This window comes from Variovorax ginsengisoli (genome assembly GCF_030811835.1).
Taxonomy (GTDB): Bacteria; Pseudomonadota; Gammaproteobacteria; order Burkholderiales; family Burkholderiaceae_C; genus Variovorax; species Variovorax ginsengisoli_C.
In genome coordinates this window covers 1-114,013 of record NZ_JAUSRO010000017.1, presented here as the reverse complement: position 1 = coordinate 114,013, position 114,013 = coordinate 1, and the positions used below count along the sequence as shown (strand labels likewise).

Annotated in this window: 107 protein-coding genes and 1 pseudogene (1 of these 108 cut by a window edge); 34 read left to right on the top strand and 74 right to left on the bottom strand. The window is 64.8% G+C overall.

Annotated elements, in window-relative coordinates; genetic code table 11:
* The 4 genes from J2W36_RS22875 to J2W36_RS22860 form a co-directional block, all read right to left on the bottom strand.
* Nucleotides 1-28, bottom strand: partial view of an EAL domain-containing protein gene (locus J2W36_RS22875; protein WP_307692075.1) — the beginning only. The gene continues 1,688 nt to the left of window position 1, outside the view; the window shows 28 of its 1,716 coding nt (coding positions 1-28); it begins with the start codon at nt 26-28; its stop codon lies beyond the left edge, outside the window.
* 270 nt (nt 29-298) lie between these two features.
* Nucleotides 299-499 (bottom strand): hypothetical protein, encoded by a 201-nt coding sequence (locus tag J2W36_RS22870; RefSeq protein WP_307692074.1) that lies wholly within the window; start codon nt 497-499, stop codon nt 299-301.
* Between the two features lie 68 nt (nt 500-567).
* The gene (locus J2W36_RS22865) at nt 568-2,082 is read right to left on the bottom strand and encodes a DUF1501 domain-containing protein (RefSeq protein ID WP_307692073.1); all 1,515 of its coding nucleotides are present in this window, start codon (nt 2,080-2,082) and stop codon (nt 568-570) included.
* An 11-nt stretch (nt 2,083-2,093) separates the two neighbouring features.
* Nucleotides 2,094-3,917, bottom strand: a complete 1,824-nt coding sequence (locus tag J2W36_RS22860; protein ID WP_307692072.1) for a DUF1800 domain-containing protein — start codon at nt 3,915-3,917, stop codon at nt 2,094-2,096.
* Between the two features lie 238 nt (nt 3,918-4,155).
* Between J2W36_RS22860 and J2W36_RS22855 the strand changes: the two genes are divergently transcribed.
* Nucleotides 4,156-4,872, top strand: coding sequence for a hypothetical protein (locus tag J2W36_RS22855; protein ID WP_307692071.1), 717 nt, complete (start codon nt 4,156-4,158; stop codon nt 4,870-4,872).
* Nucleotides 4,873-4,914: 42 nt separating this feature from the next.
* Here the strand turns inward: J2W36_RS22855 and J2W36_RS22850 are convergent, their stop codons facing one another.
* From J2W36_RS22850 to fliE, 23 genes are all read right to left on the bottom strand, one after another.
* On the bottom strand, nt 4,915-5,643 hold the full coding sequence (locus J2W36_RS22850) for an RNA polymerase sigma factor FliA (RefSeq protein WP_307692070.1): 729 nt from the start codon (nt 5,641-5,643) through the stop codon (nt 4,915-4,917).
* A 31-nt stretch (nt 5,644-5,674) separates the two neighbouring features.
* Nucleotides 5,675-6,499: a MinD/ParA family ATP-binding protein gene (locus J2W36_RS22845; RefSeq protein ID WP_307692069.1), complete on the bottom strand. Its 825-nt coding sequence runs from the start codon at nt 6,497-6,499 to the stop codon at nt 5,675-5,677.
* A 10-nt stretch (nt 6,500-6,509) separates the two neighbouring features.
* Nucleotides 6,510-8,948: a flagellar biosynthesis GTPase FlhF gene (gene flhF, locus J2W36_RS22840; protein ID WP_307692068.1), complete on the bottom strand. Its 2,439-nt coding sequence runs from the start codon at nt 8,946-8,948 to the stop codon at nt 6,510-6,512.
* On the bottom strand, nt 8,945-11,047 hold the full coding sequence (gene flhA, locus J2W36_RS22835) for a flagellar biosynthesis protein FlhA (protein ID WP_307692067.1): 2,103 nt from the start codon (nt 11,045-11,047) through the stop codon (nt 8,945-8,947). Before flhA ends, flhF begins: the two co-directional genes overlap by 4 nt.
* Nucleotides 11,044-12,186 carry a flagellar biosynthesis protein FlhB gene (gene flhB / locus J2W36_RS22830; RefSeq protein ID WP_307692066.1) on the bottom strand — a complete coding sequence of 381 codons (1,143 nt, stop codon included), beginning with the start codon at nt 12,184-12,186 and terminating at the stop codon, nt 11,044-11,046. The genes flhA and flhB overlap by 4 nt, the downstream gene beginning before the upstream one ends.
* 119 nt (nt 12,187-12,305) lie before the next feature.
* Nucleotides 12,306-12,947, bottom strand: a complete 642-nt coding sequence (cheZ, locus tag J2W36_RS22825; RefSeq protein WP_307692065.1) for a protein phosphatase CheZ — start codon at nt 12,945-12,947, stop codon at nt 12,306-12,308.
* Between the two features lies 1 nt (nt 12,948).
* On the bottom strand, nt 12,949-13,344 hold the full coding sequence (gene cheY / locus J2W36_RS22820; protein WP_307692107.1) for a chemotaxis response regulator CheY: 396 nt from the start codon (nt 13,342-13,344) through the stop codon (nt 12,949-12,951).
* A 23-nt stretch (nt 13,345-13,367) separates the two neighbouring features.
* Nucleotides 13,368-14,444, bottom strand: a complete 1,077-nt coding sequence (locus J2W36_RS22815; RefSeq protein WP_307692064.1) for a protein-glutamate methylesterase/protein-glutamine glutaminase — start codon at nt 14,442-14,444, stop codon at nt 13,368-13,370.
* Nucleotides 14,441-15,103 (bottom strand): chemoreceptor glutamine deamidase CheD, encoded by a 663-nt coding sequence (gene cheD / locus J2W36_RS22810; RefSeq protein WP_307692063.1) that lies wholly within the window; start codon nt 15,101-15,103, stop codon nt 14,441-14,443. The genes J2W36_RS22815 and cheD overlap by 4 nt, the downstream gene beginning before the upstream one ends.
* Nucleotides 15,100-15,927: a CheR family methyltransferase gene (locus J2W36_RS22805; RefSeq protein WP_307692062.1), complete on the bottom strand. Its 828-nt coding sequence runs from the start codon at nt 15,925-15,927 to the stop codon at nt 15,100-15,102. Before J2W36_RS22805 ends, cheD begins: the two co-directional genes overlap by 4 nt.
* 101 nt (nt 15,928-16,028) lie before the next feature.
* The gene (cheA, locus tag J2W36_RS22800; protein WP_307692061.1) at nt 16,029-18,107 is read right to left on the bottom strand and encodes a chemotaxis protein CheA; all 2,079 of its coding nucleotides are present in this window, start codon (nt 18,105-18,107) and stop codon (nt 16,029-16,031) included.
* Between the two features lies 1 nt (nt 18,108).
* On the bottom strand, nt 18,109-19,071 hold the full coding sequence (motB, locus tag J2W36_RS22795; RefSeq protein WP_307692060.1) for a flagellar motor protein MotB: 963 nt from the start codon (nt 19,069-19,071) through the stop codon (nt 18,109-18,111).
* A gap of 17 nt (nt 19,072-19,088) precedes the next feature.
* A complete protein-coding gene (gene motA / locus J2W36_RS22790) occupies nt 19,089-19,949 on the bottom strand; it encodes a flagellar motor stator protein MotA (protein WP_307692059.1) in 861 nt (286 codons plus the stop codon).
* 55 nt (nt 19,950-20,004) lie between these two features.
* A complete protein-coding gene (gene flhC / locus J2W36_RS22785; RefSeq protein WP_307692058.1) occupies nt 20,005-20,613 on the bottom strand; it encodes a flagellar transcriptional regulator FlhC in 609 nt (202 codons plus the stop codon).
* Nucleotides 20,614-20,660: 47 nt separating this feature from the next.
* Nucleotides 20,661-21,008: a flagellar transcriptional regulator FlhD gene (flhD, locus tag J2W36_RS22780; protein ID WP_307692057.1), complete on the bottom strand. Its 348-nt coding sequence runs from the start codon at nt 21,006-21,008 to the stop codon at nt 20,661-20,663.
* 169 nt (nt 21,009-21,177) lie between these two features.
* Nucleotides 21,178-21,483, bottom strand: a complete 306-nt coding sequence (locus J2W36_RS22775; protein ID WP_307692056.1) for an EscU/YscU/HrcU family type III secretion system export apparatus switch protein — start codon at nt 21,481-21,483, stop codon at nt 21,178-21,180.
* Nucleotides 21,480-22,715, bottom strand: coding sequence for a flagellar hook-length control protein FliK (fliK, locus tag J2W36_RS22770; protein WP_307692055.1), 1,236 nt, complete (start codon nt 22,713-22,715; stop codon nt 21,480-21,482). The genes J2W36_RS22775 and fliK overlap by 4 nt, the downstream gene beginning before the upstream one ends.
* A gap of 16 nt (nt 22,716-22,731) precedes the next feature.
* Nucleotides 22,732-23,064: a flagellar protein FliT gene (locus tag J2W36_RS22765; protein WP_307692054.1), complete on the bottom strand. Its 333-nt coding sequence runs from the start codon at nt 23,062-23,064 to the stop codon at nt 22,732-22,734.
* Nucleotides 23,065-23,093: 29 nt separating this feature from the next.
* Nucleotides 23,094-23,513 (bottom strand): flagellar export chaperone FliS, encoded by a 420-nt coding sequence (fliS, locus tag J2W36_RS22760; RefSeq protein WP_307692053.1) that lies wholly within the window; start codon nt 23,511-23,513, stop codon nt 23,094-23,096.
* Between the two features lie 17 nt (nt 23,514-23,530).
* Nucleotides 23,531-25,009, bottom strand: coding sequence for a flagellar filament capping protein FliD (fliD, locus tag J2W36_RS22755; RefSeq protein WP_307692052.1), 1,479 nt, complete (start codon nt 25,007-25,009; stop codon nt 23,531-23,533).
* A 67-nt stretch (nt 25,010-25,076) separates the two neighbouring features.
* The gene (locus J2W36_RS22750; RefSeq protein ID WP_307692051.1) at nt 25,077-25,460 is read right to left on the bottom strand and encodes a flagellar protein FlaG; all 384 of its coding nucleotides are present in this window, start codon (nt 25,458-25,460) and stop codon (nt 25,077-25,079) included.
* 156 nt (nt 25,461-25,616) lie between these two features.
* Nucleotides 25,617-27,275, bottom strand: a complete 1,659-nt coding sequence (locus tag J2W36_RS22745; protein ID WP_307692050.1) for a flagellin N-terminal helical domain-containing protein — start codon at nt 27,273-27,275, stop codon at nt 25,617-25,619.
* A 171-nt stretch (nt 27,276-27,446) separates the two neighbouring features.
* Complete coding sequence (gene fliE / locus J2W36_RS22740; RefSeq protein WP_307692049.1) at nt 27,447-27,767, bottom strand: flagellar hook-basal body complex protein FliE; 321 nt, start codon at nt 27,765-27,767, stop codon at nt 27,447-27,449.
* A gap of 266 nt (nt 27,768-28,033) precedes the next feature.
* On the opposite strand from fliE, the gene fliF reads away from it, so the two are divergent.
* The 13 genes from fliF (at nt 28,034) to fliR (ending at nt 39,207) form a co-directional block, all read left to right on the top strand.
* Entirely contained in the window at nt 28,034-29,737 is a 1,704-nt protein-coding gene (gene fliF, locus J2W36_RS22735) for a flagellar basal-body MS-ring/collar protein FliF (protein ID WP_307692048.1), read from the top strand.
* Nucleotides 29,730-30,722 (top strand): flagellar motor switch protein FliG, encoded by a 993-nt coding sequence (fliG, locus tag J2W36_RS22730; protein WP_307692047.1) that lies wholly within the window; start codon nt 29,730-29,732, stop codon nt 30,720-30,722. Before fliF ends, fliG begins: the two co-directional genes overlap by 8 nt.
* Nucleotides 30,709-31,506: a flagellar assembly protein FliH gene (gene fliH / locus J2W36_RS22725; RefSeq protein ID WP_307692046.1), complete on the top strand. Its 798-nt coding sequence runs from the start codon at nt 30,709-30,711 to the stop codon at nt 31,504-31,506. Before fliG ends, fliH begins: the two co-directional genes overlap by 14 nt.
* Nucleotides 31,507-31,512: 6 nt before the next feature.
* Nucleotides 31,513-32,922 (top strand): flagellar protein export ATPase FliI, encoded by a 1,410-nt coding sequence (gene fliI, locus J2W36_RS22720; protein WP_307692045.1) that lies wholly within the window; start codon nt 31,513-31,515, stop codon nt 32,920-32,922.
* Between the two features lie 17 nt (nt 32,923-32,939).
* Entirely contained in the window at nt 32,940-33,395 is a 456-nt protein-coding gene (fliJ, locus tag J2W36_RS22715; RefSeq protein WP_307692044.1) for a flagellar export protein FliJ, read from the top strand.
* 13 nt (nt 33,396-33,408) lie between these two features.
* Nucleotides 33,409-34,860 carry a flagellar hook-length control protein FliK gene (locus tag J2W36_RS22710; RefSeq protein ID WP_307692043.1) on the top strand — a complete coding sequence of 484 codons (1,452 nt, stop codon included), beginning with the start codon at nt 33,409-33,411 and terminating at the stop codon, nt 34,858-34,860.
* 109 nt (nt 34,861-34,969) lie between these two features.
* Nucleotides 34,970-35,449 (top strand): flagellar basal body-associated FliL family protein, encoded by a 480-nt coding sequence (locus J2W36_RS22705; RefSeq protein WP_307692042.1) that lies wholly within the window; start codon nt 34,970-34,972, stop codon nt 35,447-35,449.
* A 21-nt stretch (nt 35,450-35,470) separates the two neighbouring features.
* On the top strand, nt 35,471-36,469 hold the full coding sequence (gene fliM, locus J2W36_RS22700) for a flagellar motor switch protein FliM (RefSeq protein ID WP_307692041.1): 999 nt from the start codon (nt 35,471-35,473) through the stop codon (nt 36,467-36,469).
* Nucleotides 36,466-36,909 carry a flagellar motor switch protein FliN gene (fliN, locus tag J2W36_RS22695; protein ID WP_307692040.1) on the top strand — a complete coding sequence of 148 codons (444 nt, stop codon included), beginning with the start codon at nt 36,466-36,468 and terminating at the stop codon, nt 36,907-36,909. The genes fliM and fliN overlap by 4 nt, the downstream gene beginning before the upstream one ends.
* Nucleotides 36,906-37,373, top strand: coding sequence for a flagellar biosynthetic protein FliO (fliO, locus tag J2W36_RS22690; protein ID WP_307692039.1), 468 nt, complete (start codon nt 36,906-36,908; stop codon nt 37,371-37,373). The genes fliN and fliO overlap by 4 nt, the downstream gene beginning before the upstream one ends.
* 59 nt (nt 37,374-37,432) lie before the next feature.
* Complete coding sequence (gene fliP, locus J2W36_RS22685) at nt 37,433-38,131, top strand: flagellar type III secretion system pore protein FliP (protein ID WP_307692106.1); 699 nt, start codon at nt 37,433-37,435, stop codon at nt 38,129-38,131.
* A gap of 15 nt (nt 38,132-38,146) precedes the next feature.
* Complete coding sequence (fliQ, locus tag J2W36_RS22680; protein WP_307692038.1) at nt 38,147-38,416, top strand: flagellar biosynthesis protein FliQ; 270 nt, start codon at nt 38,147-38,149, stop codon at nt 38,414-38,416.
* Entirely contained in the window at nt 38,416-39,207 is a 792-nt protein-coding gene (fliR, locus tag J2W36_RS22675) for a flagellar biosynthetic protein FliR (RefSeq protein ID WP_307692037.1), read from the top strand. Before fliQ ends, fliR begins: the two co-directional genes overlap by 1 nt.
* 22 nt (nt 39,208-39,229) lie before the next feature.
* Here fliR and flgL read toward each other — a convergent pair whose 3' ends face one another.
* From flgL to flgB, 15 genes are all read right to left on the bottom strand, one after another.
* Nucleotides 39,230-40,444 carry a flagellar hook-associated protein FlgL gene (gene flgL, locus J2W36_RS22670; RefSeq protein ID WP_307692036.1) on the bottom strand — a complete coding sequence of 405 codons (1,215 nt, stop codon included), beginning with the start codon at nt 40,442-40,444 and terminating at the stop codon, nt 39,230-39,232.
* 37 nt (nt 40,445-40,481) lie between these two features.
* Complete coding sequence (gene flgK / locus J2W36_RS22665) at nt 40,482-42,452, bottom strand: flagellar hook-associated protein FlgK (protein WP_307692105.1); 1,971 nt, start codon at nt 42,450-42,452, stop codon at nt 40,482-40,484.
* A gap of 133 nt (nt 42,453-42,585) precedes the next feature.
* Entirely contained in the window at nt 42,586-43,296 is a 711-nt protein-coding gene (locus tag J2W36_RS22660) for an MCP four helix bundle domain-containing protein (RefSeq protein WP_307692035.1), read from the bottom strand.
* 16 nt (nt 43,297-43,312) lie between these two features.
* Entirely contained in the window at nt 43,313-44,893 is a 1,581-nt protein-coding gene (locus J2W36_RS22655; RefSeq protein ID WP_307692104.1) for a methyl-accepting chemotaxis protein, read from the bottom strand.
* A gap of 179 nt (nt 44,894-45,072) precedes the next feature.
* Nucleotides 45,073-46,749 (bottom strand): methyl-accepting chemotaxis protein, encoded by a 1,677-nt coding sequence (locus J2W36_RS22650; RefSeq protein WP_307692034.1) that lies wholly within the window; start codon nt 46,747-46,749, stop codon nt 45,073-45,075.
* Between the two features lie 27 nt (nt 46,750-46,776).
* Nucleotides 46,777-47,265 carry a chemotaxis protein CheW gene (locus J2W36_RS22645; protein ID WP_307692033.1) on the bottom strand — a complete coding sequence of 163 codons (489 nt, stop codon included), beginning with the start codon at nt 47,263-47,265 and terminating at the stop codon, nt 46,777-46,779.
* Nucleotides 47,266-47,281: 16 nt separating this feature from the next.
* Entirely contained in the window at nt 47,282-48,292 is a 1,011-nt protein-coding gene (flgJ, locus tag J2W36_RS22640; protein WP_307692032.1) for a flagellar assembly peptidoglycan hydrolase FlgJ, read from the bottom strand.
* A 13-nt stretch (nt 48,293-48,305) separates the two neighbouring features.
* On the bottom strand, nt 48,306-49,376 hold the full coding sequence (locus tag J2W36_RS22635; protein ID WP_307692103.1) for a flagellar basal body P-ring protein FlgI: 1,071 nt from the start codon (nt 49,374-49,376) through the stop codon (nt 48,306-48,308).
* A gap of 71 nt (nt 49,377-49,447) precedes the next feature.
* Nucleotides 49,448-50,146, bottom strand: a complete 699-nt coding sequence (locus tag J2W36_RS22630) for a flagellar basal body L-ring protein FlgH (RefSeq protein WP_307692031.1) — start codon at nt 50,144-50,146, stop codon at nt 49,448-49,450.
* A complete protein-coding gene (gene flgG / locus J2W36_RS22625; protein WP_307692030.1) occupies nt 50,143-50,925 on the bottom strand; it encodes a flagellar basal-body rod protein FlgG in 783 nt (260 codons plus the stop codon). Before flgG ends, J2W36_RS22630 begins: the two co-directional genes overlap by 4 nt.
* A 50-nt stretch (nt 50,926-50,975) precedes the next feature.
* On the bottom strand, nt 50,976-51,719 hold the full coding sequence (locus tag J2W36_RS22620) for a flagellar basal body rod protein FlgF (RefSeq protein ID WP_307692029.1): 744 nt from the start codon (nt 51,717-51,719) through the stop codon (nt 50,976-50,978).
* A gap of 47 nt (nt 51,720-51,766) precedes the next feature.
* A complete protein-coding gene (gene flgE, locus J2W36_RS22615; RefSeq protein WP_307692028.1) occupies nt 51,767-52,981 on the bottom strand; it encodes a flagellar hook protein FlgE in 1,215 nt (404 codons plus the stop codon).
* A gap of 40 nt (nt 52,982-53,021) precedes the next feature.
* Nucleotides 53,022-53,711, bottom strand: coding sequence for a flagellar hook assembly protein FlgD (locus J2W36_RS22610; protein ID WP_307692027.1), 690 nt, complete (start codon nt 53,709-53,711; stop codon nt 53,022-53,024).
* Nucleotides 53,712-53,759: 48 nt separating this feature from the next.
* Nucleotides 53,760-54,155, bottom strand: coding sequence for a flagellar basal body rod protein FlgC (gene flgC / locus J2W36_RS22605; protein WP_307692102.1), 396 nt, complete (start codon nt 54,153-54,155; stop codon nt 53,760-53,762).
* Between the two features lie 35 nt (nt 54,156-54,190).
* Nucleotides 54,191-54,598, bottom strand: a complete 408-nt coding sequence (gene flgB, locus J2W36_RS22600; protein WP_307692026.1) for a flagellar basal body rod protein FlgB — start codon at nt 54,596-54,598, stop codon at nt 54,191-54,193.
* Between the two features lie 185 nt (nt 54,599-54,783).
* Here flgB and flgA point away from each other — a divergent pair, with 185 nt between their 5' ends.
* From flgA to J2W36_RS22580, 4 genes are all read left to right on the top strand, one after another.
* Nucleotides 54,784-55,554, top strand: a complete 771-nt coding sequence (gene flgA, locus J2W36_RS22595; protein ID WP_307692025.1) for a flagellar basal body P-ring formation chaperone FlgA — start codon at nt 54,784-54,786, stop codon at nt 55,552-55,554.
* A 49-nt stretch (nt 55,555-55,603) separates the two neighbouring features.
* Nucleotides 55,604-55,891 (top strand): flagellar biosynthesis anti-sigma factor FlgM, encoded by a 288-nt coding sequence (gene flgM, locus J2W36_RS22590; protein WP_307692024.1) that lies wholly within the window; start codon nt 55,604-55,606, stop codon nt 55,889-55,891.
* A 3-nt stretch (nt 55,892-55,894) separates the two neighbouring features.
* Nucleotides 55,895-56,347 (top strand): flagella synthesis protein FlgN, encoded by a 453-nt coding sequence (locus tag J2W36_RS22585; RefSeq protein WP_307692023.1) that lies wholly within the window; start codon nt 55,895-55,897, stop codon nt 56,345-56,347.
* Between the two features lie 271 nt (nt 56,348-56,618).
* Nucleotides 56,619-57,926: a diguanylate phosphodiesterase gene (locus J2W36_RS22580; protein WP_307692022.1), complete on the top strand. Its 1,308-nt coding sequence runs from the start codon at nt 56,619-56,621 to the stop codon at nt 57,924-57,926.
* A gap of 32 nt (nt 57,927-57,958) precedes the next feature.
* Here the strand turns inward: J2W36_RS22580 and J2W36_RS22575 are convergent, their stop codons facing one another.
* From J2W36_RS22575 to J2W36_RS22545, 7 genes are all read right to left on the bottom strand, one after another.
* Nucleotides 57,959-58,642: a response regulator transcription factor gene (locus J2W36_RS22575; protein ID WP_307692021.1), complete on the bottom strand. Its 684-nt coding sequence runs from the start codon at nt 58,640-58,642 to the stop codon at nt 57,959-57,961.
* A gap of 46 nt (nt 58,643-58,688) precedes the next feature.
* On the bottom strand, nt 58,689-62,084 hold the full coding sequence (locus J2W36_RS22570) for a PAS domain S-box protein (protein WP_307692020.1): 3,396 nt from the start codon (nt 62,082-62,084) through the stop codon (nt 58,689-58,691).
* Entirely contained in the window at nt 62,081-62,803 is a 723-nt protein-coding gene (locus J2W36_RS22565) for a substrate-binding periplasmic protein (RefSeq protein WP_307692019.1), read from the bottom strand. Before J2W36_RS22565 ends, J2W36_RS22570 begins: the two co-directional genes overlap by 4 nt.
* Before the next feature lie 120 nt (nt 62,804-62,923).
* Nucleotides 62,924-63,256, bottom strand: a complete 333-nt coding sequence (locus J2W36_RS22560; protein WP_307692018.1) for an STAS domain-containing protein — start codon at nt 63,254-63,256, stop codon at nt 62,924-62,926.
* Complete coding sequence (locus J2W36_RS22555; protein ID WP_307692017.1) at nt 63,253-63,540, bottom strand: Hpt domain-containing protein; 288 nt, start codon at nt 63,538-63,540, stop codon at nt 63,253-63,255. The genes J2W36_RS22560 and J2W36_RS22555 overlap by 4 nt, the downstream gene beginning before the upstream one ends.
* A 37-nt stretch (nt 63,541-63,577) precedes the next feature.
* Complete coding sequence (locus J2W36_RS22550) at nt 63,578-63,979, bottom strand: response regulator (protein ID WP_307692016.1); 402 nt, start codon at nt 63,977-63,979, stop codon at nt 63,578-63,580.
* Nucleotides 63,976-65,478: a sensor histidine kinase gene (locus tag J2W36_RS22545; protein WP_307692015.1), complete on the bottom strand. Its 1,503-nt coding sequence runs from the start codon at nt 65,476-65,478 to the stop codon at nt 63,976-63,978. Before J2W36_RS22545 ends, J2W36_RS22550 begins: the two co-directional genes overlap by 4 nt.
* A gap of 181 nt (nt 65,479-65,659) precedes the next feature.
* Between J2W36_RS22545 and J2W36_RS22540 the strand changes: the two genes are divergently transcribed.
* The gene (locus J2W36_RS22540) at nt 65,660-66,046 is read left to right on the top strand and encodes a hypothetical protein (RefSeq protein ID WP_307692014.1); all 387 of its coding nucleotides are present in this window, start codon (nt 65,660-65,662) and stop codon (nt 66,044-66,046) included.
* Between the two features lie 178 nt (nt 66,047-66,224).
* On the opposite strand, the gene J2W36_RS22535 is transcribed toward J2W36_RS22540, so the two are convergent.
* Together J2W36_RS22535 and J2W36_RS22530 are read right to left on the bottom strand one after the other, a co-directional pair.
* The gene (locus J2W36_RS22535) at nt 66,225-66,746 is read right to left on the bottom strand and encodes a chemotaxis protein CheW (protein ID WP_307692013.1); all 522 of its coding nucleotides are present in this window, start codon (nt 66,744-66,746) and stop codon (nt 66,225-66,227) included.
* A gap of 222 nt (nt 66,747-66,968) precedes the next feature.
* A complete protein-coding gene (locus J2W36_RS22530) occupies nt 66,969-67,100 on the bottom strand; it encodes a hypothetical protein (protein ID WP_307692012.1) in 132 nt (43 codons plus the stop codon).
* Nucleotides 67,101-67,197: 97 nt separating this feature from the next.
* On the opposite strand from J2W36_RS22530, the gene J2W36_RS22525 reads away from it, so the two are divergent.
* Nucleotides 67,198-68,208: a M14 family zinc carboxypeptidase gene (locus J2W36_RS22525; protein WP_370869369.1), complete on the top strand. Its 1,011-nt coding sequence runs from the start codon at nt 67,198-67,200 to the stop codon at nt 68,206-68,208.
* Nucleotides 68,205-69,116, top strand: a complete 912-nt coding sequence (locus tag J2W36_RS22520; protein ID WP_307692011.1) for an alpha/beta fold hydrolase — start codon at nt 68,205-68,207, stop codon at nt 69,114-69,116. The genes J2W36_RS22525 and J2W36_RS22520 overlap by 4 nt, the downstream gene beginning before the upstream one ends.
* Here J2W36_RS22520 and J2W36_RS22515 read toward each other — a convergent pair.
* From J2W36_RS22515 to J2W36_RS22505, 3 genes are all read right to left on the bottom strand, one after another.
* Complete coding sequence (locus J2W36_RS22515) at nt 69,030-71,018, bottom strand: site-specific integrase (RefSeq protein WP_307692010.1); 1,989 nt, start codon at nt 71,016-71,018, stop codon at nt 69,030-69,032. The two genes, J2W36_RS22520 and J2W36_RS22515, sit on opposite strands and share 87 nt — an antisense overlap.
* Before the next feature lie 553 nt (nt 71,019-71,571).
* Nucleotides 71,572-72,621: a ParB/RepB/Spo0J family partition protein gene (locus J2W36_RS22510; protein WP_307692009.1), complete on the bottom strand. Its 1,050-nt coding sequence runs from the start codon at nt 72,619-72,621 to the stop codon at nt 71,572-71,574.
* A gap of 1 nt (nt 72,622) precedes the next feature.
* The gene (locus J2W36_RS22505) at nt 72,623-73,819 is read right to left on the bottom strand and encodes a ParA family protein (protein WP_307692008.1); all 1,197 of its coding nucleotides are present in this window, start codon (nt 73,817-73,819) and stop codon (nt 72,623-72,625) included.
* A 567-nt stretch (nt 73,820-74,386) separates the two neighbouring features.
* Here J2W36_RS22505 and J2W36_RS22500 point away from each other — a divergent pair.
* On the top strand, nt 74,387-75,742 hold the full coding sequence (locus J2W36_RS22500) for a replication initiation protein (protein WP_307692007.1): 1,356 nt from the start codon (nt 74,387-74,389) through the stop codon (nt 75,740-75,742).
* Between the two features lie 25 nt (nt 75,743-75,767).
* On the opposite strand, the gene J2W36_RS22495 is transcribed toward J2W36_RS22500, so the two are convergent.
* Nucleotides 75,768-76,913 carry an extracellular catalytic domain type 1 short-chain-length polyhydroxyalkanoate depolymerase gene (locus tag J2W36_RS22495; RefSeq protein WP_307692006.1) on the bottom strand — a complete coding sequence of 382 codons (1,146 nt, stop codon included), beginning with the start codon at nt 76,911-76,913 and terminating at the stop codon, nt 75,768-75,770.
* A gap of 20 nt (nt 76,914-76,933) precedes the next feature.
* A complete protein-coding gene (locus tag J2W36_RS22490) occupies nt 76,934-77,359 on the bottom strand; it encodes a ribbon-helix-helix domain-containing protein (RefSeq protein ID WP_307692005.1) in 426 nt (141 codons plus the stop codon).
* A 135-nt stretch (nt 77,360-77,494) separates the two neighbouring features.
* Here J2W36_RS22490 and J2W36_RS22485 point away from each other — a divergent pair, with 135 nt between their 5' ends.
* The 5 genes from J2W36_RS22485 to J2W36_RS22465 all read left to right on the top strand — a co-directional run bounded on the left by J2W36_RS22485 (nt 77,495) and on the right by J2W36_RS22465 (nt 81,797).
* A complete protein-coding gene (locus tag J2W36_RS22485; protein WP_307692004.1) occupies nt 77,495-78,037 on the top strand; it encodes a nucleoside 2-deoxyribosyltransferase in 543 nt (180 codons plus the stop codon).
* A gap of 179 nt (nt 78,038-78,216) precedes the next feature.
* Nucleotides 78,217-78,798, top strand: a complete 582-nt coding sequence (locus J2W36_RS22480) for a L,D-transpeptidase (RefSeq protein ID WP_307692003.1) — start codon at nt 78,217-78,219, stop codon at nt 78,796-78,798.
* 98 nt (nt 78,799-78,896) lie between these two features.
* A complete protein-coding gene (gene hemP, locus J2W36_RS22475; RefSeq protein ID WP_307692002.1) occupies nt 78,897-79,145 on the top strand; it encodes a hemin uptake protein HemP in 249 nt (82 codons plus the stop codon).
* Between the two features lie 109 nt (nt 79,146-79,254).
* Nucleotides 79,255-79,662, top strand: coding sequence for a ferric uptake regulation protein (locus J2W36_RS22470; protein ID WP_307692001.1), 408 nt, complete (start codon nt 79,255-79,257; stop codon nt 79,660-79,662).
* A gap of 71 nt (nt 79,663-79,733) precedes the next feature.
* Nucleotides 79,734-81,797, top strand: coding sequence for a PAS domain-containing protein (locus J2W36_RS22465; RefSeq protein WP_307692000.1), 2,064 nt, complete (start codon nt 79,734-79,736; stop codon nt 81,795-81,797).
* Nucleotides 81,798-81,818: 21 nt separating this feature from the next.
* Here the strand turns inward: J2W36_RS22465 and J2W36_RS22460 are convergent, their stop codons facing one another.
* The 6 genes from J2W36_RS22460 to J2W36_RS22435 form a co-directional block, all read right to left on the bottom strand.
* Nucleotides 81,819-82,619 carry an SDR family NAD(P)-dependent oxidoreductase gene (locus J2W36_RS22460; RefSeq protein ID WP_307691999.1) on the bottom strand — a complete coding sequence of 267 codons (801 nt, stop codon included), beginning with the start codon at nt 82,617-82,619 and terminating at the stop codon, nt 81,819-81,821.
* A 69-nt stretch (nt 82,620-82,688) separates the two neighbouring features.
* Nucleotides 82,689-83,684 carry an amidohydrolase family protein gene (locus tag J2W36_RS22455; RefSeq protein WP_370869374.1) on the bottom strand — a complete coding sequence of 332 codons (996 nt, stop codon included), beginning with the start codon at nt 83,682-83,684 and terminating at the stop codon, nt 82,689-82,691.
* A complete protein-coding gene (locus J2W36_RS22450) occupies nt 83,653-84,741 on the bottom strand; it encodes a MerR family transcriptional regulator (protein ID WP_307691997.1) in 1,089 nt (362 codons plus the stop codon). The genes J2W36_RS22455 and J2W36_RS22450 overlap by 32 nt, the downstream gene beginning before the upstream one ends.
* A 113-nt stretch (nt 84,742-84,854) precedes the next feature.
* Entirely contained in the window at nt 84,855-85,208 is a 354-nt protein-coding gene (locus J2W36_RS22445; protein WP_307691996.1) for a DOPA 4,5-dioxygenase family protein, read from the bottom strand.
* Between the two features lie 60 nt (nt 85,209-85,268).
* A complete protein-coding gene (locus J2W36_RS22440) occupies nt 85,269-85,730 on the bottom strand; it encodes a CYTH domain-containing protein (RefSeq protein ID WP_307691995.1) in 462 nt (153 codons plus the stop codon).
* 58 nt (nt 85,731-85,788) lie between these two features.
* Nucleotides 85,789-86,523: a CHASE3 domain-containing protein gene (locus J2W36_RS22435; protein WP_307691994.1), complete on the bottom strand. Its 735-nt coding sequence runs from the start codon at nt 86,521-86,523 to the stop codon at nt 85,789-85,791.
* A 129-nt stretch (nt 86,524-86,652) separates the two neighbouring features.
* On the opposite strand from J2W36_RS22435, the gene J2W36_RS22430 reads away from it, so the two are divergent.
* Nucleotides 86,653-87,954, top strand: coding sequence for a UDP-N-acetylglucosamine 1-carboxyvinyltransferase (locus tag J2W36_RS22430; RefSeq protein ID WP_307691993.1), 1,302 nt, complete (start codon nt 86,653-86,655; stop codon nt 87,952-87,954).
* Between the two features lie 24 nt (nt 87,955-87,978).
* Here the strand turns inward: J2W36_RS22430 and J2W36_RS22425 are convergent, their stop codons facing one another.
* The 8 genes from J2W36_RS22425 to J2W36_RS22390 all read right to left on the bottom strand — a co-directional run bounded on the left by J2W36_RS22425 (nt 87,979) and on the right by J2W36_RS22390 (nt 106,631).
* Nucleotides 87,979-93,147: a malto-oligosyltrehalose synthase gene (locus J2W36_RS22425; protein WP_307691992.1), complete on the bottom strand. Its 5,169-nt coding sequence runs from the start codon at nt 93,145-93,147 to the stop codon at nt 87,979-87,981.
* Nucleotides 93,140-94,990 (bottom strand): malto-oligosyltrehalose trehalohydrolase, encoded by a 1,851-nt coding sequence (gene treZ, locus J2W36_RS22420; RefSeq protein WP_307691991.1) that lies wholly within the window; start codon nt 94,988-94,990, stop codon nt 93,140-93,142. Before treZ ends, J2W36_RS22425 begins: the two co-directional genes overlap by 8 nt.
* Complete coding sequence (glgX, locus tag J2W36_RS22415; RefSeq protein WP_307691990.1) at nt 94,987-97,128, bottom strand: glycogen debranching protein GlgX; 2,142 nt, start codon at nt 97,126-97,128, stop codon at nt 94,987-94,989. The genes treZ and glgX overlap by 4 nt, the downstream gene beginning before the upstream one ends.
* Nucleotides 97,129-97,131: 3 nt before the next feature.
* On the bottom strand, nt 97,132-97,860 hold the full coding sequence (locus J2W36_RS22410; RefSeq protein WP_307691989.1) for a mechanosensitive ion channel family protein: 729 nt from the start codon (nt 97,858-97,860) through the stop codon (nt 97,132-97,134).
* A 63-nt stretch (nt 97,861-97,923) separates the two neighbouring features.
* The gene (treS, locus tag J2W36_RS22405) at nt 97,924-101,256 is read right to left on the bottom strand and encodes a maltose alpha-D-glucosyltransferase (RefSeq protein WP_307691988.1); all 3,333 of its coding nucleotides are present in this window, start codon (nt 101,254-101,256) and stop codon (nt 97,924-97,926) included.
* A 21-nt stretch (nt 101,257-101,277) separates the two neighbouring features.
* Nucleotides 101,278-103,269, bottom strand: coding sequence for an alpha-1,4-glucan--maltose-1-phosphate maltosyltransferase (locus J2W36_RS22400; protein WP_307692100.1), 1,992 nt, complete (start codon nt 103,267-103,269; stop codon nt 101,278-101,280).
* Between the two features lie 85 nt (nt 103,270-103,354).
* Nucleotides 103,355-105,187 carry a 1,4-alpha-glucan branching protein GlgB gene (gene glgB, locus J2W36_RS22395; RefSeq protein ID WP_370869368.1) on the bottom strand — a complete coding sequence of 611 codons (1,833 nt, stop codon included), beginning with the start codon at nt 105,185-105,187 and terminating at the stop codon, nt 103,355-103,357.
* A gap of 223 nt (nt 105,188-105,410) precedes the next feature.
* Nucleotides 105,411-106,631 (bottom strand): polyhydroxyalkanoate depolymerase, encoded by a 1,221-nt coding sequence (locus tag J2W36_RS22390; RefSeq protein ID WP_307691986.1) that lies wholly within the window; start codon nt 106,629-106,631, stop codon nt 105,411-105,413.
* A 102-nt stretch (nt 106,632-106,733) separates the two neighbouring features.
* Here J2W36_RS22390 and J2W36_RS22385 point away from each other — a divergent pair, with 102 nt between their 5' ends.
* Nucleotides 106,734-107,390, top strand: coding sequence for a glutathione S-transferase (locus J2W36_RS22385; RefSeq protein ID WP_307692099.1), 657 nt, complete (start codon nt 106,734-106,736; stop codon nt 107,388-107,390).
* 81 nt (nt 107,391-107,471) lie between these two features.
* Here the strand turns inward: J2W36_RS22385 and J2W36_RS22380 are convergent, their stop codons facing one another.
* Nucleotides 107,472-107,798 (bottom strand): cell envelope biogenesis protein TolA, encoded by a 327-nt coding sequence (locus J2W36_RS22380; protein WP_307691985.1) that lies wholly within the window; start codon nt 107,796-107,798, stop codon nt 107,472-107,474.
* Between the two features lie 223 nt (nt 107,799-108,021).
* Here J2W36_RS22380 and gnd point away from each other — a divergent pair, with 223 nt between their 5' ends.
* The 5 genes from gnd (at nt 108,022) to J2W36_RS22355 (ending at nt 112,267) form a co-directional block, all read left to right on the top strand.
* Nucleotides 108,022-109,455, top strand: coding sequence for a decarboxylating NADP(+)-dependent phosphogluconate dehydrogenase (gene gnd / locus J2W36_RS22375; protein WP_307691984.1), 1,434 nt, complete (start codon nt 108,022-108,024; stop codon nt 109,453-109,455).
* Between the two features lie 61 nt (nt 109,456-109,516).
* Complete coding sequence (locus tag J2W36_RS22370; RefSeq protein ID WP_307691983.1) at nt 109,517-110,605, top strand: PA0069 family radical SAM protein; 1,089 nt, start codon at nt 109,517-109,519, stop codon at nt 110,603-110,605.
* A gap of 165 nt (nt 110,606-110,770) precedes the next feature.
* Complete coding sequence (locus J2W36_RS22365; protein WP_370869373.1) at nt 110,771-111,109, top strand: hypothetical protein; 339 nt, start codon at nt 110,771-110,773, stop codon at nt 111,107-111,109.
* An 85-nt stretch (nt 111,110-111,194) separates the two neighbouring features.
* Nucleotides 111,195-111,728, top strand: coding sequence for a hypothetical protein (locus J2W36_RS22360; RefSeq protein ID WP_307691981.1), 534 nt, complete (start codon nt 111,195-111,197; stop codon nt 111,726-111,728).
* A gap of 347 nt (nt 111,729-112,075) precedes the next feature.
* A complete protein-coding gene (locus J2W36_RS22355; RefSeq protein WP_307691980.1) occupies nt 112,076-112,267 on the top strand; it encodes a hypothetical protein in 192 nt (63 codons plus the stop codon).
* Between the two features lie 33 nt (nt 112,268-112,300).
* Here the strand turns inward: J2W36_RS22355 and J2W36_RS22350 are convergent, their stop codons facing one another.
* The 3 genes and pseudogenes from J2W36_RS22350 to J2W36_RS22340 form a co-directional block, all read right to left on the bottom strand.
* Complete coding sequence (locus tag J2W36_RS22350) at nt 112,301-112,933, bottom strand: 3'-5' exonuclease (protein ID WP_307691979.1); 633 nt, start codon at nt 112,931-112,933, stop codon at nt 112,301-112,303.
* Nucleotides 112,934-113,003: 70 nt separating this feature from the next.
* Nucleotides 113,004-113,867: an S-formylglutathione hydrolase gene (gene fghA / locus J2W36_RS22345; RefSeq protein WP_307691978.1), complete on the bottom strand. Its 864-nt coding sequence runs from the start codon at nt 113,865-113,867 to the stop codon at nt 113,004-113,006.
* Nucleotides 113,868-113,872: 5 nt separating this feature from the next.
* Nucleotides 113,873-114,013: pseudogene (locus J2W36_RS22340) on the bottom strand (S-(hydroxymethyl)glutathione dehydrogenase); the annotation flags it as partial.

The following is a 114,013-nucleotide window of genomic DNA, read 5'->3' as shown; positions in this document are numbered from 1 at the left end:
TCTCCTTGGGCACTCTGCCTTGCGACATGATCATGTCCCGCCACTCGTCCATGGGCGAGCTTGCACACACGTTCCTGTAGCGAACGCAAGTAGCCGGCTCAAGTGCATGGTCGCCTTTCGTGATGAGGTGAATGAAACGTCGGGCGTCGGATCTTTGTCGGCACTGCGCATTGGAACTTGAAGACCCAGGACGTCAATCAGCACAAATTCACCTCGCTCAGGCCCGCCAGCCGCCATCGCGAGCCGGCCCGCGAGCTCGACAGGCCATCTATTGGACAGGCAGTCCCGCACGCATGTGTCATGAAGTCGTAAACTGACCGCCGCCGGTCAGATCGGGCGGCGTCACACACAACGCGCACAACGTGCGATTGCGCCGGCCCTTGAACACGTTCTTGCAATGGTCGCAGATGTTGCGGCTCATCTCCACGAAGAAGTCCTGCGGAAAATCGCGTGGCAGCGCTGCGGCAATGCGCTCGTCGATGTCGAGATCAGCGTTCATGAGAGTCCTCTCTTCCTTTCACGGTTTCGCGGCTCGTGCGGCGACCAGCGTTGCAGGTGGCGCCGCCGTCAGCCCATGAAGCCCAGGTCGCGCGGGTAGTCCGCCGAATTAAAGTTCTTCAGGTTCGGCAGGATGGCCGACAGGTTGGCATCGCCCACGCCGAACCATTTGGCCAGCGTGCCCGCGTACTGGTCCACCGAGGTGCCTGGAATCAACCGGCCCTGGCCGACATGGCCCTCGTAGCCGGGCAATGACGGGTTGTTGTTGATGCTCATCACCGGAGCCTTGCCGTAGAAGCGGTCGCGCCCGCGCACCGCGCCGCCCACCACGAAGTGGTGGCTGCCCCAGCCGTGGTCCGAACCGTCACCGTTGCTCGCCAGCGTGCGACCGAAGTCCGAGGCGGTGAAGCTGGTCACGCTGTTGCCCAGGCCCTGAGCGACCATCTCGCGATGGAAGGCGGTCATGGCATCGCTCAGACGGGCCAGCAGGACCGGATGATCGGCAATGAGGTTGTCGTGCATGTCGAAGCCGCCCATCGAGACGAAGAACACCTGGCGGCGCGCGCCGAGCGTGTTGCGCCCTCGGATGAGCTGCGCCACCATGGCAAGCTGCGAGGCCAGCGTGTTGGACGTGTAGCTGCCGCCTGGGTAGCTGATCGCGGCGGGCGAGCCGAGCGGGAAGGCGCCGCCCACCCCGGGCTGCCCGTTCGCATAGGCCGCACCCTTGGCGGCGTTGATCTGCGTTTCGGTGGCCACCGAGCGCGCCACCACACGGTTGTATTCGTTTTCCATTGGATGCGAGCGGGTCTGCTGGATGAGCTGGGTCATCGCCGCACGCACCGAGGACGAGCCGAAGACGTCGCTCTTGACGCCATTGATCGGGATCGCCCCCGTGGTGCTGACCTGGTAGGCCAGCGCCGTGTCCCCCGACAGGAACACCGCGTTGCCCGAGGTCGAGATGCAGGTGAAGAGGGAATTGGCGTTCTGCCCCATCATCAGGTCGCCGATGTGGCCACCCCAGCCCACGGTGGCACCTTCGGGCGAAGCCGACTGCCAGAACGAAGCCTGGTCGTTGTGCGAGAACAGTTTGGGCGGCAGCGGGTACTTGGTGCGGTCTGGGTTGTTGTACTGCGCACGCGTCAGCGGCACCACCAGCGGACCGACGTTCAGCTGCACGGCCACGGCACCCTCGGCGTTGTACAGGTTGGCCAATTGCGACATGGCCGGATGCAACGCGTACCGGCGGCCGTCGGCCAGCGGCGTGGTCGGATTGAGCACCGTGCCCGCCAGCGCCGATTGCGCGAGCGCGATGCCGCCAGCGGTGCGACCGGCACCCCCGGCGCGGATGGCGCTGTACGCGTCGTAAGTGGCGTTGTCATAGCCCACCACGGTGTTGGCATAGTCGTTGCCGCCGTTGAGATAGACGCACACCAGCGCCTTGTAGTCGGAGGCCGACTGCGCGGCGGCTTCACCCATTGCGGCCAGATTCATCGCGAAGGGCATGGCGGTGCCGGCGATGGCCAGATGGCCGCTGCGGCGCAGGAAAGCACGGCGCGACGCGCCATGAGGATCGATGACATGCATGAAGATGCTCCTTACTTCTGAACGATGTACTCGGCCGATGCCATCACCAGCAGGATCGCGGCGTACACACGGTTGTTCTTGGCGGCATCAGAGCTCGCCGTGGTGAGCGCGGGAGTGCCCAGCGCCGTGGCGATCAGGTCGCAGGTCGATGCGGAAAGCTGGTTGGCCGTCAGCAGCAGGTTCAACCGTGCCACCAGCGCCACCGGGTCGAGCACCAGGGCGAGTTCCGGCGTGTAGTCGGCCACGACATCCCGGTTGTTGAAACCGGTGCCGATCGCCCGCTGAATGAAGTTCAGATAGCCGCTCACGCTGGACTCGTTGACCAGCTGGAACTCCGGCGCAACCTGACCCGTCCCCGCCATGGCCGTCGATGGCGGCACGTAGCCGGGCCGGAAGAAGTTGAAGACCGAGGGCGAACGCAAGGGGCTCTGGCCGAGACTGGTGTCGTTGGCGGTGCTGCCGATCTTCCACGTGCCCAGCTTGGAATCGACGCGAAAGGTGCGGCCCCATTGCACGAAACGCAGCATGGGTTCGCGCAGCTTTCCGAACTTCGGGTCCGCCAGGCCCTCGGTGCCACGCGCCTCCGGGTCGAGCAGCACGGCCATCACCACGCTGGGCATGTCGCCGCGCACGCCGGCGCTGTTGCTGGCGAAAGCACGGGCGACACGCGCGATGTAGGCCGGGCTGGGGTTGCTGGTGACCAGCCGCTGGATCAGTTGCCTGCCGATGAATGGGCCGACGTTGGGATGGTTGAACAGTGCGTCGAGCGCCATGCCCAGGGCCGCTTTTCCTTCCGTGTTGGCGGGCACCGTCGTACCGAGGAAGGTGGCGGCCAGCATGGAGTGGTTGGAGGCGGTCAATGCCATCGGGCGCCGCGTCCAGGCGTTGCTCTCGATCATGGTCGACGAGCCAGGGATGTTGAATGTGCCGCGCTCCGACGCGAGGATGTCGACGTTGTACCCCGTGAAGACGCGCGCCAGGTTGACCACATCGTCCTGCGTGTAGGTGTAGAGCGGAAGGCCGTCGGCGCCCTTCTTCACGCTGCCGTCCTGCTCGAGCTGATAGAGCCCGATGGTCATCAGCTGCATCACCTCGCGGGCGTAGTTCTCGTCGGGCATGCGGCCCGCTGCATTCTCTTTCTGGCTGCCCGCGGAATTGAGGTAGTAGCCCATGGCCGGACTCAGGGTCACGTTCTCCAGGAGCGTGCGGAAGTTGCCCGATGCGCCGGCATTCAGGATGTCCCAATAGGCGGCATACATCAGATCAGGCCAGTAGGTGATCACCGTGGCGGAGACGACGAAGATCTCGCTCAGCGCCAGGGCCACGCGCTTTCGCACGGCGTCCGAGGACGACATGAGCTGATTCCAGAGCATGTCGTCGATGGTCAGGGCGCCGCGGGGTCGGCCGTTGATCCAGTCCCATCCGGCGGTCGTCGCTGGCGCAGCGAACTGGGCCGCGAGCCACCCCGCCTCGCCTTGGGATCGGACCGCGGCAATGTCACTGTCCGATGCAGAGAACTGGGCTCGCAAAAGGAATCGTGCCGCAGCCGCCGTGGCCGCGGCTTCGGCCACGGCGACCGGATCCGATGGCGTGCTGGCGGCGCCACCCACGGTGGTCGTGCCGGAGCCGGCGCCACTCGCCGTCGTCGTGCCGGAGCCGCCACCGCCCCCACCGCAGGCCGCCAGCACGGCCGAAGCCAGGGACGTCCCGACGAAGGCGGCACGACGGATGAAGGGACGGCGGTCCGCGCGCTCGGGCGCGGCGCGCATCACGCCCGGATGTGCATCGGCTTCGACAGGATTCGAATCGAAGGACGGGGATGGAAGAGGTTTCATCATGAATCCGAAAGATGGGTCTGGTCCCTCTATCGGCACAGCAGCCCTGCCTTTGAGCGTCTGTTCGGCACACAGGGCGAGACTTCACTTTTTGTTCACGAATCCGTGACTTTCATGTCGGTCCTGTGCCCCATTCCATTGCATGGGCTGGGGCGATCCATCGGCGGTCACCTTCAGTTTTCTCCCTGAATGCCGACAAAGGAACGTGCGCGCATGCCCAACGACTCCGAGGACCTTGATGAAATCACTCGCCCCCACGTTCCTGGCTGCCCTGATGGGCGCCGGGTCTTCAGCGCAGGCGGCCGAACGCGAAGACACGGACGTGCAATGGCGACTGGTGGGTTCAGGCCTGTCGCGGCATTCAAGCCGCGCAGATGGGCGCATCGAGGTGCCGGCGTACGGCGTGCAGCAATGCAGCGAGGACGCGGGCGGCACTCAGTGCACGCGGCGGATCGTGCCGGCGCGTCGCGGCTATGAGAGCCGCAACTTCGGCATGGGCATACAGCGCCTGCAGTCCGGTGCTGATGCACCCGCTCGCCGGGACATCCTCTTTGCCACGGCGTTGCGCGACAGCTATGACCAACCGGGCTTGATGGTCGGCTGGGGCCGCACCTGGCCGCTGGCCAGCTGGGGGAGTTTCTCGCTCGACGCGGGCGTGGCCGCGGGCCTGTGGTATCGGACCACGATCAAGGGCGAGGCGCCTGCCGGCCGCGTCACCTACTGTCCTTCCGGCTACCGACCCAATGCGGCAAGCTGCCCGGCGAGCCCGAACGAGCTGTATCTGGAAACCGTGCTTCAACGCAAGATCGTGCCCTTCGTGCTGCCGCTCGCATCGATCACGGAACGGCGCACCCGTCTCGGGCTCGACATCAGTTTCCTGCCACGCTACCGCATGGATGGGCGCACCGCACCTTCCACGCTCATGGTGCAACTGAGCTACCAGTTGTCTTTCTGAGTTGGCGTGAGGGGCGATCTGACACGTTCGCCAGAGACCGCTTCAAGGCCGCAGCCGCGCCCGCAGGCGGCTGATCGCCTGGGCGTGGAGCTGGCACACGCGACTCTGACTCACCTCCAGAATGGCCCCGATCTCGCGCAGGTTCAGCTCCTGCTCGTAGTACAGGCTCATGAGCAACTGGTCGCGCTCGGGCAACGCCTTGATTGCAGCGACCAGCTGCTGGCGCAGATCGCTTTCGAGCAGTTGCTCCTCGGGATCGGAGCCGCCATAGCGGTCCATCCGCGCTTCCTTGGCGAACAGGTCGAGAAAGGCATTCTCGGAATCGTCCTTGGAAAAGTCCTCGACGTAGAGCAACTGGCAACCACGGATCTCCTGCAGCAGACTGCGGTAGGACTCGAGGTCGAGCGCCAGTTCCTGTGCGATCTCCGCCTCGGAGGGTGCACGTCCGTGACGGTGTTCCAGCGCCTGGACCGCCTTTTCCACGCGCCGCGCCGATTGCCGCAGGCCGCGCGAACCCCAGTCGTTGGCGCGCAGTTCGTCGAGCATCGCTCCGCGAATGCGCTGGCCCGCGAAGGTCTCGAACTTCGCGCCACGGTTGTCCTCGTAGCGATTGGAGGCATCGAGCAGGCCGAGCATGCCGGCCTGGATCAGATCGTCGAGCTCCACGCTCGCCGGTAGCCTGGACATCATCTGCAATGCAATGCGCCGCACCATCGGCTGGTGCTGCTTGAGGAGATGGGATTTCTCGATGTTTCCCTGAGCTGTGTACATAAGCACCTTGATTCGATTCGATACGCCTGGCTCAGCGAGCCGCCGCATGCAGCGCCGGACGCAGGCCCGAGGCCAATGACGCACTGCGCGAGCTGCTCTGCCCGCTGCCGGCACGTGGGGAGATGGCGGCGGGCACGTCGGTCCAGCGCCAGATACCGTCGGCCACGCGCCGGAAGTCCTCCGCGGCCTCGCTGCCTGGAAAGGAATCCACCACGTTCTCGCCCAGCAGACGTGCATCGACCACATGCGGGTCGAAGCGGATCCAGCCGGCCGGCCGCAGCGCCACCGTGAGGTAGCGGCTTCCCGCCTGGTCCAGGTTGCGCATGATCTGGCGCGCCTGGTCGACGCCCGTGACGCCGTTGACGAGCACGCGCAACTGCCGCAACGCGTGCGCCTGATGCAGTCGCTTGATGCCCGAGAACGTCGACGTGATGGAAGGCGCAGTCGGCTTGAGCACCAGCATCACCTCGTCGGCCGCGCAGCCCAGCGGCGACAGCCCACCCGCCGCATCCAGGGCGGCGTCGATCAGCACCACGTCGCAGCGCGCCTGGCTGCACAACGCCGCCACGGCGCCCGTGTCGACCGCGCTGGCCGACCGCAGGGTCAGGCTGCCGGGATGGCCCGCGCCGTTGCCCGTGACGACCGCTGCGAGCGCTTCGGGAGGCATCGTGCCTTCGGCATATTCCGTCAGGATCGTCACGTCCTTGCCCTGTCGCACCATCGCTGCGCCCAGGTTGCGCACCGCCGTGCTCGAGCCAGCCTGCCAGCCGGTGTTGGCCACTGCGACCACACGCGTGGGTGTTCTCACCAGCAGCCGGCGCAATCCTTCGGCCTGATCGGCGATCCAAGGGCTCATGCAGCCGGCCTCACTCAACATGGCCCACCGCCGCGACTTGCATGGCCTGTGCGGGCTCGCTGCCCAGCGCATCGAGCAGCAGGAACAGCTTGCCCATGCCCGCGAAGGCGATGCTCCCGGGGAGCGGGCGGTCGCCCCGCGTGATCCGGCCAGTCAACCGCACCAGCAAGGCACGGCTGCGTGCAGCCCATGCCGCTTGCGTCTGGAGCAACCGCCACACCGTGGTGCACACCTGCCCCATGGCCATCAGCCGCTTCATGAGTTCGGGGTCGCCGAGCTCGCCCAGGCCGCCGAGCGCCGCTGCGCCGTGCCGCAGCAGGCGGAAGCACCCTTCGGCCTCCAGGCCCCAGGCGTTCCAGCGCGCCAATTGTTCGGCGCTCACCTCGCTTGCCAGATTCGACAGCATGAAACACTGGCTCAGCAGCTTGTGGGTGCGTGGGTCGAGGAGTTGCACGGCCACGCAGCGCAGCAGGGGCGCGTCGGCCGCTTGCGCCACCGCGATGCCCGGGCGCAGCATCACGTCGACCTGCGCTTCGCGCTGCAACACGACCTTGCCGCGAAAGCTCACGGGCCGCGCGGCGCCAAAGCTGAAGTCCAGGCGCGAGAGCACGCGCGACATGCCGGTGCGATGGTCGGTGACCACGGTCGATGCCGCGGCGCGGGCGAGCCAGCGCACACCGTTCAGATGCCATTGCAGCGCCATGTCCATGCTGGGCGCCTTGGTCAGCAGATGGACCATCGGCAGCGGTGTGGGCTGCTGGCTGGCCCAGAGCACCTGCCGCGCACCTTGATGGCGTTGCGGGTCCTTGGGATCGCGCACCGATGCGGTGGCCAGCCACTGGTTGGGCATGGCGAAAGGCAGTCCGTTGCGGTCCGACAGCAACAGCGAGGCATGGCAGACGAAAGCCTCATCGCCTGCGCGCAGCGATGCCTGGCCCGTGAGCGCCAGCACATGGCGGTCGCATTGCCCGGTGGCCGCGGTCAGGCGGCCCGTGCCGAGCTTTTGCACCACGTCACCATGGGCCACGCCCGCATCGCCGGCAAAACGCCACAGATCGCGCGCCTCCACGAAGCCCAGCGGGGCCTCCTCCAGCGACTGGGCAATGGCGCCAAGCTCCTCGGCGTCGTGCGCCATGGCCTGGATCAGCTTCTGGTAGCGATGGCGCAGGCGCTCCGACTCGGCCTGCTCGTTCGCCATCAACGCCACGGTCTCGGCGGCCGGCTCGGCGCGGTCCTGCAGATCGGCCTCGCCCGGCACGAACAGCGCACTGCGGCTGTGCGCCTGGAACACGCTGTCGATGAGCGACTCGCGGTCGGCCAGCATCAGGTTCTCGGGAACCTTCTGGCCGCTGGAGACGTAATGCACCGGCAGGCGATGGCGGATGACCGTGTCGATGAGCGCGCCCGGGTGCGTGGCTTCGTCGACCTTGGTGAAGATGCAGCCCGACAGCTCGGCGCCGCCCGCCGCATGGCGGTACGCGTGCACGACTTCGTTGAGCGTGTCGCCGTGGCTGGTCGCGTTGAGCAGCAGCAGGCGCTTGACGGGCCGGTGGCCGCTGTTGAGCATGGCGATCTGCTCGGGCACGGCGCGGTCGCGCTGGCTCATGCCCACGGTGTCGATGAGCACCATGTGCTTGTCGCGCAGATCGTGCAGCACCAGCTGCAGGTCGGCCGCGTCCTTGACCGCGTGCACGGGCACGTCGAGGATCTTGCCGTAGATGCGCAGCTGTTCGTAGGCGCCGATGCGGTAGCCGTCGGTGGTCACCAGCGCCAGCTTGTCGGCACCGAAGCGCATCACGCAGCGCGCCGCCAGTTTGGCCGTGGTGGTGGTCTTGCCCACGCCCGTCGGACCCATGAGTGCGTACACGCCGCCCTGCGCGAGCAGCGCGTCTTCGTCCGCCTGCACAGGCACCGCGCGGATGAGCTCCGAGCGGATGAAGGCCATGCCCTGGGCGAGCGTCTGGCCGGTCGGGAACTTCTCCAGCATCGCCTTGGACAACCGGGCGCTGAAGCCCGCGCCCAGCAACGTGCGCAGCAAGCGGCCACGCAGCGGATCGCGGCGCTGCTTGTCGTTCCAGACCACGCTGGCGAGCTGCTCTTCGATCATCCCGCGCATCGAGTGCAGCTCGGTCAGCAGGGCGTCATTGCCGGTCGTGGCCTCGGCGGCGACTGCAGGCGCCGGGACGATTGCAGGTGCCGCAGGAGGCACGGCCGGGCGCGGCGGTACGGCCGCAGCGACGGGTACGAACGCTGGGGCAGGCGGCGTGCGGTCGACCACCTCGGAGAGATCGTCGGGCGCCATCGCCACGATCTCGATGCCGTCGGCGAGCAGCCGGCTGTTGAGCACCATCGCTTCGGGGCCCAAGGCTTCGCGCGCCAGGCGCAGCGCCTCGCGGGCGGTGGGTGCAACGAACTTGCGCGTTGCGTTCTTGTCGAGAGACTGGGTCAAACTCGTCCTCCAATGGTGGCGGTAATCTTGATGATTCGGGAATCAGGAATCTCGGCCTGCGACAGCACCTTGAGCCGAGGCAGGCTGCGTCGCAGAAAGCGCGAGAGCAGCACACGCAGCGAGTGCTGGACCACCAGGACGGGCGGCAGGCCCTTTTCTTCCTGGCGGGCCATGGCGACCGAGGCCTGCTTGATCAGCACCTCGGCCAGGCCGGGCTCGATGCCGCTGCTGTTGTTCATCGCCTGGTTCAGCACGCCGTCGAGCGCGCTGTCCAGGCCGATGACCTGCAGCTCGCCGTCGCCAGGGAACAGCTGCTGGGTGATTGCACGGCCCAGCGCCAGGCGCACCAGCGAAGTCAGCTCGATGGCCTCCTTCACGGTCGGCGCATGCTCGGCCAGGATGTCGAGGATCGTGCGCATGTCGCGGATCGGCACCTCCTCGTCGAGCAGGTTCTGCAGCACCTTGTGCAGCACGCTGAGCGTGAGCACCTTGGGCACCAGGTCTTCGGTCAGCTTGGGTGCCGTCTTGGCGATCTGGTCGAGCAGCTGCTGGACTTCCTGGCGGCCCAGCAACGAAGCCGCATGGGTCTGGATCAGGTGGTTCAGGTGCGTGGCCATCACGGTGCACGCATCGACCACCGTGTAACCGAGCACCTGCGCCTGCTGGCGCAGGTTGGCCTCGATCCACACGGCAGGCAGGCCGAAGGCGGGGTCCTGGGTCGGCGTGCCGGCCAGTGTGCCCTTCACGTTGCCCGGGTCGATGGCCATGAACTGCGTGGGGAACGCCTCGCCGCGGCCGATCTCCACGCCCTTGAGCTTGATCACATAGGCGTTCGGCTTGATTTCCAGGTTGTCGCGGATGTGGACGACCGGCACCAGAAAACCGAGCTCCTGCGCGATCTTCTTGCGGATGCTCTTGATGCGTCCGAGCAGTTCGCCGTTCTGCGCCTGGTCGACCAGCGGGATGAGCCGGTAGCCGACCTCCATGCCCAGCGGCTCGACCAGCGCCACGTCGTCCCAGGTCGCTTCGGCCGACTCGGGCGCGGCCACGGCAGAGGCCGCTGCCTGGCTGGCCTGCTGTTGCTGCTCGGCCGTCGGCTCGGGCTTGCGCAGCATCACCTTGCGCCCCAGCCAGGCGAGACCGCCTGCGATGAGCAGGAAAGAGACGTTCGGCATGCCGGGAATCAACCCCATCAAGCCGATGATGGCCGCCGTCAGGAACAACACCTGCGGGTTGGAGAAGAGCTGCCCGGTGAGCTGGCGGCCCACGTCCTCGTCGGTCGTCACCCGCGAGACGATCACGCCGGCGGCCGTCGAGATCACGAGCGCCGGGATCTGCGCCACCAGGCCGTCGCCAATGGCCAGCAGCGTGTAGGTCTCCACGGCCGTCGAGAAGTTCAGGTCGTGCTGCAGCATGCCCACGATCAGGCCGCCGATGATGTTGATCACCATGATGAGCAGGCCCGCCACCGCGTCGCCGCGCACGAACTTGCTGGCACCGTCCATCGAGCCGTAGAAGTCGGCCTCCTGCGCCACTTCCTTGCGGCGCTTGCGGGCCACGTCCTCGCCGATCAGGCCGGCATTGAGGTCGGCGTCGATCGCCATCTGCTTGCCGGGCATCGCGTCGAGCATGAAGCGTGCGCCGACTTCGGCAATGCGGCCCGCGCCCTTGGTGATCACCATGAAGTTGATCAGCACCAGGATGATGAACACCATCACGCCCACGGCGAAGTTGCCGCCCACCAGGAAGTGGCCGAAAGCCTCGATCACCTTGCCGGCCGCGTCCGGGCCGGTGTGGCCGTGCATCAGCACGACGCGGGTAGACGCCACATTCAGAGACAGGCGCAGCAAGGTGGAGAAAAGGAGCACGGCCGGGAAGGCCGCGAAGTCGAGCGCCTTCATGGTGTACATGCTGACCAGCAGCACCATGATCGACAGCGCGATGTTGAAGGTGAAGAACAGGTCGAGCAGGACGGGCGGCAGCGGCAGCACCATCATGCTCAGGATCATCACGATCAGGAGCGGGCCCGTCAGCCCCTTCATGTAGTTGCCCTGCAGCAGCTTGGACGGCGAGCGCATCATGTCGGCCAGCGCGTTCATGCAGCCACCGCCGGGATCTCGAGTTCAGCGGGCACCGGCAGGTTCGACGGCGTACGGGGTGCCTCGCCACCCTCCTCTTTCCAGCGGCGCAGCTGGTAGACCCACGCCAGCACCTCGGCCACGGCCGTGTACAAGCCGGCCGGAATCTCGCTGCCCAGCAGGGTGTGCTTGTAGAGTGACCGCGTGAGCGAAGGCGCCTCCAGGATCGGCACGCCGTTTTCCGCGGCGATCTCCCGAATGCGCAGCGCCACCAGGTCGGTGCCCTTGGCCACGACACGTGGCGCGCGCATGTCGCTGTCGATGTAGCGCAGGGCAACGGCAAAGTGGGTCGGGTTGGTGACCACGATATCGGCCTTGGGCACCTCGCCCATCATGCGGCGCTTGGCGGCCTGCTGCTGCAGGCGCTTGATCTGCGACTTGATGTGCGGATCGCCTTCGCTTTCCTTGTGCTCCTGGCGCAGCTCTTCGCGCGACATGCGCAGCTTGCGGAAATGCGTCCAGAGCTGCCACGGCACGTCGATCAACGCGACCACCAGCAGCGCACCGGCAGTCAGCGCGCAGCTGCGGGCGACCAGCCAGACGGCATCGCGCAGTGCCACCGAAGCGGGCTGCGTCATCAACGCCAGCACGCTGTCGAAGTTGTCCTTGATCACCCAATAGCCGACGCCACCCACCAGCAAGGTCTTGGCCAGCGCCTTGACGAGCTCGACGAGGGTGTGGGAGGAGACCATCCGGACCAGGCCGGAGAAAGGGTTGAGCTTGCTGAACTTAGGCGCCACGGCCTTGGCCGAAAGCAGCCAGCCGCCCAGCAGCATCGGGCCGACCACCGCCATCAGGACCAGCATGCCGAACAGCGGCAGCATGGCCAGCAGGGCATGGAATACAGAGCCTGCGAATTGCACCGCCATCTGGCTGGGCTCGAAGGCCGCGCGCCGGTCGAACTGCAGCGAATTGCGCAGCCCTAAGTCCAGCGCCTGGACCACCGGCCCCGATGTGAACCACAGACCGGCGAAGGCCGTGCCGAGCATCAGGAAGGTCGACAGCTCGCGCGACCGGACGACAGTGCCTTCTTCGCGCGCCTTGTCCAGGCGCTGCTGTGAGGCTGGCTCCGTCTTTTCGAGATCGCTTTCTTCTGCCATTCATGCTCCATGCAAGCCGTGGCGGTTTCGCCAGCTGATGAGCAATTATTGGTGGCCCCCCTGCAGGCCAATGAAGCGATCAGACGTGCAAACGAAGCATTCCTCGCAGGATCGGACGCTCAGAATCCGAGGCTCGCGAGCAGGTCGTCGACCTGCCCCTGGTCGGCCACGGCATCGGGATTGCCGGCCTTGACCTGCGGGCCGTTCTGCAGACCCAGAGGCTCATTGCGCTTCTCGACCATGGGTGAGTTGTCGATCAGCACCTGCAGGAGCTGGGTCTCGACCTCGTTGACCACCTCCATCATCTTCTTGATCACCTGACCCGTCAGATCCTGGAAGTCCTGCGCCATCATGATCTCCATCAACTGGGCGTTGATGGCGCTGGTCTTGGCGGGCACACCCTGCAGGTAACCACGCGTGTCGAGCACCAGTTCGCGCGCCTGGTCGAGCTCGACCGGGCTTTCGAACCAGCCGTCCCAGCGCTTGGTCAATGCCTTGGCGTCGGCCGCCAGCGACTCCTGCAGCGGCTGGGCGATCTCGATCGCGTTGAGCGACCGGTCCGCTGCGCGTTCGGTCATGCTCGCGACGTACTTCAGGCGGTCACGCGCATCGGGAATGGCATCGGCGACCTTGCTGACCTGCTTGTCCAACCCAAGTTCGCGAAGTCCTTCGCGCAACTGGCGGGTCAGCATGCCAATGCGATTGAGCAGTTGCTCGGCGGTGTTTCCGGGATCTCCCGGCATTTCGGCTGGTAGCGACATGTCAGGCGGCCTCTTTGTTGATCTTCTCGAAGATCTTGGTGATCTTTTCTTCGAGCGTGGCCGCAGTGAAGGGTTTGACCACGTAGCCGTTGGCGCCCGCCTGCGCGGCCGCAATGATGTTTTCCTTCTTGGCCTCCGCAGTGACCATCAGGACGGGCAGCTTGCAGAGTTCCGGATCGGCCCGAATGGCTTGCAGCATGCTCAGACCATCCATGTTGGGCATGTTCCAGTCGGACACGACGAAGCCGAAGTTGCCGCCACGCAGCTTCTCCAGGCCGGCCGCGCCATCCTCCGCCTCGTCCACGTTCAGGAACTCGAGTTCCTTGAGCAAGTTTCGAACGATGCGCCGCATGGTCGGGAAGTCGTCCACGACCAAGATCTTGGTACTTTTTTGAATCACTCTGTTTTCCTCATGTCGTATCAAACCCGGTTGGTGCGCGCGCCGAACGTGCGAAGGCGCGCCAGCACACGCCGGCTCATTTCACCCAACGGCGATATCTCATCCGCCGCACCCAAAGCGATCGCCTCCCTCGGCATGCCGAACACCACGCAGCTGGCCTCGTCCTGCGCCAGCGTGTAGGCGCCGGCCTGTCGCATGCGCAGCAGCCCTTCCGCGCCGTCCTTGCCCATGCCGGTGAGCAGCACGCCAATGGCGTTCTTGCCGGCATGGCGCGCGGCCGAGTCGAACAGCACATCGATCGATGGGCGGTGGCGATTGACCGGCGGCTCCTGGTCCAGGCGGACCACGTAGTTCGCGCCACTGCGGCTGAGCGACATGTGAAAGCCGCCAGGTGCCAGATAGGCATAGCCCGGAAGCACGCGCTCGCCGTCGATGGCCTCCTTGACCGTGATGCTGCACAACCCGTCCAGACGTTGCGCGAACGACTTGGTGAATCCGCCAGGCATGTGCTGCGCGATGAGCACCCCGGGGCTGTCGGCAGGCAGCGGCTGCAGCACTTCCTTGATGGCTTCAGTGCCACCCGTGGAGGCACCGATGATGATGAGCTTTTCAGTGCTCAGCAGCGGGCTGCCGATCGGCGCCTCGGTTGCCACGCTCGCGCCTTTGGCCAGTGCGCCCAGGCGTGGCGCGGGCAGCTTGGCCATGGAAGCCGCGCGGATCTTGGTGGCGATGAGCTCCGTGTAATTGATGAGCCCGTCGCGCACGCCCAGTTTGGGCTTGGTCACGAAGTCGATGGCGCCGAGTTCCAGCGCACGCAGCGCAATTTCCGAGCCGCGTTCGGTCAGCGAAGACACCATGAGCACCGGCGTGGGCCGCAGGCGCATGAGCTTCTCGAGGAACTCCAGGCCATCCATGCGCGGCATTTCCACGTCGAGCGTCACGACGTCCGGGTTCAGCGACTTGATGAGGTCGCGCGCGAGCAACGGGTCGGCAGCCGTTCCCACCACGGTCATGTCCGGCTGGCTGTTGATGATCTCGGTCATCACATTGCGGATCAGCGCCGAGTCGTCGACGCATAGCACCTTGATCTGTTTCACGGCTCGGTGCTCCTGGGGCGTTCTGTAAGAAATGAATAGACAGGCGGCGGCCGCGAACTTGCGGTCGCAGTCGCCGCCAAGGGGATCGCCGCCTTGCGCAGCAATTCGCCCTCCACCGCCTGCACGGCGCTGACGTCGCTCTGCGCGCGGAGTTTCTTGACGACCGCACGCCCCGTCGCGCCGAAGAAGCAGACCCGTCGTGCACTGGGGCCGCGCAGGTCCTGCGCAGAGAGGGTGATGCCCTCGGCGCGCAGGTACCGCAGCGCAAAGTCGGCATTGCGATCGCCGATGTTCAGCGTCGTCATGTTGGCGAGCACCGCGCCACCGCCAAAGATCTTGGCCTGCAGCTTGGCGCGGCGCGCTCCGCGTTGCATCATTTCGCGCACCAGCACGTCCATGGCGTAGCCGCCGTAGCGCATCGCCTCGGCATGGGTGTGGGCACCGGGGTCGGCATCAGGCAGCATGAAGTGGTTCATGCCCGAGACACCGGCTTCGGCGTCGAGCAGGCAGGCGGCCACGCAGGAACCGAGCACGGTGGTCATCACCGTGCCGGTGGTGGAGACGAAATACTCCGACGGCAGCAGCCGCACGGCCATGCTCGCGCAGTCACGGTCGTAGTAATGGTGGCTGGCGATCGCGTCGGGACCCGCAAAGGTCATCGCACACCCGCCTTGCGTGGCAACTGGTAGACCGTCGGCCCGACCGATTTGAAGTTCGGGTCAACCAGCGAGGCGTTCTCCGAATGGCCCGCGAACAGCAGACCGCCAGGCTTGAGCAGCGTCTCGAAGCGTTCAAGGATCTTGCGCTGCGTCGGCTTGTCGAAATAGATCATCACGTTGCGGCAGAAGATCGCGTCGACCGGCTCCTTGACCGACCACGACGGGTCCAGCAGGTTGAGCCGACTGAACTTGACCAGCCCGGCGACCTCGGCGCGCACGCGCACCTTGCCTTCGTTGGCGCCCGTGCCCTTGTGGAAGAACTTGCGCAGCCGCTCGGGCGACATGCCCTTGACCTGTTCGGTCGTGAAGGTCGCCGTCGCCGCCTTGGCCAGCACAGCCGTGTCGATGTCCGTGGAAATGACACGGGCCGAGGCCGCCTTGGCCCCCAGCGCTTCGGTCAGCGTGATGGCCAGCGAATAGGGTTCCTCACCCGTCGACGCCGCAGCGCACCAGACGGTCACCGGCTCGGTGCACTTCTTCACATGGTCGGCCAGCACGGGAAAGTGATGCGCTTCGCGAAAGAAGGACGTGAGGTTGGTCGTCAGCGAATTGATGAACGACTGCCACTCCGCCGAGTTCGGGTCCGCTTCGAGCGAACGCAGGTAAGACGCAAAATCGGTCATCTGCAGCTCGCGCAGTCGGCGCGACAGCCGGCTGTAGACCATCTGCGCCTTCTGCTCGCCCAGCGAAATCCCGGCCTTGCCATGGATCAGGCTGCGCACTTTGGCAAAGTCGCTGTCGGTGAAAGTAAATTCGGAGTTCACGTGGGTCTCGGGGCGCAAGCGTCCAATGTAAGGAATGAACGATCTGCGCGATGGCAGGATCAACGGTAGGAACTGCGCCTACTTCGCGACGGTGACTTGGTTCATGCCACCTGCAGTGCGGGCGGCGGCAGCACCGCCGAGCGCGCGGGCTGCGCGTTCTGGATCTTCAGCATCGCGCCCACGTCGATGATGAAAGCGACGTCGCCGTCGCCCAGGATGGTGGCCGCCGAAATGCCCGGCACCTTGCGGTAGTTGGTCTCCAGGTTCTTGACCACCACCTGGTGCTGGCCCAGCAGTTCATCGACCAGCAGCGCGAAGCGCGCGTCGTCGGACTGCACGATCACCACGATGGCCTGCGTCGGGTTGGTCTGCGCACCCGCCACGTCGAACACACGGTGCAGCTCGACCAGCGGCAGGTACTCGCCACGCACCTTGATGACCAGGCCATCGTTGGTGATGGAGTGCAGGTTTTCCTGAAGCGGCTGCAGTGACTCGATCACGTAGCTCAACGGCAGGATGTAGGCCTCATTGCCCACCTTCACCGACATGCCGTTGAGGATGGCCAGCGTCAGCGGCAGCACGATGCGCGTGGTGGTGCCGCGGCCGGCCCGTGAGCTGATCTCCACATGGCCACCCATCTCCTGGATGTTGCGCTTGACCACGTCCATGCCCACGCCGCGTCCGGAGATCGACGTGATGGTCTCGGCGGTCGAGAAGCCCGGCGCGAAGATCAACTGCCAGACTTCGTCGTCGGGCATCGATTCGCTCACATCCATGCCCTGTTCCATCGCCTTGGCGAGGATGCGCGTGCGGTTGAGCCCGCCACCGTCGTCGCTCACCTCGATGACGATGTTTCCACCGTGGTGCTGCGCCGACAGCAGCAGCTGGCCGGTGGCTTCCTTGCCAGCGGCAAGGCGCTTGTCGGGCGTCTCGATGCCGTGGTCCAGGCTGTTGCGCACCAGGTGGGTCAGTGGGTCGATGATGCGTTCGATCAGGCCCTTGTCCAGCTCCGTTTCCTTGCCATAGGTGTCCAGGCGCACCTGCTTGCCGAGCTTGGCGCTCACGTCGCGGATCACGCGGGGGAAGCGGCTGAAGACATAGTCCATCGGCATCATCCGAATGGACATGACCGATTCCTGCAGGTCGCGCGCATTGCGCTCGAGATGGCCCAGGCCGCTGAGGAAGCGTTCGTAGACCACAGGGTCCAGCATGATGGCCGCCTGTGTGAGCATCGACTGCGTGATGACCAGTTCACCGACCAGGTTGATGAGTTGGTCGACCTTTTCCACGTCGACGCGGATCGAGCTGGATTCCTTGCCGCCAGCCGGAGCGGCGGCCGTGCTCGCCGGTGGCGCTGCGCTCTTGGCAGCCGCGGGCGCCACGGCGCTTTCCGGTGCAGCCGGCGCAGGAGCCTGGGCCACTGGAATGGCGATTTCCTCGTGCAGCACCTCTTCGTCGCCCGCCGCCACCTCGGGGTGCGTCGAGATCTTGATCTGCGACTCGTCGATCAAGAAGCAGCAGACGGCCACAATGTCGTCGGGGCCGCAGGTCGTGTCCAGAACCACCGTGAGCGCGTCGCCGCGGCGCGTTTGCGAGACCACCGTGCCAAGGTTGCCCAACTCGTCGGACAACAGGCGGAATTCGTCCTCCGACAATCGTGCGAGCGTGATGTACAACGCACCGGGCTTGGCCGCCACTGGAGCAGCTACAGGTGCAGGCGCAGGCGCAGGTGCAGGCGCCGGAGCGACCGCAGGTGCCGCGGACACGTTCGATGCAGCGGCAGCAGCAGCGTCGCTGCTCTCAAGGGCCAATTGCTGGAGGATCGCGCAGATGTGGGCGACCATGTCGGGTTCGGGCACTGAGCCGGCCTCGTAAGCGGTGAGTTGTTCTTGCAAAGCGTCCTTCGTTTCCAAAAAGGCGTCGATCATGGGCCGGCTCAACTGCAGTTGACCGTGACGCGCGCGGTCCAGCAGGTTCTCGAGCAAGTGCGTCGTATCAGTCAGCGAAGCAAATCCGAAGGTCGCAGCGCCGCCCTTGATGGAGTGCGCCGCACGAAAGATGGCGTTGAGCTGCTCACTGTCGGGCGTGTCGACGTCGATCTCCAGGAGCAGGCGCTCCATCTGGATCAGCAGTTCATTCGCCTCGAGGAAGAATGCTTGTGTGAATTGACTTAGATCCATCTCATTGCTCAGTGACCGGCTTCGCTCTGCCGGAGGTGGGTGGGGGGACTTCCTGAACCGGGGTCTGCACAGCGACCTTCATGACGCCGCCAGCCGGCGGCACCTTCGAAGGCTGGTCTCTGCGACCCGATGCACCGACACTGTTCTCGCGCTCGATGCGTTCTTGCGTGGCTCGGTTCAACAAGATGATGCTGATTCGCCGGTTGAGAGGGCCACGGGGGTGCTCCTGGTCCAGGTGCATGCTGTCGGCCAATCCCATGACGCGCAGAACCTTGCGCTCGCTCATGCCGCCGCCGACGAGTTCGCGGCGCGATGCGTTGGCGCGGTCAGCCGAAAGCTCCCAGTTTCCGTAGGCGGTATCGCCGTTGGTGTAGACGGTCGAATCGGTGTGGCCTGACAAGGTGATCTTGTTGGGCATCTCGTTGATGGTCGGGCCCAACTCGCGAAGAATCGAGCGCATGTAGGGCAGCACCTTGGAACTCGCCAGGTCGAACATCGGCCGGTTCTCGCTGTCCACGATCTGCAAGCGCAGACCCTCGGTCGTGATGTCGATCAGGAGTTGCGAGCGGTACTGCTTGAGCAGCGCGCTCTTGTCGATGAGTTCCTCGAGCCGCTCCTTCATTTCGTTGATGCGGTCCGCGTCGGACGGCTCTGCCGATGTGTCTTCGGGGGATGGCGGCTCGACCACGGGCGTCGATGGATCTTCGCCGCCGCCCGGGATGATGGTCGCGCTGTTGCTGTTCTTAGGCCCACCGATGGCCATCGACAGGGGCGTGCGAAAGTGTTCGGCGATGCCTGCGCGCTGCTTGGGTGTGGCGATCGACAAAAGCCACATGACCAGAAAAAACGCCATCATGGCCGTCATGAAGTCGGCGTAGGCGATCTTCCATCCACCGCCGTGATGGCCGCCGCCGCCCTCATCATGAGCGCGCTTGATAATGATCTTGACTTTTTCAGCGCTCATAAATCTGCTCGATGCGCTCAGCCAGCCTTGACTTCACGGACGTGGCTGTCGAGTTCGGTGAACGAAGGACGCTCCGTCGAGAACAGCACCTTGCGGCCAAACTCCACGGCCAGCTGCGGTGCGCAGCCGTGCAGGCTGGCCAGCAAGGTGACCTTGGAGCATTCGTACATCTTCATCGACTCGGCCACCTTCTGGCTCACCAGCGACGCCAGCGGTGCCACGAAGCCATAGGCCAGCAGCACACCCAGGAAAGTGCCCACCATGGCCTGGGCGATGAGTTCGCCCATTTCCGAGGGAGGCAGGTTGGCCGAGCCGAGCGCGTGCACCACCCCCAGCACGGCGGCCACGATGCCCAGCGCCGGCAGGCCGTCGCTGATGCCCGCCAGGCTGTGCGCGGGCATCTCTGCCTCGTGCTTGACGGTATGCATCTCGTGGTCCATCAGGGCTTCGATCTCGTGGGGATCGGTGTTGCCGCTGATGGCCAGGCGAAGGTAGTCGCACACGAATTCCAGGATGCCCTGCTCGGCCATGATGCGTGGGTAGCGCGTGAAGATCTCGCTGGCGCCCGGATTGTCGACATCGGTCTCCAGCTTCATGAGACCTTCCTTGCGTGCCTTGGCCAGCAGTTGGTAGAGCAACGCCAGAAGATCCATGTAGAGCTCCTGGTTGTGCTTGGAGCTGCGCAGCAGACGTGGCAGCTCCTTGAGCGTCGCCTTGATGGTCTTGCCGTTGTTGCCTGCAATAAAGGCCCCTGCGGAAGCTCCCGCAATCATGAGGAATTCAAGCGGCTGGAACAACACGCCGAAGTGGCCGCCCGCCATTGCATAGCCGCCGAAGACGCTGCCGAGCACCACTAAGTAACCAACGAGAATGAGCACGAGCGCCCCCTTCGGACAAGAGAAAATGGATCATTGGACTGCGGCGATGCAGGGCCTAATGCAACCCGTGCGAATCGGCAACCGGATCCAGCAGATAGGTGGCCGACGCCGGGTACATGGATTGACTATCGGACGCTTCAGCGCTTTTATTGAGCTTTGCTTTGCCTGCACGTGAAGGTGGTCGGCAAAGCACGCAGACATAGTCCTGCTTGGTGTCGTAGGCATGGGTGACGAAACGGCCCGCGCAGCGTGTGCAAGTGCATTGATGCAGCAGGTCACTGTCGAAGAAACGCACCAGCATCTGAGCGCGCGTGAAGTCGAGCACCGCCTCTCCGCCCTGCGATTCCACCTGCTCCAGGTACAACCGGTAGCTCTTGATGAGCACGTGAATTTGCTCTTCGTCCGAATGCTTGCTCATGAACTGGTACATGCCGTAGAACATCGAGGAATGGATGTTGGCCAGCCAGGTCATGTACCAATCGGTCGAGTACGGCAGCAGCCCCTTGGGCGGCGACACGCCGCGCAGCTCCTTGTAGAGGCGGATGAGTCTTTCGCGGCTGAGGCCGACGTTGGCTTCCATGAACTGGAGGCGAGCGCCCAGTTCGATCAGGTTCACGGCAAGCTGCACTTCACGTGCGTCGCTCAGGACACTCTTGGTACTCATGGGCTTTATCTCTGGGGGCTGGTTAGGGCGGCTCTCGATGGCCCGGCTCAGGCGAGCGCGGCTTCCTGCATCTGGCGGCCACCCATGAGGATCGACATGTGGGCCTGCTGCAGCGACTTGTCCTTCTCAGCGCCGACGACGGCCGACATGGACATGTGATCGCCGAGGCGAAAGCGGCAGATCAGCGTGTTCGAGGCGGCCAGCTTGACCACCTGCGCGAGCGACATGGCGCCCAGCATGTCGGCCAGTTCACGGCTGATGCCCAGGCGGAACATTGCCATGGCGCGGTCTTCCTTGATCATCCGCTGCGCCAGCAACAGGTACGCGAGGTTGATGTCGGTGATCTCTTTCGAGTTGTCGGCTTGGCCGATATTCAGGTCTTTGAAGGTAGTCATGAGGCGCTCCGTCATCAGTTGATCGAGTCGACGCTCCGACTCGAACCGGCAAGCGGTTGGATGGCAGGGCGCCGTTTCAGGCGGTGCCTGGGGAGCACCACCGCGTGTTTCGAGCTGTGATAGTCACACGCAGAGGGCAACCAAATGTTTCAAACGTGGAGACTTGTTGTCACGTGTTTGTGAACTCGTCCTCGAGGGCAAATGCCCACGACAGAACTTCTGCTACAGCCAGGTAGAGCGTCGGCGGAATCTGCTGGTCCAGGTGCACCCGCATCAGAAGATTGACCAGTTCGGGCGAACCGTGCACGTACAGCCCGTGCGCCTTGGCCTCCCTGACGATGGCCTCCGCCGTGGCACCGTAGCCGCGTGCGGTGACCACCGGTGCAGCGTCGCCCTCGCGATACACGAGGGACACGGCAGCGCTGCGCCTGTGCGGCGGCATCGCGTCGTCCGGGGGTCGTACGGGCGCATTCATGGTTCGCCCGCCTCGATCTGCAACGAATGTACGTGGAAGCCCGCGGCCGCCAGGCGGCGTTGCAGCCCGTCGACGCCATCGCGGCAGTGGCCGACCGATGCGGCGTCGTGCACCCGGACGGTCGCGTGCAGGCCCTGCCCCGCGAGCGCCAGCCGCACATCGACCATGCCCATCGCGGGCAGCGTCAGCGACACCTGGGTCGACCAGCGGCGCGCGTCCTGCGGCGTATGTTCCTGCGCCGGCGTGCGAGGGTCGTCCTCCGGTTGGATCGACCAGTCCATCTGCACGCCAGGCCATGCCTGTCCGTTCCACCGGAAGACCTGCGTGGCCAGCAGATCGAGCTGTTGATTGACCAGCGTCACCGCCTGGGGATGGACGATCGGCGCGGCGGCCTCCGCAGGCGGACTCGACGCCACGACGCGTTCGGACGCAGGTGCCGCACGCGCAGCACCCAGTGCGGCCGCGGGGGCATCGACGACCGGCGCCGACGATGGGCCGTACATGGCGCGCAGACGCACGACTTCGGGTGCGGGTGCGGGACCGGGTGACAGCGGGCGCTCGACTGCGGCCTGGGTGGTTGTCTGCGTCGCCGCCGCGGTTTCGGCTGTGGTCGCCGTTGTCGTTGTGTGGACGACTGCTTCGACGGCTGTGTTCGGGGTAGCGCCTGGCAGCGAGGGCACAGGTGTCGTTGCCGCCGTCACCTCCTGCATCGACACCGGCATCGAAGCCTGTGCAGGCAAGGCGGGCGTGCCTGGCGGCCCCGGTGACAGGCGGGCCTGGGGCTCCAGCCTCAATTCGGCCACGCTGCGCACGGCCAGGGCCAGATCGCTCAGGTGCGATTCATAGAAGAGCCCACTGACAGCGACCGTCTGCGCCAGCGTGGCCGCCAGTTGCGGCACCACCGGCGCGCGTGGCCCCGTCCACAGCGGCGTGCTGCCTTGCACCGGCGCCGGGTCGCCGCCGGCCTGTGTCAGCAAGGCCGTGATCACCCGGGCTGTTGCCGACCACTGGGCCTGTGGCGCGCCAGGTGCCGGCGACTCGGGCGTTTGCGCCGGCGGCAATCCGGCGCGGCCCACCGAGCCGGTCAGCAGCGCGTTGTCCGCCACCCGGCGCGTCGCTGGCACGGCCTCCAATGGATTCAGGTCGCCGCCCGATGCCGGCGCAATGAGCTCGGCCAGCATTCCCACCCGTGCGGCGGCCAGTGTCTCCGGCAGGCGGGTGATCCCTGTCATGTCCGAGTGGTCGCGATCAGGCCGACAGGCCGTAGGCCCGGTTCAGATCGGTGCTGCGCTGCATCTGCGCCATGCGCGTCATCAGGAATTCCAGCTGCACTTTCACCAGCCTGCACACTTCGTCCTGGTCTTTGCGGATGCCCTCGACGAGCGCGCGCACCAGCTCCAGCTCGTGGGCCTCAAGTTGATCTGCCGCCGTCATGGCCTTCAATTCATTGACCGTGGCGGCGCAGCTGGCCTCCAGTTCAGGCAGTTGTCCCCATTGACGTGCGCGCGCGAGTTCGGCCATGTGTGCCACGCGTGACGCGAGCTTGCCGTAACTTGCAACGACTTCGTTGTTCTTTGTCATGCTGGTCCTGAAAGGTATACCCGACGCACTCAGGCGTTTGCGGTTTGTCCGATGGAACGCCAGGCAGAAGCCACGTTCTCCAGAAGTTCCTCGGCCTGATCCAGCCACTGCGGGTCATTTCGCAGGTTGGCATACAGCAGTCGCTGAACGACACAGTCGTAGAGTTCGGTGAGATTGGCCACCAGCGCCGCGCCCTCGGGGCCCGCAGCCTCGGCGTCCAGGCTGGCCTTGAGGCCATCCTCGACGATGCCGATGGCCTTGGAGATGGCTTTGGACTTGGCCGGGATATCGCCCACGGCCATATAGTGGCGCGCCAGTCCGATGGCCGTGGCGGCGCCCTCGAACAGCATCGTGATGAGCTGGTGAGGCGACGCACTCATCACGGTGGTCTCGATGCCCAGGCGCGCATAGGCGCCCGCGCCGGTGCGATGGGAAAGGGGTGAATACATGATGCGCCTTGTGGAAATTAGTTCTTGCTGGAACTGCTGGAACTGCTGGAACTGCTGGTGCCGTTCATCGCATCGAACTGGGTCGTCAGGTACGACAAGGTGTTGTTCATGCTGCTGACGGCCGTATCAAGGGCTGAGAACTGCGCCTTGTAGGTTGCCACGCGTGCGTCGACGCGTGCCTGCATGTTGGTGTATTCGTTGTCAATCTTCTTGATCGTGGCATTCATGCCGTCCTGTGCCGCCTTGAGCGTGCCACCCACAGCGGTGAAGCCGTCGATCATCGAGGAGAGTTGCTTGCCGTAGCCATCAGTGCTTGTGCCGGCGCTCGAGAACAGGCTCGCGACACCCGCAGGGTTGGTCGACAGCGCGGTATTGAGCTTGGTCGAATCCACCGACAGGGTTCCATCCTTCTGGAAGGAAATTCCGATCGCGGAAAGCGTCTGCAGCGAACTGGATGCACCGGGCGGCGGCGAGCTCAGCAGCGAGCGGATACGACTTTGCATCGTGCGCAGTGACGAATCACCCAGCAACGCAGCTGCCTTTTGGGTGCTCTTATCGTAGTTCGTCAGGGATGCGGCGGTACTTTGCAGCCCGTTGTAGGCCGACACCAAGGCATTGACCGCAGAGACGACCGGCGAAGAGTCCTGCTGCACGTTCACGCTGGACGAGCCCGTGGCAAGCAATGTGAGGGAGGTCCCCTGAATGGCTTCGCTCACCGTGTTCGACCCGCTGGTCACGGCGATGCCGCCGACCGTGAGCTCGGCATTCTGCGCCACCGCGGTCTGCTTGAGATTCTGCGTGCCCGCCGGATCATTGGCCAGCAGGCTCTGCAGTGCCGTGTCGCCCGTCACGGCCACGCGCATGCTCGATGCCTTGCCGGTCTGCGTGGATGTGAGTACCAACCGGTACGGCGTTCCGCTGCCATCGTTGACGATACTCGCCGTCACCCCGGCACCGGACTTGTTGATGGCGTCGCGCACACCCTGGAGCGTGTTGTTGGTCGAATCGATGGTGACCGATACCGCCTTGCGGCTGCTGTCCGCGGTGAAGGACGCCCCGCTGTAGGTGCCCGATGTCGAATCCAGCGTGCCATTGGTGATGGTGCCGAAATCGAATGTGACGACTCCACTGCCGATGGCCGTGGTCGCAGTGGTCTGGCCTTGCGTGATCAGCGTCTGCGACTGTGCGAGCTGCGTCACATTGACCGCATAGTTGCCGGCAACGGAAGTGGCCGAGGGCGCTGCACTGAGCACGCTGGCGTTGCCGACGCTGGCCTTGGAGGCCTGGAAAAGCGTCGGGTCTGCGAGAACCTTCGCCGCAGTCTGCAAGGTACTGAGCGAGTTCTGTACCACGCCGTATGCCGAGAGCTTGGCCACGAAGCTCGTCTGTCGGCTTTGCAAGGCCACCAACGGCTGGCTCTCGGCAGTCGTGAGGTTGGAGAGCAAGGTGGTCAGGTCGAGGCCGGAGCCGATGCCGAGACTGCTGATGGATGCCATGGTGTTCCTGCGAGGTCCAGTGGTGGAGGTGCGAATGGAAAAGTGCTGCGGGACGGCGCGTATCGCCTCAACCGTGCCGCTGGAAGAGCGCCACGGGCGCCGGGTTCAGGAGCATCGACAGGCGCAGCGCCTCTTCCGACGGAATCTGGCGAATAAGGACCCCGCTGTCGCGGTCAACCACCCTCACCACCAACTGGTTCGTGTCTTGCTGAACCTGAAACTGCACGCCGATGCTGCGGATGTGCATGGCGTTGTTGATCCCATGCACGGCCAGTTCGAGCCGCTTCGCATCCAGCGCGTCGGCTGGTGCCGCTGCGACAGCCGCACCACCCCACTGCGTCACGTCGCGTCGTTCGACTGTCGAAGCATCACCCGACGCGTGGAACGCGCTGTTGGCGGCAACGCCAGGTCGCGCGGTGATCATTGGGACGGAAACGGCATGAGGGGACATGGCTCGGCACCTGTTGAATAAAGCTTGTCTGCCGCCAAAAGAGGCCACAGACTTCGAAATAAAGAATGGGCGGACTGCGGAGTTTCCCGAGCCCGCCCTGGTCGAAACCAACGCCGTCGCTCTGTGCCCGAGGCTCAGGCGACGGCGGCGCTGCGATTACTGCAGCAGCGACAGCACGCCCTGGGTGCTCTGGTTGGCCTGTGCCAGCACCGAGGTACCGGCCTTTTGCAGGATCTGGGCGCGCGACATGTTCGAGACTTCCGTCGCGTAGTCAGCATCTTCGATGCGCGAGCGCGAGGAAGACAGGTTGGTCACCGTGGTACCCAGATTGGCGATCACCGAGTCGAAGCGGTTCTGCACCGCGCCCAGCGCGCCACGCAGGGAGTCGACTTTGGCGATGGCCGCATCGACAGCTGCAAGCGGGTTGACCGTGGCAGTTGCATTGCTGACGCTCTTGTCCGTCACTTGGCCAGCCTTGGCAGAATCGACATACACCAGGGCGCCATTGGCACTGGTGACATTGCCATTGGCCTGCAGGCTGACAGATTCCGCTGCCGTCGTGGTCAGGCCGTTGACGCCCATGTAAGCACCGGTAGCCACGCCGCCAGCGGCGATGGCTTGGGTTGCCGTGGCGCCAGCGCCGTCGATGTCGACCGAGCCGCCAGCCGAGATGACCTTGGCCTGGACCGTTGCGGCCGAGGCGGTTTCACCCGTGACGTCGAACGTGGCCGCAGTGCCTGCACCAGCGGTATTCAGGGTGTACTTTGCACCCGTGGCACCGATCTTGATGAAGTCGCCGGCGGTCTTGATACCGTTGGTGTTATCGACCAGGCTCGACAGCGTGGCGGCCACCGTGGTGCCCGTGCCCGTCTTGGTCAGGTTGTTACCCGAATCCAGGAACAGTGCCGAGCCGTCGGCAGCGTCGGTGAGGTTGCCGCTGCTGTCGATCTTGACGTCCGTCGTCCTGCTGCCGAGCTTGACCGTGGCCGTCACGCTGCCGCCCGACGGCGGCTGGATCGCCGCGATCGTGTTGGTGGCGCTGCGCGCGGTTTCCGCGCCGGTGTAGCTCTGCGTCGAAGCGCTGTAGGTGTACACCGCACCGCCGGTGACGGTGGCGGTGCCGGTGTCCTGCATCTTGGCGAACACGTCAGCGGCGACTGCGCCGTTGCTGGTTGCGTTCAGCGTGCGGCTGTACGTGGTCACACCGGCAGTCGTCGTGCCCTTGGCATAACCAGCGACCAACAGGTCCGTCGCGCCGGCAGCCGTGTTGGCGGTGCCCGTGCCGTCGATGTTGAAGCCCGTCAGGCCCAGGGTCTTGGAGCTGATCTCGGTCAGGCCGATGCTGATGCTTTGGCCGTCGTTCGCACCAACTTGGACGCTCAGCGGCTTGGCCGACGAGGACAGCACCTTCACGCCGTTGAAGTCGGTCTGTGCCGAGGTACGGTCGATTTCGCTCAGGCGCTGGGTAATTTCAGCCTGGATCGAAGCCTTGTCGGCAGCGGAGTTCGTGCCGTTCGAAGCTTGCACCGTCAACTCACGGACGCGTTGCAGGTTGTTGTTGACTTCGGTCAGTGCACCTTCCGTCGTTTGCGCCAGCGAGATGCCGTCGTTGGCATTGCGCTGGGCTTGCGTCAGGCCCTTGATGTTGGCGGAGAAGCGGTTGGCGATCGCCTGGCCGGCGGCATCGTCCTTGGCGCTGTTGATGCGCAGGCCCGACGACAGGCGCTGGATGGCGGTGTTCAGCGCCGACTGCGACTTGGTCAGGTTGTTCTGCGTGAGGAGCGAAAGCGAATTGGTGTTGATGACTGAAGCCATGATGATGTTCCTGTTTACTGCTAGGGTTGTGGACTCCGGCTCTCGCCGTAGCGCTGGATCCTTTCCCCACCCTGGGGAGCCAAGCCATCGCTATGAAGGTTATCGGCGAGGCCCCCGAAACCTTGAGGGCCATGCTGCAAAAAGTTGAGCCGCCCTCTGGAACACACGCCCTCAGGCCTGCAGGTTCATCACTTCCTGATAAGCAGTCACGAGCCGATTGCGCACCTGCAAGCCGGTCTGGAACGCAATGCTGGCCTTTTGCATGTCCACCATCACATCGTTGAGCGCCACGCCGGGTTTTCCAAGTTCGAAGGCCTCGGCCTGGCCGTAGGCATGGTTTTGCACGGCGCTGATGTCGTTGATGGAGCGTTTGAGCTCCGCGGCAAAGCCGCCCTGGGCGCCCTGCGCAGCGCTGGCGCTCGACGGCATGGCGGTCTGCAGGGCGGTGGTACGCATCTGCTGCAGGACGGATTCGATGGCGGAAATCGACATGGGGAAGGCCTCGTGTGAGTACGGTGGTGTGCTTGGGATGGCAGGCAGCGTAGCAGCGCACCCCCCGTTCGGATACCCGCAACTGACGCACAAAGCCCCGGCTGCTCGGGCAATGAAAAGGCGGGGTGCTGCCGACAATGACTGCCAGACCCAAAGCCGGTGGACCCTGCATTGCAGATGCCCGCCGAACCTCAGGCCCCTCCCCTTTTTCAGAACAAGATGACCTTGGACCGCTGCGCCCCCCACCGCTCACAGAGGGCTTACCGATGAGCACGGCTGCCACGGCGGACGCGCTCCACGTCGAAGCTCCTGCCAATGCGATGCTGGCCAAGCTGCGCGCCCAGCCCAAGCTGCCGATGATCATCGGCGCGGCCACGCTGGTGGCGGCCGCGGCGGCCTTCATGCTCTGGAACCGTGGCCCTGAATACAAGGTGCTGTATTCGAACGTGGCCGAACGCGACGGCGGCGCCATCATCGCGTCGCTCCAGCAGATGAACGTGCCCTACAAGTTCTCCGAAGGCGGGGGCGCCATCCTGGTGGCGGGCGACAAAGTGCCGGAGCTGCGCCTCAAGCTGGCAGCCCAGGGCTTGCCCAAGGGCGCGGGTGTGGGCTTCGAACTGATGGACAACCAGAAGTTCGGCACCAGCCAGTTTGCAGAGCAGGTGAATTACCAACGTGCGCTCGAGGGGGAGCTTGCGCGTTCGGTGGAATCCATCGGCACGGTCGAATCGGCCCGTGTGCACCTGGCACTGCCCAAGCCATCGCTCTTCGTGCGCGAGCAGAAGAAGCCCTCGGCCTCCGTGGTCGTGACGCTGTATCGCGGCCGCTCGATCGATGAGGGCCAGGTCAGCGCCATCGTGCACATGCTGTCGAGCAGCGTGCCCGACCTGGACCCCAAGAGCGTCACGGTGATCGACCAGCGCGGCAACCTGCTGTCGGCGGCCAACAGCGCCACGCGCGGCCTGGATCTCGGGCAGGTGAAATACACGCAGGAGGTCGAGCAGACTTACATCCGCCGCATCGAAGCCATCCTGCAGCCGATGCTCGGCACGGCCAATGTGCGGGCGCAGGTGGTGGCCGACATCGACTTCTCAGTGGTCGAGAACACCGAAGAAAAATACCGTCCCAACCAGACGCCCGGCGCAGCGGCGGTGCGCAGTCAGCTCTCCAGCGAGTCGGCCCAGCTGGGCGCCACGCCGCCGGGTGGCGTACCCGGCGCACTGTCGAACCAGCCTCCGGCCAATCCGACCGCACCGATTACCACAGCGGCCAAGCCGGGAGCGCCCAACACCCTGACGACGGCACCACAGGCTGCGGCCGCCCCGTCCGGCCCCAGCAACACACGCAAGGACGTGACGACCAACTACGAGGTCGACCGCACGATCCGCCACAGCCAGCAAGGCGCCGGTGGTGTGCGCCGACTCTCCGTGGCGGTGGTGGTGAACCATGTCGGCACGGCCGACAACACCGGCAAGCCGACCCAACGCGAACTCACGCCGGTGGAGATCGAGCAGATTACCAACCTGACCAAGGAAGCCATGGGCTTCAGCAAGGAGCGCGGCGACTCGCTCAATGTGGTCAACAGCCTGTTCGCCAAGGAGCCCGCCGAAGAAGCCGCCGCACCGGTCGTCTATTGGAAGGATCCGCAGAACATCGCGATGGCCCGTAGCGCGCTGCCCTACCTGCTGCTGACGCTGTTCGCCCTGTTCGCCTGGTTTGCCGTGCTGCGACCGCTGCTGCGCAAACACCTCGCACCGCCACCCGCAACAGCCGCCGGCGAAATCTTGGAGACCTCCACGCCGCCGACGGCCGAGGAACTCGCCGCAGTCACGGCGGCCGAGGCCGCGGCGATGCAGCAACGCGCCGCCGAGCGCCAGCAATCGGACCTGGACTATGCCCATCAGGTGGCAGACAAGGACCCGCGCCTGGTCGCCATGATGATCGACAACTGGATGACCCGCGATGAATGAAATCGGAACCCGCAAGAGCGCCATCCTGTTGATGTCGATGGGTGAAGACCGTGCTGCTGCGGCGCTCGGGCAACTGTCCACCCAGCAGGTCCAGGCCGTCGGCCTGGCCATGGCCAAGCTCAGTCACGTGACCAAGGATGAACTCGCGTCGATCCTCGCGGAGTTTCGCCTGGAGACCGAACAGCTTTCCGCGCTGCATCTGGGTTCCGGTGGCTACGTGCGTGCCGTGCTCAAGAAGGCACTGGGCGACGACCGGGCCAGCAACCTGCTCGAAGACATCCTGCAGCCCGACCGTCCGAACGGCGGCATCGAGCGCCTGAACGACCTGGAAGCCGGTGAAGTGGTCGAACTGATCCGCGACGAACATCCGCAGATCCTGGCCACGCTGCTCATCCACCTGAGCCGCAAGAAGGCCTCGGAGGTGCTGGAGAAGCTGCCCGCACGACTTCGCCACGACATCATCATGCGCGTGGCCACGTTCGGCGGCGTGCAGCCTGCCGCACTGGCCGAACTGACCGAGGTGCTGACCGACATGCTCTCGGGCGAAGGCTTGAAGCGCAGCCGCCTGGGCGGTGTGCGCACAGCGGCGGAGATCGTCAACCTGATGAACACCACGCAGGAAGAAGAGGCGATCGCCCATGTCCGCGAACACGACGAGATCCTGGCCGCACGCATCGTCGACGAGATGTTCGTCTTCGAGAACCTGCTGACCCTGGAAGACCGCAGCATCCAGCGCCTGCTCAAGGATGTCGAGTCGGAGGCGCTCATCATCGCGCTCAAGGGCTCCGCCCAGAACGTTCGCGACAAGTTTCTTCTCAACATGTCCGCCCGCGCCGCCGAGACCTTGCGCGAGGACATCGAGACGCGCGGCCCTGTGCGCGTGTCCCAGGTCGAGATGCACCAGAAGGCCATCCTCCAGATCGTTCGCCGTCTGGCGGATGCGGGCGACATCGTGATTTCGACAGGCACCGATGACTTCGTTTGATACCTCTGCGGGCAGCAGCCCGCGCGGCCGCCTTGCGGCCGCCTACACGTCCAGCTCCGCCGCTTCGGCAACGCCGGGCCGATCCCAGGGCACGCGCCCTTGGCAGCTCTGGGAGATGGCCAACCTCGGCACCAGCCTCGACAATCAGCGCACCCGCACCATCGGCCCGACGACACCGGCGCACGCGATGCAACCGCTGCCGGTGCAGGAATACGTGCCTTCGGCCGCCGACCTGGAACGGCTGCGCGCCCTGCAGGAAAGCACGGCCGCCGCCCAGGTGCAGGGCCGCCTCGACGGCTGGACGCAAGGCCACGCGGAGGGCTACACCGAAGGCATCGCCGCCGGCCTGGCGGGCGCCAGTGCGCATGCCCAGCAGTTGCTGCGACTGGCCGAATCGCTGCCCGCTGCGCTCAAGCTCGCGGAAGCCGATGTGTCCGATGCCATCGTCGCGCTGGCCCTGAACATCGCCCGCCGCGTGGTGCACCGCACCCTCGAGGCCGATCCCGAGTGGGTGCTGCCCTGGGTGCGTGAAGCACTGCGCAGCGAACCGGCACTCACCGGCGAACCCCGCCTGATGCTGCATCCGGAGGACATCGCCCTGGTGACCAACAGCCTGGGCAGCGAACTGCAGGTGGCCGGCTGGCATTTGTGCGCGGACGCGTCCATCGCGCGTGGCGGTTGTCGCGTCGTCACGAGCAGCGGGGAGCGCGATGCCACGCTGGAAACCCGCTGGCACCGCGTGGCGACTGCCGTGCTGGCCACGACCCAGCGCGCGGGCAGCTGACATCCCATGGCCACCGTCGCCAACCCCCACGTGCAATCCTGGCGCACCGCGCTGGCGCAGGCCGGCGAGGCCAGCGCGCATTGCACGCCTTCGACCGAATCCGGCCGCCTCACCCGTGCCGTCGGTCTGGTGCTCGAAGCCGTCGGCCTGCAACTGCCCGTGGGCAGCGACTGCCTGATCGAGCTGCCTGCAGGCCATCCACAGCGCCACGCCGAGGCCGAGGTGGTCGGCTTCGCCGACAACCGCCTGTTCCTGATGCCGCAGACCGAGGTCTCCGGCCTGCTGCCGGGTGCGCGCGTGTTTGCGCGTCCCGACACCGACCCGGGCGACGCCACCGAAGCAGGCTTTCGCGCCAAGCGCCTGCCCGTGGGCGAGGGGATGCTCGGCCGCGTCGTCGATGCCGCCGGCCGGCCGCTCGACGGCCTGGGCCCGCTGAAGATCAGCCGACGTGTGCCGCTGAGTTCGCCGCCCATCAATCCGCTGTCGCGCGCGGCCATCGATTCGGTGCTCGACACCGGCGTGCGCGCCATCAACGCGCTGCTGACCGTCGGCCGTGGCCAGCGCATGGGCCTCTTCGCCGGTTCGGGTGTCGGCAAGAGCGTGCTGCTGGGCATGATGGCGCGCTACACCAGCGCCGACGTCATCGTGGTCGGCCTGATCGGCGAGCGGGGCCGTGAAGTCAAGGACTTCATCGAACACACACTGGGCGCCGAAGGCCTGGCCCGCGCCGTGGTGGTGGCCGCACCGGCAGACAACTCACCGCTCATGCGCCTGCAGGGCGCTGCCTACGCGACCTGCCTGGCGGAGTACTTCCGCGACCAGGGCCAGGACGTGCTGCTGATCATGGACTCGCTCACGCGCTACGCCATGGCCCAGCGCGAGATCGCGCTGGCCGTGGGAGAACCGCCCGCCACCAAGGGCTATCCGCCTTCGGTCTTCGCCAAGCTGCCAGCGCTGGTGGAACGTGCAGGCAACGGTGCGCGCGATGCCGACGGCAACGGCGGCTCGATCACCGCCTTCTACACAGTGCTGTCAGAAGGCGACGACCAGCAGGACCCGATTGCGGATTCGGCGCGCGCCATTCTCGATGGCCACGTCGTGCTGTCGCGCTCGCTGGCCGAGGCCGGGCACTACCCGGCCATCGACATCGAGGCGTCGATCAGCCGTGCCATGACCTCGCTCATCACACCCGAGCAATTCGACAGCGTGCGCACCTTCAAGCAGATGCTGTCGCGCTACCAGCGCAACCGCGACCTGATCAGCGTAGGCGCCTATGCGCCCGGTCACGACCTGCAGCTTGACCGCGCCATTGCGCTGTACCCGCGCATGGAGCACTTCCTGCAACAGGCCATGCACGAACGCTCGGACTACGCAAGCTGCGTTTCCCAGATGCGCAGCCTGTTCACACCCGCCTGAATCCCCTGGAGCCTCTCATGTCACGCAAGCTTCCGCTCGACACCCTGATCAGTCTGGCCACCACGCGCACCGATGATGCGGCGCGAAGGCTGGGCGTGCTGCAGACCGCGCATACCAGCACCCATCAGCGCCTGACGATGCTGCTGGAATACAGGCAGGGCTACTATGACCAGTTGCAGCTGCTCATGGACAGTGGCATGCCCTCCGCGCAGTGGAGCAACTACCAGCGCTTCCTGCAGACGCTCGACCGCGCCATCGAGCAGCAGCGCGCCATCGCCAACCACTCGACCAGCCAGCTCGACGGCGGCCGCGTCGACTGGCAGCAGCAGCGCCGGAAACTGAATTCATTCGACACGCTCGCCGAACGCGCCGCAACACAACTGCGTCTCGCGCAAGGCAAGCAGGAGCAGCGCGAAAGCGACGAACGCTCCGGTCGCGCTTTCGCACAGCGCGGTTCGCGGTCATTCGGCTGAACGGGGACCTACCATGACCACTGCACTCACGCTCTCTTCTCCTGTCGCCCCGCAGCCCCATGCCGCCGCGACCGACGCCAGACCCACCCGCGCCGCATCGACCACGACCGGCGCGGGCGGAAAAAGTCAAGGGTCCCCCCAGGACATCGACAGAACCGGCGCAGCAGAAGGCGCCGATGTGGCGACGTCTGCCTGGCACGGCAACCGGACAGGCACCCAAGGCAGCTTCGGTGCGGCGCTGGAGCAATCGCGTGCCAGAACGGCCACACGCCTGGAAGCAACGGACAGCAGCAAGACGCCGGCCACCGGTACGCCCGCTGCCACATCCAAGGCCCACGCTGACGAAGACATGCCGACCGATGACCTGCTGCTGACCGCATGGATGGGCCCATCGCTCGAGGCGGCCAGGCTGGCAAGCAGCCTGGCACCGCCGGCCTCCGGCACGCAGGCATCAGCGACCATCGCTGCAGCCTCGGCTGCCGATGCAGCGGCGCGCCGCTCGGCGCTCGAACGGGACGGCACGTCGGCCGCAGCGGTGACCTCCGAAACCGCGACCGCGGCGACCGATACGGCCGTGACCCAAACCCTTGCCGCACTTGCCGCACTCGATAGCCAAGCAGACCAGCAGCTTCGCAACGCCGCTGGCGGTGGCCCTGACAAGGGGGTCGCCCCGGCCAGGTTGGAGGGAAAGGACGCGGCCTTGCTGCAGCACACGCCCGCCGCGGGCGATACGCCGCGGCCCGCCCTTGCCGCACGTCAGCTCAAGGGCGAGCCCTCTGCTGCGCAGGCCACCGACGATGCGCAGACCGCTTCAACCCCGGTGGCCACTGCAAGCATCGCCACAACCCCACTGCCAGTGTCTGCCGTTACCGCGCGCGCCTCCAAGGGCGAGAGCGCTGGCGACATGGACGCAGATGCAGCCACGGCGCCGCCAGTGGCCCCCGGCGGCGCCGCATCCACAGCGCAGGCCAGCAACGCGGGCGCCGGCATGGAGACCGTGGTGCGCGCGGCCATTGCGGCGCCCGTGGGCAGCGACGCCTGGGCTCCAGCGCTGGGCCAGCACATGATCCGTATCGCCGCCAAGGGCGACCACGTCGCAGAACTCGATCTCAACCCTATCGGTCTCGGCCCGTTGAAAGTGCGCCTGTCCGTGACCGACAACCAGGCACAGGCGATGTTCATGTCCGGCCACGAAAGTGTGCGCCAAGCGGTGGAGGCGGCCATGCCGCAGCTGCGAACCACACTCGCCTCGCAGGGCATCAGCCTGGGCCAGACCTCGGTGGGCGCCGATCCGGGACAGGCCTTCTTCGCCGGCACGGGCAGTGGCGAGCAGCGCAATCCGACGCCGCCTTCGCGCACGTCGGCGCTGGATTCGACCAACGCCACGACGCAAGCGCCCCTCATCGAAGCGCCTCCCGTCATGCAAGTCCTTCGCAACGGGGCCGGCTTTACCACGTTCGCTTGAATGAAGCTGCGCCGCATGGGCAGATCTGCAGGACTTTCACCCCTCTCATCGGCACTTGTTCGGCGTCAGCCTCCGTAAGAATCAACGTTATTCGATACCGACATACGCCATGGCTACCACCAAACCTCCTGCAGATAATCCAAGCCCTCCACGCAGCAAGAAGCTGCTCGTGATCGTGGTGGCCGTCGTCCTCGCGCTGGGAGGTGCAGCGGGCGCCTACTTCTACTTCGGACGCGCAGCAGGCCCGGCCAAGCATGCCGAGCCCGTGGTGGAAAAGCCGATCTTCGTGCCAATGGAACCGATCACGGTCAACGTGCAATCCGAAGGACGTGCGCGCTTCCTGCATGTCGGGCTGACCCTCAAGGTCTATTCGGAGCCGACCAAGGCCAAGCTGGTCGAGCAGATGCCCGAACTGCGAAGCCGCGTGCTGCTGCTGCTGTCCAACCGCGCCGCCGATACGTTGATCACCGCGGAAGACCGCACCAAGCTCGCCGACGAGATCCTGAAGGAACTCAACAAGGCGTCCGACGCCAACGAAGCCGCGATCAAGGTCGCCGGCGTCTCGTTCAACTCGTTCGTGGTGCAATGAGCGCGCAGAGTCAGGCTACCCATGTCCTATGATCAGGTTCTCTCGCAGGACGAGGTCGATGCGCTGCTGCAAGGCGTCACGGGCGGTGAGGTCGACCAGACTTCCAAGCCCAACACGGCCACCAGTGGACTGCCGGTCTACGACCTCGGCGCACCCGACCGTGTGGTGCGCGGGCGGATGCACACGCTGGAGGTCATCAACGAGCGCTTTGCACGCAACATGCGTGGTTCGCTGCTGAGCTTCATGCGCCGCAGCGCCGACATTTCGGTGGGCCCGATCAACATCCAGCAGTATGGCGAGTTCGTACGGCACCTGCCGGTGCCCACCAACATCAACATGCTGCACATGAAGCCGCTGCGCGGCACGGCCCTGTTCGTGTTCGACCCGAAGCTCGTCTTCCTGGTGGTCGACAACCTGTTTGGAAGCGATGGCCGCTACCACGTGCGCGTGGAAGGCCGCGACTTCACCCGCACCGAGCAACGCATCATCCGCCGCATGCTCGACCTCGCGCTGACGTGCTATGCCGAAGCATGGCGTCCGGTGTTCCCGATCGAATTCGACTACATCCGCGCCGAGATGCACGGCAAGCTGGCCAACATCGTCGCGCCCAACGAGGTGGTGATCAACACCACGCTGCAGATCGAGTTCGGTCCCGTGGGCGGTTTCCTGCACGTGTGCATCCCCTATTCGATGGTGGAGCCGATCCGCGACCTGCTCTCCAAACCGATGCAGGACGAGGTCGAAGTCGACAAGCGCTGGGTGCAACAGATGTCGCGGCAAATGCAAAGTGCCGACGTGCAGCTCACGGCCGACTTCGCCACGCTGCATTCGACGGTCGGCGAGCTGATGAAGCTGCGCGTGGGCGACGTGCTGCCCATCGAGCTTCCCGACACGGTTCTCGCGCGCGTGGACGGCGTGCCGATCATGAAGTGCGGCTACGGCGTGTCCAACGACCACTATGCATTGAGCGTCCAGCAGATGATCAACCATCAAGACGAGATTTCAGAGAAAAGATCATGACCGACTCCAATTCCACCGACGAAGGGCTCGACGATTGGGCCAGCGCACTGGCCGAACAGACGGCCGCCTCAGCGCCACCGCCTGCACCCACACCAGCACCCGCGCCAGCTCCCGCTCCAGTCGAGCAGGCCGTGTTCCAGCAACTGCCCGAAGGCCACGCCAGGAATTCGAATTCGGTGGACATCGAGCGTGTGCTCGACGTGCCGGTTCAGCTGACCACCGAGATCGGCCGTACCCGGCTGACCATCAAGAACTTGCTGCAGCTGTCGCAGGGCTCGGTCGTCGAGCTCGACGGCCTGGCCGGCCAGCCGCTGGACGTGCTCATCAACGGCTACCTGATCGCGCAGGGCGAGGTGGTGGTGGTGAACGACAAATACGGCATCCGGCTGACCGAGATCATCACGCCCTCGGAACGCATCCAGAAGCTCAGCCGCACATGAACACGATCCGACTTCGCACATTGCTTGCCGGCGCGCTGGCGAGCGCCTGCGCCATGGCCGCGCACGCCGCGCTGCCGCTGGTGCCGTCGCCCGCCCTCGAAGCCGGCACGTCCTCTGGCGGATCAAGCATGCTGCAGGCCGTCCTCGGCACACTGGTCGTGGTGGGCGCGATTTTCCTGTGCGCCTGGCTCGGGCGCCGCTTTGGCGTGCACCGCATGGGCGGTAACGGCCTGGTCAAGGTGGTGTCGACGTCGATGGTCGGCCAGCGCGAGCGCGTGGTCGTGGTTGAGGTGGCCGGCACCTGGCTGGTGCTCGGCGTGACCGCCCAGAACGTGCAGACCCTGCACACCCTGCCGGCGCAGGCGAGCCACGACGCCGCGCCCGCGCAGCCGCTGCCTTCGCTTGCGCCCTTCGCGCTGCGTCTGCGCGACAGCCTCTCCGCCCGGCTGCGCCCTACCCCATGACCCGCATTCCCAACCGCGCGCGCCTGTGGGCGCTCGGCGCAGCCGTGCTCGTCGGCCTGATGTCGACCCATGCCGCCGCACAGGGCCTGCCCGGACTCACCAGCACACCCGGCCCCGGCGGCAGCCAGAACTGGTCGCTGAGCGTGCAGACACTGGTGCTGCTGACCTCGCTTTCGCTGCTGCCGGCGCTGCTGCTGAGCATGACCGGCTTCACCCGCATCCTGATCGTGCTCGGCCTTCTTCGCACGGCCATCGGCACCCAGTCGTCTCCACCCAACCAGGTGCTGGTGGGACTCTCGCTGTTTCTCACCTTTTTCGTCATGGCACCCGTCTTCGACAAGATCTACGACGACGCCTACGTGCCGTTCTCGGCCAGCAAGATCAGCGCGGAACAAGCGCTCGAGCGTGGCGTTGCGCCACTGAAGACCTTCATGCTCAAGCAAACCCGCGAGTCGGACCTGGCGCTGTTCGCCCGCCTGGCCAAGGCACCGGACATGCAGGGCCCTGAAGACGTGCCGCTGCGCATCCTGCTGCCGGCCTATGTCATCAGCGAACTGAAGACGGCTTTCCAGATCGGCTTCACCATCTTCATTCCGTTCCTGATCATTGACCTCGTGGTGGCCAGCGTCCTGATGTCCATGGGCATGATGATGGTGCCGCCAGCCACCATCGCCCTGCCCTTCAAGCTCATGCTCTTCGTGCTGGCCGATGGCTGGCAACTGCTCATCGGCGCGCTCGCCAAGAGCTTCTATCTCTGACACGGAGCATTCGCCATGACCCCCGAATCCGTCATGTCCGTCGGCACGCAGGCCATCGAGGTCTCGCTGTTGCTCGGCGCGCCGATGCTGCTCGTCGCGCTGGTTGTCGGCCTGGTCGTCAGCATCTTCCAGGCAGCCACGCAGATCAATGAAGCCACACTGTCCTTCATCCCGAAACTGCTCGCCGTGTTCGCCGTCATGGTGCTTGCCGGCCCCTGGATGCTCGCGCAAATGGTCGACTACATGACCCGGCTGTTCTCCAGCATCCCCCAGCTGCTGGGCTGATGCAGTCGATCCTGTCGGTGTCCTCGGGCCAGCTCGAGCTCTGGACCACCACCTTCCTCTGGCCTTTCGTGCGCATGCTGGCGCTGTTCAGCACCGCACCGGTCTTCGGCGAATCCTGGGTGCCGCGCCAGGTCAAGGTCGGCTGCGCAGCGATGTTCGCGCTGTTGCTCGGCCCCACGTTGCAGATTCCTTCTGTGCCCATCGTGTCCGTCGGAGGTCTGTGGATCATTGCCCAGCAGGTGATCATCGGCGCGGCCATGGGCTGGACGATGCGTATGGTCTTTGCCGCCGTGCAGGCCGCCGGCGAGTACATCGGCCTGCAGATGGGACTGTCCTTCGCTTCCTTCTACGATCCGATGAGCAGAGGCACCACCGTGGTCGTGGCACGTCTGCTCAACATGCTGGCCATGCTCATCTTCCTGGCGCTCGACGGGCACCTTCTGTTGATCCAGGCACTGTCCGACAGCTTTCGCACACTGCCCATCGCGGATGCACCGTTGGCGGCCAACGGTTGGATGGTGCTGGCACTTGCCGGCGCGCGCATCTTCGAACATGGACTGCTGCTCGCATTGCCACTGGTCACCGCGCTCCTGATTCTGAACATGGCCATGGGCATTCTCAATCGGTCGGCGCCGCAGTTCAGCGTTTTCTCGATCGGCTTTCCGCTCACGCTGCTCTTCGGCATCGGCATGCTTGAACTGCTGGTGCCTCGGCTGTCGGCTTTTCTGGAGCCCCGCATCGCGCAAGGCATCGAGTTGCTCATGCAGTTCACGGCAGCGCTGCATTCCTGAGCGCCGCCGATTCTCTTGACCGTTACTTGACGTAGTTGAACAGTGCGATGTCCTGAAGCGCCGCAAAGGTCTTCTGCGTTGCCGTCAGCGCCGTCTTTCGCTCAACGACGTCCGACAGGGCCGACGCCAAATCCAGGTCCTGCAACTGCGACAGATAGGTCTGGTCCAGCAACTTGCGCGACGAACCGGCAGTGTCGAGGGCCTCGATTTCATTGAGTCGCGATCCCACCGACGAGCTCACCGTCGCCACATTGTCGTAGCTGTTCTTCATCTTCACGTTGGCCGTGCTCAACGCATTGAGAAGCTGCGCCTGCGCGCCCGGGCCTCCTCCCGCAATCGGCTTGCGCAGCGCGGCGACCAGATCGGAGATCGCGCCAAACATGTCGGTGCCCGCATTCTTCGCGGTCGAGACATCGATCTTGTCGCCATCGGCCGGCGTGCCCGAAACGGAGACCTGCAACCCACCGAACGCGATCGGATTGCCGTCCTGGTAGGCGCCCGTCGCCACGGTCACAGACGGTGTCGCCTTGGTGGTCACGGTGTAGTTTCCACCCGTGAAGCTGATCGAGAAGTCACTGCCATAGTTGGCCGCCGTGGCATCCACCGTACTGATCGAACTGAAGACGGCCGAACCGGTGTTGGCACTGCCGCTGGAAGCCACGTAGCCCGACCCACCCTGGACCGACTGGAATACGCTTCTGCCATCGTCCGAACTCGCCATCTGGCGCGAAGTGTCGATCTGCATAAGGCGCTGCCCCTGGTCGCCGATGTACTGATAGCTGCCGTCGGCCTGCTTGACGAAAGGCTCCGATCCGCTGCGGTGGCCGCCGAACATGTATTGGCCATTGCCATCGCCCGTATTGGCCAGCCCGACGAGCTGGTCCAGACTGCTCTGGAGCGTGGTGGCAAGGGTGGTGCGATCCGCGTCGGACAGCGTGCCGTTACCTGCCTGGACGATGGTGGACCTGACGTTCTGCAGGATGGATGTGACGCTGTCGAGCGCACTGCTCTCGTTGGACAACGCCAGCGTTGCACGGTCACGGGTGGTCTTGTACTGGTCGGACTTGGCCAGCGTCTCGCTCACGCCGAGCGCACGTGCAGCGCCGACCGGATCGTCCGAGGCGGTGATGATCCGCGTGTTGGCCGAAATCTGCTGCTGCACGCGAAATACGCGCTGCTGCTGATATGCCATTCCGGCGACGCCTTGCTGGTAGAAGGATTGGGTGCTGATACGCATGATGAACTTCCGAAAAGATGGGGACGCACGCTGGCGTTCAGGTCCTGATGCCCAGAATGGCGTTGAACATGTCCGAGGCGGCCTGGATCACCTTCGCATTGGCCTGGTACATCTGCTGGTACATCAACAGGTTGGCGGTCTCCTCGTCCTGGTTGACACCTGAGATCGATTGCTGGCTGGCTTGGATCTGGCTCTTCACGCTGGTCTGCGTGGTCTCAGCGATCTGCACTTCGAGCGAGCGACTGCCCACCTCGCTGACCAGTTGCGAATAGGCGGTGTTGAACGTGCTTGTGCCGTTACCGATGGTGTTGGTGGTCTGGAGCTTGCCCAGCAGCAGCATGTTGGTGCCGTCCGTCACGGCGCCTGCGTTGCTGGCGATGGTAAAGGTGTCGCCCGTTGCGGGCTTGCCCGTCGGCTTGATCGACACTCCGCCAAAGCTGATGGTTGCTCCCGCCGTGTAGGGAATGGCAGCGCCCGCCGCGTAGCTCGCCGAACTGCCATCGGTTGGCGTGACGGTAAAGGCGGGGAGCGCAGGCGATGCGGTGAAACTCTGGCTGGCGGCGTCGAACGTCAACTTGATGGGTGCTGTCAACGGCGAGCCAGGATAGGCCGCATCGACCAGGGCAGCGCCGATCACGCCATTGCCCTGGTTGGTCGGCGTATTGCTCGTCGCGACGGCGGCGGCCGCCGCAACTTTCGCAGGATCGTTCACCAGAACATCCAGATCGCGTGCCCCGGTACGCGTCGGCTGTACCAGGAACGAGTCGCCCGGTTTGGCCGTACCGCTGGCTTGTGCCACGGTCACGCCGTCGAAGGTCACCGGAAAGTCCGTCCCCACAAAGGAGCCCACGGCCTTCTGGTCGGAAAGTCGCGTGACTGAATAGGTCAGCGTCGGCACGCCGCTGACCATCTTCTGGCCCACTGCGACCGAATAATCACTGGTGGTCAGCGCGGAGACGTTCGAGACGCTGGCACTGAGCGTCAGGTCGCCCGAATTTCGCGCGTTGGAAAACACACCCGGTGTGGCGGTCGTCAGAAGGTCCTTGCCCAACGCGCCGCTGAGGTCGATGCCCAGCTTCTGCTGCGCGTTTACCGTGTCAGACAGCGTCATGGCCAGCCGGCCGATCGCGTTCTGCGCGGGCGTCAGGGTCTGCTCGCGAAAGGACATCAGCCCGCCGAGCGAGCCGCCGCTGATCACGCCGTCGCGCACCTCGTTGGTCTTGCCGGCAAAGTCCACCAGTGCAATGGCCTTGCGCGTGGGGTCGGCCGCCGAGTTCACCGACGAGACTTCAGACGAATGAGTGCCCAGCACCAGCGACTGACCCGATCCGATGAACACGTTGTACTGCCCATTGTCCTGCTCCAGCACCTTGACGTTCACGAGCTTGCTCAGCGAATTGACCAGCTGGTCTCGCTGATCGAGCAGGTCGTTGGGCGGCTGCCCCCCTGCTACGGCGCTGAGCTGGCCGATCTGCTTATTCAGAGTCGCGATCTGCTTCGCATAGCCATTGATCTGGGTGGCACTGCTGTCGATCTGCTGATTGATCGCTTCATTGAGGTCGCTCAGGTACTTGTCCGTGGAGCGGAACTTGTTGGACAACGTAGAGGCCGCGCTGATGAGCTGCTGGCGCGCTGCAGTGTCGGCAGGCGCGTTGGCCACGGCCTGCACGCCGGTGAAGAAGCCTTGCAGCAAGGTTGGCAGGCCCGCATTGGTGTCCATCAACATCGTATCGACCTGGCTGATCTGAGAGCCGTAGGTGCTCAACGCCTCGGTGGCCGACTGCGCCGCACTCAGTTGCGTCGTGAGGAATTTGTCGTAGCTGCGGGCCACGGTGGTCACTTGTGCGCCCGTTCCGATAAAGCCGGAAGTGGTACCTAGGGCATCGGACGTCTTGATGATCGCGGTCTGGCGGCTGTAGCCCTCCGTGTTGACGTTCGCTGTGTTGTGGGAGGTGACCAACAGTGCAGTTCTTGCGATGTTGAGGCCACTCAACCCGGTGGAAAACATGCTTCCGGACATTGCTTTTTACCTTGTTGATTTAGGGCAGTCGTTGTGATTGCTGCCTACTGTGATTTATCGGCGGCGACCAGAAGAAATGCAGGCCGCAAAGGGGCGAGAAGGCACCAACTTGCGGCTCTTTTCAAGACCTGGGAGCGCCCGACTCGCAGACTTGGGCTGCTGGGTCGACCTCGGTCGCTTCCATCCAGCGCCACAGCGCAAAGGCGAGGACATAGAACAAGGCCGCCAGGCCGATCACGCCGCCGATGAGCCAACGCGGCACGATGTACAGGCTCTCCTCGCGTGTCAACGAAGCCACATGGGCCTGCTGATGTCTGAACGCCTTCTTCACTTCGGAGAAGTAGTCGAGTTGTGCGGGCCGCAGATCGCCCAGGAAGAGGTCGCGCGCATCGTCGATACGGGCTTCACGCACCAGCCGCTCAAAGCTTCTCTGAAGCGGCTGATAACGCGCACCTGCGTCACGCACATTCGCCATCAAACGCAACCCCTGGCTGTCACGAACCGTGGCACCGAGACGCTTGAGCGCCGCATGGGTGTATTGGCGGGCTTGCCCGATGCGGGCAAGTTCCTGTTCGATGTCTGGCGAACTGCGCAAGCTGAGGACCTCGCGGGAGGCCTGGTCAATGAGCTTGATCTGTCGCACGACGTCCTCCAGCGCGACGTCGGCCGCGTCCGCCGACTGCATGACGCGCTCATCCGGCGCTGCGACCGGTCCGAATGACATGACCACGACCATCACCGTCAGCACAGTCCGCATGAGCGCGCGTGCTGCTGCAATACGCCACCAGCGTGGGTACATGCCTGCTCGCAGGGACTGGGGCGCGGTGATCATCGTGTGCCTTCACGGTTCACGCGGCTGTTGTGAGGCGCAGCGGTGAGGACTCCGAGAGCCGGAACACACGTACGACCTGCGAAAGTCCTCCCGCCTGTTCCTGCAAGGACGAAGCCGCAGCAGCAGCCTCCTCGACCAGGGCCGCATTCTGCTGCGTGACCTGGTCCATCTGCGTGATCGCCTGGTTGATCTGTTCGATTCCAGTGGTCTGTTCCTGGCTCGCGAGCGTGATCTCACCCATGATGTCCGTCACGCGTTGAACACTCTGCACGATCTCCTCCATCGTGCGGCCAGCCTCTGCCACCTGGTGACTTCCGATGGCGACCTTGGACACCGAGTCGTCGATCAGGCTCTTGATCTCCTTGGCCGCCGACGCCGAGCGCTGCGCCAGATTGCGCACCTCCGAGGCGACCACGGCAAAGCCCCTGCCCTGCTCGCCGGCGCGCGCGGCCTCCACGGCAGCGTTCAATGCCAGGATGTTGGTCTGGAATGCAATGCCGTCGATCACGCCGATGATGTCGACGATCTTGCGGGATGAGGTATTGATCGCATCCATGGTGTCCACCACCTGATTGACCACTGTTCCACCACGCACGGCCACAGCCGATGCCGATGCCGCAAGTTGATTGGCTTGATGCGCGTTCTCTGCATTTTGCTTGACGGTAGAGGTCAGTTCTTCCATCGATGCGGCCGTCTCTTCGAGCGAACTGGCCTGCTGCTCCGTGCGCGATGACAGATCCTGGTTGCCCACTGCGATCTGACTCGATGCGGTGGCGATGGTGTCCGTCCCCTCCCGCACTTGTGCGACCACCTTGACCAGCGATTCGTTCATCTCGCGCAGCGAGGCCATCAATTGACCCGTTTCATCTCGTGCCGACTCCTGAAAGTGCGTCGTCAGGTCGCCGGAAGCAACAGATTGGGCGACATCGACCGCCTCCTTGAGCGGCCGCGTGATGCTGCGCGAGATCAGCACCGCGCATGCGCCGCCCACCACGAGCATCAGCAGGGTCATGGACACACCGCGATAGAAGTTCTGTTCACCCGCGGCCTCGATGTCGTCCTTCATGTCGTCGATGGCCTTTCGCTCCAAGGTGAGCAGCGCAAGCACCTGCGCCTCGTACTTCTTCGCGGCAGGCAAGAAGACTTCGGAGAAGGCACGTTCGGCCTCTTGCACGTTCTTGCTTGCATTGGCCTTCATCACTACCTCCTTGCCTGCCTGATAGCGCGCACGCAGTTCAAGGATCGACGCATAGACAGCTTTCTCCTCGTCGGTCACCAGCATGGGCTTGACCTTATTGATGATTTCGGAGCCACGCTTGACGCTGTCGCTGATGACGTCGGCAAATGCAATCGTCAGGTTCTCATCGGTGCTTTTGGCGATCATCGCCGTGCGCGCGATGGCCGAATAGGTGAGCACGTACCAGTCCGAGATAAGGCGCTCCTTGATCAGCGGCTGCTGCATCATCACGCGCGTTGCCTCGGCACTGCTCCTCGCGTTGCCCAGCATGAAAGCCGCGGAGATCACAGCCAAAGAGAGCACGGTCAAGAAGCCGATGGCCAAACGCGGGCCTATGCGCAGTGAAGAGAGGATTTTCATTTTCGAGCCTTTGGAGGTAGGGGAGCAAGGTAGGTCGTGTGATGTCAGTGCATCACTGGCGGCGCAATAGCCGGGTTCGATGCGCAGCATGTCGGTTCACGGCAGCTCTCACACCTGGTTGGGGATGGGAAGATGGATGCGCATCGTTCAGTCGATGACAAGGTGGGTGTTGTGCAGGACTAAAAGGTCTCCCACGCATCGCTGGCTGGCGCCGACGACGCTGCCGTTGCAATGACGTGTGGCGCAGCAGATGCAGATGAAGGTCGCAATGGCGCCGTGGCAACGCTTGAGCGTGCCGGCATGCCCGATTCGTGCGCAGGGTCGAGCTTGAAGATGCCGACGGTCTTCGCCAGTTTGCGGGCCTGCCCCTGCAACGAGGCGGCCGCTGCCGCAGCTTCTTCCACCAGCGCCGCGTTCTGCTGCGTCACCTGGTCCATCTGCGTGATCGCCTGGTTGATCTGCTCGATGCCCGTCGTCTGCTCCTGGCTGGCCGACGAGATCTCCCCCATGATGTCCGTCACACGCTGCACGCTCTGCACGATCTCCTGCATCGTGCGGCCCGCCTCGGCAACCTGGTGGCTACCAATGTCCACCTTGTGCACCGAGTCGTCGATCAACCCCTTGATCTCCTTGGCCGCAGACGCCGAGCGCTGCGCCAGATTGCGCACCTCCGAGGCCACCACCGCGAAGCCGCGCCCCTGCTCGCCCGCACGTGCGGCTTCCACTGCCGCGTTCAGCGCCAGGATGTTCGTCTGGAACGCAATCCCATCGATCACCCCGATGATGTCCACGATCTTGCGCGACGACGTGTTGATCGCCCCCATCGTGTCCACCACCTGGTTGACCACGGCGCCTCCGCGCACGGCCACCGCCGATGCAGACGACGCCAGCTCGTTGGCCTGGCGGGCGTTCTCCGCGTTCTGCTTGACCGTGCTGGTGAGCTCTTCCATCGAGGCGGCCGTCTCCTCCAGCGAGCTCGCCTGCTCCTCCGTGCGCGACGACAGGTCCTGGTTGCCAGCCGCAATCTGGCTGGATGCGACGGTGATCGTCTGGGTGCCGGTACGGACCTCCCCCACCACGCGATGCAGGTTCTGGTTCATGGCATCGAGCGCACCCAGCAGCCTGCCCAGTTCGTCGCCCGAACGAATTTCCATATGTTGGCTGAGGTCGCCGGCTGCCACGGTCTGCGCCAAGCGCAAGGCATCGTTCAGCGGCCGTGTGATGCCGCGCGTCAGCGACCACGAAATCGCAATGCCCAGCGTCAGCGCAAACACGGCCAGGACAATGAGCAGCATGCGTGCCGTGCGGTAATGCGCCTCGATGTTGTTGGCGGTTTCATCGATCGACGTCTGCTGGTGTGTCAGCATGGCCGATATGCTGGCCTCGTAGGCAGTGAGCGCCGGCACGAGCTGCTGGTCGGTCAGCGACTTTGCGTCGGCGAGCCGGTTGTCGGCCTTGAGTTTCAGGACCGCGTTACGCAAATCCATATAGGTGGTTCGCCGCGCCTTGATGTCGTCGCTGATGGCTTGCTCTTTGGGAGAGTCCAGCAAGGCCTCGATCTGCTTCTGGGTCTCGGAGATGGCCTTGCTGGTGACGCTCATCTCTTTCTGCAGCACCGTCTGCAATCGGACGTCGTCGGTGGCCACCAGACTGAATGTGCGCACACTGTTCTTGCCTGTGTCCTTGAGCCACAGCGCTGCCAGGCGTTCCTTGGCGAATGCACGGCCGGTCATCGCCTTGACCGACGTTTCCAACTGCTGAAGAGCTCCCACACCCAGCACCGCCATGCTGGCCGCCAGCAATAACACCACGGCAAAGCCCAGGCCCAGGCGCGTTCCAATCTTCCAGTTTGTCATTTTTGTCTCCGATGGTGCCGTTCGGCTTCAGTTGGCGATCTTCTCGATCAGCCCCAGTTCCTCGGAAGACATCAGTCGATCGACGTCCACCAGGATCAGCATGCGTTCGCCCAGCGTGCCCAGGCCGATCAGGTAGTCGGTGTCGAGGGCAGCGCCCATTTCAGGTGCGGGCTTGATCTGCTCGCTCACCAGCGTGATCACGTCGGACACGCTATCGACCACCATGCCCACGATGCGACCGGCCACGTTGATCACGACCACGACGGTGAACTCGTTGTAGGTCGGTTCGCCCAGGTCGAACTTGATGCGCATGTCGATGATCGGCACGATGATGCCGCGCAGGTTCACCACGCCCTTGATGTGCTCGGGCGCGTTGGCGATGCGCGTCACGGCGTCGTAGCCGCGCAGTTCCTGCACCTTCTGGATGTCGATGCCGTACTCCTCGGCACCCAGCTTGAAGGCGACGATCTCCAGTGAGCCATTGCGTATTGCAAGGGTGGGGGCGATGTCTGTCATAGGGGGTGGTCTGGGCTCAAGTGAATTTCTGCATGATCCGCACGAGCTTGTTGCCGTACTGTGGGTCGGTGGCATAGCCAGCGCGCTGGAGCCCATGCGCGGCGGCGGCGGGGTCTTCGGTGGCGATCACCGTCGCGTAGCGTGGGTTGCGCGTCATGAACTTCGCGTAGTCGGCGAAGGCTTCGTCGTAGGAACCATAGGCACGGAACTTGGCGCTCACCCTCTGCGCCTCGCCGTCGACGTACTCGGTGGTCACGACTTCGACCACCGGGCCCTTCCAATTGCGGTCGGCCTTGATGCCGAACAGGTTGAAGCTCTGCGTGCCGTCGGCGCCGCGGATCTCGCGCTGGCCCCAACCCGATTCGAGCGCGGCCTGCGCCAGGATCAACGGTGCAGGTACGCCGCTCGCGTTGCTGGCCGCCTGCGCCGATGCGCCCATGCGGCCAACAAAGCCGTCGACCTTGCCTTGCAGGCTGGTCTTGGCCGGGCTGCCCTCACCGCCGGCGAAGGCGCTGTAGACGCGCAGGTCCACGGCAGCGCCTGCTGCGCGCGGCGCGGTGGCGTCGGAAGACGCCGACCCAGAAGGTGTCAGCGCCATGGGTGCCGCGCGACGAAGGGGAAATCCCGGTGGCGGGGCCAGCGACATCGGCAGGCCGTCGGTTGGTGCCGCCGTGCTGCCGTTTGCCGTGCGCGCGAGCTGCGCCTGCATGGCCTCGGCAAGCCCCAGACCACGCCCCGACAGGCTCTGCGAGAGCTGCTGGTCGAGCATCGACATGTAGACCTTCTGGCTCTGGCTGTCGAGCAGGCCGCTCGACGGCGTGGCCTCGCGCATGCTCTTGATCACCATGTTCATGAACATGGCCTCGACCTGCCGGGAGACCTGCTTGAGCCCCTCGTCGGGGGTGCTGCGTACCGTGCGGCGCAGGGCGTCCACGCCCTGCACGTCGAGCGAGAAACGCTGGTCGAGTGCCCCGCTGCGCTGGGTGGCGTCGTAGCCGCTGGCTGCGGTGGCCGATGAAATCGTCATGATGCAGCCACCCTCAGATGATTTCGAGCTCGGCGCGCAACGCACCGGCAGCCTTCATGGCCTGGAGGATGGAGACCAGGTCCTGCGGGTTCGCGCCCAGGCTGTTGAGGCCCTTGACCACATCGGAGAGCGACGCCCCGCCATTGACCATCTGCAGTGCACCGCCGCCTTGGCTCAACGAAATCTGCGAGCTTTGCGTCGCAACGGTACTGCCACCGGACAGCGCACCGGGCTGGCTCACCGCAGGCGTGGTGCTGATGACGACAGACAGCGCGCCATGTGCCACCGCGCAGTCCTGCACGCGCACGGCCTGGTTCATGACCACCGAGCCGGTGCGCGCATTGACGACCACGCGCGCTGCGGCCTGCGGCGGCGTGACCTGCACGCCTTCGAGCCGCGCGAGAAAGGCCACGCGAGCCTGCGGCGACTCCGGCGCATTCACCACGACGCGGCGCGCGTCGATGGCATCGGCCGTGCCCGCACCGAACTGCGCATTGATCGCTTCGGCGGTGCGTTGTGCGGTGCTGAAATCGGACTGGTTGAGTTCGATGTTGAGCACACCCGCGTCGCCCACCTGCGCGTCGACGGCCTGCTCGACCAGCGCGCCCGCCGGAATGCGGCCCGAGCTCAGCTGGTTGATCTGCACCTTGCTGCCGTTGGCCGAGGCGCCCGCGCCGCCCACCACCATGTTGCCCTGGGCAATCGCATAAACCTGGCCGTCGGCGCCCTTGAGCGGCGTCATCAACAACGTGCCGCCTCGCAGGCTCTTGGCATTGCCCATCGAAGACACTGTCACGTCGAGGGTCTGGCCGGCGCGCGCGAACGCGGGCAGGTTGGCCGTCACCATGACGGCGGCGACGTTCTTGAGCTGCATCCGAGAGCCGGCCGGCACGGTCACGCCCAGCTGCGCGAGCATGTTGTTCAGGCTCTGCGTGGTGAAGGGCGTCTGCGTGGTCTGGTCGCCTGTGCCGTCAAGGCCCACCATCAGGCCATAGCCGATGAGCGGGTTGTCCCGTACGCCCTGCACGGTGGCGATCTCCTTGATGCGCTCGGCGTGGGCCGGGACGACGGACATCGCGCACATCGAGAGAAAGACCACGCCAGCGAGGCGCAAGAACGGCGGGCAGAGGCTGCCTTTGGAAAAGAGGTTCATGTTCAAAACGGCAACACGTTCAGGAAAGCGCGCTGGAGCCAGCCCATGGTCTGCGCCTCGTTGATGTAGCCCTTGGCGCTGTACTCGATGCGCGCATCGGCCACCAGGGTCGAAGACACCGTGTTGTCGCCCGTGACCGTGCGCGGGTTCACCACGCCAGAGAAGCGGATGAATTCGGTGCCCTGGTTGATCAGCATCTGCTTTTCGCCGCTCACCAGCAGGTTGCCGTTGTTCAGCACGTCGACCACCGTGACGGTGATCACGCCGCTGAAGGTGTTGGCCGCATTGGCTCCGCCCTTGGAGGTCAGGCTGTTCGCGCCCGTGAGCGCGGTGTCCTGTCCGGTGAAGAGACCGCCAAGCACCTTGGGAATGCCGGTGAAGGCGGCGCTGATGCTGTCGCTGCGGCTGGCAGTCGCCGCCGAGTTCTTGCTCGCATTGATCCGCTCGCTCACAAGGATGGTCAGAATGTCCCCGGTACGACGAGGACGGCGGTCCTCGAACAAAGCGTTGCCGCGACCGCCTTCCTGATAGATGGCACCGGACAGGTTGCGCGCGCGCGCCACGGGCTGCGGGTCGCCGCGGGTGGTCATCGGCTGGTGCACCAGCGGCTCCTGCGGAATCTGCGCACACCCGCCGGCGAACAGCGCGGCCGCGACGAGCACGGCGCGGCGCACAGCCTCATGGAGGCCAAAGCCCGTCATAGCTGCGCGAGCCGCTGCAGCATCTGGTCGGACGTCTGCACCGCCTTGCTGTTGATCTCGTAGGCACGCTGTGTGGCGATCATGTTGACCAACTCCTCGACCACATTGACGTTGGATGCCTCGACATAGCCCTGGCTCAGCACGCCGGCGCCATCGACACCCGGGTTCACCTGGTTGGGTGCGCCGGAGGCGTCGGTTTCCGCATAGAGGTTCTCGCCCTTGCTCTCCAGGCCTGCCGCATTGACGAAGGTTGCCAGCTGGAGCTGGCCGACCTGCACGGTGTTGGTGGTACCTGCCTGAGCCACGGAGACGATACCGTCGCGGCCGATGGTGATGCTCGTCGCGTTCTGTGGAATCGTGACTGCGGGCTGGATCGGGTAGCCGCTGGAAGTGACCAGTTGGCCTTCGCTGTTGGACTGGAAGGATCCATCGCGGGTGTAAGCGGTGCTCCCATCGGGCATCAGCACCTGGAAGAAGCCGCCGCCGTTGATGGCCACGTCTTTCGGGTTGTCGGTCTTGGTCAGATTGCCCTGCGAATGCAGGCGTTCGGTGCTGACCACGCGCACACCGGTGCCCACTTGCAGGCCCGAAGGCATGCGGGTCTGGTCCGAGGTTTGACCGCCTGCCTGGCGCAGGTTCTGATACATCAAGTCTTCAAAGACGGCGCGGCTTCGCTTGAAGCCCGTGGTGCCGACGTTGGCCAGATTGTTGGAGACCACGTCCAGCTGGGTCTGCTGGGCTTCAAGGCCGGTCTTGGCGACGTAGAGGGAGCGAATCATGAGGAGGTTCTTTCGGGTACTTGGACAGGTGCGACGTGGACGGTTCAGAGTCAACCGTAGGCCAGCAACTTGTTGGCAGACTGCGCGTTCTCGTTGGCGGTCTGGATCGACTTCATCTGCAATTCAAAACTGCGCGCGTTGGCGATCATGGCGACCATGGCCTCCACGGGATTGACGTTGCTCTGCTCGATGACACCGCTGGTCACGGTGAGCGTTCGGTCCGCATCCGCCGCTGGCAGGCCTTCGCGCATGCGAAACAGGCCATCGTCGCCACGCACCAGATCGCCCGTCTTCGGATTGACCAGCTTGAGGCGTCCGACTTCGACCGTCACGGCATTGGGATCACCCACGGCGCGTGCCGAGACCATGCCGTCGGCACCGATGCCCAACGCCTGGCCGGGCGGCGCGACGATGCCGCCGCCATCTCCGACGACCGGGTAATTGCCCATCGCCAGGATCTGGCCGTCGGAGCCCACACGCAGATTGCCGGCGCGCGTGTAGGCCTCCTGGCCATTGGCGTCGGTCACTGCGAGCCAGCCGTCACCGCGAATGGCGATGTCGAGCGGATTGCCCGTGTCCTGCACAGGACCCTGATTGAAGTTGGCCGACGGCGTCGTCGCCACGACGAAAGCGCGCGTTCCTATTTCCTCGCCCGTCACGGGCACCGCGCGGAATTCGTTGATCTGTGCGCGAAATCCTGGCGTCGAGGTGTTCGCCATGTTGTTGGCGGTCGAAGCCTGCTGCTCCATGGCCTGCTTGGCTCCACTCATCGCGACATACAGCATGCGGTCCATGGGCTACGCTTTCAATTTGGTGGGAATGGGTGCATTGCAGGTAGCGATCAACGGATGTTGATCAGCGTCTGCACGACCTGGTCTTGCGTTTTGACCGTCTGCGCGTTGGCCTGGTAGCTGCGTTGCGCAACGATCAGGTTGACCAACTCTGCGGTCAGATCGACATTGGATGTCTCCAGGGCGCCGGAGGCGATGCTGCCCTGCGGCGTGCCTACACCCGGTGCACTCGTCAGTGCCTGGCCCGAGGCACGCGTCTCGCGCCAAACGTTATCGCCACTGGGCTCGAGGCCGTTTGGATTGGCGAAGGTCGACAACACGATCTGGCCCAACAGCTGGGTCTGCTCGTTGGAATACTTGCCCGTGAGCGTGCCGTCTCCGTTGATGGAGAACGATGTCAGTGCACCCGAGCTATAGCCGTCCTGGGTCAGCTTGCTCACGGCGTTGTCGTTGCCGAACTGGGTCGTTCCGCGCAGGTTAACGGCCATGTTGAGCGGTGCCGAGCCGTTGGCAAAGGTCAGGCCGGCAATGTTCATCGTGCCACCCGCTGGCGTGGCCAACGCACCGTTGGCATCGAAGGTCAGGCCCGAGATCGGGGCGCCGCCGTTGACGGCATTGCCATCGGCCGTGGCGTAGGCATTCCAGGCGTTGGAGCCCGTTTTGACGAAGAAGACCGACAACTCGTGCGAATTGCCTAGCGAGTCGTAGATCGGACCCAGTGCATTCGAGTAGTTGTAGGTGGTCGAATCCGTCGCGCTGAAGGGTGTGGCCGTCGGCACGGCGCCGCGCGCATCCAGATTGAATTCAGACGCGATCGTGGTGGTCGCCTTGGGTGTCATGGAAGTCGACGGAATCTTCAACGCCGAAGGCGTGCCGCCGGCGAGCGATCCATTGGCTGCGACGCCAAAGCCATCCAGACGCAGGCCGCCAGAGTTGACGACATAACCGTCCTTGTCGACCGTGAATTGGCCATTGCGGGAATAGGAGATCTCACCACTGTCACTGCTCACGCGAAAGAAGCCGCTGCCGTTGGTGATGGCCAGATCCAGGGGACGGCTGCTCGACTGCACCGTACCTTGGCTGAAATTCTGAACCACGCCGGCGACGGCAGCACCCAAACCGATGCGTGTGCCGGCATAGAGATCCTTGAACGTGGCCGTCGCCGCCTTGAAACCGAACGTGTTGGAGTTGGCGACGTTGTTGCCGATCACGTCGAGGTTCGACGCTGCGGCATTCAAGCCGCTGATACCTTGGGAAAAGCTCATGAGAGAGTCCTGTCTGGATGTTGGAAGAGGTAGAGATCGCTCAAAGGATGTTGCGCACGTCGCTCAACGACGCTGTGCGGCCGCCGCCGAGATCCAGCGACACGCCTGTGGCGCCCTGCTTCACGCTGTTGACCTGGCCCACAGTCAAGGCTGTCGAAGCAACCCCCGCGGAGCCGTTGGCGGCTGTAACCTGAACTTGGTAGTTGCCGGCGGCCACTGCGGCGCCGCTGTCGTCCTTGCCATCCCACGTCAGGCCGTGGACGCCTTGGGCCATGGCGCCCGCATCATAGGTACGCACGGCCGTGCCGGCCGCGTCGGTGATGGTCACCTTGACCTGAGCCGCAGCCGCAGCCAGATCGACGGCGAAGGGCGCGGTGCCGGAACCTGCGGTCAGCGTATTGCCTGGGGCCAGAACATTGGTACCGATCAGCGATGCCGCCTGCAGCACCTGGCTGGCACTGCCCTGGCTCATCAGTCCGGACAGCGTGGTGTTCATCTTCTCGATGCCGCTGACCGTGCTCATCTGCGCGAGCTGCGAGGTGAGTTCTGCGTTCTGCATCGGATTGAGCGGATCCTGGTTGTTGAGCTGCGTGACTAACAATTTCAGAAAGCGCTGCTCACTGTCCGCGTTGGACGTCGACGATGTACCCGCTGTTGCGGACGCGGTCGACGACGTGGTGTTGAGCGCTGCGCTGGAGGCCAGGCTCGCAAGATTGGTAGTGGTGGTCATGACTGGAATGGGGAAAGGGAGAGAGGATTGACGCGGCGCTCAGTCAGATCACTGACCGAGCGTCAACGTCTTGACCATGAGCGTCTTGGCCGTGTTGAGCACTTCGACGTTCGCTTGATAGCTGCGCGACGCGGAGATCATGTTGGTCATCTCCTCCACGACATTGACGTTGGACATCGACACGTAGCCCTGCGCATCGGCGTGCGGACTCTTCGGGTCGTACACGAGCTTCATGGGTGACTGGTCTTCAACGACCGAGGCCACACGCACGCCGCCGATCTGCTGCCCACTGCCGCCAGCGACCTCGAAGACGACCTGCTTGGCGCGATAGGGTTGACCATCAGGGCCTGCCACGCTCTCGGCGTTGGCAAGATTGCTGGCGGTGACGTTCATGCGCTGCGACTGGGCTGCCAGTGCGGAGCCCGCCACGCTGAAGATGCTCATCGAGCTGCCGGGGAATGCCAAGGGGTCCATGGTGTTTACTGCTGGACAGCCGACATCAACGTCTTGATCTTGGCGCTCATCACCGTCAGGTTCGACTCGTAGCGCAGCGCGTTGTCGGCGAAGTTGACGCGCTCGGTGTCCATCTCGACGGTGTTGCCGTCGATGCTCGACTGCGCCGGGATGCGGTACATCAGATCCTGCTCGGAACTCGAAGGGGCCTGTGCCGCGATGTGGCGCGACGATGTCGTGGTCATTCCCAGCGAGTCCGCGGCGCGCCCGCGCGAAACGACTTCGGTCAGCTTGCTGGCGAAGTCGAAGTCGCGTGCCTTGTAGTTCGGCGTATCGGCGTTCGCGATATTGGCCGACAATACTTCCTGGCGTTGTGCTCGGAGGTTGAGCGCTTCCCTGTTGAAGCGCAACGCATTGTCCAATTTGTCCATCATGCGAATGCATCCTGTGGTGGTGACGTACCTCGACGTGCTCGTCGGTTCGTGGTGGAAAGTCTATGCATGCGTGCATTGGATGAAGGCTTGAACAAAGCAGCCTTTGCCTTGCAGTTCCGGGTTCTGCTGCATGTCCGCGACCGATAACATCTCGCGCAGACCTCCGCTCCAGGTTCGCCCACCTCATGTCACCCCTCCAAAGTCCTTCAGCCCTGCAACGCCGCCGCGGCACCGCGCGCGTGCTGGTGGTGTTCAGCGCCTTGCTGCTGAGCACTTGCCTATGTCTTGCAGACGACGGCGCGCCCGCAGACAGCGCGGTGCGCACGCTCATCGAAGAGTTCATGACGGCGCAGACGCTCTCGCTTCCAGGCAAGGTTTCTCTGGACATCGAGCTCAAGCCCTCGCATCCGTTGCCGCCCTGCAAGGCGATGCAGCCGTTCCTGCCGCTCGGCTCTGCCGCCATGGGACGCATTTCGGTGGGATTGCGCTGCAGCGGGGCGGCGCCCTGGACGCGCTTCGTCAGTACCTATGTGAGTGTCGAAGGACGCTACCTCGCTGCTGCCCATGCGATCGAAGCAGGCCGAGCGATCGAGGCCGCCGACGTGCAGGAAAAGACCGGCGACCTGTCGCGGATGCCGCGTTCAGTGCTGCTCGCAGGTGCCTCCGTCGCAGGCACTGTCGCCGTGACGCGTATTGGAGCGGGCGTTCCATTGCGCAAGGAAATGGTGCGCGGCACACTGGTCGTTCGGCAAGGCCAGACAGTGAACCTGGTTGCCCAGGGTGCCGGCTTTACCATCCGCACCGAAGGTGTCGCCATGACTGCAGGCGAAGCAGGCGCACTGGTGCGCGCAAGGTCCAGCGACAACCGCATGGTCAGCGGTATTGCCGACAAGGATGGGAGCGTGCTGCTCAGCAGCACACCGCCCGTGACGAATCGGGCCACGCCCACACCCTAAAGTTCCACCGGGGACTGCCGATACAACGTACAGATATTGAGGAACTACCGTGAAAATCGATCCACCCGCTGCTCCCGCGATACCACTGTCCCGCTCAGCGAAGACCCCTTCGGCTGCGTCCTCCGGCATCGTTGCCAATGCGGCCGAAGCCACGCCGGCGCCGTCCGGTCAGGTGCACCAGCTGCAAGCCGTGCTCGGCGGGGACTTCGATGCTGCCCGTGTGGCAGCAATCCGCGAAGACATCCGTGCCGGGCGCTACGAGGTGCGCCCGGAGCGCATCGCCGACGGTTTGCTGGCGAGTGTCCACGAACTGCTCAATCCACCCAAGGGCGAGTAAATCATGCTCAAGGTACTGCTTGCGGAAAGTGCTGCGATCGCTGAGTTGCTCTCGGTGCTCGACCAAGAAGTGCTCGCCATGAAGACCTGTTTGTTCGCCGAGCTGGAACCTTTGGCCGAGCGCAAGAGTAGCCTGCTCGCGACCATCGAGATGCTCGATCGCCAGCGCATGCAGGCTGCCACCGCCTTCAACCAACGCAGCGACCCAGAAGGCGCGGCGCTCGCCGCGGCACAGATGGGCAAGGAAACGGCGCACGCATGGGACAATCTCCTGGTGCTGGCAAAAAGGGCGAAAGCCTGCAACACGCGCAACGCCGCCATCGTCTACGCGCAACTCGAATTCACGCAGAGTGCACTTGACGTCCTGCTGGAGAGTCCCCATCCGTTCTATGCAGCCAACGGTGCGCGCATGTCTGCAGGCAGCAATCGCGGCGGGCTCCGACTCTCAGCGGGTTGATCCGCCCGCGGGCGAGCCGGGCATGATCGCTCGGGCGTTGTCCGCCTTTGCCTCGGGCAACCGCCGCCCCAGGCACCCCTGCGCTTTCGTCTGCCCCCTGTGTATATGAACACGGTATGCGGCATGCAGCGCATGGGCTTTGTTCCGCCTCGGCCAGCCTTCACAAGCCCATCACAACTGAGGCTTCAAATCTTTCCCGATATGTCCGATAGACACATACGCCCGCTGGGTGGCGACACACATCGGACAGGCCTCAATCGGAAAGATCTCAATGCCAGCGCTCATCCACATCATTTATGCCAGTCGAGCGACCAGCCCGTTCGATACGGCAGCGCTGCATGAGCTTGCACGCAAAGCCAGCCGGTCCAATGAGCGCGCCGGACTAACCGGCCTGCTCCTGCACGAGGAAGGTAACTTCCTGCAGGTGCTCGAAGGTCCGCCCGCAGCGGTGGAAGCGAAGTACGCCAAGATCCTCCAGGACCAGCGCCACCACGCCGGGGTACGAATCGTGCGGGAAGCGGTGGACAAACGGACCTTCAGCGAATGGTCGATGGCATTCACCGAGATGACGCGCAGCGAGCTCTGCGCGATCGACGGCGTCGGCGATTTTTTCGCGCGCGGTGCCGGCTTCACCCAGCTCGACCGCGAACGCGCACTGCGCGTGATGCACGCGTTTGCCAACGGACGCTGGCGCCAGAAGATCGTCGAGCGGGCGGCGCGCTCGAGTCAGCGCGGCCCGCATGCGTCGACGGGCGGCGGCGAGGGGGTGCTGCCGGCACCACCGCTGCGGCACGTCTCGCCCATGGGCGTCAGCTATGCCTTCCAGCCGATTGTGGACAGTTTCGCCTGCGAAGTGGTTTCCTACGAGGCGCTGATACGAGGTGCACGCGGAGAGTCGGCCTTTCAGGTGCTCAGCGCCGTGCCACCGGCAGAGCTCTACCGCTTCGACGCCGAAGGGCGCGTCGCGGCCATCGAAATGGCCTCGCGGCTGGGCATCCGCTGCGACCTCAACCTCAACTTCCTGCCGCAAAGCGCCTTCGTGTCGCAAGCCATGATCGAGAGCACCGTCGAGGCCGCGCTTCGGTTCAACATCTCGCTGGACCGCATCGTCATCGAAGTGACAGAGAGCGAAGCCATCCAGGATCATCGACGTTTCGCCGACCTGATCAGCACCTACCGGCGCCAGGGCGTGAAGGTGGCGATCGACGATTTCGGCGCCGGCCATTCAGGCTTGAACCTGCTGGCCGACTTCCAGCCCGACCAGATCAAGGTGGACATCGCGCTGGTGCGGCGCATCGAAGCCGATGCCCCCCGGCAGTCCATCGTTCGCGCCATCGTGGGGCTGTGCCACGAACTGCGCATCGACGTCATCGCCGAGGGCATCGAGTCGCTGGAAGAATTGCGCTGGCTGGAGGGCGAAGGACTGTGCCTGTTCCAGGGCTACCTGTTCGCCAAGCCAGGTTTCGAACACCTGCCGACCGCTGTCTTCCCCGAAAGACCGCTGCCGCGCAACCTGCTGCTCAACGCCTATTCCAAGTATGCGCAGGCCATGAACCTGTGGCCCGGCACCGCTGCGTAAATCTGGGCTGCGTCAGAGCAGCCAGGGAAAGCCTAGCTTTCTGCGGTGTTGTCGGTACGATCGAATCGATAGCCGTAGCCGTGCACGGAAGACAGCGTCCAGCCGGTGGCGGTTCCAAGTCGCAGCTTCTTGCGCAGGCGGCTGACATGGGTATCGACCGTGCGGGTATCGATGTCCGCATTCAGGCCCCAGATCTTGTCGAGCAAATGGTCACGCGAAAAAAGCTTGCCCGGGTTCTGGAAGAAATAGACCGACAGGTCGAATTCCTTCTGGGTCATGGCCACGGGCAAACGGTCGACGAAAAGACGGTGCTGCGCAATATCAATTTCATAGGCACCGACGCGCAGTACGGGAATGCCGGCCGGCTGTACGCGGCGAACCACCGCTTCGATGCGGGCGAGCAGTTCCATGGGTTTGGCAGGCTTGACGACATAGTCGTCGGCGCCAGCCTTGAGTGCCGACACGACGGTGGCCTCGTCTTCGCGGGCGGTGACCACGATCACCGGCAGGGCCCATCCGAGATGATGGCGCGTCCATTGCAGCACATCGGCACCGGTGCCGTCGGGCAGCAGCCAGTCGAGAATGAGAACATCGAAACGGCCAACCGCCAGCGCTTGTGTGAGCGCTGCGGCGGTTCCGAACGATTCAACGGTGTGCTTGCCGCTGGTGACCCAGAGTTCCAGCAAGTCTCTTTGTTCTACGTCGTCTTCGACCAAAGCGATGTGCATGCCTGAGTGTAGTGTGCAAAATGGGATTTTGCCGTCAAATCAGATCCAATCCGATCTGCTTGGCTCGTTCGGAACGCAGATTCAAGGTGAGTCTCGTTGTGTTGACGCCGGCACGATGCGTATATTGAACATCGTCGCACGTCTTGCGAATGATGGTGAGTCCGAATCCTCCTTCGGGCAATTGATCGAAACTCGTCAAAGGCAGTTCTTCGGGCGGCACGAACGCCTCGCCGATATAGACGAGCTCGAGTTCGAGCTGATTGACTGATCGGTAAACGAATACCTCGATCGGCGCGCCCTCGACCAAGCCCACCGCATGGCGCACCACGTTGGTGAAAGCTTCGGTGGCGGCCACCGCGAACAGCACACCTGCCGATTCGTCGAGTTCAGACGCTCTCGCCTCCTGCTCGACCAGGCCGCGCAGCATCGGAATGGCAGACGCCTTGGGCTGCAGCTCCAGCCGGCGGCTGTGCGTATTGACGTTGCAGATGCGCGCCACCAGGATGGTCGTGTCGTCGGTGAGCGTGGTCGAGTGCAGCAGCTCGTCGCGCAATTGATGCAACATCGCGCCGGGCGCGCGATGGACATTGGCCAGCCGAATGAAGGTCTGTTGAACCAGTGCGGAGCCCACGCGCTGACCGTTGGGCAACAGCGCGTCCGACAAACCGTCCGAGTGCATCAGCAGCGTGTCGTCCTCGCCAGCGGCCAGTGTGTTTTGCAGAAAATCCCCATGCTCGAGCACGCCCAGCGGCGGCTGCTGGTTGTGCAGCAGCACCGAACTGCCGTCGGCCTTGCACAGGAGTGCCTCCTCGTGGCCGCATCCGACCCAGGTCAACGTACCGGCTGCACGATCGATCCGCACATAGCTCAGCGTGACGAATGCGTCGAGTGCCTGCAGATGCGGCGTCATCGCATCGTGCACGGCCTTGAGAATGTCTGCCGGTGTCGGCAGCGCGGCTGAGTTCGGCGCGCCGGCCGTCATCAGCTCGACCAGCGAGCGGCCGAACTGCATCTTGACCGCGGCGCCCATCAAAGCCGCATTGATGCCCTTGCCCATCACGTCGCCAGCGATCAGGTCGATGCAGTGCAACCCGGGCTGGATGACCTCGAAGAAATCGCCGTCGATGTCCTGCGATGCGTGATTGAAGCTGCTGAGCCAGACGCCTGGCAGCACGGAGCGAGGCGGCGTGACCAGCAGCGACTGCTGCACCCGAGCGCCGAACTGGACTTCGCGCTTGCGCGCCGCGTCGAGTTCGTGCTGTGCATTCTTCGGGCCCTCGATGTCCTCGACCACGCCGATCATGTAAAGCGCCTGGCCTTCTTCGTCGCGCGCGATCGATGCGGTCAGGCGCACCCACACATACATGCCGTCCTTGCGACGGAGTCGCTTTTCCTGCGCAAAGGTGGCAAGTTCGCCTGCAAACAGCCGATCGAAGGCTTGCGAGCCTGCTGCCACGTCATCCGGATGGATAAGTTCGTCCTCCGAGAGCGCGAGGAACTCCTGGCGCGAGTATTGAAGCAGCCGGCACAGCGTCTGATTGACGCGGATGAACCTGCGTTCGGCCGTCTGCTGCAGCACGCCGACAGCCGCCTGCTCGAAGGTCTCCAGCGCCCGCGCCTCGCTTTCGTAGAGTGCGCGCTCGACCCGCTTGCGCTCGGAGATGTCGCGCATGGTGGCGGTGAACCACTGCTTGCCATCGGCGCTGACCGCCACGATGGTCAGCTCGATCGGGAAAATGGTGCCGTCGGCACGCATCGCTTCGGATTCGACCCGGTGATTGACGATCGGCGAGTCGCCCGCCACGCCGTAGTGGCGCAGTTGCTGCAGGAACGTGCGTCGCTGGCCGGGCGGCAGCAGCAACTCGTGCATCGGCCGGTAGAGCACGTCCTGGCAACGGCGCTCGAAAATGGTTTCCGCAGCGGCATTGAAATCGACGATGCAGCAGTCACCATCGATGGTGACGATCGCGTCGAGCGAACTCTGCAGCACCGCCTGGCGCCGCGCCTGACTGGCAGCCAGCGCGGTCTCGGCGGCTCGCTGCTCGGAAATGTCGGTGAGCGTGCCTGTCATGCGCACCGGTCTGCCTGCGGCATCGCGCTGCGGCGTCACCATGCCGCGCACCAGCACCAGGCGCCAGCTGCCGTCCTTGCAGCGCATGCGCATTTCCTCGTGCAGCACGGGGCTGCGGCCCTCGACATGCGCCCGGCGTGCGGCAGAGACTCGCGGCAGGTCGGCGGTGTGGATGATCTTCCTCCAGTCGCGATTGTGAACACCGGCCTCGTAGCCCTGGTAGCCGAGCATGGTGGCGACGCGCGCCGAATGCTGCATGACGTTCGTCACCAGATCCCAGTCCCAGACGCCGTCGCCAGCGCCTTCGAGGGCGAACTTCCAGCGTTCCTCGGTTTGCGCCACCTGCGCATGAAGCGATGCGAGTTGCAACTGTGCGGCCCGCTCCTTGATCAAGCCCTTTCTAAAAAGAGACAGCGCCAGGCCGATGCCAATGATGCAAAACAGCGCGGTGGCGACCATCCAGCGCGCTTCGCTCCACAGCTGCGCCCAGATGTCGTCATAGGGCTGTTCCGCCACGATCACGAACGGCCAGGTGCGCAGGCTGCGGAACGCGCCGACCGCGGGCCGGCCGTCCATGCCCTGATCGTCGATGTAGCTCGCATGCTCGACGGCCGGAAGAAAGCGCTTGAACGCGACCAACCCATGGGGCCTGCTGCCGGGCTCGAGCGTCACGTCGCCACCGATCACCAGCAGTTGCCCGTCGAACGTCAGCAGTGCGGTACGCGAAGCGGCATCGCCGACCAGGATGCGTTGCTGCGAGGCGAAGAGATCGGGGTTGAGTACGGCCAGCAGCAGCAAGGCGGGCTGCGAAGGCCGCTTGACCAGCAGCATCAACGGCAAGCCGATCACGCCTGTGGGCTGCTGCATGCCGCGCGACAGCTGCGTGAGATCGCGGGCCATGAAAGCCGGGCCGAACTGCTCGAACCCATCGCGCGGCACCCCGCCGAGCACGCTCAACGCCACCTTGGCGTCGACGTTCTCCATGGTCGTGCTGGCGAGCACACGCCCTTCCAGATCCAGCACCGAGAGGCTCCGCACTGCCGCCTGGCCCTGAATCTGGTCGGCGAGGAACCGTCCACTGAGCACGGGGTCCAGATCAGACATCCAGGAGGCCAGGATGTCCCCCGTGCTGCGCAGGTTGGAGGCGACCACGTCCAACGTTCCGCTGAGCTGCCCCTCGAGCACGCGGGCGTAGAGCGCCTGGCTCTCAATGGCCGTCGTTTCGGTTTCCCTCCATTCGACCAGCATCTCCATGGACGCAACCACCAGCACCAGGCAAAAGAGAAACACACCGATCCAACCCAACTGGCGCACGCGCGCTCTGAAGATTCGATCGACGGAGGCCTGAGCCGTTTTCATTCGCGGGCGACGGCAAGGGTCAAGCTGTTTTTATCGATTGTCTTGTCCAATGACCCGTCCTGCTTGATGCGCGCAACGAAGTCGTTGATCCAATGAAACCACTCGTCATCGCCGGGCCGCAACACGTAGGCATAGACCACCGGCACAAACGGCTGGGGGGGCGAGACAAGCTTTGTCCATTCGGCATGGTCAAGCAGGCGCCGCGCGTACGGGTAGTCGACGATCAGCACATCGACACGGCCTGCCTCGAGTTCGTCTTCAGCGGACCCTGAGGCGGCGCTCACCACCGTGAGCTTCGCGTGCTTGAGGCTCGATTCCATGGCGCCCACCATCACCGTGCCGGCGAACACAGCCACCTTCACCCCAGGCTGATCGATGTTCTCCCACCTGTGCATCAGCAGCCTGGTGCGTGTGGTCACGCCGTAGAGCGAGCTGCGCAGGTAGGGCTCGGTCAGACGCAGGCGCTGCTGCTGCACGGGCGTGATGCCCACGCCCTGCATGGCGACATCGCATTGCAGGGCTTCGAGCTGATCAATCACCTTGTCGAGGGAAGATTCGACGTACGCGACCTTCACGCCAAGCCGACTCGCCAGCGTTGCCGACAGATCGATGTCGATGCCCTGGAGCTCGCCTGTGCGCGGGTCGCGAAACGTCAGACCGCGGTAGGCCGGCCAAATGCACATCTTCACGACACCGGTCAACCGGATGGCGTCGAGCACCGGGCCGGCATGCGCCACACTGCCGATCAGGGCCATGGCGGCTGCAACTGCGGCTGCGCGGCCAGCGCGCACGCATCGCCCCGTAGCATCGAAGTTCATGGGACCGGGCGCGGTGATGGGCTAGAACGCAACCGCATCCGCGCGGCTGTCGTAGATACGGAAGACACGATTGAGCCGCATCAGTTCGAACAGCGCAATCACCGTGCCCGAAAGATTGCACAGCCTGACTTCGCCGCGCTGCTGCGCCACCTGGCGCATGCAAGAGAGCAATGCACCGATGCCCGAGCTGTCGATGAAACGCACGCCCTCGAGGTCGAGCACGACCCGGGCTTGGTCCTTGAGCAGCTGCTGCACCGCTTCCTTGAAAGCGAGCACGTTGCTTGCGTCGAGGTTTTCCTCATGCATGTCGACAACGAAGACGTTGTCACCCTCCAGGGTGCCCAAGAGCTTCACGGCGTTTCCTTGTGTGGGGGCGATTGCAAAAATGCAGAGGATCGTACCAAGCCGTCAATCATGGCGCACAGCGTTTCAAGCGCCTGCGCGTTCCGGCCGCCGGCCGCCATCGCCGCCTCTGCGGCGGCTTCCGCCCGCCGGGCAACCACGCTCAGTTCGTCGAAGCCAAAGCTGCCTGCGGCGCCACTCATGCGGTGCAGCAGGAACTGGCGCTGTGCGTCGCTTTCGGCGGCCACGATCTCTGCCCAGCGTGCGGCGAGTCCGGCAACGAAACGCTGGCGCATGCGAGCATACGCCAGCGCCGTGCCTTCGGGCAACGCATCAAATTGCCTTACGGGCACGGCCATGCTCCCAGTAGATGCGAATGTCGCGCGGCAGCCGTACCGAATCGAAGGGCTTGACGATCACACCGGTGGCACCGCACTCCAGCAGATCCTCCAACTGTCCAGGCAAGGCCTTGGCAGTGAGGAAGACGCTCGGCACACCCGCGATCTCCGGCAGCTTGCGAAGCTCGCTGAGGGTTTCAGGGCCGCTCAGGCCGGGCATCATCACGTCCAGCAGGATCAGGTCGGGGCGAAACACCTGGGCGGCGAACACCGCCTCATGTCCGCTGGCACACATGCAAACCTCGTAGCCACCGACGGTGGCCAGGCTGAATTCGAGGATGAGCCGGATGTCCGGGTCGTCCTCGACGCACATCACACGGCGCAGCTCGTCACTCACGTCGACGCTCCAGAAGACTCGCCCGCCCCGCGCGGCGCCAGCGCCTGCATGCCGCAATCGGCCCCACGCGCCACGCCGACCACCGGAGGGAGCCACACATTGAACGTGGCGCCGCCGTGCAAAGGGGTGCCAACCTCGATGGAGCCGCCCATGCGCTCGACCAGAAGCCGCGCAATATAGAGGCCCAGGCCCGCACCGCCGAGCGAACGCCGGTCGCTCGAATCCTCCTGCGAGAATTTCTCGAACAACTGGGGCAGGAATTCGGGCGCAATGCCAGGACCGTTGTCGGACACACTGACGCGAAAGCCGCCATTGACCTTGCTCAGTTGAACAACCACGGTCTCGCCGCGTGGCGAATGCTTGATGGCGTTGGACAGCAGATTGCCAAACACCTGCTGCATGCGGTCGGAATCGACGCAAACAAGTGCCTCAACCAGCGAGGGCGGTTCCATTTCTGCGCGCAGGTACACACCCAGCCCGCTGGCATAGCCCTGGTTGGCCGCAATCGACTCTTGGATCACACGTGCGAGCGGCTGGCAGCGCATGTGCAGCATCATGCGGTCGCCTTCGAGCTTCGTGAGGTCGAGGATGTCGTCGATCAGCTTGCTCAACCGTACGCCGTTGCGTTGCGCCACCGCCGCCAGCGACATGGCCTGCGGCGGCAGTGCACCGGCCGCACCCGCCGCAAGAAGCCCCACGGCGCCCAAGACCGAAGTCAACGGCGTCCGAAGTTCGTGACTGACCGTGGCCAGGAATTCATCGCGCATGCGCTCGACCCTCAATTGTTCGGTGATGTCGCGAACGACGAGCGTGGTGCGGACCTGTTGGCCCTCTTTCCACTGGCTGGAAGATATCTCAGCCTGGAAACGGGTGCCATCGATGCGTTGCAGTTCGAGGCGCCCCCCCAGAAGCAGGGTCGCATGGCCGTTGTCGGTGCGACCGAGCAGGTTGGCGGCCATCAGCCGCTCCCCGGTGGCCGCGCCGAAGGTCAGGCGCGCCGCCAGATTGGTTTCGACCGCGCGGCCGCTTTCGTCGAACGTCAGGACGGCGTGGAGGATGTTGTCGTGGATGTCGCGCTGGCGCTGGATGATGGCCTGCGCGTCGCGCTGGCTGACAAGGATCTCCTGGTAACGCGCAAGCTTGGCCGCGAGCAGCCCCAATCCATCGGGCAAGGTGATCTGGTCATCCATGCCTCGCTCGAGCGCCTCGGTCAGCAGCTTGTGGGCATCTTCCGGTGGTCCGGTCGCGTCGCCGGTGCTCAGGCAGACGATCGGCATCCAGCCTGCGTTGCCCATGGTGCGAAGGCGGGCGATCAACGCTGCGTCCGGTTGCCCGGCGCCCTCTGAGTGCAGCATCAGCACATCGGGCGGTGTCTGCTGCAGCCGCGCGACGCCCATCGCGATGTGATCGACCACTTCGACGACGTGGCCCAAACCCAGCAACATGGCGCCCAGCGCCTCGCCGGCCGCATCGGCGCGGTGAATGACAAGAATTCGCAAAGGGGGGCGGGCAAGCGGCTTCATGGATCGAGGCATCGATCGTAGCGCCCCTCAGTCGCCAAGGCGATGGAGCGTCTCGAAATGTTCACAAAGGCATCACATGTGGCAAGAGCAGGACACATGTAATGCATGCGTCAGCCGCTCCTCGCAGGAGCCGTTTCGAACTACCTAGGAGTACTTCATGAGCTTCGCCGAATTCGGACATGTCAGTCCTTACTTCAACCGTGCTCAGAGCCTGCTCAAGCAGGTCCTGCAGCACGCGCTCAGACGTTTTGGATTGGCACAGGAAAGCCAGGAAGCCCTGTCCGCCAGGCGCCTGCAGGCACGGCAGTATGCCCGTACGCTCGCCGAAATCGACCGTCGCCGCGCCACCGGCGCTGCAACCTTCCAGTGGACGGCAGAGGTCGAGGACTATGCCGAGCAATTTTTCCTGATGCACCGCGGCGATCCGAAGGCGCGCCTGGAGGTGATCCGGTTGGCGGGCGAACTGCGCCAAGCCGAAGCAGAGACGCACCGGCTGACCGAAAAACTCAACGGACTTCGCCAGAAAGCCGCGGCACGCACCTGAAACGGTAGCTGCAAGGCGATGAGAGGCCTTCAACGGCCGCGCCGGACGGGAGAGAAAAAGGGAAATCCCGATGCCAGGCATCGGGATCAAAGCATTCGTTTCGACGGACTCACCGATCACAGCGCGCGTCGCGCAGTGTTTCGGGTACCCGCGCAGCCCTCGCGCGGGCTGCGTCCGGTCAATGGGCTTTTTCTTCGATCAGGCCCATTTCGCTGCTGGCCATCAACTGTTCGATGTCCACCAGGATCAGCATGCGTTCGTCCAGTGTGCCCAGGCCGATCAGGTAGTCGGTGTCGAGGGCAGCACCCATTTCAGGTGCGGGCTTGATCTGCTCGCTCACCAGCGTGATCACGTCGGACACGCTATCGACCACCATGCCCACGATGCGACCGGCCACGTTGAGCACGATCACCACGGTGAACTGGTCGTAGGTCGGTTCGCCCAGGTCGAACTTGATGCGCATGTCGATGATCGGCACGATGATGCCGCGCAGGTTCACCACGCCCTTGATGTGCTCGGGCGCGTTGGCGATGCGCGTCACGGCGTCGTAGCCGCGCAGTTCCTGCACCTTCTGGATGTCGATGCCGTACTCCTCGGCGCCCAGCTTGAAGGCCAGGAATTCCGACGGAGCCTGACGAACGGCAGCGCCAGGAGCGCCCGCCTTGGAGAGTGTGTCGTGAGAAGCGGTTGCGGCGTCCATGATGTGGGTCCTCGGGTTGAATTGAATGGCGACTGAGGAGGACGCCCACACGCAGACATGGGGTCAATTCGGCGGCGCCACGGCGCCAGCCTGGTCGTCGTAACCCGTCGAACGCCTGCGAGTCGTTCTTCTTCAGCGCACCGATTGGGCGTGAAAGCGGCTTGGCAGTCGTGATCGATATGTGAATTGCAGCGCCGGGGCAGGACCGAGCGCAACAGCGCCTCAGCGCCGGCTGTGGTGCCGCAGCGTCCAGCGACGGCGCGCGAGGGCAACGAACTCGAAGGCACCCCACAGCAACGCGCAACCGATGCCGCGGGCACGCTGGGACGTCGATGCAAAAGTGAGTGGGGCCATGCATGCACCCTAGGCCAGGCATATGACACCCTGGTGACGACGCACCCCGCTATGCTGGCGCACCTCACTCTTCCCTCTGCGTGTGACTTCTACGGAATTGCCTGAATTGCTGGCGCTGCAGGCGCTCACCGACCTGGCCGGTCCCTTCATGGAACGGCGGCTGCTGTGCGAAGTCGACGCAGGTGACAGGCGCCTGCCGGTTCATGCCTATTTGCTGGGGAGTGCGCGGCGGGATGTACCGGCCGTTGGTTTTTTCGGCGGCGTGCATGGCCTCGAGCGCATTGGCGCCGAGGTGACGATCGCCTACCTGCGCAGCCTGGTGATGCGGCTCCAATGGGACGAGACGCTGCACCGTCAGTTGGAAACGGTCCGCCTGGTGTTCATGCCACTGGTCAACCCCGGCGGTTTGTGGCTCGGCACGCGCGCCAATCCGAACGGGGTCGACCTGATGCGCAATGCGCCGGTGGACTGCCACGCGCGGGTCCCCTACCTGATCGGTGGCCAGCGCATCAGTGCCTCCTTGCCCTGGTACCGCGGCGTCGAAGGCGCACCGATGGAACGCGAAAGCGCAGCGCTTTGCGCGATCGTCGAATCGGAACTGCTGGGGCGCGACTTCAGCGTGGCAGTGGACTGCCATTCCGGATTCGGCCTGACAGACCGCATCTGGTTTCCTTATGCCCACACCTCCACCCCCATTGCCCACCTGCCGGAGATGCATGCGCTGTGCGAGATCATCGATCAGACGCTGCTGCACCATCGCTATGTGCTGGAGCCGCAGAGCCAGCAGTACCTCACGCATGGCGATCTCTGGGACCATCTTTATCTCGATGCCTGCAAACGCCCGGGAAGCGTGTTTCTGCCACTGACTTTGGAGATGGGGTCATGGCTATGGATCAAGAAGAATCCGCGGCAGATTTTCTCGCGCCACGGCATCTTCAATCCGATGATCGCTCATCGCCAGCAGCGCGTGCTGCGCACCCACATCGGCTGGCTCGACTTCATCACCCGCGCCGTGGGCAGCCATGCGCGCTGGCTGCCGACCGGCGCGCAGCGCACGCATCAACGTGCACTCGCCCAGGCGCGCTGGTATGGCGCAGGGCGCGCATGAGCGCGGCGGCGAAGCCGGGCCGAAGCCACGGTGCCGCCTGCCCCGATGGCGCCGGACCCACCTGGGTGCTGCTGCGCGGGCTCACGCGCGAGCGTGGCCACTGGGGCGCCCTGCCCGCCCTGCTGCAGCAAGGACTCGACCTGGGATGCGGCGGCGCCCATGGCCGCATCGTCGCCATCGACCTGCCGGGAAACGGCACCTTGCACACGCTGCGAAGCCCGACGCAGATCGGCACGACGATGCAAGCCTGCCGCGCGCAACTGGAAGCGGCGGGACTGCAACCGCCCTTTCATGTGCTGGCCATGTCGATGGGCGCGATGGTGACCGTCGAATGGGCGGCGCAGCATCCCGCAGAGCTGGCCGCCTGCGTGCTCATCAATACCAGCATGCGCCCTTTCAGTCCATGGCACCAGCGCTTGCGACCGGCCAACTATGGCGCGCTGCTCAGGCTGGCCCTGTGGCCGCAACCGGCGCATCAGCGCGAACAGGCCGTGCTCGCGCTGACCACCCGGCACGCGCCCGACGCGCAGGCGGTGTTGCAGGCATGGACGCAGATTCGGCAGGTCCATCCCGTGTCGGCTATGAACGCGTTGCGGCAGTTGCTGGCGGCCGCACGCTATCGCGCACCGCCGACCCCACCGCGCGTGCCTTTTCTGGTTCTGGCAAGCCTGCAGGATGGCCTCGTGGATGTGGCGTGCTCGCGACGGCTGGCGCGACACTGGCAGGCCCCGATCCGCGAGCACGCGAGCGCCGGCCACGACCTGCCGCTCGACGATGGCCGATGGGTGGTCGCGCAGGTGCGCGACTGGGTCCGCGGACTTTCACAGGGTGTCCCAGAACGCGCGGGTGGCCAGGATATCGGAGGTGTCGGTGGGCCCGCCAAGGTAGGCGGAGGTCGTGGCGATTGATGCGTGGCCGAGGTTGTGCTGCACGCGTTGCAATGTCAGACCCGCCCTGCCTTCGCGCCCTTGCAATGCGTGCTTGCCATGCGTGTGGCGCAGCCAGTGGGTGCTCGCGCGCCGCAGCTGTGCAGCGTCTTCATCCTTCAGGTTGCGCGCGACCTGCGCCATGAAGGCCTTGATCGTCTTGTAGATGGCGGAGGTCGACCACGGCACGCACTGCCCCGTGGCAACATCCAAGCGCATTAGCAGGGGCGTTTGCCGGCATGCCGGGTCGGCGATGCCGCCCACCATACCGCAACGCACCAGCTCTTCATGCAGCGAGGTGACCAGCGACGTCGGCACCAGCACCTGCCGAGGCGATCCGGCGGGACCGGCGACCCGCAACGTCCAGCCTGGGTGGGACGCTGCCCCGCCCTCCGACGGGGCAGCGCCTGCCAGATCACCGCAGGTCGCCTGCGCGAGCTCCGTGAGGCGAAGCCCCGTCGCATACAGCCATTGCACGACCCTGCGCAGGCGTCGGCCCGGCTCGTCAACAGCCTGCCTGGCCAAGGCGGTGCGTAGATGGTCCCATTGGGCGAACGTGAACGATCGGCCTGCGCCCAATGGCGGGATCCGAGCGCTCGGCAAGGCTTGCGCAGCGGTCAGCGGGCTCGCTGCAAGATAGCCTTGGGCGACGAGAAAGCCGAACAGGCTGCGCAGGATCGCGAAGGCGTGGCGCCGGGCCGCTGGCGAGAGCGGGCCTTCGAGGGGTCGCCACAGAGGTGACCAGCGCTGATGGTGACGCGGCCCACACCAGTGGCGAGGTGGCCCGGCGAGAAAGGCGTCGTAGGCCGTCATGTCCGCCGCAGCCAGCGATGACAACGCCTCGCCCCGCTCCAGAACGGCCCACAGCAGGAGCCGTTCGGCCTCCTTTCGGTACGCACGCTGGGTCGCCGAGAGGCCCGGCTTGGAGGACGCAGTGCCTTTGGCGGCGAGCCAGGCGTCGATCGCCTGCAGGTCGTTCGATGCCGCCAGCCGGCATCCTGCGGGATCGGCGCGTTGGCGACCTTCACGGCCGTCCAGACCGGCTGGAACCCTTAGTTTCTCTAGCGGCAGCACGCCGGTGCCCGCCGGGACGACAGCAGCCAGCGTGGCAGGCATCAGCGCGCGGCGTGGCACACGGACGTGGGGACCCACACCAGCACCAAGCACATCCTCGTGCGCGGCCAGCCAGTCGAGGACACGCATGGCCTTGCGCTCGCCGACTCCAGGAACGTGCAGCCACCATCGCGCACCGACCCCGTTGATGTGCGTGACGAGGCGATCCAGCGTCGACAGGCCGGCGCGAACGAGCCGCTGAGCGAGCGCCGGATGAAACCACGCGTCAACCCGGTCGTCCAGCCGGGGATCCTGAACGACCAGATCTTCCAACCAGCGCAAGGCGGCGAGTTGCCGTTCGATCAACCGCTGCCGTCGCGCCGCCCGAGGGTCGGCCCTGCGAGCCGGGTTGCTCCGCCGTCCCGCCCCTGCGGACGTCGACGGATAGGCTGCTGCATAGGCCTCGATCTGCTCCTCCTGCGAAAAGTCCTCCAGCCCGGCGGCCTCCGCGAACGCTTGCAGCGTCGGCGGTGCAACCGACAGAGGCGCCGATGCCGCGATCGGGTCGCGAAGGGGCTCCAGCAGGATCAGCCGCGCGGTCCCCGGCTTGGCCTCGCGGCGCGCTGCAGCGGCGAACGCGTCACGGATCCAGGCAATGGTCCTTCTGACCGTACGCAAATCTGTGTGCTCGCCTTCCACGCGTAAATAGCGGTCCCAACTGGTGCGCTCGTCTACCCCTTGGGCCAGTGCCCGCATGAATGCGAAATGAGCACGATCGAGCTTGCGCAGCGCTGGGACGGGCATCGTGGTCAATGGGGTGGTGGCGGGCAAGACACTTTCGGCTGGATTCGTTTGAATGATAACGTTAATTATCATCCGTGTTCATTTGAACGATCAGTTTCCGAGAATAGAGACGAGTTGGCGTTTTTTCTTTGTGCGACAGACACTTAGGCGCAAGTGTGTGTGTCGCGCACTTTGCAACGCCTGGTGTGTGGAGCGGTGAAGCTGCTCAGTACCCGTGGGACGAGATGCAACGAATTGCGTGAAGCGGCGTTCACGCAGCCGTGCCCAGGGCACGCATCACCTTGCCAACTTTGGGTAAGAAAGGAGATCGCATCGACGCGTCATCGGACCTAACGACGCGGATGAATCCCTGGCGGTATGGCGCACATAAGTTGAACCTGCATGGCGGCCAGAAAGGCAAACTTGGTCCATTTCAAACGGACGGAGAGTTCCAGCACGCGTCGTGCTTTACTGCTTCGATGACGATGTTGGTGACGCCGCTATCGACACTCATGCATCCGCGCCAGTCCATAGCGGTGCCGTTTTGGGGTAAAAAAAGGGGGTGGTACGGTACCACCCCCCTTTCATCCATTCGCTGCTGTCAACGCTCGTTGAGAAACTGATCCAGCAACTTCAATAAGTCTTGTTGTCTTTTGGTACCAAGCGATGTCTCCACGCGGATCGCCGCACGTCCACGGTTGTCGAATTTGACTGTGGCGAGCACTTTGCCGTCAGCGTCCGTCAGCTGCGTACCAGGGAGTGGTACGGTACCACCCCCCTCCTGTGGCTTGGCGATCAAGGCTTCGAAGATCTGCTTTGCCGTCATGGTGCCGCGATGTGCGGCAATGGCAGCGGCACGCGTCTTGACGCCCTCACTGTCCTGCTCAAGGACCTGATTCAACGAAGGTACCCAGCGAAACTGCAGATCCAGCGGGGATGCGAATGCAGCGATAACCACCTCCGGTAAACGTGCCAGAGCGATGGCTTTTCCCAAGTTGCTCGGGTCCACACCGATGGCTGAAGAGAGCTGGCGTGCCGAAGGAAAAAGCCCGGCATCGAGTGCTCTGGCGTACATGACGCCCTGCTCCCACGCCGACAGATCACTGCGCTCCCTGTTTTCACGGTCCATCTCAACGAACAATGCGCGATCATCCAAGTTGTCGACCACGGCCAGAACAGGCAGCCCCAGTTGCAGACATGCTTCGTGCCGGCGGTGACCGAACACGATCTCGTACTTGGGCCCATCGCCCGGACTGGTCAGTGCGCGCACCTTGATCGGTTGCACATTGCCGCCTGCTTCTTCGATTTCCCGCTTGAGCTGATCAAAATCCGCACTGAGGAAGCTGGCCTCATGGCGATTGGCGTAATTGCTGCGGATGATCTGCTTGGGGTCGAAAAGCCGTGTTGGCTTCGCACCATCCCATTCGCGAATCTCTTCAACCGCCTCGTCGAGTTTGGCCCGAAGTGCTTCAGCCTGGCCGGCCTGTCCGCGAAGAAGCTCGTTCTCACGCAGCAACTCGGAGCGTTGATCATTGGCGAATGCCATCATCGCGCCCGGCGCCGTCTTGGGTTGTTTGACTTCTGGCGCCTGAGGTGCGGGTGCCACCAGAGAACCAAAATCAATCTTTGATGCCTTGTCTCTCAATCCCATGTCAAACTCCTGCTTCCAACAGCTGGCGTTCCGCAATCTGCCGCGCCCAGACTGCTTCGATCTGCTGCTCGACGAGCTCGCACATGCGGTCATAAGCGTCACGTGCGCGTGCAAACGTTTTTGAATTTACCGAGCCGCGCGGCAAGTCATACACCGTCCCGAATTCTGCGCTCGCTGTCGCAGCCACTGCTGTTTTGGGTATTTCGATGGGCAGCACCTTGTCGCCGTACCCCTCGAGCACCCATTGCCGGACGACGGAACTGGCAGTGTCGGAAGCCTCGACACGAGATAGAAGAACGTCGATGAATTCAAAGCTCTTGTTCTTTCCTCGGCTGCGAACCAACTGGTTGCACAAATCCGAAAAAAGATCCCAAAACTGCGCCGAACTCGCAAAGTCGAGCGCAGAGGGTGGCAAAGGCATGATGACACCGTCCGCTGCCATGAGCGCATTGATGGTCACATAGCTCAAAGACGGCGGGGTGTCGATCACGATCACATCGTATTGCTCACGCGTCAGATCCAGCCCTCGATCCAGCACGCGCCAGAACTCGAAACCGGGGTCCTTCGCCTGCCGGGCAGGGAGAGCAAACTCGGCGCCGTAGAGCAGCGGCGCTGCGCAAACCAGATCGATGTTGGGCCAGTAGGTCGGCCGGATCGCGTACTGCAGGTTGTCCTCGTCTCCAGCGAAGAGGAGCATGGCGGTGTGTTCCGTATCGACCTCGGCGTCTGGAAGCACACCGAAGAGCGTGGTTGCCGAACCTTGGGGGTCAAGGTCCAGCAACAGCACCCGGTGGCCACGCATGGAGAGTCCTTGCGCCAAGGTGACCGCCGAAGTCGTCTTGGCCACCCCGCCTTTGAAGTTGGCAACAGTCAGGGTGATCCCTGCGGCGCCATCGGGTCTCAAGTGGTGGGCTCGTAACTCCCTGGCCCAGGTCTGCGCCTCGGCCATCGTCCATTCCCTGCGGTTACCGTGCATCGTGCCCGAAGGCAGGCCGCCACGTGTCAGGCGATAGGCGATCTTTGCCTTGTCGACTGCGCACAAATCGGCAAGTTGTGCAGCGCTCATAGCAGGCGCAGACTTGGTGGCTGTCGGTGCAAGCATGGCAGCACGGATTCGATCCATCATGCCTGCAATCTTTTGCGCTTGCAGTTCAATGTCTTCGAGCGTCTGTCGTTTGATCGTTTGTTTGATGTCCACGCGATGTGCCTTCAAAGTTTCAGTGTGCCGCGATTATGCACAGCACCCTTGAAAAAACGAAGGAAAGTCAGGGCAATGCACTGCCCAGCGGCTGTGGGGGCCCTCTCTCACCTCAAATCGAGACGCTATCCTCTCGAGATTAAGAGAAATCTTCAAATACTTAGAGATATTAGAGAACCCGGAAATTCTCCATAAATCGTTTAATAACAACAACTTAGGAGCTATTTTTTCCGTAAAGCGTCCGTGATCTACTCGCTTCTGTCCGTGCTTTGCTCGATTGCGTCCGTGATCTACGCGGCAAGTGTCCGTGATCTACGTGGCACCCGCATACAGTTATCCACAGCCTGTTTGGACGGCTTTTGGGACCTTCCAAACGCGAAAATCGGCTTCCGTCCGTGACTTACGCGTCCATCGGACGACCACGTAGGGGGCTTCCAACCCCAAACGTCCGTGATTTAACCGCGCTCTTGTTCCCCCTCGAGGTCGATATGTCCGCGATTTACTCGGCCGATTCAGCATGCAAGCGCGGTGTGTTGCGTCCAAGCTTGTGTGGACATATGATTGCCCATGAGCAAAGCAACCGGTGATCATGCGTTTGGGCCTGCGGAGAGCGCGGCCGAGGCGGTGGAGTTGCGCAAGCCGCATGAGATGGTGGTCATGGTCCCGCGTTCTGCACGTGTGACACTGACTGCCCGTCGCATTTACACCGTGCTGCTCCAGGTATCGCAGGCGCGTCTCGATGCGATGGAGGCCATGCCGCCTGCCGACTTTCTGTTCGAGGCGCCGCTGGCCGCCATTCTCCGGACCACGGGTTCGGCCGGCAATGACCGGACCGCGGCCAAGCGGTATCTGAGCGAGATGCGCAGCCTTGAAGTGGATTGGGAGTCCACCGCGCCGGGTGATGGCATCAAGTGGCGCGGCTTCTCGATGCTGTCGGAAGTGGTTCTCGAAGTCCGCCGCGGCGAGAACTGGGTGAGCTGGTCGTTCCCTCCGTCCATCATGGCTGTATTGCGCGACCCGTCGCGCTGGGCGCGCATTGATCTGGAAGTGCTGGCCAAGCTGGGCACTTACGCCGGCATTGCGCTTTACGAGATCTGCGTGCGTTACCGCGACAACCCCGGCGGTGTGACCAGCCGCAAGCCGATTTCATGGTGGACGGATGCGCTGAGCAACATGCCCGGCGGCGATCGCCGTGAATGGCGCAAGTTCAAGAACGAGCGCATCAAGGAGGCCGTGGCAGAGATCAACGAGGAAACCGATCTCGAGATCGAGCTCATTGAGCACAAGCAGGGCAGGGTGGTCAACGAAGTCCAGTTTGCCGTACGCAAGAAGATCAAGGCGCCGACGCGCAGTGGCGACAAGGAGCCGGTCGACGCGAACCTCGCGCTGCGGGCCGAGACGCTGGGCATCCGGGAAATCAAGCTCGACGCCTTGCTCAAGGAGTTCGGTGACGCGCTGGTCCGTGAAAAGCTCGATGCGCTGGAGCGTCGCGCTGCCAATGGCAACCTGCGCCGGGTCGACAATGCCTATTCGTACCTGCGCTCCTTGTTGCGCAACGACGATGGTCTCGACGGGCCGCCGTCCGCGCTGCCCGCAGTCGACCGGGAGGTGGTTGTATCCGCACCGGCACCCCATGCCCAACGACCCCTCTCCACCCAGGCAGACGATGGCTGGATGGGCAAGCGGATCCGCGCCATCCGCGCTGAGGTGGAGTTGCTCAGTCCGCCGCACCGGCAGGTTTGGGTCGACCGGGCCTTGCAGGACCTGGCAAGCAAAGGTCTGCTCAGTCCGGTGATCAGTCGGCGCGCGGCGCAGGGCGACGTGCTCCATGGGCTGCTCGGCTCCAAGGTGGTGCAGGCTTATGCCGAGGCGACTTACGGCCCGGACTGGAACGTCGAGGTGGCTCAGCCGCTGTTGGACTGAAGCGCCTTGTGCGTGAAGCGGGCGCTTACGAACTGCGGCGATGTTCGAGGAAGAATCGCAGCATCTCGGCGCTGGCATCCACGCCCAGCGGGTCCGTGAAGCTGCCTTGCGGACTGCCGCCTGCCCACGCGTGGCCGGCACCATGCAGTTGCCAAAGCTCTACCGCGGTCACCCCATCCACCCGGCGGTGAATTTCACGGGTGAAGCGTTGTCCCCGGGGCGAAATGCCTGTCTGCGCATTCTCCGTGACGTGCTGCACCGCCGGCTGTTGTAGAACGGCTTGAACCAATGCGGTACCGTTGACGGGACTGACTGTGGCGTCGGCGTCGCCATGGAACACGATCAACGGTGGGCTGGTGCCAGGATCACCCGCAACGGGCGCACCGCCGCCACGCATGGCGGCCAGGGCCGACATCAGATCGTTCGCTGCGCCGCGTGGCAGCCCCGAGTGCACGCCGACAGCGGCGAACAGGTCCGGATAGCAACGCCCCATGATGTCTGCCATGGCGCCACCCGCCGACAGGCCGGCAACATAGACCCTGGACGGGTCGACGTTGTGTCGAGCCACGACAGATTGCGTCAGCGCTGCCAGCAGGGCAGGTTCACCTCGACCGCGCTGCTGGTGCTGCGGCTTGAACCAGTTCCAGCATTTCTGGGAGTGGGCATGCGCCGTCTGCTCCGGGTAAAGCACCATCACGCCATGGGTTCGTGCCAATGCATTCATCTGGGTGCCCGCTGCGAAATCAGCAGCGTCCTGGGTGCAGCCATGGAGCATCAGTACCAGTGCCTTGGGTGAGGCGGGTGCGCCGCTGGGATCGGCAACGGGGGGTGGTTCGTAGAGCCGGAAGGCCAGGGTGCGGCCTTGGTGGCTGAATTGACCAGGCGCCCAGCGTTCGGCTTGCTCAGCGGGGGCTTCCTCGCGGGCGCCACGTGCGACCACCGAAGCTTGCTCCGACGCGCGCCGGGCCTTGCCGTCGTCGATCACGCGTGCATCCACATCGATCACCGATGCGTTCGCCGGGTTAGGCGTCACGGTCGGGTCGCCGTGCGCCGTCGCCTGCCATACAGCCTTGCGCAGACCTTGCTGGATTCGCTCTGTGGCGCTGAGGAGTGCGCTTGTTCGATCGTGCAACGCCGACTTTTGCATCAGGCTTTGGAGAAGCGGGTTCATGGAGGGTCCTGAGGAAGAGTTCAACGAATGCGCGATGCCAATGCGCTTCTTACCGCCGCGCTGGCCTGCAAGGCGCCGAGCACCGTGATCGAATCAATGGTTTGCGTCGCTAAGTCAGCACTTACATCGGAATCAATGATTGCCAGGCCGAGAACCCGAATCTGGAGCTTGTGTCCCGCCTGGCGCGCGGCCTCCAAGTCCGAAACCCCGAAGCGTTGCAGTCCTAGCACCAGCATCTTGCGCGCGACGACTTGCCGCAGCACATCGGTGTGGGTCGCCAAGTGGTTGCGGATGGCCGTACGAATGAAGTCCGTACGGTTCGAATAGAAGCCTTCCATGACCAACAGATCGACTTGGCCGAGATCGACATAGCCAAGATTGATGGTGATCTTCTCGGAATCAGGCGGCTTGAGGCGGTCAGGCGCACGGGTGGAAGCTGAGGTCATGACGCATTATAAACATCCATATGGATGGTATATGGATGTTTTTTTTAAAGAAATGCACCGCGCTACCATCGCCTGCGGTTCAAAGAAAAACGCAACGACCGAGGTCCAACCCCAACTTCATTCACAGGAAGCCCATTGAATTCAACATCCTCTCGCCCGCGCATCTACCTGGCGGGCCCCGACGTTTTCCACACCGATGCCGCAGCGATCTATCGCCGGCTGAAGGCCCAGTGCGATTTGCTGGGCATGGAGGGTGTGGCGCCGACGGATAACGAAGTGGATGCCAACCTGCAAGACGCCGGATTGATCGCGCAGCGCATCTATGAAGGGAATGTGGCGCTGATCCGCAGCGCGGACGCCGTCATTGCCAACCTGCAGGACTTTCGCGGACTGGAACCCGATTCAGGGACGGTGTTCGAGGTCGGCTATGCGGTCGCGCTCGGCAAGCCGGTGGTGGCGTATGGGGTGCGGCCCGGGAGCTACGCCGACCGGGTTGCTGCAGCCATCCCTTGCATGCGTGCCGACGACGGCGAATGGCGCGAAGTTGACGGCGGGGTCATGGTCGAGGGTCTTGGCCAGCGCCTGAACCTGATGATCGCGCGGTCCACGACCATTGTCGATTCCGCTCAGGCGGCGCTTGACCATCTGGCGCGCAAGTGGGGCAAGGCCCGTCGGTAACCCGTGTGATCGCGGGCCCACCTTCCTACAGGGCGCGGCGCTAACGGCCGACCGGGTGGGGCGGCCAACGGGCTAGCATCTCCAGCGCCATGAGACATTCCATGGGTTCACGTTGATCGGGTCTGCACATGACATATCGCCTTCTGTATCGATCTTTGCTACCCCTCACACTGGCCGCGATGGCCGTGGCCGCCCAGGCCAAGCCGCCGTCCACGACCAGCGAGTCCGCCCAATTGGCCCAGGCGGCCGTGGCCGCAGGCGACAACAAGGGAAACGCGTTCGCAGTGATCGATAAAACCCGCGCACGCGTCTCTGTATATGACGCCAACGGTCGGCTCATGGGCTCTTCTGCGGTGCTGCTGGGCCTGGCGCGTGGCGATGATTCCGTCCCGGGCATCGGCGAGCGCAAGATGGCCGATATCCGGCCCGAGGAACGAACCACCCCGGCAGGGCGCTTCGACTCCGAACCTGGGCGCAACCTGCAAGGCGAAGACATCGTGTGGGTTGACTATGACGCAGCCATCTCGATGCACCGGGTCCGCACGGCGAACAAGGCAGACCGGCGGTTGGAACGACTGGCGACGCCGAGCGTTGCCGACAATCGGATCTCGTACGGTTGCATCAACGTGCCAGCCACCTTTTACGACCGCTACATCAAGCCTGCTCTGGGCGACACGCGAGGGGTGGTGTATGTATTGCCGGAGACCATGCCAGCGGCACGGCGCTTCGGCTTCCTGAACGAAGCCAAGGCAACGCACTGACGCACGCTGCAGGTTTTTTTCGCGAATAAGAATCATTGCTATTTGCTGCTATACTTCAGGCATCGAGACGTTGTTTCAATGCTTGAAGGAAGACGCCCATGCAGACCTTGACACTCAACCCTTCGCTCTCCGGCACCCGTTTTCGTCGTGCGCCCAGTGCCGCATCCGCGAAGCCCGGTCCAGCGAACGCCCCAGCGCAAGCAACGACATCGGCCGTGGGCGTCGACGTCGGCAGCCTCGACAGCGCCGCGCTTCTACAGGGCCGTCCTGCAGTTGAAATTGCGCACAATGGATTTGTCTATCGCCTGCAGGCCACCCGTCTGGGCAAGCTGATCCTCACCAAATAGTTTTCATCGTGGGGCGACTTCGGCGCAGACTGCGCTGGGGTCGTTTTTTGCTAGCCAGTGGTTCGCCGGCCAGCCATGCATTTTTTCCCGCGCTCCCTTCTGACCTTTCATGCTTGCCAATTCCGCAGACCTCGCCCAGAGCGGTTTGAAGGCCACCTTGCCGCGGCTGAAAATCCTGGATCTGTTCCGACAGAGCACGCAACGGCACCTGGCGGCCGAGGATGTGTATCGACTGCTCGTCGCGGAGCAGGCCGATTTCGGACTGGCCACGGTGTATCGGGTGCTCTCGCAGTTCGAACAAACCGGTGTATTGAAGAAGAGCCAGCTCGGCAATGGCCGCGCTGTCTTCGAGCTCAACGATGGTCAACAGCACCATGGCCATCTGGTGTGCACGGTCACGGGCGAAGTCCATGAGTTCTTCGACCCGGAGATCGAAGCGCGCTTGCGCGCCATTGCGGCCGAGCGCGGCCTCCTGCTCGCCGACTATGTGGTCACGGCGTTCGGTGCGCCCGGATAGTCGGCACTGTCTCACGCCGCAGCCGTTTGGCAACGTCACATAATCCCTGCTCCACAGCCGGGAGGGGCGTGATGAAGTTTCTGGAAGGCGGTGGCGACACCGGAAGGCTGCTGCGACAGCTGGATTGGTCGAATTCTCCGCTGGGGCCGCCGTCGTCGTGGCCAGCGCAGTTGCGCACCCTCGTGGGGCTGATGCTCGAAGTCAAGCAAGGCGTATTGATCGTGTGGGGGCCTTCCCAGGTCACGCTCTACAACGACCACTATGCCGAGATGCTCGGCGCGCGCCATCCTTCGGCCATGGGGCAGCCCTTCTGTAAGGTCTGGTACGAAATATGGGACCGGGTCGAGCCGATCATCTCAGCCGCCTATGCCGGCCGCAGCACGCAGATGGACGACATCGCGTTCGAGATGCTGCGCAATGGCTACCCGGAGGAGACGCACTTTTCCTTTTCGTACACGCCCGTGCGCGACGACGACGGCGCTGTGCTCGGCATGTTCTGCGCCTGCAGCGAAATCACGCAGCGCGTCATCTCCGAACGCGCGGTGGCAGCGCAGGCTCGGCAGCTGGAATCGCTGTTCGATGCCAGCCCCAGCTTCATGGCCTTTCTCGAAGGCCCCGAGCACCGCTTCTCGCTGACCAACGCGTCCTACCGCGCGCTGATCGGTCACCGCGATCCGATCGGCAAGACCGTGCGCGAAGCCCTGCCGGAGGTTGAGGGTCAAGGCTTCTTCGAAATGCTCGATGAGGCGTATCACAGTGGCCGTGCCGTTGTCGGCAGCGGTACGGAGATCCAGTTCCGGCGGACCCCGGACGCGCCGCCCGAACGCCGCTTCGTGAATTTCATCTATCAGCCGCTGCAGGCGGCTGGCAAGGCGGTCAACGGCATCCTCGTGGTGGGGGCCGACGTGACCGACCAACTGGCCATTTCCGATCGGCTGACCCGGGACAATGCCAGCCTGGCACAACGCGCCGCGGACACCGAGGAGCAGTTGCGCCAGGCCCAGAAGATGGAAGCCGTGGGCCAACTCACTGGCGGCATCGCACACGACTTCAACAACATGCTGCAGGGCATCGTGCTGCCGCTGCAGGTGATCCGCAAACGGCTTGCAAGCAACGGTGACGACACGCTCGATCGCTACATCGACGCCGGCATCGCCTCGGCGCGCCGGGCCTCCGCACTCACGCAGCGACTGCTGGCGTTCTCTCGGCGCCAGGCGCTCGACGAGCGCGTGATCGAGGTCGCCGATTCGATCTATGCGATCGAGCCGTTGCTGCGCAGTACCTGCGGCGAGAACATCGCGTTGTCGGTGCGGCTGGCCGACAACCTCTGGCCGGTCAAAACCGACGTTCACCAGTTCGAAAGCGCGTTGCTCAACCTGGCCATCAACGCGCGCGATGCGATGCCCGGTGGCGGCACGCTGAGCCTGGAGGCGGAAAACGTCGTGCTGTCGGGTGACGAACTCGCGGGCACCGACCTGGCGGCTGGCGAATTCGTCCAGGTCTGCGTGATCGACACGGGCGTGGGCATGCCACCCAGCGTGCTGTCACGCGCCTTCGATCCGTTCTATACGACCAAGCCGCTCGGCCAGGGAACCGGGCTCGGGCTGTCGATGGTCTACGGCTACCTGCGCCAGACCGGCGGCTATGCATCGATCGACAGCATCGAGGGCAAGGGCACCTGTGTGCGGCTGTGCCTGCCGCGTTCGCTGGAGACCGGTGACGCCGGCGACTTGCAGCAGGCTGCGGTCTCGCCGCCGGAGCAGCGTGGCCAGTCGGTGCTGATTGCCGAAGACGACGCGGTGGTCCGCATGGTACTGGTCGATCTGCTGCGAGAGCGCGGCTGGCGCGTGACGGAGGCGACCGACGGCACCCAGGCCATGGCGCTGCTCGCGGGCACCACCCGTTTCGATCTTCTGTTGTCCGACGTCGGACTGCCCGGCCCGAACGGTCGCCAGGTGGCCGACTATGCCCGCAGCCGTTGGCCCCGGATCAGGATCCTGCTGATGACCGGCTATGCGGCCGAGGTGGCCACCAAGGGCAGTTTTCTGGAGTTCGACATGGCGCTCATCGTCAAGCCCTTCGACCACGACGCATTGTTGGTGAAGGTCGAGGAAGTCATGCAGGCCGCCGGCTAAGGGCAGCAGGCGGCAGCGGGATCACATCACCTCGCCGCCCGACACCGAGATCGACTGGCCGGTGATGGCTGCTGCACCATCCGCGCACAGCCAGGCGACGGTGTCGGCCACTTCGTCGGGCGACACCAGGCGTCCCTGGGGGTTGCTTTTGACGAACTCGGCGCGTGCATCGTCGGCCGAACGCCCTGTCTTGCCCACGATGCGCTCGATGCCCTCGCGCACGATGTCGGTGTCGGTATAGCCTGGGCACACGGCATTCACCGTGACGCCGCGTGCCGCCACTTCGAGCGCGAGTGCCCGTGTGAGGCCGATCACGCCGTGCTTGGCCGCCGTGTAGGCGGCCACATAGGCGTAGCCGCGCAGGCCCGCCGTGCTTGCGATGTTGACGATGCGGCCGGCGCGCGCGGCCAGCATGTCGGGCAAAGCGGCCTGGCTACAGACGAACGTGCCGGTCAGGTTCACGGCCAGCATCTGGTGCCAGTCGTCCAGCGTGGTCTTGCCGAACGCGGCGCTGTGCGCCTGGCCGGCGTTGTTCACCAGCATGGCCAGCGGACCGAAACCGGCGCGCGCCTGGGCGAATACCGCGGCCACCGCGTCGGGCTGCGAGATGTCGCAGGCAAGGACCTGGACCTCGGCGCCCGCCGGCAAGCGGTCGGCCGTGCGTTGCAGGGTGTCGGCATGGCGACCGACCAACGTCAACCGCGCCCCATCGCGCGCCAGCCGCAGGGCGATGGCTGCGCCGATGCCACGGCCCGCGCCGGTGATCAGCGCATGGCGGCCCCGCAGGGCAGGCGTTGCAGGGCTTATGGAATCGGATGGCATCGATCGACCTCGCAGGATTTACAGATGCGAATAGTTTAGACCTAAACTAAATGGGTGCTGCTGCCGTCGTCAGCGCATGTCGAACAACGCGGCTGCGTTGCCCCACGCGATGCGCCGCGCCACATCCGGCGGCAGGCCACCCAACCAGGCGCGGTACCCCTGCATGATGTCGTCGTAGGCGCTCCAGCGCTGGTTCACCCAGGTGTCGGAGCCCACCAGGAAGCGATCGGGGTACTTGAGAATCAGCGCCCGCCAGTCCGCGCAAAGCATGCCGCCGTCGCAGGTCAGTCCGGGTCGGTAAGAGAGCTCGCCCATCAGCAACGGATAGCGTTCCAGCAAGGCTTCGACCCGCTCGATCGGTGTCCCGCCGATGCCGGTGTGCGCCCAGATCAGGCGCAGCTCGCGGCCCTTGGAGGGTGCGTTGGCCATCAGCAGGTCGATCGCCACATCGTCGACATGCGCGAGCACCACAAGCTTTTCGCGTTCGGCCAACGCCACCAGTTGTTTCGCCACGGGGCCATTGGCATTGGCGCTGTCGTAGAGGTGGAACTCGCCCAGGCCTCGGTAGGGGCCGCTGGCGGTGCCACGGGCAAGTTCTGTCTGCACCATCTCGTACACGGTCGGATCGCGAAACCAGTTGCCGTAATCCTCGCGGTTGCGATAGAGCCGTACGAAGGGCACGACGGTCACCCCTGCGGCGCGTGTCTCGCGGGAAGCGGCCAGCGTCTGTGTGCCGGCGTTGGGCCGCGAGTTTGCGACGATTGCTGTCACCCCGTTGCGCCGCATGCGCGCCAGGGCCTCCGTGGGCGGGTAGGGCCCGGTGCTGCCGTCCCACGCCTCCTGGTTGTAGTGAAGGTGCGTATCGAACAGCGGGCCGTCATAGGGCGTGTGCTGCGCTGCGGTCTGCGGCCGTGGCTCTCGGGAGCCCTCGGCATAGGCCGGCGACATGACTGTAGCAAAGACCGCGGCCAGAAGCACGACAGTGGCGGACGCAAGAGGACGCATGGGGTACCTCGGGATGGAAGGTGGTCGATTATCCCGAGCCTTGCGATTTGTTGCCCACATTCGCAGGTCGAACTGCATGGCGAACGCCCTGCCGAAGAGGACGCCAGGCTATGACGCCTTCTGTGCGCGCTCGCACTGCCGGGTCGGCCAAACAGGTAGAGACCGCTTCATAACCAGGTGTGCCTGGGTAGGGGGCCACCCGCGTCGGCGGGCTGTGATTGGCGGGGCACAGAATGATGGACGCGTCCGCGCCCAACGTCGGCAGATCCAGAATGACGGACGATCGTGTGAGCAGAAAGAGCGGCCGGGCATCGCTTCGGCGGCGACGCAGGTGAGCGGCCACGGCTTGCTGGGTGGCCAAATCCAGTCCCTGTTCGACCAGGTCGACCACCAGCGCTGCCCAATCTTGGGCTTCCAGCCCGACCAGCAAGGCGACCAGGGCCGCGGACGCGTTGGCACCATGGCCGACGAGATCAGCCATCGTCTGCTGAACGCGCAGGCGCAAATCGGGATCGGCGCCCAGCCGTGCGGTCACGCCATTGCTGATTCGGGCGCGCTCCAGGCTCAGAAACGACGCGGCCGGCAGCACCTCCGCCAGGCGCAGGGCCAACCGCGTCTTGCCGCTGCCCAGCGGGCCAACGATGTAATTCAGCGGCCGGATGTCGTCCAACTTGAAAAGCTCTCCCCCCCAGGGCCATGGGAGCTCGAACTCGACACCGGCTCCGGCACCCGCGTCCTGCACGTGGGCCTGCTTCTCCGCTGTGGGTGCTCGAGCGTGGTCGAGGCGGGCACGCAGGCCTTTGACCTTCTCGATGGTCACCGCAAGTTGTCGGGCACGTGATTCGAGCACGCCTTGGTGCGCGGCCAGTGCAGGTTGCAGGGTTGTGGGCTCGTCTCGCAGTACACCTGCGACCTGTGCCAGGCTGAGACCGAGCGAGCGCAGCGCCACGATGTCGCCGCCACGCTGCATGTCGTCAGGACCGTATGTACGCCATCCCACCGTGTTGCGCGTGGGTGTCACCATGCCATGTTGCTCGTAAAGACGCAGTGCCTTGGCAGAGACGCCGAGCTGGCGTGCGGCCTGCGCCGGACTCAGGAATCGAACAGAAGCGTTCACGCATCACCTCATCATGTCGGGACTGAAGGCTGCTTTGTAAACGTGGCCGCAAGGGCCGGGTCAAGTGGGCCATGCCGCGTCTTTGGCCGGCGAGGCACCCCAGCGCGGGGACCTCAATCGCCCAAGGCGGACAGGTTCAGCACGTGCGATCTTCCAAGCCAGAGCGCGCAGTCCCGGTGATCACGCAAGCTGTCGCCGGTGTTCGGATGAATCAAGACATCCAGCGCGCCGTGGTTGAGTGTCAGCCAGCCCAGCACAGGCGGGAAGTCGATCGCCGTGATGGCCAACTGGTAGCTCCACATCGGATGAGGGCCGACGGGTTTCTCATGAAAGCGGCCCAGGGTCATGCGACCTGCCAGCTCGGATTCGATCGCTTCGCGCAGCGCCCACGCATCCGGTCGGCTCGATGCGTCGAAATACACATGGGCATGCCAGTCAAGGATGAGGTCTGGAGTGCGCAGGTTCATGACGGGCGAATTCTAGAACTGCGCCGTTCTGCTGCTGCCCGATCGCTGTGAGGGGGGAGTTCAAACCGGGACGACCCCGCTCTGTGCCAGCTGCGCGTTGCTGTAGCGAAAGTCATGGCTGACTTCCTTGCCCAGCCAGGCGGGCGTGGGCGAGGCAATGTCTTCCGACGGCAACTCGACCTCGGCTGTCACCAGGCCTGCGAGCGTGCCTTCGAATACGTCGACCTCGAAGACGAAGCCTTCCACCGGAACCAGGTACCGAACCTTCTCCAACTTTCCCAGACCACAATGGTCTGCCAGCAGCGCGCTCGCGTCGGCCAGGGGAATCGGGTATTCGAATTCCGCGCGTGAGAGGCCGACCGACTTGCCCTTGAGCGTGAGAAAGGCCAGATCGCCAGCAATTCGAACGCGCACCCACATGCCGTTGTCCGCCACATAACCTTGCGCCATGCGCGTGCCCGTGAGGCCTCGCACCACGGACCGGTCTTTCACCAGATATTTTCTTTCGATCTCAACGCCCATGGATCCCTTCCGGATGGCGCCTGCGGCGAAGCAGGCCCGACCCTCAAAGGTTCCAATGCTAGCGCGCCGTGGCCGTGGTGGCACGCCGCAACCGGCTCAAGACGACGGCCAGTGCTATGCGCGTGAAGATCGACAGAGCCGCAACCAGCACACCGATCCGCAGCAGCTCGCGTTCCCTTCGATGCGAGATGTTCTGGCGTTCGACCAGCAAGGCGTCGGCCGCACGGCCGATCTCGGCCGTCTCCCGGCGCACCTCGTCCATCAGCAGCTTGCCTCGGCCTTCCACGATGGAGTGCGATGCACTCTGAAATCCCCGGGTGCGGCGCAGCACGATCACCGCGCCGAGTTCATCGAGCTTGTCGCGGATCAATCCCTCGAGTGTCGTCAGGCGCGTCGCTTGCGCCGGACTGTCGTCGAGCAGGTGACGCAAGGTGGCGAAGCTGGCGGGCATTTCCTCTACGGCAGCGGAGTAGGGCGCCAGGTAGCTGTCGTCGCCGGTGATGATGAAGCCGCGTTGCCCGGTTTCAGCATCCTCCAGCGAAATGAATAGCTTGTGGAGCGCGGCCAGCACCTGGTGCGTGTGATCGACCTGGCGCCTGCTTTCGACCAGCAGGCTGTGCCCGTGGTAGGACAGGTAGGCACCCAGCGCGATGATCAGCGCCATGGGCACGGCTGAGATCACCGACCAAGTGACGACCCGCTTGGGCGGCAGGCCCCAGCGACGGCATCGTGCCCACCATCGGCGCAACCCATCGGGGCGGCGCACTGCGGGGATGGGCAAGGTGGTGTTCATCACCAGAGCATGGCATGGAGGGGATGCGCCGGCCGGTGCGACGCCGTGCTTCGTGTCTGTAGGGCGCTGCGCACAGTACGGCCTCCGGGGTTTAGAGTAGGGCATTCCAGCCATTCCGACCTGCGCATCATGTCCAACCTCGTCGTTCACGGCGGCACGCCACTGCGGGGGCGCATCACGCCCTCGGCCAACAAGAACGCGGTGCTGCCCGTGCTCTGTGCCACGCTGCTCACCAACGAAGCGCTGCGCTTGCACGGCGTGCCCGACATCACCGACGTGCGAAAGATCCTCGAGATCTTCCGCACCCTCGGCAGCGAGGTCGCCATGGACCACGCCACCGGCACGCTCGAGCTGCATCACCGCGAGACGACCTTCGATGCCGCGCTCCACCGGCTGCCTGAAGAAATGCGCTCGTCGATCATGCTGGTGCCGCCGTTGCTCGCGCGCTTCGGCGTTGCACGGCTGGAGGACAACGTCAAAGGCTGCACGCTGGGCATGCGCGAAATCGATCCGCACGTCGACGTGTTCCGCCGCTTCGGAGGTGTGGTGGAGCGCGCCGAGGGCTCGCTGCTGGTGCGCTGCGAGGGCAGGCTCACGCCCAACGATCATTGGCTGGACTACGCCTCGGTCACCACCACCGAGAACTTCGTGCTGTGCGCGGCGAGCGCGGACGGCACCTCGGTGCTGACCAATGCCGCGTCGGAGCCGCATGTGCAGGAGTTCTGCCGCTTCATGGTGATGCTCGGCGCGCGCATCGAAGGCGTCGGCACCTCGCGCCTGACGGTGCACGGCGGCCTGCCGCTGGGCGGTGGCGAATTCCGATTCGACGAGGACTTCCACGAGATCACGACCTTTCTCGCGCTGGGCGCCATCACTGGCGGCGACGTGGTGGTACGCAACAGCGCACCCGCGAACTTCCCGTTGATCGACCGCACCTTCGCCAAGTTCGGCGTCCAGATCACGCACGAGGACGGCTGGTCGCGCGCGCATTGTCCGGGCGCGCTGCGTGTGCAGACGCCTTTCACGAGCAACGTGCTGACCAAGGTCGAAGCCGCGCCCTGGCCGTACTTTCCGGTCGACCTGCTGCCCATCTTCATTGCCCTGGGCGTGCGGGCGCAGGGCAATGCAATGTTCTGGAACAAGGTCTATGACGGCGCGCTCGGCTGGTCGGGCGAGCTGTCGAAGTTCGGTGCGCACGTGTTCCAGTCCGATCCGCACCGCCTGGTCACCTTCGGCGGCCAGGCGCTCACGCCGGCGGTGGTCGAGAGCCCCTACATCATTCGCGTGGCGATCGCGCTCTTCATGGTGGCGGCCAGCATCGAGGGGCGCTCGGAGATCCGTAACGCCACGCCCATTCGCCGCGCGCATCCGCGCTTCGTCGAGAACCTGCGCAGCCTGGGCGTGCAGGTGGAGTGGACCAGCGAGGAATAGCTCCCCGCCAGTCGCGCCACCTGTTCAGGGGCGTGCGTCGAGCGCTGTCAGTGCCGCACCAGGGAAATGTGCAAAGGCCTGCGCCATGCGCAGCGCACCGCCCGCGACCGTCAGCACTTCGCCGGTCAGCAGATTCTGGAAGCGCGCACCGTCGGCCCAGCCGGGCAAGGCGACCCGGGTGTCGCCCCAGACGGATTCACCCAGCGGCAGCCAGTGCGTGTCCGCTGCATCGAAGGCCTGCGCCTCGGCTTCGGTGGCCAGTCCGACGAACAGCCGTCCTGCGATCACCACCAGCGTCTGCGCCTCGTGCGTGCGGGTGAAGGCGACCGCGTGCGCGGCCTGGGTGCCCGTGACGTCCAGTGCGGTGTAGCTGCCGTCGCGAAACAGCGCCGGCTGGTCGCGCCGCAGCGCAAGGAGCCGCCAGGTGGCCCAGAGCTTGGCGCCGCCGTCGTGCGGCGCGGCCGCGAGCGCGCCGACATCGCGCGCCATGTCGTCCTGATGGGCGATGGTCTCCAGCCGGTCGAGCCAGCCGCCGCGTGCGGCATAGTCGACCGGGCGGCGGTTGTCCGGGTCGACCAGGCTCAGGTCCATCAGCTCGTTGCCCTGGTAGAGGTCCGGCACGCCGGCCGAGCCGTACTTGATCAGGATCATCGACAGGCTGTTGAGCGCGCCGAACCAGGCCAGCGTGGCGCCGAAGGCCTTCAGGTCATCGAGGAAGGCGTTGTCGTCCACGCGGCCCAGGATGCGCGCGATGAAGCCGGTCAGCGCGTCTTCGTAGGCGTTGTTGGGGTTGACCCAACTGGTGTGCGCCTTCGATTCCCGCGCCGCCTTGAGCATGTAGCGCTGGATGCGTTCGACATAGTCCTGCCGGCCTGCCGCATCGAGCCCGCCGGCGGGCAGGGTGCCCAGCAGCGTCTGGTACAGCAGGTACTGGTCGGCGGGAGAGGGCGCCTGCGCGGCCGCGGCCTGTGCGGCGTCAGCCGGCGCCGCGTCGTGTTGCGCCGGCCCGTTCATCGCACGCCATCGGCGCAGCGCGAGGCGCCACGTGGCGGGCATTTCGGAGAGCACGTTGATGCGGTTGCGCACGTCTTCGGACCGCTTGTTGTCGTGGGTCGACGTGGCCAGCATGGTGTGGGGCCAGCGGCGAGCGCGGTCGGTGCTCGCGGCATGGAAGTCGGCGACGGTCATGCCGAAATGCGCGGGTTCGCCGCCCACCTCGTTGAGCGAACTCAACGGGAAGTAGCGGTAGAAGGCCGTGTCTTCCACGCCCTTGGCCGTCACCGGTGCGCTGAACTGCTGGAAGCGGATCGCCAGGCGCAGCACGCGTGCGCGCAGCGCTTCGGTCGAACCCGGCATGGCTTGGCCCCGCAACGCCAGCCGCACGAAGTCGAACACCGTGCCGTCGGCGTCCAGGCTGCGCTCGCGTGCCAGGTCGACGGCCTGGTCGATGTAGTGCCGGTCCTGGTCGGAGGGGGCTTCGATGATGTAGCTGCGATACACCGCCATGCACGCCGCCACCTCGGCCAGTGCGCGGCGCAGGGTGTTGAGCGTGTAGTCGCGCGTGTGGCGGTTGGCGCGCGCAATGCGCAGCAGTTCGGTCGACAGCACCGTGAGTTCGGATGCCAGCGCATTGCGCATGATCGCGCGCTTGCCCTGGTAGCCCAGTTCCTCGAACGATTCGTGTACGCCGGTGAAGCTGCGCCAGATGCGCGAAAAGCGCTCTGCCGTGCGGTGGTCGAGCAGCACGCCGTTGACCACCGTCGCAAAGCGGTAGCCAGTGGTGCCGTGGATGTGCCAGGACACGGGGACCTCTTCGTGCGAAGCGGCGATCTTCTCGGCCACGACGTACAGCGGCCGCGCCGGGCGGCCGTCGGCGTCGGCGCTCGGCAGCACGAGGCCGGCGCGGCGCGCGAAGCCTTCCTGCAGGCGTTCGAAGTACTGGGCCGGATCGTAGAGGCCGTCGGGATGGTCGATGCGCAAGCCGTCGACCACGCCAGCGGCGGCGAGGTCGAGCGCCATGCGGTGCGTTGCCTCGAACACCGGCTCACGCTCGATGCGCAGCGCGGCCAGCTCGTTGATGTCGAAGAAGCGCCGGTAGTTGATCTCGTCGGCCGCCACGCGCCAATAGGCCAGCCGGTACGCCTGTCGCTCGAGAAGGTCGTGCAGCGCATCGCGTTCGCCGGGCTGGTTGAAGTCGGCCACGGCCGCGGCGATGGCCTGCGCGACGGGCACCTGGCGTGACACCAGCCGGGCGAGCCGACCTTTGAGCACTTCCTTGTCGCGCGCGCGTTCGGCTACCGCCTCGGGCTGCGGCGTCTCGCGCGTGGGCAGGTGGCCGAAGGCCGATGCGATGCTGGCGAGTCCGTCGAGCATCTCGGCGTCGTTCAGGCGCGATTCCGCGCGCTGCAGCACCCGGGGGTAGCTCTCGGGTGCGAGCGGAAAGCGGTGGTCGTGGTAGTCGAGCGACAGGCTGCCGTGCTCGGGGTCGAAGGCGAGCTTGAGTTCGCCGCGTTCCAGCACATCGCCGTAATGGTCGCCGAGCACCGGCAGCAGCACCTTGCCGTGCAGCTCAACATTGAGCGGCTGCCAGTCGATGTCGAAATGCTGGGCATAGAGCGAAGCCTCGCCGTTTTCCAGCACGTCGTTCCACCACGCGTTGTCGCCGCCGAGCACGCCCATGTGGTTGGGCACCAGGTCCAGCAACTGGCCCATGCCGTGCGTGCGCAGCGCGGCGCTGAAGCGCTCGAAACCTTCGCGGCCGCCGAGCTCCGGGTTGATCTCGTCGTGCGCGACCACGTCGTAGCCGTGCATGCTGCCCGGACGTGCCCGCTGGATCGGCGAGCAGTACACATGGCTCACGCCCAGCCGGGCGAGGTAGGGCAGGATCTTTACCGCATCGTCGAAGTTGAAGTCCTTGTGGAACTGCAGGCGGTAGGTGGCGCGCGGAATCAGCGTGTCGACGCCTCGGCGCGCCGAGGCCTGGGGCGCGGGATGTGGTCGGATGGCCGCAAGCGTCTCGCACAGCTGCAGCGTGGCGCTGTCGACGGCAAGCTCCTGCAGGTCGAGGGTGAGCTTGCGGCACCAGTTCGGATGGGTGTCCACGGTGCCGGGCATGTTCGCCTGATCGACCATGCCGATGGCATCTTCCAACTGGACCATCATCACCTGCGACGGTGTGCTGGCGGCGAAGGCGTGGATCGCTGCGACCACGGCGGCTGGCAGGGTCTGCGCGCCCGTCGCCTGCGCCACGGCATCGGCCGACAGCAGGCCTGCGCGCTGCACGGCCAGCAGCAGGCGCACGCGCTCCTGCGCGCGGTCGAACAGCTGTTTTTCGAAGATCGATTGGTTCGGGAAGAGGCCGAGCGCCAGGCGCTGGCGCAGATCGTGGCCCGTCCACCAGCCGTTGAGCGTGGCGAGATCGTGCGTGCTGATGGCGACCAGCGCATTGCGCGGATAGCTGTCGGGTGACTTGAATTCGCCGTCGGCATTGCGTTCGAAGTACACCAACCGGTACGACAGCACTTCGAAGCGCGAGAGCGCGCCGCGCATCTCGTCGGCCACTGTGCCCAGATCTTCACCGATGACCATGCACTGCTGCCGCTGGCTTTCGATGGCGACGATGGCAAGCATCTCGTCGAGCGCGTAATGCACGTAAGCGCCCTGGTGCGGCGTGCCGCCCGGTGGAATCCAGAACAGGCGCATGAGGCCCATCACATGGTCGATGCGCAGGGCGCCGCCCTGCATGTTGGCGCGCAGGGTCTCGATGAAGAAGCGGTAGCCGCTGGTGCGCAGGCGGTCCGGCCGCAATGGCGGCAGGCCCCAACCCTGGCCATTCGGGTTGAATTCGTCGGGCGGTGCACCGACGCTCGCGCCGTCGACAAAGGCCTGCTGCTCGGTCCAGGCGTCGGAGCCGGCGCGGTCGACCGACACCGCCAGATCGAGGTACAGGCCCACGGCCATGCCGGCCGCATCGCACTGCGCGCTGGCGCGGGCGAGTTGCCGCGTGGCCTGCCACTGCAGGTACTCGTAGTAGCCGATGCGCTCCGCATGGCTATCGACAAAGCGGGCGACTTCGGGTGAGGTCGGATCGCGGTAGTCGGCGGGCCACACCGGCCATCCCCACACGGACGCATCGGCCGCGTGAAAATGGGCCTGCAGCGCTTCGAAGAGCGCGTGCTGGCGCAAGGCGTTGCCGCGGGAGGCACGGAACACTTCGAAAGCGTCGGCCGCGGGGCTGAGCGGCTGACCTTCGGCACGGTTGAGGTGTTCGTTCAGGAAGTGGGCGTAGAGAAGTTCCAGCACCTCGAACTTGGCGGCAGCCACACCGGGATAGTCGACCAGGGGCACGTCGCGCAGCGCAGCCAGGCGGGACTGGAAGTCCGGCGACTGCACCAGGCGCTGGGCGGCATCGCAGTCGCGGAATTCATCGATCGCCTCGACGTCGATATAGAGCACGTCGAGCGCGAGCCGCGACGACGGGCTGTAGGGGCTGGTGTGCGCCGGGTTGTGCGGAAACATCGCATGCAGCGGATTCAGGCCGACGATGCCCGCTCCGCGCTTTGCCGCCTGCTGGGCCAACTGGCCGAGGTCGGTGAAGTCGCCGATACCCCAGTTGCGCTTGGAGCGCAGCGCGTACAGCTGCACCGCCGGGCCCCACACGCGGCCGTCGTCGGCCAGTGCGGGCGGTCGATAGCAGTGCGCCGGTGCCGAGATCAGCAGTGTCTCGCCGGTCAGGCCCTCGACACTCAGGCGGTGGTAACCCACGGGGAGCGCCATCTGCAGGGCGATGCGGCGCTCGCAGTACGCCACGCCGTCGATGTCGGTGCGCGATCGCTCGGGCAGCGCATGCAGCGACAGTTGTCCGTTGCGGCGGGTGCCGTCTTCTTCCAGCAGTGTCCAGTGCGCTTCGGCCAGCGCCGCGGGAACGCGCAGCGTGAGTGACCAGTGGCTCTCGCCCGCATGGATGGCGAGTGCCGGCGGCAGGGCGCGGCGCCATCCGTCGTGCTCCACCTGCCGCAGGCTGTCCTGCAACGGGGTGGCGGAGTCGATGCCGAAACCGGCCAGCAGCGCAACCAGATGCTCGTCGGCGATCACATGGCGATGGCCGAAGATGTCGTGGTAGTCCGGTGCAATGCCGAAGTGCGCGCACAGGCGCATCAGCGCGTCGTGTTGCGAGAGGAAGGCATCATCCACGATCGTTCTCCGCAAGGGTCAGGCAGACCGCACCGGGCGCAAGCCGCAGCAGGCCGTCGGCATCGGTTTCGACACCGTTTGAATACACCGCAGTGCCCCCCAACGGCGCAATGCCGTTGGCCGGCACCTGGCCGAAGTGAGCCAGGAGGCGCAGCTGGGCGCCTGCCGGTTGTCCGTTCGCACCACCGACCGCCCACTCGACGGCCAGCGCTTCGCCGTCGCGCCAGTAGCGGCCGCCGCCGCGCTGGCCATGCAGCCGGGGGACCAGCACTTCGCGGCGCAGCGCGAGCAGGGCGCGGATGTGCGCCAGAAACTCCCGGTGCGGGCTCTGAAGGCGTTCGCTCCAGTCCAGCTTCGAGGCCAGGAAGCTGGACGCTGCATTGGGGTCGGGAATGCGCGCACGGGCCGAGGCGCTGCCAAAGGCCGCGAACTTGCCGAACTCGGCGCGACGGCCTTCGGATACGGCCGTTGCCAGTTCCGGACCGAAGTCGCAGAAGTAGAGGAACGGCGTGGAGGCCGCGTACTCCTCGCCCATGAAGAGCATGGGTGCATGGGGCGACAACAGGAGGCAGGCATAGGCTGCCTGCACCAGCACGGGCGCGCCCAGGCTCCCGATGCGGTCGCCGAAGGCCCGGTTGCCGACCTGGTCATGGGTCTGCAGGAAGGAAACGAAGGCCGCCAGGGGCAGGTGCCCGCTGGGCTCGCCGCGCAACTCGCCATCGCGAAAGGCCGAAGGCTGGCCCTGGTAGATGAAGCCCTGCGCCAGCGCGGTGCCGAATTGGGCGACGGGGTCTTCGGCGTAGTCGATGTAGTAGCCGTCGGTGTCTCCGGTGGTCAACACGTGCGCGGCATGGTGCAGGTCGTCGTTCCACTGCGCGGTGGCAACGACCGGGGTCGCGCCGTCCGTACCGCGTTCGAGATAGTGCGCGCCGTTGGCGTCGTTCTCCAGCACGATGTGGATCTGCCGCCGGCGGCCGGGGCCGTCGCGCAGCGCCGTGCAGATCTCCTGCACGATGTCGGGGGTGGAGTCATCGCGAATCGCATGCACGGCGTCCATGCGCAGGCCGTCGAAGCGGAATTCCTCGATCCAGTAGAGCGCGTTGTGTACGAAGAAGTCGCGCACCGTGCGCGCCTTGTCGCCGTCGTAGTTGATGGCGGCGCCCCAGGGGGTCTGGTGCGCCGGATTGAAGAACTCGGGGCTGCCGGCATGCAGGTAGTTGCCCTCCGGTCCGAAGTGGTTGTAGACCACGTCGAGCAGCACGCACAGGCCCAGGCCGTGGGCCGCATCGACCAGCGCCTTGAGTTCGTCCGGCGTGCCGTAGGCTGCATCGGGCGCGAAGAGCAGCACACCGTCGTAGCCCCAGCCACGCTGCCCGGGGAAGTCGGCCACCGGCATGATTTCCACCACGGTGATGCCCAGCGCCACCAGGTCGCCCAGCCGTGCCTGCGCTGCGGCGAAGGTGCCTTCGGTCGTGAAAGTCCCGATGTGCAGTTCGTAGATCACCGCTTCGGCCCACGGCCGGCCTTGCCAGGCGTCGTCGTGCCAATCGAAGGCGCGCGGGTCGACCACTTCGCTGGCTTCGTGCACGTCCTGCGGATTGCGGCGCGACGCCGGGTCGGGCACCTGGGTACCGTCGGGCAGACGAAAACGGTAGCTGTCGCCGGCGCGCGCGTCCGCAACGGTCAGGCGGTGCCAGCCATCGGCCTCGGAGAGCAGCCGAAGCGGCGGCGCATTGCCGCGACACAGTTCCACATGGGTGAGGCCGGGTGCCCAGAGTTGAAAGCAGACGCCGCCTGCATCAAGCAGGTGGGCGCCGAAAGGCATGGCGTGGGAATATTTCATGAGGTTCGGGAAGATCTGGCAAGAAGTACCAGGGATCGGCAATGCAGGGTGCGCAGCGCACCGACGTCGGCCGACGCCGCATCGTCGTCGGGCAGCCAGCCGGTCTGCGTGTCGATGAGCACCCGCCACGGGCCACCGTCGTCCGCCGGCAGGCGGAAGTCCAGGTGCTCGTGGTGAGCGTTGAGAAGGAGAAAGAAGTCGTCGTCGACCAGCGCTTCACCGCGCGTGCCGACGTCGGCGATACCGCGGCCCGACATGAACATGCCGACGCAGCGCGCGTTGACGTCGCTCCAGTCCGCGGGGTTCATTTCGATGCCGTCCGGCCGGTACCAGATCAGGTCCTTGACCTGGCCGCCCGGCAGCGGCGCGCCGCGAAAGAAACTGCGGCGCCCGAGCGAAGGATGCTTGCGCCGCAGTTGGACCAGGTGCCTGACGAAGGCGAGCAGCGTCTCGCGCTCGGTGTCGAGCGTCCAGTCGATCCAGCCCAACGGGTTGTCCTGGCAATAGACGTTGTTGTTGCCGTTTTGCGTATGGCCCGATTCGTCCCCGGCCAGCAGCATGGGCACGCCCTGCGACAGCATCAGCGTCGCGAGCAGGTTGCGTTTCTGGCGCTCTCGCAGTGAACGCACCTCGGGGTCGTCGGTCTGGCCTTCGATGCCGCAATTCCACGACAGGTTGTTGTTGCTGCCATCGCGGTTGTCTTCGCCATTGGCCTCGTTGTGCTTGTCGTTGTACGACACCAGGTCGTGCAGCGTGAAGCCGTCGTGCGCCGTCACGAAATTGATGCTGGCGTGCGGCTGCTTGCCTGACCAGCCGTACAGGTCCTGCGAGCCGGTCAGGCGATGCGCCACTTCACCGAGCATGCCGCTGTCGCCCTTCCAGTAGCTGCGCATGCCGTCGCGGTAGCGGTCGTTCCACTCGGCCCAACCCAGCGGGAAGTTGCCCACCTGGTAGCCACCCTGGCCCAGGTCCCATGGCTCGGCAATCAGCTTGACGCGGTTGAGCACCGGGTCCTGGCGGATCGCATCGAAGAAGCCGCCCAGGTTTTCCACCTTGCCCGACTCGCGTGCCAGCGCAGAGGCCAGGTCGAAGCGAAAGCCATCGACATGCATCTCCTCGACCCAGTAGCGCAGCGAGTCCATGACCAGCTGCAGCGCACGCGGATGCTCGAGATTGACGGTGTTGCCGCAGCCGGTGAAGTCGTCGTAGTAACGGCGGTTGTCGGCGTTGACGATGTAGTAGGAGGCGTTGTCCACGCCGCGCAGCGACAGCGTCGGGCCCAGCTGGTTGCCTTCGCAGGTGTGGTTGTAGACCACGTCCAGAATGACCTCGATGCCCGCGGAGTGCAGCGTCTTCACCATGGTCTTGAATTCCTTGACCTTGCGTGCGGCGCTGTAACGCATCTCGGGGGCAAAGAAACCGAGCGTGTTGTAGCCCCAGAAATTCTGAAGCCCCTGATCGGCCAGATGGCGATCGTTGAGGAAACTGTGCACAGGCAGCAGCTCGACGGTGGTCACGCCCAATTGCTGAAGGTAGTCGATGACTGGCGCGGTCGCCAGCGCGGCGTAGGTGCCGCGCAGCGCTGGCGGCACCGCCGGATGCTGCATGGTGAAGCCACGAACGTGCAGCTCGTAGATCACCATGTCCTGGCGCGCGATGTCTGGCCGTCGATCGTCGCCCCAGGTGAAGGCGGTTTCGAGCACGCGGCCCTTGGGCACCAGCGAGGCGCTGTCGCGGCGGTCGAAAGACAGATCTTCTCGCTTGCTGCCGATGGTGTAGCCATAGAGCGCATCGCCCCAGCGCAGCTTGCCCACCAGGTCTTTGGCGTAGGGGTCGATCAGCAGCTTATGGGGGTTGAAGCGGTGGCCTTCGTCGGGCTTGTAGGGACCATGCACCCGGTAGCCATAGGCCATGCCGGGCCGGGCCTCGGGCAGGTAGCAGTGCCACACGTGGTCGGTGCGCTCGCGCACTTCGATGCGTTGGCGCTCATGGCGCCCGGTGTCGTCGAACAGGCACAGCTCCACGCGCTCGGCATGCTGCGAGAACAGGGCAAAGTTCACGCCTTCGCCGTCCCAGTTCGCGCCGGGCGGGTAGGCCCGCCCGGGCCAGACCACCGTGATCGTTGGCTCGGAGGGCATCGATCAGATGCGCTTGTCGTTGCTGGGTGGTTTGGCGCTTGGGTCGAGCAGGTCCTTGGGGTCCTTGCTGCGACGCGGCCACCAGTGCTCGATGCGCTCCTGCGCCCAGTCCTTGCCACCGAGGCCAAAGGCCAGTGCCACGCCGAACACCAGGCCGCCCAGAATGATCAGGAAGCTCTCGCGCACGATGTCGCCGCCCACCTTGATCTGGTCGAGCGCGATCAGCACGACGAACGCCAGGATGGCGTACTGCGCCAGGCGACCCAGCAGCGCTGCATCCTGCAGCTTCACGTTGCGGCAGTAGGTGTGCACGGTGTCGCGGATGAAGCGGGCGAAATAGGAACCGAAGGCCAGCACCAGCAGCGCCACGAACACGTTGGGCACGAACCAGACCACACGGCCCAGCAGGTCGGTGATGTAGGTCAGGCCCAGGCCGTTGAAGGCGATCAGCAAGGCGGCCAGTATCACCAGCCAGTAGGCGAGTACGCCGAAGATGGTGGTCGTGTCGCCTTGCATGCCGCCCTGGCGCAGGAAGTTGTCGAGACCCGAGCGCTCGGTGAGCACCGGGAAGTTGATGGCACGCAATGCTTTGGTGAGTGCGAAGCGGGCGACCTTGGCGAGCAGCCAGCCCGCCACGATGACGACAATGGCGATCAGCAAGCGGGGCAGGAAGGCGCCGATCTGATAAAGAATGGCGCCGACGGGAGCCAGGTGGATGCCTAAATTGTCCATGGTGACTTTCTCCGATGCATGGGAAGCGTGAAACGCCAGGGAAGGATGCGAGCGCCGTGGCGCTCAGGGCGTGTCGACCAGGGCCAGGATGCCCTGCAGCGGTACCTGGACCCAGTCTGCACGGTTGTTGAGTTCGTAGCGCAGTTCGTACATCGCCTTCTCCATCTCGAACAGGGCGAAAAGACCGCAGTTGGAGTCCAGCCGGTGCTGCACCCCGCCTTGCGCCATCCGCGCCGTGTAGGCGTTGAGGAATGCCTCGCGCGTCTTGGCTTCCCAGTCGCGCGCCAGGGGCTCGAGCTTGGCGAGTTCGTCGGCACTCTGGGCGACGCGACGAAGCGCCGTCCAGCGTGCATAGTTGAACGACCGCACCATGCCGGCAACATCGCGCAGCGGTGAACTGGGGGCACGCCGCTCTTCGAAACTGCGGGCGGGTTCACCTTCGAAGTCGATGATGAGAAAGTCGTTTCGCGACACCAGAACCTGCCCCAGGTGGTAATCGCCATGGAAGCGCGTCTTGGTACCGGCCTGCCCCTCCGAGCCGCAGGCCAGGATGCGCGACGGCACCGAGGACGCGCGTGCCAGCAGGCGCTTGGCCTCCTCTTGCGTCGACGCGGGCAGTTGCGTCAGGCGCTCTGCCAGAAGATCGAGCGACACGCGCGCTTCCGCGGCGGCGCGCTCGCGCCACGCCGTCACGTCGGCCTCGGTCATCGGCTGTGGGTCGAAGGCCGCATCGCCGGTGCGCTGGCCCAAGGCCAAGTGCAGCTCGGCGGTGCGCTCGCCCAGCGTGTGGATGAGCGCCAAAAAGCCGCCATGCACATCGTCGGGTTGGGTCGCATCGAGCGTGCGCAGGCCTTCGAGGTACCGCTCCAGATAGCCCAGCGTGTAGTCCCAGCCGTCGCCTTGGTTGGGTACGAAGGCCTGCACCATGGCCAGGGTGAAGGTGGTGCCGTCGTTGCCGACGTATTCGACCGCACCGGCCACTGGCACGCAGTTCGGGTACTTGGCAACTTCGGTGAGGAAACGGCCGACTTCCAGCTCGGGGTTGATGCCGGCACGCAGGCGGCGGTAGCCCTTGAGGAAGAGCTGCTCGCCCAGCGTGACCACGGTGTTGCTGCTCTGTGCACTCGGCGGCGTGACCGGCAGGGTGTCGAGGTCGGTCCCCGCGCCGACCAGCGCCTGGAAGGCTGCCGTCGGCCGGAACAGCAGGCGTCCCTTGGCCGTCGGCAGGGTCTTGCTCTCGCCGATGGCGCGCACGATGGCACGGCAGAAGGTTTCGTCGAAGAAGGCGTCTGCCATCACGCCGACGTTGGCCTGCTGGCGCACCTTGGCCACGGCGCCGGCCGAGACGGCGCTCAGGCGTGCCTCCTCGCCCTCTTCCCATGCCAGCGCGAGCGGCGCGAAATAGTTCGACGTTTCCGCAGGGCCGTCGAGTTCGATCAGCGGCAGCATCCAGCTCAAGCTGTCCTGGTCCCAGACCGCGTGATCGATCAGGCGCGCGCGCTGAACCGTAGTGCCCTTGGACGCGTACCAGCGCTGCGTCTCGACGTAGCGTGGCAAGGTGTCGGTCTCGAACTGCACGCGCATGCGCTCGGCCATGCCGATGCGCCAGGGCATGACGCGGTCGCGAAAGAAGCTGGTCCAGCCGTCGAACAGCACCAGCACCGGCCGGTCCTGCAGCGGCATCGCGTCGTGGTGCCACACCGGGGTGGCCACGTCGGTCGAAAGCCGGAACCAGTAGAAGCCGTGCGAGGGCAGCGTCAGCAGATAGGGCAGGTCGCCGATGGGCGGAAAGGCCACGCGGCCCAGCATTTCGACCGGCACGCGGCCCTTGAAGGCCGACAGGTCCAGTTCGACCGGTTGCGCCGACTGCGAGAGGTTGAACACCGAGAGGATCGCGTCGTCATCGTGCTCGCTCAGGTAGGCGAGGATCTTGCGGTTGCCTGGCTTGAGGAAGGTGCGGCGTCCGCGGCCGAAGGCGCGGCTGGTCTTGCGCGTGGCGAGCATGCGCTTGGTCCAGTTCAGCAGCGAGCTGGCTTCGCGCGATTGCGTCTCGACGTTCAGCGCCTCGTAGCCGTACATGGGGTCCATGATCGGCTGCAGGTACAGGCTCTGCGGATCGGCGCGGGAGAAGCCGGCGTTGCGGTCGGGGCTCCACTGCATGGGCGTGCGCACACCATTGCGATCGCCCACGAACACGTTGTCGCCCATGCCGATCTCGTCGCCGTAGTAGATGATCGGCGAGCCGGGCATCGACAGCAGCATGCTGTTCATCAGCTTGATGCGGTCGGTGTCGTTTTCCATCAGCGGCGCGAGGCGGCGGCGGATGCCCAGGTTGATGCGCGCGCGCGGGTCGGCGGCGTACATGCGGTACATGTAGTCGCGCTCCTTGCTGGTCACCATCTCGAGCGTGAGTTCGTCGTGGTTGCGCAGGAAGATGGCCCACTGGCAGCCTTCGGGGATGTCCGGCGTCTGCTGCATGATCTCGACGATCGGATCCCGGTCTTCCTGTGCAATCGCCATGTACATGCGTGGCATCAGCGGGAAGTGGTACGCCATGTGGCATTCGTCGCCGTCGCCGAAGTACTCACGCACGTCTTCCGGCCACATGTTGGCTTCGGCCAGCAGGAAGCGGTTCTTGTATTCCGCGTCGATGGTCGCACGCAGCTGCTTGATGACCGCATGCGTCTCGGGCAGGTTTTCGTTGCTGGTGCCGTCGCGCTCGACCAGGTAGGGAATCGCATCAAGCCGAAAGCCGTCGACTCCCATGTCCAGCCAGAAGCGCATGGTCTTCAGGATCGCTTCCATCACCGCCGGATTGTCGAAATTCAAGTCCGGCTGATGGCTGAAGAAGCGGTGCCAGAAGTACTGCTTGGCAACCGGGTCCCAGGTCCAGTTCGACGTCTCGGTGTCGGTGAAGATGATCCGGGTGCCTTGGTAGATCTGGTCGGTGTCGCTCCAGACGTAGAAGTTGCGTTCGGGCGAGCCGGGTGGGGCAATGCGTGCTGCCTTGAACCACGGGTGTTCGTTGGAGGTGTGGTTGATCACCAGCTCGGTGATCACGCGAAGCCCGCGCTGGTGCGCGGCGTCGAGCATTTCCTTGAAGTCGGCGATGGTCCCGTACTGTGGATTGACGTCCTCGTATTCCGAGATGTCATAGCCATCGTCGCGCAGCGGCGAAGGATAGAAGGGCATCAGCCAGATCGTGTTGACGCCCAGCTCCTTGACGTAGTCGAGCTTGGCCGTCACGCCCTTGAAGTCGCCGACACCATCGTTGTTGGTGTCGAAGAAGGCCTTGACGTTGAGCTGGTAGATGACGGCGTCGCGGTACCACTGCGCGTCGTCCGTGCTGTCGATCGCAGGGGTTTCGAGGGCCAGGGCGGGGAGCGGGGCGTTCATGACGAAATGGCCTTGGAGTGTTTATTCAAAATCGTTCTCGTCGCGCGCACGGCGCAGGACCTGGAAGACATGGGCGGGCGCCTGCTGCGGGTCGAGCAACACGTAGTGCCAGTCGCCCTCCCATTGAAAGCGCTGGTCGCTCAGCAGGTCGTGCATCTGGAACTGCTGGCCGGGTTCGACGCCGATGGAAGTCGACGCCAGGTTGATCCAACCCGACTGTGCCTGGTTGGGGTCGAGATTGACGACGGTGACGATCACGTTCCGGCCGTCGGCCGACTGTTTGCTGTAGGCCAGCAGTTGGTCGTTCTCCACGCTCAGGAAGCGCAGGCTCGTGTTGTCATGCAGTGCCGGATTGGCACGACGCGCCTTGTTGATGCGCGTAATGAAGGGGGCCAGGCTGTAAGGCGCGTCATGGTTCCATGTCCGCAATTGGTACTTCTCGGAGTCGAGGTATTCCTCGCTCCCCGCATGGCGCGGCAGGTGTTCGAGCAGTTCGTACGCAGGCCCGTAGATGCCGTAGTTCGCTGCGAGCGTGGCAGCCAGCACCAGCCGCAGCCGAAACATCGAAGCCTGGCCCTGCTGGAGTTGCTCGTGCAGGATGTCGGGCGTGTTGGGCCAAACGTTGGGACGGAAGTACTCATGCCCCGGCCCCTGAGAGAGTTCAGTGAAGTACTCGATCAGTTCGGCCTTGGTGTTGCGCCACGTGAAATACGTGTACGACTGCGAATAGCCCAGCTTGGCCAGCCGGTGCATCACCTTCGGGCGGGTGAAGGCTTCCGCCAGGAAGATCACCGTCGGGTGTTCGCGCTTGATCTCGCCGATCACCCATTCCCAGAAGGGGAAGGCCTTGGTGTGTGGGTTGTCCACGCGGAACACCGTGACGCCTTCGCCGATCCAGTGGTCGAACACGCTCTTGAGTTCCAGCCAGAGGCCTTGCCAGTCGTCGCACTCGAAATTGAACGGGTAGATGTCCTGGTACTTCTTCGGCGGGTTTTCCGCGTACTGCACCGAACCGTCGGGCCGCCAGCGGAACCAGCCAGGGTGCGCTTTGACATAGGGGTGGTCCGGCGCGCACTGGAACGCGATGTCCAGCGCCACTTCAAGCCCCGCGTCGCGTGCTGCCGTCACCAGATGGCGGAAGTCATCGGCCGTGCCGAGCGCCGGCAGGATGGACTTGTGCCCGCCCTCGTCGGACCCAATGGCCCACGGGCTGCCCACGTCGTCGGCTTCGGCCACCAGCGCATTGTTCTTGCCCTTGCGCTGGATGCGACCGACAGGATGGATGGGCGGAAAGTACAGCACGTCGAAGCCCATGGCGGCAATCGCCGGCAGGCGCGCCTCGACGTCCCGGAAGGTGCCGTGCACGCCCGGCTCGGTGCCCGCCGAGCGGGGAAAGAGCTCATACCAGCTGCTGAAACGAGCCAGCGCCCGGTCGGCGACCAGTGGCAGCTCGACGGGGTAGCGCGCTTCGAAGCGGCGATCGGGGTAACGCGATGCCAGTGCCTCCAGCACTTCGTCGAGCGCCATCGCCTTCAGGCCGATGCCTTCGATGGCCGGGTCGGCCGCGTTGCGCTCGAGTTCCCGTGCGAGACGGTTGAGTTCGGCGCGGTCGGCGCCTTCGGCGCGCGACGCTGCTGCGGCTATTTCGAGCGCGCCGACACGCGCCGCGATGCGGATGTCCTCGTCGTCGATACGGCGTGTGAGTTCATGGCGCCATGACGCAAAGCCGTCGACCCACGCCACCACGGTGTAGCCGTATCGGCCTGGCACCGGTGGCACGAAAGACGCCTGCCAGATGTCGTTGTTCAGCAGTGCCATGGGAACTTCATGCACCTCTGACGCGCCCTCGGCGCGCCATTGCAGCAGCACGCGCAGCACGTCATGCCCGTCGGCGAAGCAATGGGCGGTGATGTCTACGCGCTCTCCGGCCACGCGTTTGACGGCAAAGTGGCCACCATCCACGATGGGGAGCACGGCATCGACCACGGCACGCACCTGCCCCTGGCCAGGCATCACGGTGGCCGCGCCCGCACTTGCCGGGGCGGGTGCGAGCGGGGGTGTCGTGGTCTTGGTGGCGGGCTTGGAAGCGGATTTGGACTTAGACATGGGCATCGGGCTTCAGAATCAGGGTGGACAGGGGAGGCAGCGTCAGATTCAGCGACTGGGCGTGGCCATGTGCAGGCAACGGGTCGGTACCGACTTGGCCCAGGTTCCCCCATCCTGCGCCGCCGTAGTCGGCCGCGTCGCTGTTGAGCAGTTCGCGCCAGACGCCCGCGCGGGGGACACCGACCTTGTAGTCGGTGCGGGGCTGCGGCGTCAGGTTGCAGACCACCAGCACAGGCGCACCGCCGGCCAGGGGTTTGCGCAGGAAGGCAATCACGCTGGCATCGGCATCGTCGGCACCGACCCATTCGAAACCGTCGGTTGCGAAGTCGAGTTCGTACAAAGCAGGTTCATGGCGGTAGACGTGGTTGAGCTGCCTGACGAAGCGCTGCAGGCCGGCATGCTCGGGCAGGTCGGTCGCCCACCATTGCAGTTCGCCGTCGTGCGTCCATTCGCGGCGCTGGCCGAACTCGCATCCCATGAAGAGCAGCTTCTTGCCCGGATGCGCCCACATCAGCCCGAACAGGGCGCGCAGGTTGGCGAACTTCTGCCAGTCGTCGCCCGGCATCTTGGTGATGAGCGAGCCCTTGCCATGCACCACCTCGTCATGCGAAAGCGGCAGCACGAAGTTCTCATCGAAGGCATAGACCAGCGAGAAGGTGAGCTGTCCCTGGTGGTACTTGCGGTACAGCGGGTCCTGCGCGAAGTAGGCAAGGGTGTCGTGCATCCATCCCATGTTCCACTTCATGCCAAAACCCAGACCGCCCATGTCGGTCGGGCGCGAGACCATCGGCCAGGCGGTCGACTCCTCGGCGATGGTGACCGTGTCCGGGTGCGCACGGTACATGGCGCGGTTGAGGTCACGCAGGAACTGGATGGCCTCCAGGTTTTCCCGTCCGCCATGGACGTTGGGAATCCATTCGCCCTGCTTGCGCGCGTAGTCCAGATACAGCATCGACGCCACGGCATCCACGCGCAGTCCGTCGAGGTGGTAGCGCTCCATCCAGAACTCGGCCGACGAGATCAGGAAACTGCGGACCTCGTTGCGACCGTAGTTGAAGATGCTTGAATTCCATTCCGGGTGAAAGCCCTGACGCGGGTCTTCATGTTCGAACAGGTGCGTGCCGTCGAAGAAGCCCAGGCCGTGCTGGTCGGTCGGGAAATGCGAAGGCACCCAATCGAGCAACACGCCGATGCCGTTCTGGTGCATATGGTCGACGAAGGCCATGAAGTCCTGCGGCGTGCCGTACCGCGATGTCGGCGCAAAGTAGCCCGTGGTCTGGTAGCCCCAGGAACCATAGAACGGATGCTCGGTGACGGGCATCAGTTCGACGTGGGTGAAGCCCATGTGCTTGACGTAGGCGGCCAGCCGGGTCGCCAGTTCGCGCCAACCCAGCATCTCGCCGTCCTGGCGTTGCCACGAGCCCGGATGCACCTCGTAGATGGACATCGGCGCGCCCAGCGCGTTGCGCGGACCGCGCGTGGCCATCCATTCGTCGTCCTGCCAGGCATGGCCGGACAGCGACCAGACGCGCGAACCGGTGCGCGGCGCCTCCTCCGCGTAGAAGGCAAACGGGTCCGCCTTGTCCACGACGTAGCCGCGTTCGCGGGAGAAGATGCGGAATTTGTAGACCTGCCCCTGGACCGCGTCGGGCGCAAAGCCTTCCCAGATCCCGCTGTCGTCCTGGCGCGCGGTCAGGCGAAGTGCGTTTTCGTCCCACCCGTTCCAGTCCGCGATGACGGAAACCGCCTGCGCATTGGGTGCCCAGACTGCGAAGTGCGCGCCTCGGCCGCTGGGGTCGAGATGGCAGCCCATCGTTTCGTGCATCAGGGCATTCGTACCCTCCCGGAAAAGCCAGATGTCCTGATCGCTCAAGCGTTGGGGATGAATTTGCACGGATGGGTTCCTCCTGGTGCACACAGAATAGCCATGTGCTTGTCGACCATCTATTGGAGTGCAGCCTGCGCGCGGCGGATGACCCGTCGAGCGCCCTTTGGCGTGTCGGACAGGAGCCTGTATGCCTCCTGGGGCGGCGGTGGCCTGCGGCCTGTCAACGCCTGTCTTCGGTCGCCGAGTGGATGGTGTCGCGCACCCGCGGATAGATCTGCGTGTTCCAGCGGCTGCCGCTGAACACGCCGTAGTGGCCGACGCCAGCCTGCAGGTGGTGTGTCTTGCGCGAGGGACGAATGCCGGTGCACAGGTCCTGCGCTGCCAGCGTCTGGCCAATGGCACAGATGTCGTCGCGCTCGCCTTCGACCGTCAGCAGTGCGGTGCGGCGGATGGCCGCGGGCACGACCTTGCGCTCACCGACGGTGAGCACGCCGCGCGCCAGGTCATAGGTCTGGAACACGCGCTCGACCGTCTCCAGGTAGAACTCGGCCGGGAGATCGTTCACCGCCAGGTACTCGGCGTAGAAGCTGCGGATGGGGTCGGCCTTGTCCGGTTCGCCATCGGCCAGGTGCTGGTAGAGCTTGCTGAACTGTGCCTTGTGCCGCTCGGGGTTCATGCTCATGAAGGCGGCGAGCTGCAGGAAGCCTGGGTAGACGCGACGCATCATGCCGGCATGCGGCCAGGGCACGCGGCTGATGAGGTTGTTACGGAACCATTCGATGGGCTTGCTGGTGGCGAGCGCGTTGACGCCTGTCGGATTGATGCGGCAGTCGACGGGTCCGGCCATCAGCGTCAGGCTGCGCGGTGTGGCGGGATGGTCGTCCTCGGCCATCAGTGCCGTGGCGGCGAGTGCGGCGACGCAGGGCTGGCACACGGCCACCAGATGCACCCCAGGGCCGACAGCTTCGAGAAAGCGCACGAGTTGCAGGGTGTAGTCGTCCAGTCCGAAGGCGCCCTGCCACAGCGGTACGTCGCGCGCGTTGTGCCAGTCGGTCAGGTAGACGTCGTGATCGCGCAGCAGGGTGCGCACGGTTTCGCGCAGCAACGTGGCGAAGTGGCCCGAAAGTGGTGCAGCCAGCAGCACGGGAGGATGCACGGCATCGGTGTGTTTGCGAAAGTGCAGCAGCGTGCCGAATGCACACACCAGTGCCGGCTCCTCGGTGACGGGCACCTCATGGCCGTCGACCACCACGCTGTGGATGTCGTAGTGCGGGCGGGTGTGCGTCAGACGCATGAGCGAGAAGACTTCGCAGGCCGCAGCCAGCTGGCGTGAAGCGCTGCGCGGGGTGTCGTCGACCCACAGGCCCTGGCTCAGGCCTTGCGCCGCAAGGCGAAGGGGCGAGAGAAGATCCGACTGGTTCTGGTAAGCCCGGTACAGCATGCCGAGGCTGCAGGCAAGTTGCGGGCCATGTCATGGACCATCTCGCGGGCCTGTGGCATGGCGCTTGCACGCAAGGGGCTATCGCGCATCCAGGAGCTAGGCATGGCTTTACCCGTCCTCACCATCAGCAGCAAGAACTACGGCGCATGGGCCCTGCGCGGCTGGCTGATGTGCCGGCTGGCAGGATGGGAGGTGGTGGAAAAAACCATTTCGCCGGACGATCCGGCAATGAAGGCGGAAATCCTGTTGCTTTCATCTTCCGTGCGGGTGCCTTCGCTGCTGCACGGCGACGTGCATGTATGGGACACGCTGGCCATCGGCGAGTACCTCAACGAACTCAAGCCCGCAGCCGGCCTTCTGCCGCTCGACCCCAAGGCGCGCGCGCATTGCCGCTCCATCTGCGGCGAAATGCACTCCGGCTTCAGTGCATTGCGCAGCTCATTGCCGATGAATCTCAAGGCGCGTTTCTCGGAGTTCAAGGTCTGGTCGCGAGCCCAGGCCGACATCGACCGGGTGGTCGACATCTGGCGCGATTGTTTCGCCGCTTACGGAGGCCCGTTCCTTTTTGGTGCGCGCCCGTGCATGGCTGACGCGATGTACGCCCCCGTGGTGACGCGCTTTCTGAGCTACAACGTGACGCTCGACGACGTTTGCGAAGCCTACTGCCTTCAGATCATGGCGCTCCCCGACATGAAGGAATGGGTCGAGGCCGCCCTGAGCGAGCCTGATGACATTGACGAACTCGACGCGGAATTCTGAAAGCGCCAACGGCGGTCATCCCTGAGGATGGCCGCCGTTGTACCTGAAAAACAAACTGGGCCCGCAAGGCCCTTGGCTCGCTTACTTCGGGGTGCCGCCCTGCATGGTTTCGGCATGGCCGGGGCGGCGCTGGTCACGCGTTTGAGCGCGGGCTTCACCGGCGACCGCTGCGCGATCGGTGCCAACGGCGCCGCCCTCAGGGGTCTTGTTGATGTCGCCGCCTGCAGCCGGGCGCACCTTGCCGACACCGCGCTGCTCTTTGCGGGCCTCTGCGGCGAGCTGGGCCTTGCCGGTCGTGAGGCCCGGGGTGGCAGGCGGCACGGCAACGCCCGGTGGGGTGCTTTGGGCGTAGGCCGCGCCAGCGGTTGCGAAGGTGCCGGCAATCAGGAGAGCAAAAATCTTGCGCATGGGGAGTCCCTGGAAAAAAGTTGAAGAGGGCCGGCGTTGCACGGTGGCATTGCTTCTTGCCCGGTGAAACCTCAGCTTGCCAAAACTGCGGCCTAAAGTCGTAGGACGACAACGCATCCGCTTGCCGCGTTGCGTTGCCCGGCCGCGTGGGCAACAGGCGCGTGCTTGCACGGCAACTTGCCGATCGCGGCATGATGGAGGCTCCTGGACTTTGGAATGCAAGATGCAAACGACCACCCGCCCGCTGAGCGACTTCGGACTGATCGGTCTGGCCGTGATGGGCCAGAACCTGGTGCTGAACGTGGAGAGCCGCGGCTTCCAGGTCAGCGTGTTCAACCGCACGACGGCCACCACCGACGAATTCGTGGGCCGGCACCCCGGCAAGAAGCTCATCGCGACCCACACGCTCGAAGACTTCGTCCAGAGCCTGGCGAAGCCGCGCAAGATCCAGATCATGGTCAAGGCCGGCGCACCGGTCGACCAGGTGATCGAGCAGCTGATTCCGCTGCTGGAGAAAGACGACATCGTCATCGACGGCGGCAACAGCCTCTACACCGACACCGAGCGTCGCGACGCCTACCTGGCGGGCAAGGGCCTGCGTTTCATCGGCGCCGGTGTGTCCGGCGGCGAAGAGGGCGCGCGCAAGGGCCCGGCCATCATGCCGGGCGGCCCCGCGTCGACCTGGGAAGTGATGAAGCCGATCTTCGAGAGCATCGCGGCCAAGGTCGACGGTCAGCCCTGCGTGATCCACATCGGGCCGGGCGGTGCGGGCCATTACGTGAAGATGATCCACAACGGCATCGAGTACGGCGACATGCAGCTCATCTGCGAGGCCTACAACCTGTTCAAGGCCGCGGGCTTCACCACCGACGAGATGGCCGCCATCTTCAACGAGTGGAACGAGGGAGAGCTGCAGAGCTACCTGATCCAGATCACCGGCAAGGCGCTCGAGCAGAAGGACCCGGACACCGGCAAGCCGCTGGTCGAGATGATCCTGGACAAGGCCGGCCAGAAAGGGACCGGCCAGTGGACGCTGATCAACGCTGCCGAGAACGCGGTCGTCATCAGCACCATCAATGCGGCCGTCGAAGCGCGCGTGCTCTCGTCGCAGAAAAAGCAGCGTGTGATCGCCAGCAAGCAGTTGCAGGGCCCGACCCCCGACCTGTCTGCAGAGAAGAAAGCGCTGGTTGCCAAGGTCCACGATGCGCTCTACGCGTCGAAGGTGGTGAGCTACACGCAGGGCTTCGACCTGATCAAGACCATGGGCGAAAAGCGGAACTGGGGGCTCGATTTCGGGGGCATCGCGTCCATCTGGCGCGGCGGTTGCATCATCCGCGCGCGCTTTCTCAACCGCATCACCGAGGCTTACCGCGACGACCCGGCGCTGGTCAACCTGATGCTCGCGCCGTTCTTCAACGCGCTGCTCAATCGGACCCAGCAAAGCTGGCGCGAGGTGGTGGCACTCGCCGTGCGCAACGGTATTCCCGTGCCCGCGTTCAGCGCGTCGCTCGCCTATTACGACAGCTACCGCGCCGAGCAGCTGCCAGCCAATCTGCTTCAGGCCCAGCGCGATTTCTTCGGTGCGCATACCTACGAGCGCGTCGACCAACCCGAAGGAAAGTTCTTCCATACGGAGTGGCCCGAAGTCATCGGTTGATTGCGCCGTCGGACTTGCTTTCGGGCGCGGATGCTGGATACTGTGGATAATAACAGTATCCATGACCGACGCCTTCATTCCCCTGCACGCCCTCAAGGGCCGTGGTGCGGCAACCCGCATCGCGCACCGTTTCGAGCGTGACGCGCGCAGCGCGTTCGACGATGGCTGGGGAACGCTGGAAGAGGGCGCTGCCGAGCCCCTCGCGCCGCTGCAGACACACGTGCGCTTCGAGGACGTGAAGTCGGTGCTCAGCGACAACGATTCGCCCGACATTCCCTTTGATCGGTCGCTCAATCCTTACCGAGGCTGCGAGCATGGCTGCATCTACTGCTTTGCCCGGCCGACGCACAGTTACCTCAATCTGTCGCCCGGGCTGGATTTCGAGACCCAGCTGATCGCCAAGCGCAACATCGCCGAGGTGCTGCGCGCGGAAATCGGCAAGAAGAACTACCGGCCCAGCCACATCGCCATCGGCACGGCGACCGATTGCTACCAACCGATCGAGCGCGAATTGCGCCTCACGCGGTCGGTGATCGAGGTGCTCAAGGAGGCCCGTCACCCCTTTGGCCTGGTCACCAAGTCGAGCGCCGTCGAGCAGGACCTCGACCTGATCGTGCCCATGGCGGCCGACCGGCTGGCCGCTGTCTATGTGACCATCACCACGCTCGACGCGGAGCTGTCGCGCAAGCTGGAACCGCGCGCGGCGGCGCCACACCGGCGGCTGCGCACGCTGCGCACACTCGCCGATGCGGGCGTGCCGGTAGGGGTCAGTGTGGCGCCGCAGATCCCCTTTGTGAACGAGGACATGGAGCAGGTGCTCGAGGCCGCCTGGGACGCCGGCGCACGCTGCGCTTTCTACACCGTGGTGCGGCTGCCCTGGGAGGTGGCCCCCCTGTTCAAGGAGTGGCTTGAATTGCACTACCCGCAGCGCGCCGACCGCATCATGGCGCGCATCCGCGACATGCGCGGCGGCAAGGACTACGACGCCGACTTCGCCACCCGCATGAAGGGAAGCGGCCTGTGGGCCGACCTGATCCGCCAGCGCTTCGAGAAGGCGACGAACCGCATCGGCTTCAACCGGCAACGCATCGCGCTGGACCTCGGTGCATTCAGCCCGCCGGGCGCTCCGGGGCAGGGCAGCCTGTTCTGACGCAGGAGAGGCAAGTCACGTTTTGCAACCATTGCGCGGCGGCGGACGTCCACCGGCGCCTGACGACGGGCGTTTCAGGATCAGGGCGATGTTGCCCCGATGCCAGGAGCTGTCGTGAATTCTGTCTCTGTCAAACTCAAGTGGGCGATCGCCGGCGCCGTGGCAATGGGCGCACTGCTGGCCGGCACCGCCGCCAATGCCGGCGTGAGCTGGTCCGTGGGTGTCAGCGTGCCCGGTGTGGCGGTGGGCGTGGCTGAACCGGCCCCCGTCTATTACCCACCTGCACCGGTCTACACCGCGCCGGCCCCTGTGTACTACCGCCCGGCGCCGCCGCCCGTCTACTACGCCCCGCCACCCCCGGTGTACGAGCGTCCGGCACCGGTCTACTACAGCGCGCCGCCGCCGGTCTATTACCGGCCCGCGCCTGTCTATTACGAGCCAGCCCGCGTTTACTATGAGCATCGTCGCCCCTGGCGGCGCGAGGGGTGGGGTCCGGGCTATTGAGCGTCTTCCGTTCGGGTGTTCCGACGGCGCAGGGATGACCGTCGGTGCCTGATACGATGGGATGGCACCCTTGTGCGTACCTCCCATGACCACCATCCAGGCCCGCCGCAAACTCATCGTGATCATTCTGCTGGCGGTCGCCCTGGGCGGGGCGGCCATCCGGCATTACGCAGCACCGGGGTCGATCCTTCGCGACACCGGCACCCTGTTGATGCTGCTGTGGATCCCGATCATCGGCAACATCATTTCATGGCTGGTCGCGCGGCTGCGCCGTCCGGTCGCCGCGGTGCCTTCGGGATTTGACGAACGTGCCGGGTTCACGCCGCACCTGAGCGTCGAGCTCACGTTGCGGCCGCCGCAGATTCCTGCGGAAGACACGCCTTTTTCTGCGGGCGAGCACCGGTGTGCACTGGTGGTCGACAACCAGGGCTTCTCGGCGCGATGGCGGGTGGCAAGCGGCGAGCGCGTGATGCGCGGCCAGCCGCACCACGTCGACGTCGAATTCCTCGTACCTGCCATGGCGTTGCCACGCCTTCCGTCTGATTCGGCATTTCGCATGCTCGTTGGCGACTCTTTCATTGGCGACGGACGCGTGCTGAAGGTGTTGCTGCGGCAATGAGCGCTGCGTGGCCCGGGTGGACCGCACATAGCCAATTCCCATTGGCATCATAGAAACGCAGATGCACCACGCGTGCCTCCGCGATGGCACCATCAGGTGGTCCCATCCAGGAGCGCCATCATGAAGAAAATCCAGAAGATCGTCGGTTTCGCCATTTCGTTCGGCGGCGTGGCCATTGCGGTGTCAGCTTGGTTCTGAGCGGGATCTGCCCGATCGGTACTGCGCCCTGCCGTTGTCCTACGCTCGGCAGGGCGACAAGCTGGCGGTGACCTCGACCGGCGGAATGCACGATGAATGGCATTCCCCGCCAGCCTTGGCCCCAACGCCTTTCACCCCCACGAACCGCCATGCAGACCGACGAATGGACCCGCACCGAGATGGGTTACCCCGCAGCACTTGCACAGGTTGATGCCAGAGTGCCGCGTACGCTTTCGCCCTACTGGCATGGGCGTGCCTACCATGCCGGGGAGCCTGCCTCTGCCCTGGAGCTGAGCCTGGGATGGACAGAGGTGTTCGACGACGCTTCAGACGCTATCTGAGGCACCGCACCCGCGCTGGCACGCGCAGGCCCCTTATCTGGTACGAGACATCGCTGCCAGCACCGTCGCATCCAAGTCCATCGCATCGGCTACGCACATGGCCGCGAAGGCGTCGTTGGCCGCATAGCAGATCTGTCCTTCCGACAGTTTCCGGTTGGCCCAGTTCGATGTGGTCTGCTTGCGCGATTTCACGAACCGTCGCTCGAACATCAGTGCAACCGCCATTTTCACCCCCACCGAGGTCCGGTAGCCGCGGCGTTTGAACACGGTGTCGAGGTCCAGCAGCGCCTGGGGTTCGACTTCCAGGCTGGCGCGGATTTGTGTGCGGTCGCCGGCCAGGCCGAAGCCGACCTTGACGATGGCGCTCGAGGCGATCAAGTGTCCCGCTGCTGCGCGGCAGGCCGGGTCGTGGACCTGGAACACCCAGGCCCGGTCGAGCGAGGCGAACTGCACCGTGTGCGGCCCGGTCGAGACCTCGTTCTTGAGAAAAGTGGGTTTCGATTCGGTGTCGAAGCCCACCACGTCCAGCGCGCCCAGTTCGGCCAGCGCCCGCTCGGCCTGGGCTGCGTTTTCGACCACGTCGATGTCCTGCAGGGTGAGGCCGGGGAAGACGTCGAAGCCGGCGATCTCCTCGCGGGTCGGCAGAAGTGGCGGGGCGGTGTTCATGGGGCTTTCTTTTTCTTCGGCGCTTTCAGCGCATCGAAGGGGGCAGCGCTGTCGACGAGCCCGGCCACGCTCAGGCCTTCAGCAGCTGGGCGTGATGGACCAGGTGGTCGGCCATGAAGCTCTGGATGAAGTAATAGCCGTGGTCGTAGCCCTCGTGGCGGCGCAGCGTCAGCGGCTGGCCGATGGCGTGGCAGGCCGCCTCGAACAGATGCGGGTGCAGTTGCTCGACGAGGAATTTGTCGCCCAGTCCCTGGTCGAGCAGGATGCCGGCGGGGTAGGGCGCGACCGGCTGATTCTCCATCAGCACCGTGGCATCGTGCTCGATCCAGCGCGTGCGGTCGGCGCCCAGGTACCCCGTGAAGGCCTTCTCGCCCCAGGGACAGCGCGTGGGCGCGCAGATCGGCGCGAAGGCCGACAGCGACTTGAAGAGGCCGGGGTGCCGCAGCGCCAGCGTGAGCGCGCCATGCCCGCCCATCGAATGGCCGAACAGGCCGATGCGCTGCGGATCGATCGGAAAGGCGGTGCTGAGCAGCGGCAGAAGTTCGCCGATCAGGTAGCTTTCCATGCGCCAGTGCGTGGTCCACGGCGTCTCTGTCGCATCGAGGTAGAAGCCAGCGCCCACGCCAAAGTCCCAGCTCGCCGCCTCGCCGGGCACGTTCGCGCCGCGCGGGCTGGTGTCGGGCGCGACGAGTGCGATGCCGAGTTCGGCGGCCAGCCGCTGCGCGCCTGCCTTGATCATGAAGGTCTCTTCGTTGCACGTCAGTCCGGCAAGGTAGATCACGGCCGGCACCGGGCCGTCGGTGGCCTGCGGCGGCAGGAACACCGAGAAGCGCATCGGCAGGCCGATCTCGGCGGAGGCGTGTTCGTGGAAGGTCTGCGTGCCGCCGAAGCAGCGGTGTTCGGACAGGGTGTTGATCATCGAATCGGTGGTCATGCGGCTCAGTACAGCACCACGCCGCGGATCGACTCGCCGCGCTTCATCAGGTCGAAGCCCTTGTTGATGTCTTCCAGCGGCATGGTGTGCGTGATCAGGTCGTCGATGTTGATCTTGTTTTCCATGTACCAGTCGACGATCTTCGG

Bases quoted from the DNA above. Each gene is read 5' to 3' on its own strand.
- J2W36_RS22870 (WP_307692074.1), bottom strand. From the start codon at position 499: ATGAACGCTGATCTCGACATCGACGAGCGCATTGCCGCAGCGCTGCCA.
- J2W36_RS22865 (WP_307692073.1), bottom strand. From the start codon at position 2,082: ATGCATGTCATCGATCCTCATGGCGCGTCGCGCCGTGCTTTCCTGCGC.
- J2W36_RS22860 (WP_307692072.1), bottom strand. From the start codon at position 3,917: ATGAAACCTCTTCCATCCCCGTCCTTCGATTCGAATCCTGTCGAAGCC.
- J2W36_RS22855 (WP_307692071.1), top strand. From the start codon at position 4,156: ATGAAATCACTCGCCCCCACGTTCCTGGCTGCCCTGATGGGCGCCGGG.
- J2W36_RS22850 (WP_307692070.1), bottom strand. From the start codon at position 5,643: ATGTACACAGCTCAGGGAAACATCGAGAAATCCCATCTCCTCAAGCAG.
- J2W36_RS22845 (WP_307692069.1), bottom strand. From the start codon at position 6,499: ATGAGCCCTTGGATCGCCGATCAGGCCGAAGGATTGCGCCGGCTGCTG.
- flhA (WP_307692067.1), bottom strand. From the start codon at position 11,047: ATGAACGCGCTGGCCGACATGATGCGCTCGCCGTCCAAGCTGCTGCAG.
- flhB (WP_307692066.1), bottom strand. From the start codon at position 12,186: ATGGCAGAAGAAAGCGATCTCGAAAAGACGGAGCCAGCCTCACAGCAG.
- cheZ (WP_307692065.1), bottom strand. From the start codon at position 12,947: ATGTCGCTACCAGCCGAAATGCCGGGAGATCCCGGAAACACCGCCGAG.
- cheD (WP_307692063.1), bottom strand. From the start codon at position 15,103: ATGACCTTTGCGGGTCCCGACGCGATCGCCAGCCACCATTACTACGAC.
- cheA (WP_307692061.1), bottom strand. From the start codon at position 18,107: ATGGATCTAAGTCAATTCACACAAGCATTCTTCCTCGAGGCGAATGAA.
- motB (WP_307692060.1), bottom strand. From the start codon at position 19,071: ATGAGCGCTGAAAAAGTCAAGATCATTATCAAGCGCGCTCATGATGAG.
- flhC (WP_307692058.1), bottom strand. From the start codon at position 20,613: ATGAGTACCAAGAGTGTCCTGAGCGACGCACGTGAAGTGCAGCTTGCC.
- flhD (WP_307692057.1), bottom strand. From the start codon at position 21,008: ATGACTACCTTCAAAGACCTGAATATCGGCCAAGCCGACAACTCGAAA.
- J2W36_RS22775 (WP_307692056.1), bottom strand. From the start codon at position 21,483: ATGAATGCGCCCGTACGACCCCCGGACGACGCGATGCCGCCGCACAGG.
- fliK (WP_307692055.1), bottom strand. From the start codon at position 22,715: ATGACAGGGATCACCCGCCTGCCGGAGACACTGGCCGCCGCACGGGTG.
- J2W36_RS22765 (WP_307692054.1), bottom strand. From the start codon at position 23,064: ATGACAAAGAACAACGAAGTCGTTGCAAGTTACGGCAAGCTCGCGTCA.
- fliS (WP_307692053.1), bottom strand. From the start codon at position 23,513: ATGTATTCACCCCTTTCCCATCGCACCGGCGCGGGCGCCTATGCGCGC.
- fliD (WP_307692052.1), bottom strand. From the start codon at position 25,009: ATGGCATCCATCAGCAGTCTCGGCATCGGCTCCGGCCTCGACCTGACC.
- J2W36_RS22750 (WP_307692051.1), bottom strand. From the start codon at position 25,460: ATGTCCCCTCATGCCGTTTCCGTCCCAATGATCACCGCGCGACCTGGC.
- J2W36_RS22745 (WP_307692050.1), bottom strand. From the start codon at position 27,275: ATGGCTTCAGTCATCAACACCAATTCGCTTTCGCTCCTCACGCAGAAC.
- fliE (WP_307692049.1), bottom strand. From the start codon at position 27,767: ATGTCGATTTCCGCCATCGAATCCGTCCTGCAGCAGATGCGTACCACC.
- fliF (WP_307692048.1), top strand. From the start codon at position 28,034: ATGAGCACGGCTGCCACGGCGGACGCGCTCCACGTCGAAGCTCCTGCC.
- fliG (WP_307692047.1), top strand. From the start codon at position 29,730: ATGAATGAAATCGGAACCCGCAAGAGCGCCATCCTGTTGATGTCGATG.
- fliH (WP_307692046.1), top strand. From the start codon at position 30,709: ATGACTTCGTTTGATACCTCTGCGGGCAGCAGCCCGCGCGGCCGCCTT.
- fliI (WP_307692045.1), top strand. From the start codon at position 31,513: ATGGCCACCGTCGCCAACCCCCACGTGCAATCCTGGCGCACCGCGCTG.
- fliJ (WP_307692044.1), top strand. From the start codon at position 32,940: ATGTCACGCAAGCTTCCGCTCGACACCCTGATCAGTCTGGCCACCACG.
- J2W36_RS22710 (WP_307692043.1), top strand. From the start codon at position 33,409: ATGACCACTGCACTCACGCTCTCTTCTCCTGTCGCCCCGCAGCCCCAT.
- J2W36_RS22705 (WP_307692042.1), top strand. From the start codon at position 34,970: ATGGCTACCACCAAACCTCCTGCAGATAATCCAAGCCCTCCACGCAGC.
- fliM (WP_307692041.1), top strand. From the start codon at position 35,471: ATGTCCTATGATCAGGTTCTCTCGCAGGACGAGGTCGATGCGCTGCTG.
- fliN (WP_307692040.1), top strand. From the start codon at position 36,466: ATGACCGACTCCAATTCCACCGACGAAGGGCTCGACGATTGGGCCAGC.
- fliO (WP_307692039.1), top strand. From the start codon at position 36,906: ATGAACACGATCCGACTTCGCACATTGCTTGCCGGCGCGCTGGCGAGC.
- fliP (WP_307692106.1), top strand. From the start codon at position 37,433: ATGTCGACCCATGCCGCCGCACAGGGCCTGCCCGGACTCACCAGCACA.
- fliQ (WP_307692038.1), top strand. From the start codon at position 38,147: ATGACCCCCGAATCCGTCATGTCCGTCGGCACGCAGGCCATCGAGGTC.
- fliR (WP_307692037.1), top strand. From the start codon at position 38,416: ATGCAGTCGATCCTGTCGGTGTCCTCGGGCCAGCTCGAGCTCTGGACC.
- flgL (WP_307692036.1), bottom strand. From the start codon at position 40,444: ATGCGTATCAGCACCCAATCCTTCTACCAGCAAGGCGTCGCCGGAATG.
- flgK (WP_307692105.1), bottom strand. From the start codon at position 42,452: ATGTTTTCCACCGGGTTGAGTGGCCTCAACATCGCAAGAACTGCACTG.
- J2W36_RS22660 (WP_307692035.1), bottom strand. From the start codon at position 43,296: ATGATCACCGCGCCCCAGTCCCTGCGAGCAGGCATGTACCCACGCTGG.
- J2W36_RS22655 (WP_307692104.1), bottom strand. From the start codon at position 44,893: ATGAAAATCCTCTCTTCACTGCGCATAGGCCCGCGTTTGGCCATCGGC.
- J2W36_RS22650 (WP_307692034.1), bottom strand. From the start codon at position 46,749: ATGACAAACTGGAAGATTGGAACGCGCCTGGGCCTGGGCTTTGCCGTG.
- J2W36_RS22645 (WP_307692033.1), bottom strand. From the start codon at position 47,265: ATGACAGACATCGCCCCCACCCTTGCAATACGCAATGGCTCACTGGAG.
- flgJ (WP_307692032.1), bottom strand. From the start codon at position 48,292: ATGACGATTTCATCGGCCACCGCAGCCAGCGGCTACGACGCCACCCAG.
- J2W36_RS22635 (WP_307692103.1), bottom strand. From the start codon at position 49,376: ATGTGCGCGATGTCCGTCGTCCCGGCCCACGCCGAGCGCATCAAGGAG.
- J2W36_RS22630 (WP_307692031.1), bottom strand. From the start codon at position 50,146: ATGACGGGCTTTGGCCTCCATGAGGCTGTGCGCCGCGCCGTGCTCGTC.
- flgG (WP_307692030.1), bottom strand. From the start codon at position 50,925: ATGATTCGCTCCCTCTACGTCGCCAAGACCGGCCTTGAAGCCCAGCAG.
- J2W36_RS22620 (WP_307692029.1), bottom strand. From the start codon at position 51,719: ATGGACCGCATGCTGTATGTCGCGATGAGTGGAGCCAAGCAGGCCATG.
- flgE (WP_307692028.1), bottom strand. From the start codon at position 52,981: ATGAGCTTTTCCCAAGGTATCAGCGGCTTGAATGCCGCAGCGTCGAAC.
- J2W36_RS22610 (WP_307692027.1), bottom strand. From the start codon at position 53,711: ATGACCACCACTACCAATCTTGCGAGCCTGGCCTCCAGCGCAGCGCTC.
- flgC (WP_307692102.1), bottom strand. From the start codon at position 54,155: ATGAGCATCTTCAGCGTGGCGGGCTCCGCACTGGCAGCCCAGTCGCAG.
- flgB (WP_307692026.1), bottom strand. From the start codon at position 54,598: ATGATGGACAAATTGGACAATGCGTTGCGCTTCAACAGGGAAGCGCTC.
- flgA (WP_307692025.1), top strand. From the start codon at position 54,784: ATGTCACCCCTCCAAAGTCCTTCAGCCCTGCAACGCCGCCGCGGCACC.
- J2W36_RS22585 (WP_307692023.1), top strand. From the start codon at position 55,895: ATGCTCAAGGTACTGCTTGCGGAAAGTGCTGCGATCGCTGAGTTGCTC.
- J2W36_RS22580 (WP_307692022.1), top strand. From the start codon at position 56,619: ATGCCAGCGCTCATCCACATCATTTATGCCAGTCGAGCGACCAGCCCG.
- J2W36_RS22570 (WP_307692020.1), bottom strand. From the start codon at position 62,084: ATGAAAACGGCTCAGGCCTCCGTCGATCGAATCTTCAGAGCGCGCGTG.
- J2W36_RS22555 (WP_307692017.1), bottom strand. From the start codon at position 63,540: ATGCGCCAGCGTTTCGTTGCCGGACTCGCCGCACGCTGGGCAGAGATC.
- J2W36_RS22540 (WP_307692014.1), top strand. From the start codon at position 65,660: ATGAGCTTCGCCGAATTCGGACATGTCAGTCCTTACTTCAACCGTGCT.
- J2W36_RS22535 (WP_307692013.1), bottom strand. From the start codon at position 66,746: ATGGACGCCGCAACCGCTTCTCACGACACACTCTCCAAGGCGGGCGCT.
- J2W36_RS22530 (WP_307692012.1), bottom strand. From the start codon at position 67,100: ATGGCCCCACTCACTTTTGCATCGACGTCCCAGCGTGCCCGCGGCATC.
- J2W36_RS22520 (WP_307692011.1), top strand. From the start codon at position 68,205: ATGAGCGCGGCGGCGAAGCCGGGCCGAAGCCACGGTGCCGCCTGCCCC.
- J2W36_RS22510 (WP_307692009.1), bottom strand. From the start codon at position 72,621: ATGGGATTGAGAGACAAGGCATCAAAGATTGATTTTGGTTCTCTGGTG.
- J2W36_RS22500 (WP_307692007.1), top strand. From the start codon at position 74,387: ATGAGCAAAGCAACCGGTGATCATGCGTTTGGGCCTGCGGAGAGCGCG.
- J2W36_RS22495 (WP_307692006.1), bottom strand. From the start codon at position 76,913: ATGAACCCGCTTCTCCAAAGCCTGATGCAAAAGTCGGCGTTGCACGAT.
- J2W36_RS22490 (WP_307692005.1), bottom strand. From the start codon at position 77,359: ATGACCTCAGCTTCCACCCGTGCGCCTGACCGCCTCAAGCCGCCTGAT.
- J2W36_RS22480 (WP_307692003.1), top strand. From the start codon at position 78,217: ATGGCCGTGGCCGCCCAGGCCAAGCCGCCGTCCACGACCAGCGAGTCC.
- hemP (WP_307692002.1), top strand. From the start codon at position 78,897: ATGCAGACCTTGACACTCAACCCTTCGCTCTCCGGCACCCGTTTTCGT.
- J2W36_RS22470 (WP_307692001.1), top strand. From the start codon at position 79,255: ATGCTTGCCAATTCCGCAGACCTCGCCCAGAGCGGTTTGAAGGCCACC.
- J2W36_RS22465 (WP_307692000.1), top strand. From the start codon at position 79,734: ATGAAGTTTCTGGAAGGCGGTGGCGACACCGGAAGGCTGCTGCGACAG.
- J2W36_RS22460 (WP_307691999.1), bottom strand. From the start codon at position 82,619: ATGCCATCCGATTCCATAAGCCCTGCAACGCCTGCCCTGCGGGGCCGC.
- J2W36_RS22455 (WP_370869374.1), bottom strand. From the start codon at position 83,684: ATGTGGGCAACAAATCGCAAGGCTCGGGATAATCGACCACCTTCCATC.
- J2W36_RS22445 (WP_307691996.1), bottom strand. From the start codon at position 85,208: ATGAACCTGCGCACTCCAGACCTCATCCTTGACTGGCATGCCCATGTG.
- J2W36_RS22440 (WP_307691995.1), bottom strand. From the start codon at position 85,730: ATGGGCGTTGAGATCGAAAGAAAATATCTGGTGAAAGACCGGTCCGTG.
- J2W36_RS22435 (WP_307691994.1), bottom strand. From the start codon at position 86,523: ATGAACACCACCTTGCCCATCCCCGCAGTGCGCCGCCCCGATGGGTTG.
- J2W36_RS22430 (WP_307691993.1), top strand. From the start codon at position 86,653: ATGTCCAACCTCGTCGTTCACGGCGGCACGCCACTGCGGGGGCGCATC.
- treZ (WP_307691991.1), bottom strand. From the start codon at position 94,990: ATGAAATATTCCCACGCCATGCCTTTCGGCGCCCACCTGCTTGATGCA.
- glgX (WP_307691990.1), bottom strand. From the start codon at position 97,128: ATGCCCTCCGAGCCAACGATCACGGTGGTCTGGCCCGGGCGGGCCTAC.
- J2W36_RS22410 (WP_307691989.1), bottom strand. From the start codon at position 97,860: ATGGACAATTTAGGCATCCACCTGGCTCCCGTCGGCGCCATTCTTTAT.
- treS (WP_307691988.1), bottom strand. From the start codon at position 101,256: ATGAACGCCCCGCTCCCCGCCCTGGCCCTCGAAACCCCTGCGATCGAC.
- J2W36_RS22400 (WP_307692100.1), bottom strand. From the start codon at position 103,269: ATGCCTGGCCAGGGGCAGGTGCGTGCCGTGGTCGATGCCGTGCTCCCC.
- glgB (WP_370869368.1), bottom strand. From the start codon at position 105,187: ATGCACGAAACGATGGGCTGCCATCTCGACCCCAGCGGCCGAGGCGCG.
- J2W36_RS22390 (WP_307691986.1), bottom strand. From the start codon at position 106,631: ATGCTGTACCGGGCTTACCAGAACCAGTCGGATCTTCTCTCGCCCCTT.
- J2W36_RS22385 (WP_307692099.1), top strand. From the start codon at position 106,734: ATGGCTTTACCCGTCCTCACCATCAGCAGCAAGAACTACGGCGCATGG.
- J2W36_RS22380 (WP_307691985.1), bottom strand. From the start codon at position 107,798: ATGCGCAAGATTTTTGCTCTCCTGATTGCCGGCACCTTCGCAACCGCT.
- gnd (WP_307691984.1), top strand. From the start codon at position 108,022: ATGCAAACGACCACCCGCCCGCTGAGCGACTTCGGACTGATCGGTCTG.
- J2W36_RS22370 (WP_307691983.1), top strand. From the start codon at position 109,517: ATGACCGACGCCTTCATTCCCCTGCACGCCCTCAAGGGCCGTGGTGCG.
- J2W36_RS22365 (WP_370869373.1), top strand. From the start codon at position 110,771: ATGGGCGCACTGCTGGCCGGCACCGCCGCCAATGCCGGCGTGAGCTGG.
- J2W36_RS22360 (WP_307691981.1), top strand. From the start codon at position 111,195: ATGACCACCATCCAGGCCCGCCGCAAACTCATCGTGATCATTCTGCTG.
- J2W36_RS22355 (WP_307691980.1), top strand. From the start codon at position 112,076: ATGCAGACCGACGAATGGACCCGCACCGAGATGGGTTACCCCGCAGCA.
- J2W36_RS22350 (WP_307691979.1), bottom strand. From the start codon at position 112,933: ATGAACACCGCCCCGCCACTTCTGCCGACCCGCGAGGAGATCGCCGGC.
- fghA (WP_307691978.1), bottom strand. From the start codon at position 113,867: ATGACCACCGATTCGATGATCAACACCCTGTCCGAACACCGCTGCTTC.